This is a genomic window from Microbulbifer maximicatervae (SeqCode) (assembly GCF_052467065.1).
Genome location: NZ_CP174299.1, coordinates 4,871,404 through 4,986,746 on the forward strand (window position 1 = coordinate 4,871,404; position 115,343 = coordinate 4,986,746).

Here is a 115,343-nt window from a genome sequence, read left to right on the forward strand (position 1 = left end):
ATAAAATAAAAACCCAAAAGGTATTACGCACTATCAACCCTCTTCCCCCTTTAATATTTCGAGAATAACACCCTACCGTATCCCTGCAAAATCCCAGATAACAGGCACGTAATACAGAGGCAACTCTTTAAACTGGAATACAACTGAAGGAAACATTCATCCCACAACTAAATAGTACGTAGTAATGAATTCAATATTTGAAAGAACCGCGACAACCCATGTGTATTGCCACTTCTGCACCAGGCGGCACCTTCTATATAACTAGACTAATCTAATGTCTAAGGTACTCAAAAAAAAGGGGGGGGGTATGACCAATTACAACAGCCTATTTAACCGTCACTTCGCAAGTTCAGAACGGCTTAAAAATCGAGCAAAGCAGAGAACTCCAAAATTTTCCTATGAATACTTAATAGAAGGCTGTATGGATGATATTGGTTTATGCCGCAATCGCCAGGCATTCGATTCTGTAAAATTCACCCCCCAATATATCCGCCCCAACTCTACACCGAACTTAAATTGTGAACTTTTTGGGAAGCTATACAGCGCTCCATTTGGCATAGCGCCCATTGGGCTACAGGGGCTTATGTGGCCAAATGCGCCTGTAATACTTGCCAAAGCCTCATATGAGCACAAAATCCCATTCATCCTCAGCACTGTATCTTCTGAATCACTGGAGCGAATTTCTGAAGTCTCACAGGGAACAGCCTGGTACCAACTCTACAACCCAACAGACCCAGCCATTCTTTCTGACCTGCTATCCCGACTAACCTCTGCCCAATACCAACATTTAGTCATTACCATTGATGTTCCTACTTTTGGCTTACGCCCCAGAGACTTCCACAACGGATTGGCAATGCCACCGAAATTGAATGTAAAAAACGTCTGGCAAGCGATACTCAGACCAAATTGGAGCCTATCCACATTGCGATACGGTCTCCCTAAATTTAAAAATCTAGAGCCTTACATTGATACCGATAACAAAAAACTTGAACTAACCGAGTTTATGAACACCACAACTATGGGCCCACTGGATTTTGACAGTGTAAAACGTATAAGAGATCTATGGCCCCATAAACTTATTATTAAAGGGATAATGAGTGAACCCGATCTTCAACAAGCGATTAAACTCGGAGCGGATGGAGTCATTTTATCCAATCACGGTGCACGGCAACTTGATTTAGGCGAAGCGACTCTCCCTTTGCTGGGAAGGTTTTCCAACTATCAGGATAGGATTTCCTTGGCTATCGATAGTGGAATCAGATCCGGTGTAGATATCGCAAGTGCTTGTGGTCTAGGGGCAAAGTTTTGCTTTCTGGGAAGATTTTTTATGTATAGCGTCTGTGCCCTTGGCAATGAAGGGGCTAACCATGCAATTTACCTGCTTAAAGCTCAGTTAACTCAGGTTATGCAGCAAATCGGAGCTAGTAATCTTGAAGGCATTTGCGGCAAGGTAGAACTAACCAGCAGATGAAAAGCTCAGGCAGTTCATCCGGCCGAGTCGTGTAAGCAGGAGGCTTATACTGTTGCCGCATTTTCCAATTTTTTTGGATAACCTGACCTGCTAGAAATAATGTTCCTCGGCCAAAACGCTGCTTAATTCGATCAATAGTTTACATAGTTTTACTGGCCATAAATTGCTGTCCCGAGCAAACATATCACCTTGACCCAATGAACAGGGAATTAACTCCACTAACCCCACTCCAGCTTTACAGAATCGACAGGCCTGTCGAAATTGCCCCGACACAGCCCCGGTCTACAAGCCGCACTATTTGCCAGGCATCATCAGTTGGATACGGGGTTTATACTACAGAACTACAGCTGTAATAGGTGGATTCGTGAAGAACATGAAGGAACTATGCCTTGCATTGGCTCAGAAGAGTTTACCAACCAGTGAAACCTCTCCCAGTTAATTCATCAAAACTAATTATCTCTCTCTATCATTAACTAGCTTAGCCTGATAAAGGTATGTTTCACCGTATCTGTCACACCTAAAATAACCCCCCAAAATAACACTTGCTGCAGATTATCTTTTGGTGCCACCCTGCCCCTCTGATAAATCACTCGCATACTCGTACATTTGCATAACGACTTCAGAGAGAACCCAGCTAAACGACAACCTTAAGTTTCAGCCAGCACTCCAACTATGCGATACTTCCGCCCCAAAAGAAGTGAAAAGAAAACAGGGAAGACCCATGACCAAATTCACACTAACTCTGGCAGCGGTTTTATTGGCTGGCTGTAGTTCAGTCACTCAGCTCTCGGAAAAAACGGCAGGGGAAATCAGACGGGCGGTATCTATACAAGCTAGTGGGGAAAATTCTGGTACTCAGTTCTCAGGGCCGAAATTACAGGCCACTACTGATGGCTCTGACCTGAACCTCTACTACTACAACCTCCGCGCATTTGAACCCGCTGCTAACGAACCAACGAAGTACCACCTACAGATCCATATCACCTATCGCAAGGCGTGGCGTCACTATGAGTCTGCGGAGTTAAATGGCGGACAACCAGTAGAGACGGCCCCTATTAACAAAAATGTCCTTCAATGCGTAAGTGGCAATGAATGTATGCTTGAAGAGATCCTGGATATTGCTCTCACTGAGGAACAAATACAGGCTTCGGTGCGCAATCGAGATAAACTCAAACTTAAACTGAGAGCAAGATCCGGGCACAGCTCTACCATTGAGGTTCCAGCAACCTACTTGCTTGGTTTTTACGCTGCGGTTGCCAATTACGAGGGGTGACTACCCCTCTCCGTAGGCAATGAATGTTGACTAAGTGCTCTTTTGCGGGGTCTGAGAGCTTCCTGCCTGGCAATATGCCTGTGCAGTCTCCGCCAGACCTTCACCTAAGGCCACCGGGGGGGTCCAGTCAAGCAACTCTTTGGTTTTAGTGATATCCACTTGTAGTGAACCGCACAAGCGCTTGGCAACTGCCCCTTTTCCTATTAGCTTCAGCGCACTGGTGAGTGCGAATTGGGGAAGAGGCAATAGTCGAGCATCACATCCCATGGCATGGGATAAACCACGCAACAAATCTGTTACCGATACATCCATATCATCGGATACCAGAAATACCTGGTTTGCCGCATTGGGATGAGAAATACAAACGCGGATCAGGTCGATTAAATTGCCGATAGATACCAAGCTTCGGCGATTATGAATAGCCCCTAGTGGCAGCGGGATCCCCTTGGTAAGCCAACGCATCATCGCTTGGAAGTTCGCCTTGACCCCAGGGCCATAGACCAGAGGTGGTCGGATAATAACAACTTCCATCTCCGTAGACTCAGCCAGCTCAAGCAGTGCGTCTTCGGCCTCTTTCTTTGAAATCCCATAGGGATCCGTAGGATCACATTGTTCATCCGCAATAAATGGTAAGCGGTTGTCGGTAGACTCCCCGTTAACCTTAATAGAACTAAGATAAATAAAACGTCTAACACCAGATGAAGCCGCCTGCTGTGCCAGTTTGATAGTGCCCCCGACATTCACCCGACGGAATTCCTCCAGAGGGTTAGCAGAAGTCTCCGTCATTACATGGACACGTGCTGCGGTGTGAATGACTGTATCTATATCAACAAGCGCCTGAGCCCAATCCGTATTGCTTGACAGGTCACCGATCTGAAAGCCGCCCTCAACATCGCTGCGATACACCGGCAAAACCTGGTAACCGTCTTTGCGGAGCTGCGGCAAGAGTGCGGTTCCCACAAAGCCACTAGCGCCGGTTAGTAATATACGTCCTTTCAATGGGGGCCTATTTCTCAGCTGTAGAATTCACGTTAGTTTACACGGACCACTTTTTCGACACACCTTTATCTCGTCAACTAAATAGCGAGCATGACAGACTATCAAAGCATCGCTGGCTATTAGAACTCTATTCAATACCACAAAGGCGTTCTTTGTCAGTAATAGCATTTTTAAGCCGAGCCCGGACATTCTTCAGGGCTCTCCCATGTGGAGCTTGAGTATCCGGCCTGCCCCAACGGACCTCCCAGGCTTCCCTGGCTTGTAAACAGGCTTTCGCTTGCTTGTACTTCCAGTTCGCCTCCTCGCAAAGAGACAACCCTTTGGGTGACTGACGATCACAAATCTGGTGGTATTTTTTATGGGCTATCTTTTCCTGAAAGTTCTTGGCAGTAGCACCTTCAAAGTGGCGGATCGGTGGTGTTTGGATTTTTCTATCCGGGCGCACCTGCTTATCCATAGTACTATCTAGATGGAGCATTCGAAAAAATGTAACTCCCAATAGCTCCTCATTAGCATATTGATCATCATTGGAGCTGGTTAATAGCCCTGGAGGATGGGGAGTTGCAATAACAAGAAGTGGCACAGCCAGCATGAAAAGTAGCAACGTCAACAGCAGCAAGAGTGGCCGCCCAGTCAAAATCTGTGTTGGCATTGAAGTCTGGAGCCTCCCTAAATAATCTACCTACGGCTGTGAATTCCGTACTGTAAAGGCCAAATGAACAACACACAGAAGTTTAGTGAACCACCTTATCACTCCCAAATAGCCTGAAGCTCAGGCACTAGCTATGAACTACTGTACCCAATAAGTCAACACAACAGGCAAAATAAAAATGCTCATAATAGTTGAGAGGAAAATAATACCGGATATCTTCGGGGTATCTTGGGGGCGATAAATAGATATCCAGAGGTAAGTACTAACAGCGCATGGCATAAGGGATTGCAGAATAAGCACCCCTCGCATAGCACCCGTAAAGTTAAACAGATTTGTCAAAATAAGCGCGACGGCGCCACCGAGAATTATGTGCCCAATAGCAAAGACCAATCCAATCTTAGTATCACCCAGCTTGATTTGTGCCAAGCTATGTCCGAGGGTCAACAACATTAGAGGGATTGCCATACCGCCCAAAATATTAAGAGATGACATAACGGGCTTTGGTAAGCTTATATTGAAAATCAATGCGACTATAGAAAAAACCACACTGTAAATTGCTGGGCTAAGCATAATTTCCTTGGCCGACCAGCTACCCGATGTTACTCCAGGAGCAACCACAAAGAAAAAAATCATTCCCACAACAACAAAAGCAATTCCGTATAGAACTCCCGCATGTCCAAATGCTAACGCACATACTGCGAGGCCGATATTGCCTACATTGTTCATACTTAGACAAGAAAAGTAAGTACGTATATTTTGCCTAAATAAAGATAAGAATAGAAGGGCTAGCACTGACATCAACGAGTACATCAGGAAGGCGGCCAACAGCATCCATAGAAATCTACCCAATACTATCTGCTGGCCCAGCATATGATCCAATATCAGCGCCGGATAACCAATATGAGCCATTAATTTGGATACCATTTTTGAATTTAATTCTTGCTTACTTGCTGCAAACAGGTATCCAATAAGAACGCAGATAAATACGGGAATAATAACTTCAAATACGTTCTCAAATAGGGTTCTCATCGAACATCAAACTCCCTCTGCCCTACTTCTCAGCACTGCGTAACAAGCACCCCTTTAATATGCTGACAGCCCCCACCAGAACACACAAAAAATCGATAATATATTTACCTTCTAATACCCCACAGAATTACGCAGGAAAAATTGCAATGCTCTGACAGATTTACAAGTGAGAAACTGCAACCATAAAAAATGCCTATAAATTCAGCTGCAACTCTTTAAGGTTTAAGGTCGGAGTGATCCATATTTCAGCATCAAAGGCCGCAAAAAATTTTTCGTTATAGGTCATCAGCTGATCTTGACAGTTCTCCTCAAAGATAAAAATTGCTGCCCGCTTTCCTTGCTCCAAAAAGAAGTAGGAAGCCTCAGGATTGGCTGAGGCGATAAAATCATTCATCGCCACAGACATACTATCATCAGCAATGGACTTATTGCCGGCCTTTGCCGGTATCAGGAGTTTCATTAATAGGCGCATTTTGATCCTGGCTGTTGTCAAGGCTATAGGATCAAAACATAGCCTTTTCACTATCCAGCTGCGCTGAATTAAGTGACAATTCTCAGAGTATATCAGTGGTAATTTACAACTGATATTCAGTAAGTAGCCATTTCCTTCCTGCCAATAGGATTATTACCTGCAAGAATATTCAAGACTCAGCTCAGCAGCATGACCCAAGGGAGAGCAGCCACACTTTAGGTAGTCACCAAATCACTGGGATCTCTACCCTTCTTTGACTTACGCTCAACCCACTTAATCCACTTTAAGTCCTCTACCATGGTTGTATAGATTACCGGCACCAAGAATAGTGTTCCAAAAGTGGCCAGGATAAGTCCGCCAATTTGTGCAAAACATAATGGCCGCCAGAGAGGGCCTCCGTGAATGGCTAAGGGAATCAAGGCGAAGGTAGTCGCCGCAATAGTGATTAAAATGGGGCGCAGCCTAAGAATACCTGCGTCAAGTAATGCCTGACGAAGCGAATCTCCTGCAGCATGACGCATCTCAATAAAATCAAACAGAACAATAATATGGCTGACAATAACACCGATTAAGCTCACTATCCCTAAAAACGCCATAAAGCCAAATGGCTGGCCGGAGATATATAGGGCCACCAATGCACCAACCATGCCCAATGGCACAGTGGCAAATACAACCAAAGGCTTTATCAGGCTGCTAAATTGAAATACCAAAGCTAAAAAAATCGCACTGGAAGAGACAGCCATAATCATTAGTAGCTGCAAAAATCCATGCTTCGTACTGGCCGCATCTCCAGATATCTGTAGTTGATATCCGGCAGGTAGCGATTCAGAGAGTTCCTTCAACTCTCCATCAATATCAGCCATAATATCTGATGAAATAAAACCGGCATATGGGAATGCATATACTGTGATTGTTCGAAACTTTTCCAGCCTGTAGATTCGCTCTGTCGAAAACAGAATTGAGGTTGTTGCCACTTGCCGCAGTGGGATATGAATATCGCTATCAGATGCAAATACATATAGGTTATTGACATCTTCCAGCTGTCCACGCTCAGCCAGGCGAAGCTGGGTTACAATGGGGATTTCCTTATCTCCCTGCCGCAAGGTATCCACTTTGGAACCATTAAAGCCAGAGGATGAGGCCATGGCGATATCAGCATTAGTTACCCCTGACATCTCGGCACGATCCTCTATCACATTCATATCCAATACCAGGCTTTTTCCAGCCCAATCAGCGCGGACTACGCGGGCATAGGGAGATTTCTCAACAATTTCTTTAACTTTTGCGGCATATTGTCGCAAGAGTGCAATATCTTTCTCTTCCTCCAAAGACCCTACAGCCACACGTCCCGAAACTCTTATTTCAACAGGGTGCTCTACTGTGCTTGTCTGCAGTTGACGAACGTCTAATCCTGCCCCCGGAATACTTTCAGATAGAGCATTTTGGATAAGTGGAATCAGCGTAGCTGTTAAATTTTTATCACTTAACCGGACAATAATCTGCCCATAATTAGACTGTTTCTGTTGAGGGTTTGCTGTATACCAAAAACGCGGCGCCCCGCCACCCAAGGTGCTGCTAATTCCCTCCAAAATAGGTGCAGACCCTTTTTTTGAGTGTTTTTGCTCATAGTTCTCAATAGTTTTTCTAATTATTTCTTCGGCTAATTTTGCAACATTATCTGTTGCATCAATACTCGCATCATTTTGTAGCCACACATCCACATAAAAAAGATACTGAACATCTGCCGGGAAAAATGCATTCCTTAACTGGGTCTTTATAACAACACCAAATACAAGCAATCCCAAGGCAACCAACAAAACAATCTTCCTATTACTAATAGCCCAGCCTGCCGCCCGATAGTAACTCCCTGTTAGTCCTTCTTTTCGCCTCACTTCCAAGCTCCGCTCCTTTTGCTCAGGAGGACGCAATAATGTATTACCCAGATAAGGAATAAACGTCATAGAAACGATTCGAGATGCAGCTAAGGCACAAACCATAACAATAGGAAGGCTATGTAGAAAATCCCCCTGATTTCCGGTTAATAGCAAGAATGGTAAGTAAGCAACGATATTCGTTAATGTCGCAAAAAATATGGCTTTCGCTAGTAAAGTTGGCCCCAACCAAGCGGCAATGATAGAGGGTTTACCGGATGCCATTTGCCGTTTGATAGCATCACTGGCGACAACAGGATCATCCACCAAAAGCCCCAAGGCTATAATTAGTGCCGCAATCGACACCTGCTGAATATCTATTCCCAGCAACTGCATAAACCCAAAGGTCATTGTCAATGTTACTGGTATAGATATCATTAAAAGCACGGCGGAGCGCCAGTCAGAGAATCCAATAAAAGCAATTATCACAACCAGAATAATGGCTTCAATCAATGCTTCTAAAAAGAGACTTACACTTTCCCGGACCTGTCGCGGCTGATCAGAAACCCGGTCTATAATCAGGTCTGGCGGAAGATCTACCTTAACCTTGTCCAGTACCTCACTAACATTACGCCCCAGCTCCCCTATTTGTTTGCCATCCAGCATTTGCACAGATAAATTTATACTGCGACTACGCTGCCACTCTCCGTTTTCATCTTTGTTGACATAGTAATTTAGTAGAGGCGGAGGCGACTGATACCCCATAATAACGTCGACAATGCCACGTAAATATACCGGCGTTCCCGTATTACTCAGAGCCACCGGAACATCAGCAATTTCTTCATGACTTGTAAATTCGCCACTAGGCATAATGGCGATACCCAAGTCATTCGAAATGATGGTGCCGCCAGGAATAGTCGTATTACGCGCATTAAGAATCGGGGCAATCATATCAGGTCGCAACCCATAGGAAGCCAGCCTCTCCTGAGAATACAGAAGTTTTACTTCCTGGGTAAGTACGCCAGTTCTCAACACTCTTTTCACTTCAGGAATAGTTCTGATATTTGCAGCAATAAGGTCAGAAAAATCATCAAGCTGCCGATAACTATATTTTGCACCGGCCACTTTCGTTAAATGTTCACTAGTGTTGGCGAGATCGCGAACCACGAATGGATCCCAGGCATCGGGGAAAAAGCGCTGGGCGCTTAATTTGTCGGATAAGTAGCGTTTTGTAGCTGCCAGTATTTCGCTGTTACTCTTATCAGATAGGAAATCCACCCCTAAGTATCCGGTACCATTTAAGACTTCAAAATTTGTTCCATATCCCTGCTCTTCAAGCCAACTTGCAAAAATCCATAATCCTATAACAGAGTACGTATTCGCCAGTGACAAAGGGAGAGCAACAACTATACTGACACGCCCGTTACCACTCGATTCTTGCCCGCGAACTTCTGAAATTCCTTCCCTAATGTCCTCTGCACGCAAGGTAATCTCTGTAGGGCCCGCTCGGGGACTCGCCACACTGAGTAATATAGCGGCTGTATCACCGAATTCTGAATTTAGGGAAATTTTGCCCGCACCAGACGGTAACTGCTGCTGTGCATCAATTAATTTCAGATTGAGATCATTAAATGCTTTAGTAACATCAGTTTTCGGTGCCAGCTGCGCTTGCACCATGGAGACACCATTTAGCGTTAAGGATTTTATTGCAAAAGTTCTCGCATCTGGCTCATGCAAGTATTCACTTTGCGCTATCGCTTCTTCAACCTTTCGCGTTACTAACTCCTCAACTCGAACTGCAGACTGACCAGGCCAATTGGTTGTTGCTATCGCTATACGCACAGGAATATCTGGATCTTTGCTTTTCGGCATGAAGAGATAAGCAACTACCCCCCATACTAGGATAGTGACCAGCAATGCAGCGGAAATACTCGGGTTGTCTACAAAAAAACGAGCAGTATTGAAACGGTGGTGACTTTCCGCCTCAATAATTTCTGCCTGTCTTTTTTCTTCCTGATCTGCCATTCCCTAGCCCTCAAGGCACGACAATTATGGCTTCCCCATCTCTGAGCTGAGCAGCACCCGTTGATACAACCTCCTCGCCCTCAGTTAACCCCTGGATAATGACAACATCATTGCCAACTACTTGCCCCGGGAGCACTTTTCTTAGTTTTGCTCGCAATACTTCCTTGTCTCTTTCCAACACAAATACAGCGAATCCTTTGGATTTTCCAGGGTGAGCAACTAAGCAGGAAAGTGGTATGAGAACCCTATCTGGAGGTATCGGTATTTTGTCCAAGGCCAGAGACATAATCATTCCTACCCGCAATTGCGCCTTGGGATTATCAACGGTAACAGTGACCGCAAAAACCCTGGTGCGGGGATCTGCCATGGGTGAGACTTCAGTGATCATTCCCTTAAAAACAAGATCCGGTAAAGACTCTGTACGCAATGACACCACACTGCCCAGTGGAGCATAACTCAACACGATGTCCGGTACGGAAAATACAACCTTAACGCGGGAAATATCAGCCACAACGAAGCCAACCGACTGCGAGTGAACCAATGTGCCCACCTCAATGTTACGTTGCAGGATAATTCCAGTCAGCGGAGAGCGCAGTACGGTATCTCGTAACTCTTCCTCTGCCCTGTCCAAATGGGCCTTACTGCCAACTACTGCCGCCTGCGCAATTTCATACTCTTCCCTGGCTGAATCATAATCAGGCGCGGTAATACTAGCAGTGGCAAAAAGCGCAGTTGCCCGTTTGTAATTGAGGTCAGCTTTACGCCTCTCTGCTTCTGCTTTACTCACATTTGCAGCGGATTCCACCACGCGATCTCTATATTGCTCGTCATCAATCTTCGCCAATACTTCATGGCGTTTAACGTAATCCCCTCCTTGCAGCAAACGAGTCTGCCCGAGCGCCTTTCGCGAGGGTATTACACGTACATAGCCCTCTGTACGAAATGCTACATCAACTTGCGTATAAGGATTGACGACTGCAGAGTAGGGATAACCAGCTGCAGCGTCTTGCGAGCGGGCAACAAAAACTTCCACCGGCGTAGGCTTTCTTTCCGGTGGTTGGCGGTGGCAACCACCAACCACCACAAATATAGCGATAATACAGAGGCTGATAACGCGCATTTATCACACCTCCCCCACCGACCTTTCATATTCAGCCAAGGTTCCCCATACAGACAGTACCGCGCGGTTGTAGTCGCTATTCGCACGAAAAAGCTGCTTCTCCGCCTCCAGGACATCACTCAGGACGGCAGCTTGCTCGCGGTAACGATTTGTCATTACCCGCACTTTCTCCCTATAAGCTGCCTGTAATTCCCGCGCAACCCCCACAGACTCCTGAGAAGTACGCAAACGACGCAAACTCTCACGAACCTCTATTTCTATTCGATTTCGAACCTCCTCAGACTTTTTTTCCGCTTCAAGAATTTTATTGGCACGACTGGACAGTTCATCCCGTTTCCGCCCCCAATCAAAAAACTCCCAACGCATTTCCAAAGCAATAAAAGCTTCGGCATCGGGTATCAACCTGACGTCATAGAGCTTTAGATATTCAATATTCAAATCGATATCGGGGATGTATTCAGACTTCTTCACATCGTAACTATATTCAGCCCGTTCAATCGACAGCTCTGATTCTGCGAGATCTGGACGCTGCTCAAAGGCAAGCCCTAAAGAGGTTTCGACATCGAACGCTAAATGATGTGGGTTTGGAAGGCTCTGAATATTGAAGGGGGTCTCAACATCCCGGGCCATCAACGCATTGAGACGCTCCTTCGCTGTCGCCATCTCATCGGTAAGGCGCTGGCGCTCCAGCCTGCGCTGGGCCAGGCGTGCTCGCACATCCAAAAGTTCATACTCGAGGGCAACTTGTTGTGCAACATAATTCCCTACAAGTTCACTCAATGAGGTAAGGAAGATAATGGCTTCATCCACGGCCTGTAAATCACCAAGGATTCTGCCAATTTCAAAATACTGGATCTTGGTGAGGTAGCCTATATCCTGCTGCACCAAGCGAACCTTTTCCTCCGCCATTTCAGTGACAACGTAGCCCTCACAAATCTCTAGCTCTATGGTGTACAACTGTGTGATAGGTTGAGTCGCGCTGACGGAGAAGGTCTTGGTCACACCTTCCTCTGATGTGATCTCTATATCCCTAGGGGGGATAGGGCCTATCGGAGAATTCTGCACAAAAACGCCACGATCAAAAGTATACCTCTGGCGTGTTAGGTTATCGATTATTCCCGCATTCATTTCCAGCCGGGGATAGCGCTTTGTTTTTAATGCCTCGACGTCATCCCAAACCTCATTGACCTCGAGCGCAGCTGCCTGAACCCGTAAATTCGCGGTCACTGCCAAATCGACAGCATCTTCCAGCGTCAATACCGGCTCGCTGGCATAGCTCCAGGCTCCGCCGCCAGTCAGCAGTATTGCGAGCGCGCACTCGAACAACGGCCACCTCTATTTCCAGCAACAATTTAAATCTGCTCACTGCGCAAATAAATTTAGGATCGAGTAAGTATATCTGTTGACAGCCACTGCCCGGACTGCTGACCCCAGACTGGCGGATTCCTATTTGTCCCCTTGGACAATATTCACATTTTTAATAACTTAGTAAGTTTATATTCCACCGACTGGCGACTAGAGATTCATTTTCGAAAACACCAGCACCTCTTAGAGCGGGCAGCCCCCTCCCATCAGTTTTCCGAACAGAAACTGTGTAGACGCCATAAAGAAGCATCACCTGTCGTGATCCTTTAGCTAGGCTAGTTAATGGCGGCAATCAAAACCGTATTTCTTTGGTTCCGTGGAAAACCCTATGGCGGTGAAGTTTATTCCTCTATTGATTCTCGCGGTTTGCACTATCGCCGTGGCTGGGGTGTTGAGCTTATTGGTTTATTTTGACCTGGATGATCAGATTATTGAGCTGATGCAGTGGCTCAATGAGCAGGGCTGGCAGACAAGTTTGCTATTTATCTTAATTGTGGCCGCAGCAATCGTCTTTTTACTCCCTGGCGTCATTTTTACCATGGGGGCGGGGTTCGTATTTGGCGTTATAAAAGGAACTCTACTGGTTATTGCCGGCACCGTACTTGGGGCAACCCTCGCATTTCTTATCGCCCGCTACCTTCTTGGCGAGAAGCCCTCTCGGTGGGTTATGTCTCATATCAAGCCCGCGACTGTTGGCGAAGTGATTCGTCGCGAGGGCTGGCAAATGATCATGTTGACCCGACTGGTTCCCCTATTTCCCTTCAAGTTGTCGAACTACTTCTTTGGACTGACTCCAGTTCGACTGCGTGACTTTGTGATCGGAAATTTCCTTGGAATTATCCCCCTTACATTGCACAACGTTTACATCGGCTCCATCGCAGCAGACCTCACCTCCCTGGGCAAGGTTGAAGAGCGCACTCCCGTTCAATGGGGATTTTATATTGCCGGATTCGCCCTGGCCGTCATCGCACTAATTGGGCTCACCCGAATGGCTCGCCGAGCTTTGAAAAGAATTATTAAAGAAGAGGACCTCTGATGCCTTGGATGAAATGGCTACCCTGGCGCTTCTTCGTACGCCGCTTTGCCACCGCTCACGGTTTCCTTGATCCACTCACTTTGATGGCGCACTTACAGCGCTTTGCCGAGCCTTCAGAGGTGAGTGAACCCATCGAGCTGCTACGCGCAGGGGCGGTATTTCACGCTCGAGCACTGATCAACAGCAAAGTCATACAACACAACCTGGACTGGGTGTGGCCCTACTGGATTCAGCGCCAGTTCGATCCCTATGACAAGTCGTTTATCCCCCGGGCTTTTTCCATTAGCCACTGCAATCTGAGCCACCGCAACTGGACTGCTGTAGGCATACCCGACTGCGAAGAACTGCCGATTGTCGACCCCCGAGGCCTGCTTACACCCCACTACGATGGTTGGTCTATCGATGTCTGGGTCATCAGTGATAGCGGTGAAGAGCTAATGCCTTCCACCCTCGGCTTCTGCAACCAGCACCAGGAACTGGGAGATGATATTGCGATAGTCACCGAATCCCACCGCCGGGGTCTTAAGTTACATAACAGGGCTTCAGCGAGCTTGCTCCAGGGCCACCCCCGCTGTGTGCTTGAACTCAATGCCCAATGCCCGGGAGGCGGCTGGTTAATGGTGGTCTTGCGCCCCTGCAATCCTGAAGGCGTCAGCTTTATTCACAAGGTTCGCCTGGGCGATAGCGGGCGAAATTGGCTTATTGAAGACAGGGCCGCCGTAGAGTTCAGTCAGCCGGTAGACAAACACCTGGCATCCAATTACAAACGTGGCGATATCTACCTCCATCTCCGGGACAAGGAGAGCAATCGCGAGGGGCTCTGCGATATTGGCATGGCCTCCGCTGCAGCTATGTTTCGCATCGAAGACCGAAAATCCCGCAAGATTGAAGTTGCTATTCCACTGGTTACAGAGGAGAGTAAACAGCGCTCTCCCCTGTGCTGGGAACACGTCCTGGAAGGTCACTGCGCCCTGACTGTTCCCGACGAAAAATTTCAGTTTCTCTACGACTCGGCAATACGCACCCTTATTCTCCACTCTCCCAAAGATGTCTACCCGGGGCCTTACACCTACAAACGGTTTTGGTTTCGGGACGCGGCATTTATGATTCAATCGCTGCTTTTTGCCGGACTGACAGACCGTGCAGAAAGGGCCTTGGAGCAATTTCCCCACCGGCAAAAGCGGGATGGTTTTTTTCACTCCCAGGACGGCGAATGGGACTCCAATGGTGAAGCCCTGTGGATATTCAACCTCTATTGTGAATTAACCGGTAAACCCTTGAAGCAACCGTGGTGCGATCCTGTCGTCAGGGGTGCCAAATGGATTGTCAACAAGCGCCTGCCGAATGATGGCAGCCCCTGTGGGGGGCTGCTACCAGCGGGATTCAGTGCAGAACACCTGGGCCCCAACGACTGCTACTACTGGGACGATTTCTGGGGTGTCGCCGGTCTGCAGAGTGCCGCCAGTATTTGCACGCGCGAAGGTATGGATGACAACGCCCATCGCTTCAATACCGCTGCCAGCGACTTCCAAAGCACTATTGATCAAAGCTTGCTGGATGCTCAGGACCGCCTGGGCCGCCCTGCGATGCCAGCCTCACCAAACCGGCGCCTGGATGCCGGTGCCGTAGGGTCAATCGCCGCAGGCTATCCCTTGCAACTCTACCCACCAGAGGACCCGAGGCTGGTAGACCTGGCGGAATACCTGATGGAAAAGTGCTTTGTGAGCGGCGGATTTTTCCAGGACATGATCCACTCCGGTATTAATGCCTACCTCACCCTCCACATTGCCCAGGTATTGCTTCGCGCTGGAGATGCCCGTTGTATTGACCTTATGCGCAGTGTGGCAGAACTGGCATCGCCAACAGGGCAATGGCCGGAAGCCATCCACCCCCATTCTCTCGGCGGATGCATGGGGGATGGACAGCACGCCTGGGCAGCGGCTGAGTGGGTGGCGATGCAACGCAATTGCTTTGTTCGCGAAGAGCAGGACGCACTGGTTCTCATCTCTGGGCTCCCCCCCGAATGGCTCAAAGGTACTGACTCAGATCAGCCCATCCGCTTTGGGCCCGCTCCAACCCGGTTTGGCTCGGTCACCCTGGAAATTCAACCAAGCTCCACACCAACGGTCTCTTGGGCTGCCGATTGGCATGGGAAGCCCCCACCTATCGCCATTAAGGCCATCGGCTTCCGGCCAGTGCTGATCACCGACGAATCGCAGAGTGTGGAGTTGAGTCCCAAGTGAATATTGTGATGCTCACCAACACCTACTTACCTCACGTGGGCGGCGTTGCGCACTCCGTCGCCGCGTTTAGTGAGGAGTATCGCAAACGTGGGCACAAAGTACTGGTGATCGCACCTGAGTTCCCGCAAAAGTCTGACGATGAAGAACATGTTCTGAGAATTCACTCAATCCAGAATTTTAATGGCACCGACTTTTCCATGGCGCTGCCATTTTCAGGGGTTTTGAATGATGCGCTAGATAAATTCCGTCCGGATATCCTCCATGCCCACCACCCTTTTCTCCTGGGGCTGACAGCCCTGCGCATTTCTCGCGAGCGCGAGCTACCGCTCGTTTTTACCCATCACACATTGTACGAGCACTACACCCACAACTTGATGGGAGACTCACAAGCGCTCAAACGCTTTGTAATGGAAGTTGCCACCCGCTTCGCCAATAAAGCAAATCTGGTCCTGGCCCCAAGCCTGAGTGTTGTGAGACTTCTCCGGGAGCGAGGGGTACAAACTCCAATAGCGGAAGTTCCTACGGGAGTGCACCCAGAGCAATACGCCCATGGAGAGGGAAGTAAGCTCAGGAAAAAACTGAAAATACCCGCATCAGCATTTTTGTTGGGACACCTGGGCCGCTTCGGGAAGGAAAAAAACCTGGTTTTTCTTTGTCAGGCCGTCGCCAAATTTTTACAGGAGTATCCATCCGCACACTTTCTTCTCGCTGGCAGCGGCCCACTGGAAGATCAGCTCCAGCAGTTTTTTACCGACAAAAAATTAATACAACGTGTACATATGCCAGGGAAAGTCATTGGTGATGCCCGCCGTGATGTCTACAGCGCGATGGACACCTTTCTATTTACTTCCACTACTGAAACCCAAGGTCTAGTGCTGTCTGAGGCTATGGCCTCTGGAGTTCCCGTTATCGCCCTGGAAGCCAATGGATCGAGAGATATATTGAAGCAAGGTATTAACGGCTGCCTGGTAACCAAAGAATCGCTCAATGATTTTGTGGCGGCGATACGCTGGTTCCACAATCTGCCTAACGACCGCCGCCAACAGATGATTAAGGAAGCCAGAATTACGGCCCAGGACTTTTCCATGAATAGCTGTGCCCAGCGAGCACTGGATCTCTATCAACCCCTCGTGCACTACAACTGGCCGCTTGATAACTCTATTTATGCGCGATGTATACGTACTGGAAAATTAATCACCATACAGTGGGAGATTTTCGAGGGCTTCACCGAAGCCGCAGGCGCAGCCTTGAATCAACCACCTAAGCGTTAGTCCAAAAACTATGTTAAGCCGTATCGGACTATCAATCAGACGCTGGCGCCGCCGACTCAGTCGTAGCGAATGGATTACTCGCTTGCTCGGATTATCCACCAACCCAAACAGCCCCCATGCCCCAGGGCTAATTTTGATCCAGATTGACGGACTGGCCTACCCCGAACTTCTCAAAGCACTGGCCCGAGGGCGAATGCCATTCCTGAAGCGGCTAATCAGAAAAGAGCACTATCGCCTGGAGCATATGTACCCGGGAGTCCCATCGACAACTCCTGCGGTACAGGCCGAACTTTTTTATGGAGTGCGCCAGGCCGTACCTGCATTTGGCTTCCTCGTCCACGAAACGCAAAAACTCGGACGGATGTACGATCCTGAGGTTGCCGCCCTGGTCGAAAAAAGAATTAAGACTCAACACCGCGATCCACTGTTGCGTGGGGGCAGCTGTTATCTCAGCCTATTTAAAGCCGGCACAAAAACCGGTGAAGCGCACTTCTGCCCCGCCGACCAGGGATGGGGCCCAGCCCTACGCGAAGCCAGCCCCATGGCAATCGCCATTCTGATTGTCACCAATATTTGGAGCCTTGTTCGCACTACCGCGCTGATTTTGATTGAGCTAGTTTTATCTCTAATCGACTGCGTACGCGGGATAATCGGTGGCCAAAACCTACTTAAGGAATTGATGTTTATCCCCACAAGGGTCGCCATCACCATTCTCACGAGAGAGCTGTGCACCATGGGGGTGAAAGTTGATATCACCCGCGGCCTGCCGATTATTTATATCAACCTGCTCGGTTACGATGAGCAGTCCCACCGGCGCGGGCCGCAATCGGCCTTTGCCCACTGGGTATTAAAGGGGATAGACAGTGCGATAGCCAAAATCTGGAAGGCTGCTCACGGCTCTGAGCGGCGGCACTACGACGTGTGGATTTTTTCAGACCACGGGCAGGAACAAACAGTGGCCTATGAAGAGGTCAACGGGCGCAGCCTTGGCGATGCCCTTTCGGAAGCTCTATCCAATTTACCTTCAGCGCCGCAGATCAAATCTACCACTATCCCCAAAAAAGTCCGTTTCGAGCGAGCTCGACTGTTCGGTAGTGAGTGGATGGACAAAAGCAGCATCGAGGAGGAGTCCACGCAAGAGGGCGATAGAACACCCACTGCCATAGCGGCCCTGGGCCCAATCGCGATGCTGTACAACATTGATCTGAACGGTACCAGCCGGGCAGATGCCGCCAAAAGGATGGTGGAGCAAGCCAAAGTGCCCCTAGTACTCTATCTGGAAGACCCATCCTCCCCTGCTTCCTCACCAGTGCATGGGTGGTGGAAAGGTGGCCCCATCAAGCTTCCTGAAGACGGCCGCAAATTGATGGGGGACGAACACCCCTACCCGGTTGAAGCCGCAGAGGATATGGCCAGCCTGTGCCGGCACCCGGACTCTGGCGACTTTATGATGTACGGCTGGTGTGCCGGTATGCGGCAACCCATGACTTTTGCCATGGAAAATGGCAGTCACGGTGGCTCTGGCCCCAATGAAACCCATGCCTTCGCCCTGATGCCAGAGGATATCCAGCCCCCAGACCCCAGTCGGGGCTACTGGCGCCCACAGGATCTGCGCTCCACAGCCCGCGCCTACCTCCGTGGCGCCCGCCCCATGAAGGTAGATAACCACAGGATGCCAAAAACTGTTTTGCGCATCATGACCTACAACGTGCACAGTTGCCGAGGGCTGGATGGCAAGCTCTCCCCACAGCGAATTGCCCGGGTAATTGCCCGCTATCGCCCGGATGTGGTGGCATTACAAGAACTGGATGTCATGCGCAAACGCACCGGAGGCCTCGACCAGGCCGAAAGACTTGCTCGCCTGCTGGCAATGGACCTGCACTTCCAGCCCACCATAAATATGAAAGAGGAGCGCTACGGTGATGCGATCCTCACCCATCTCCCCGCCCGGCTCATCAAGAAAGGGATTTTGCCCGGCCCTCCCTCCGGCAAAGGGGGACTTTTTAACCCCGCTGCAGACGAACCGCGTGGAGCTGTTTGGGTGGAAATCGAAGCCAATGGCAAACCTATCCAGATTATCAACACCCACCTGGGGTTATCCCGTGCAGAGCGGCTGCGCCAGGTGGATGCCCTTCTCGGCCCCGAATGGCTCAGCAATCCCCGCTGTACCGGAGAGCGAGTGCTACTGGGAGACTTCAACGCGTTACCCAACTCTGCCGAGTGCAAGCGACTCGGAGGCTATCTCAGGGATGCCCAGGAGCAGGCGCCCCGCCACAACCCCAAAGGGACCTTCCTAAAGGTCCGTATTGATCACATGTTCCTAAGTGCGGGGCTCAATGTGAAACGGGTACGGGTGCCCAGGACATCGCTGACCCGCCAAGCCTCAGATCACCTGCCATTGATCGTGGATATCGACCTACCCATCAAGGGTGGAAAGTAATCGATCTCGGTTTATCGAGCCCCACTCTCTTCGCACCCTCCAACCCGAGTGATAACACTTGAAAAATGCCCCACAGCCCCCACAATAAGCGGAGAATATTTGAATAAATCCTTTAAAAATATAGGGTTTTTGTGAATTCATAGAGACTGGCAGACGGACGCTAAAAGGGTTTTCCCGACTTGAAGGTCCCTACTGCGAGCTATATGATTCTTCTATCACTTAATAGCAGGAGTCGCTAAATGCAACCGCAAGCTTATACTCAAACCCGCGCACTGGATCGCTCGGAATCGGCGAAGGTGTTGCGCAATACCTATGCCCTACTGGCAATGACCGTTCTCTTCAGTGCCATTACCGCCGGCATTTCCATGTCTATTGGCATGGGTCGTGGCATGAGCCTGGTCTGCTCCCTGGGAGCCCTGGCCCTCATCTGGTTCGTATTACCGCGCACAGCAAACTCCGCCGCAGGCGTTGGTGTTGTATTCGCATTTACCGGCTTGCTGGGTGCCTCCATTGGTCCAATGCTTAACCACTTCCTGGGCATGGCTGGCGGCGGCCAGATCGTTATGCAAGCCCTGGGCACCACTGCCCTGATCTTCTTTGCCCTGTCTGCCTACGTACTGACTACCCGCAAAGACTTCAGCTTTATGGGCGGCTTCCTGGCCGTTGGCCTGATCGCAGTACTGGTATGTTTCCTGGGCGTTATCATCGCTGGCTTCTTCGGCATCCACATGCCGCTGTTTAGCGTGGCCCTGAGCGGCGTTGTTGCCCTGCTGATGTCTGGCTTCATCCTGTACGACACCAGCCGCATCATCAACGGTGGCGAGACCAACTACCTGATGGCTACCGCCTCCCTGTACCTGAACATCTTCAACCTGTTCACCAGCTTGCTGCACATCTTTGGATTCGCATCTTCTGACGACTAAGCAACAGCTTTGTTGAGCAAGTCACAATGCCCCGCACCGCGGGGCATTTTACTATTTGGCCCCCTATGAAGTTTTCCCTAGCCATCTACTCAGCCCCCCACAGCACCCAGTCTTCATCCAGTGCACTCCGGTTTGCCAAAGCCCTCCTAGAGCAAGGCCACGAAATTTATCGAGTGTTTTTCTACTGCGACGGCGTACAAAACAGCAATGCCATTGCCGCCCCTCCCCAGGACGAAACTGACCTGACTTCAGAGTGGCAGGCACTGGGCCACCAGCACCAATTGGACCTGGTAGTTTGTATTGCCGCTGCGCAACGGCGCGGTGTGCTGAATCAGCGAGAGGCCGAGCGCCTGGAAAGACCCGCCGCCAACTTGGCAGAGGGTTTTGAGCTGGCAGGCCTCGGCCAACTAACCGACGCTGTCGCCAACTCCGATCGCCTGATTACCTTTGGAGGCTGAGCATGAGTACTAAATCATTGGCCCTATGCCGCACCGCCCCCTACGGCAATGCCCTGGCGCGGGAAGGTATCGAAGCCGTACTGGCAGCGGCGGCGATGGAACAGGACATGGACCTGCTATTTCTCGGCGATGGGGTATTCCAATTGCTGGACCAGCAATCACCTGCGGATATCGGCCAGAAAAGCCTGCGACGCAATTTGCAGGCTCTGCCGATGTTTGGCATTGAGCAGTTTTTCGTTTGTGAGAAAAGCCTTGCTGAACGCAATATCACCCTGGAGCAGATCCAGGTTGCCGGCGCAGAGACTAAAGCCGTAAAAGATACCGGCTCACTGATCGCCGCCTATCCCACTGTATTGAGCTTCTGATATGACTTTGCATATTGTCAGCAAATCCCCTTATACCAGCAATGCCCTTAAGGAATGCCTGGGTGCTTTTGCTCAGGATGACTCGCTCCTGCTTATTGAAGATGGTGTCTATGCGCTGAGGCACAAGGCTCTGGAAACAGTGCCAAGTACCCAAATTTTCTGCCTTGAAGCAGACGCCACTGCCCGAGGTCTGCAACAACTTGCAGTAAACATGGATAGAGCGGAAATGATCGATGATGCGCGCTGGGTACAGCTCTGTACCGAGCATCAACCCATAGTCAGCTGGTTTCGGTAACAAAAAATGAGCAACCTAGTAGTCAATAGCCAGGAAATCCCCTTGGACAAGGAGGGTTACCTGCGCAACCTCAGCGACTGGAGCCGGGACGCCGCCCTTCAGTTAGCCAATGCTGAGGGCATCGAGTTAACCGAGGAACACTGGCAAGTTATTGAGCTGTTGCAAGAATTTTACCGCGAGTTTGAACTCTCCCCCGCTATGCGCCCGCTGGTAAAATATATTGGCCAGCATCTCGGCGCAGAAAAGGGCCGCAGTATCTATTTGATGCAACTCTTCCCCCCAAGCCCAGCAAAAGTGGCCAGTAAAATTGCCGGCTTACCTAAGCCGACCAACTGCTTGTAACACCCTATGCTTGGCCAGGTAAGTTTGAAACAACCTGGCCGGCAAACTAGCTAAATGAACTTAATCTAACCAGTCTATAAGGCCGGCTCTATTTTGCGAGCTCTTTGCCCTTGGGCTCAAATCCATACGCGAGCTATAAAAGCACATCCTAGATACACACTATAAACTTTTACTTAGGGAGCCTCTGAATGTAGTGGAACTTCATTAAGTGCGCGCTTTATTTCCTCTAACTTGTCAGAAAGCCTGAATCCCAGATGTTTATTGAGTCTATCCATAGAAAGCTCTAGCTCTTGGAATGTTTCAAGTATTTTCTCCGCCTGCAGCTTTCCTCTGTCTGTCAAAAAGAAAAGCCTCCTTCGTTTATCACTTGAATCATCTTCATGTTTTATAAGTGAGAGCTTAAGCAACTTGGGAAGTTTCTGCTTAATAAGCTGAGGAGAAGAGTCTGTCTCACGAGCAATTTCATTTAATGACAACCCATCCAATCGATACAAAGTCACGATGATTGAGCAAGATTTAACCGGAGCTTGCACGCCATTCCTCGTGAGAATTACCTCACACTGCTTGGTAATAAGGGTGGAGATAGCCTCCGCAGTCTTGCCAATAAAGTAATTCTCAGAGGTCATAAAGCCAACTCGTATTCACCTGTCCATTTAATATGGGGCCCATCAGCGGGTAATTGCCACTTGATTCTAACATACACTTCAAATATATTTATAAACATATTTATAAATATATTAAAAAAGGACTAATAATGAATACAAAATGGATAGCCTTCGTACTTCTTTTACAATCGTGGGGTGCGATAGCTCAAACAAATTGCTCCGTTCAATTACAAGACCTTTCAAAGGAGTTTGAAACTTTTAGAGTTGAAGCTAATGTACCGGGAGTGGCGATAGGAGCAGCAATATACGGAGAACCGGTGTATGAAGAAGGTTTTGGCTTTGCTGATAAGTTACGCAAAACACCAGTTACTCCCAGCACTATTTTTCAGATAGCCTCTGTAACCAAGCCAATAACAGCTCTAGCAGTAATGGAGATTGCTGAAAAGCATGCGGCCGACTTAGAAAGTACTGTAGATTTAGGTCCTGGCTCCCATTTAGTTTCCCCCCACCACCCCTCAAAGGAAATTACCCTGATCCAATTGCTTACACATACATCCAGCATCCAAGATGGCATGTATTATGAAGTGGATTTCAGAACACCCGGGCAAGATTCAGAAATGGAGCTTTCCGAGCTGCTGGAAGGTATCCTTCTAGAGAATGGTAAATATTATTCAGCAAATAAATCTTTTCTTAAATCCGCGCCCGGGGAACAATGGAGTTATAGCAATATCGGCTATAGCTTACTAGGCCACTGGGCTGAGCAACAGTCTGGATTGAATTTTAAAGATTGGACTAAGAATAATTTCTTTGAATTACTGGGAATGAATCATACTTTCTGGACTATAGCAGACACACATGGGTTAGAAGTTGCAACGCCATATCAAGCACTTTCTGATGGCCAGCTTGTCGCTGTTGCACAGAGTAGTACACCCGGGTATCCAGCAGCAATGTTACGCTCAACAGTATCAGACATGACAAAATTCTTTGGCGCAGTTGCCAATTCAGGGATCTTTATGGGCAAAGCTATTTCCTCCGATAGAGTGCTTCAAGAGATATTTTCCGAGCGCTCCATCAGTGGCATTCCAGACCACCTGGAAAATCAATTTATTGCATGGAATAGCTATAACTACAAAGGACGCTCTTATTTAAGCCACTTTGGTGGCAATATTGGAGTATTCACAGCAGCTTATGTTGCTCCAGAAACAGGGCTAGCACTGGTAATTCTCACCAACAGGAATGCAGAAAGACCCCAAATTAATATGTTCCAAGAGTTATCAAAAAAAGTTTATGATGCAGTTGAAAAGTGCAATATTAAGGATACCAGGGCAAGTTAAATTTACATTGAACAAATGAGACTTGGCACTTGGAAAGGTCGATTTAAGCTGAAGAAAAGCACTCTCGCAACCCTATATGGCTTATATCGATCTCAACTCCATCCATTCCAATATCACCACATCGATTCAACAGAGTATTTGTGCAGAAACCTCAAGTGAATAGCCCAAAAGTTTACTGCCGCTTGTAAATAGTGTGCGTGTCAAAATGCAAAAGGCTTACCTTTCCATTTTGACAACTACCTGGATTTAGTCGGCTGGAGCGAGCGATATCTAGCCTCTACAAAGTGTGGAGCCATTGCTGAGTAGACTCCCCTATAGTAGAACGGCTGGGGATATCACCTACACACTGAGATCTTCCTCAAACGAAATTTTTAAAACCGCTTTAAAGATATGGTAGGTTTAGTATAAGCAGTGCGATAAGCCTGTAATTTGCTCAATGAACACTGAATACAGAGTGTACACTAATGCCAGCAGTTCCTCTCCTCTTGAGTTCAACTAAGTTGATCCACTATACATCCATAGAGCAATTTCCATTCCCCCATGTATTGAATATTCAGCGCACTAAAATAGATAAAATTTTAAACGCGATCACACCCCTATTTCTTTGCTAGCAAGTATGGCTAAGTAGCAGTGTGTCTAGTGTGCTCATTTCCTGCTTGTCATAATCCATGAATGTCCTTTTACTCTAGCTTTGTTATGCCTGCAATTTTTTCTGCTAGCCCCGCAGGCCCAACTCCAATAACCAGAACTTTCACAAACCACCTCAAACAACTTCGCCATCAGGCAATTACCAAGTGTAAAAAGTATCAGCTTGACCATTCAGTTTTATTACTACATATAACACCCTAATAAAAGGAGCAGTTGTATACACTATTAATTCTGAATTAGAAGAAAAGAGTAAAATCTACTCGGGCACGCTGGGAATCCTTCCCACTAAGCCCCAATTGGCATTCATTCTTCATGCGGTCTCGAGCGCAACGTTTTCTTTCCTACCCTCAGCTTCTTAAATCAATGAAAAGCAAACTGAATACTGGGGTCTTAGCCCGTAAAACTCCACCCTACAATCTCCCTACAGGCTATATAGCCCAACACTAACCGGGCGTTCTTAATATAAATGAATTATTTAATATAATATTAGTTAATTATATTTTTAAACAACAAGATAGATTAAGGTTCTCTAGAACATACCCAAGCAGGACAAACCCTCTTCAAACACACGGAAACCCCACTTAAAAAGAAAATATATTTCAATATACTTTTTATATAGAAATTAGACTGCAAACTTCGCATGAACTTATAGCCTTAAATGCAAAATGACATTAGACTTAAACCCATCAACCTCAGAAAAGTAACTATTCAAAATAGCAGCAAGCCACCATGATTGACCGACGACTATTTATTAAGATGAGTTCCCTTTTGTTCGGAAGCTCCTTATTCGCAAAAAAAACATTAGCCACACAGAGCTTAGCCTATAGCTCGCTTCACATGCCTGATGAAAGTGGCCAACACAAAAGAACATGGATGGCTTTTGTTGCAAACAATTACATTTGGTCACACAAGCAAATTCCTGAGGTGAAAAGAAATCTGGCATTAATTGCGAATACAATTTCCAATTATGAGCCTGTATCTATCCTGGTGAGCAGAAAGGACTTTCATGAAGCGAAAACACTACTGGATTTAGATAGTTCAAATTATGAAATTGAGCTACATACTTTTGAAATCGATGACTTGTGGCTCCGTGATACTGCCCCCATCTTTGTAAGATCCAGCTATGGAGAAAAAATCGCTTTAAACTTCAATTTCAATGGTTGGGGCAACAAACAGGAGCACTCACTAGACAAACATGTTGCCAAGTATATCGCTAATCGATCTGGAGCAATCCATGAGAGAGCAAATATCGTACTGGAGGGTGGATCTTTTGAAGTTGACGGCAATGGCACCGCAATAATGACTGAGAGCTGCATTCTCAATGAGAATCGCAATCCAGGATGGTCAAAGTCTGATATTGAGGAGGAACTCAAGGTACTACTCGGATTACGGAAGATTATTTGGCTCAAAGGTATTAAGGGTAAGGATATCACAGATGGCCATACCGATTTTTATGCACGCTTTATTAAGCCAGGTGAAGTGATAGTTAACCGGGATAATTATCAATCTTCCTATGACTATTGGGTTACTCGTGAAAACATCAAAACATTAAGCAATAGTGTCGACGCAGATGAAAACCCACTTAAACTACACATTTTGGATACGCCAGAAATTATTAACGAAAGATTTGGCACTAAAGACTTTGCCGCAGGCTATATTGGTTACTATATTTGTAACGGTGCAATAATCTCTCAAAAATTTGGTGATAAGAACGCAGACGCAAAAGCCAGAGCTATTTTACAAGAGGCCTTTCCAAATCATAATATTGAGCAAATAGCAATTAATGGAATTGCCTCTGGTGGTGGTAGTATTCATTGTTCTACACAGCAAGAAATAATTATTTAAGCATCAAGTTATCAGGCGCTCATCAAGCATAACGTATAGATCGCTAACATTATTGATAAAGAAGCACAAATCTGCAAAACACTAATACTCGAACAGCCAATGATTCTACCACAAAGCACCCAAATATCTCTTGACGCAACACCTTATTACCACTGCGTATCCCGCTGTGTACGGCAAACATTCCTTTGCGGCCGGGATAGTGTATCCGGGAAAGATTGCTCGCATCGGCGTGAGTGAATTGAAAATCGTATGTATAATTTGACTGAGGTTTTTGCCCTGGATCTTGCCTCCTATGCAATAATGAGCAATCACTACCACGCGGTGCTCTATATCGACAAAAAACTTCTGATAAGTGGTCTCTTTTCAAGGTGATTGATCGCTGGCAAAAAATATTCAAGGCCTCTAATTTGGCCCAGCGATATCTAAACGGCGATACTCTTGATCCCTACAAGCTTAAGGCAATAGAAGATGTCGCTTCGATATGGCGAGAACGCTTAATGGATATCAGCTGGTTTATGCGCTGCTTAAATGAGTCTGTCGCTCGCCAAGCCAACACTGAAGACAAGTGTACAGGTCGCTTCTGGGAAGGACGCTTTAAATCCCAAGCTTTATTGGATGAAAAGGCCCTTGCTGCCTGCATGGCCTATGTAGACCTCAACCCCATCCGCGCTAATATGGCAAAAACCCCTGAAGATTCTGATCACACTTCCATTCAGCAGCGTATTCGTGCATCAATCTTGGACGAGCAGCCCAAAGAGCTACTGCCACTTGTAGGCGGTGAGCGACTGAATATGCCTAAAGGACTTCCTTTTCGGCTGGATCACTATTTAGAGCTAGTCGATTGGAGCGGGCGACATCTAGACCCTAGAAAGCGCGGAGCCATCGCTGAAAACACTCCACCCATACTCGAGCGACTAGGTATTCCACCAAGGCACTGGCTTTATCTCAGTCGTAATTTTGAAAGCCGCTTTAAGGGTTTGGTAGGGTCAGCTGAGGCCGTAAGACACGCTTGTAGGCGACTCAATAAACGTTGGGTACATGGCATAAGAGACTGTCGGTGCTACCTTTCTGCAACACCCTGCTAACTCCCTTCCGTTCTCTCGATACTATTTTCCACTTTTATTCAAAGCCGCAGTTTTTCTAAGCCCAAGCATAGACATTCTGAATTTCACCTCACCTTAACTATAAAGCAGAAAGAAATAGCCACCGGGACTAGCGCCAGCAACGCTGCTAGCGCCTTTCTCTAACCTAATAATTAATTAGAATTGTTGCCCGATTATTCTGATAGGATTTCTAGCTTAACTATACATGGGGCAAAATCTTGCATACCTATGAATGTATTTGCGGCAGGTTTCTCCACATACCAAATACGATAAATTAAGCCCTTTTGGTCGTCATCAATAGTTTTCCCTGAGAGAAATTTATTGATACATTCACTAGGTGATCTACGTAATGTAAATAATATACCCCCAACTCTAGCTATAGGTCTTTGAGGTCCGCTTTGTGCCTTCTTGGAAAGTGGGATTTCTTCATATACAACCCCTCCCTCAATGTAGTTAACATTACCCTCGACCAGAGCTTTACGGTATTTATACACGGTAAAGCATTTCCACAGTGTAATAACTAGAGCAAAACATGTTAAAAAAACAACAACTCCAAGATACACTCTTACCAACTTAAATTTCCATAGTTGTTCACCTCTCTCAACAATATAAATTTGATTAAAAGAAAACCCTAAGATGGAAATCATGATGAGAGTTAAAATCCACCCCGTATAACCATATCCGACTACAAAAGTCATCGACTCAGACAGCAATTCAATTGGCATTTTTTAGAATAAACCCCTCATAATTTTCAAGCTTTTTCATAAGATCCTTATCAAACCATTCGCTGTAAAGATTCTTAGGTGCCTGAACCGTCAAAGCACAAAGCACCTTCCCCAATAACACACTCTCGGTAGTACCGGAAGCCCAAGCACGCTGCTTTGTTAAATCAACAGCTGGAGATGGCTTTTCTAAAAAGTCCCTTTTAGATTTACCCACTGGATCCCTATCTATAGTCCAACTTAAGGAACCTCTGGTCAATGAAGCATTTATCTAGAATTAAGCTGAATTATTTAAAAAATTCACTTTTCTACGCAAAAACGCTTAATTTTCACGCAATAGCTCCCTAATTTTTCACCTGAAATCCCCGGTAGGGGGATTTCAGACGCACCACCCCTAGGTGGCCAAGTATTTTCTCCCTATTAGTAAGTTGGTAAAGCCTGCTAGCAAGCACAGCCGCTCAGTATTTTTTAACAGTCCCCGATAGCGGACCTTGTCATAACCAAATACCCGTTTAATGTAGCGAAAGGGGTGCTCAACCTTCGCTCTTATCTGTGCCTTGATCTTTTCCGCCTTACGGAGTGCGTCACGCCCTGGAGGAGTTTTTAGCTTGCTCGGCTTCATTGCTATGTACCAATCCACCTCCCGTTCCTTCAACTCTTCACGCTTCTCCGCACCAATATACCCAGAGTCACCCCAGACTCTTCCTTCCTCCCCGTGGAGGACTCGCTCTGTGGCTGTGACATCGTGCGAATTCGCTGCTGTTGTATCTACGCTATGTATTACTCCGAGCACATCATCAACTCCGACATGCATCTTCATTCCAAAGTGCCACTGATTGCCTTTCTTTGTTTGATGCATTTCTGGATCACGCTCTTTCTTTTTATTCTTAGTTGAAGTTGGAGCGGAAATAATAGTGGCATCTACAATAGTACCTTCACGCAGTACCATACCATTCTCAGCAAGATATTTATTGATTTCCTCGAATAGAACCTTACTCAGATGACTCGTCTCTAATAAATGGCGAAAGTTGAGGATCGTCGTTTCGTCGGGAATTGGACCAGCCAAAGTCAATCCGGCGAAATTGCGCATAGACTCAATTTCATAGAGCGCATCCTCCATAGCAGGATCACTGAGATTGTAAAACAACTGCATACAATGAATACGCAGCATGATGCTCAAAAGATATGGCTGTCGGCCACGCTTACCTTGTGGATAATAAGGTTCAATTCGAGTCTCTAGCCGCAGCCATGGAATGAGAGTATCCATCTGAGAAAGAAACTTCTCTCGGCGAGTTTTGCGGCGCTTTAGATTGTATTCTGCTTCGGCAAAGGTGACTTGGTGCATGATCTAACGTAGTCTTGACGGATAAATGAATACTACCAAATTAGCCTGGAATTATTCAGAGGTTCCCTAATTCGCCAAATGTGCCTGCAAGGGGAAGGCCTGGCATTATTATCGCATTTCATGATTAAGAAAGATTTAAAAACAAAGAAGCTAGTAGAAATACTACCGGGGAGTGTGTCCAAGCAGAACCAGCGCGAACTTGTCAACGCCGTTTTCTATCGCAACACAGCCCTCTCTTCTCGTATTCGTGCTTTTTTAGACTTTATTGAACCGCGCTTAACGCTTGCATGAAAGTCACTAAAAATGCAAAAGCAAAATGACCTAGCTTTGCGCTTTTAATTAGCCCGAAAATTTATATGGAAGTGATTCCTCTAAAAAGCCTAGTCAGGATCACTTTTATATATGAAACACTGAAACCACTGTCCTTGAAAGCAAAACCAAAATTGAGAGACGAATACAAAACCGGCTAAACAATTTTGGTTTATTCTATTCTTTACTAAACTAACCTCTGCCATCCCTCGACCCACCTCAAGGCACCCTTCAATGGCAAACATACGTTTCGGAATCGTTGGCACGGGAAAGATTGCCGACTTTACCGCCCGAGCCATCAGCCTATCAGACAGCGTCAGCCTCGCCTCCGTCGCCAGCAGGCGGCACACACGGGCCGAGGACTTCGCCCGCGAGCACCAGATTCCCAATGTCTACCCGGATTGGAAGTCACTGGTAGAGGCGGAAGATTCAGAGGCCATCTATGTGGCAACCCCCACGGCCAGCCGGGAAGAAATCTGCCTTGCAGCTCTGGACAACCACAAACACCTAATCAGCGAAAAGCCGTTTCTCAACACCGCTTCCCTCCACAGAATCACAAAAAAAGCGCAAGAAACTGGGCTGGCGTTTATGGATGCCACCCACTTCACTCACCACCCGCGTACCGCCGAGATTATCCGGCAGCAAACCAAGCTTCTGGGTCCAGTCGAGCGAATTCGCAGCGCTTTTTTTACCCCCATGATGGACAGAGACAATATCCGATTCGCCCCACAACAAGAACCTACAGGCGCAATCGGAGATATCTGCTGGTACAACATGCGCGCAGTTATCGAATTTATGCGCCCCACTACAGGGGTTAAGACTATAGCGGGGGCCATTAAGCGGGACTCTCAAACCGGCGCCATTGTTAGCGGTGCGGGTCTAATCGAATTTACAAGTGGACAGACTTCAACTTTTGGGTTCGGTTATGGTGCTGGCGTCTGGCAAACAGACTTGGACATTCATGGAGAACATGGGCTAATCCAACTGGATGACTTTGTTCTGGATTGGAGAAATGGATTTAGTTTTACCAATCCTGAATTTATTCCTGAGTTCATCATCGGACACAAGTTGGCCCCTCCCGGTGACTTCACACACCAGCAAGTGCCCATACAGAAGTCACAAGAAGTACAGATGATTGAAAACTTCTGCCGCTTAACGAGCCCAGATAACCAAGTTGGGCGTATCCAGGCTATAGAGAGAGCCCATTCGACCCAGTCATTGATCGACCAGTACTGCCAGGCGGTTGGCGTAGCCATCTAGCTAGTGCCACCAGCAACCAACAATGCATCATATATGCAGGATAACGTGCCGAGCCCCGTGGTGATGGCGATGCTCCCAAAGGTAGATCCCCTGCCAGGTACCCAGCATCAAACGCCCCTTCTGCACTGGAATGGACAAGCTGGTCGCGGTAAGGCTGCACTTGATATGAGCCGGCATATCATCTGGCCCTTCAAGGGTATGAGTGTAAAGCGAGTCATTTTCCGGCACCAGTCGATTAAGCCAGCTCTCAAGGTCACGGCGCGCGCTGGGGTCGGCATTCTCCTGGATCAGTAAGCTTGCAGAGGTGTGCTGTATGAAAAGTGTACACAGACCCTCATCGGGAGCCTGTTCACTGACCCAATCAACTACACTGCCGGTAAACTCGTGAAGCCCCTGCCCATGAACCGGAATTTTTATCTCACCTATTGCCATACGGTTTCCTATATAATTCGCGCCCGCTTTTTGTACTGACACCGCATTGTAATATGGCACTGTACCGCGTTAATACTGACGACTACCCACAACAGCTTCAAAACAAGGCCGAGCGCCTGCAAGAGGCTTACAGCAAGTTCACTGACCTGGAGCCGGAACTCTTCCCCTCCCCACCCATTCACTACCGCCTGCGCGCCGAATTCAAGGTGTGGCATGAGGGAGGTGTAGCCAATTACGCCATGTACCGCCAGGGTGAGTACAAGAAGCCCTTTATCATCGATGAGTTTACCGTCGGCTCTGAGCTGATGAACCAGTTGATGCCGAAGGTGCTGGCTGCTGTCAATAATAGCGAAGTCCTGCGCAAACGCCTGTTCTCCGCCGAGTTTCTTACCACGCTGAATGGTGATGCGCTGATTACGCTGATCTACCACAAGAAACTGGATGAGACCTGGGAGCAGGAAGCCAAAGCACTCCAGGCACAGCTGAGATTCCCGATTTTGGGGCGCTCGCGCAAGCAAAAAGTGGTTTTGGAGCGCGACTTCGTTACCGAAAAACTGGATATCGATGGGAAAACTTACCAGTACAAACAGGTAGAAGGTAGCTTTACCCAACCCAATGGAGAGATCTGTCGATCCATGATCCAGTGGGCGAGAAGTGCCTGCGGAGATAGTGATAGCGATCTGCTGGAGCTCTACTGCGGCAATGGCAATTTCACCATCCCGCTCAGTGAGAAATTCCGCAAGGTCCTGGCCACTGAAATCTCCAAGGTATCGGTAAATTCTGCCCAAGAGAATATCGCCAACAACCAGATCACCAATCTGGATATCGTACGTCTATCCAGTGAAGAGTTTACCCAGGCCATCGATAAGGTACGCCCCTTCCGCCGCCTTAAGGATATAGACCTGGATAGCTACGACTTCTCCACCGTCCTGGTTGATCCTCCCCGAGCGGGCTTGGATGAAGACACCTGTGCGATGGTCGCCCGCTTCCCGAGAATCCTGTATATCTCCTGCAATCCGGAAACCCAATTGGAAAACCTGGAGTCGCTGACCAAAACCCATCGCATTGAACGATTTGCTCTGTTTGATCAGTTCCCTTATACAGATCATACGGAAACCGGGTTATTGCTAGTAAGGAAGTAGTGCCTCACTAGCTGAAGGCCTCCAGCATTCTGATCCTATTGAACGCTGGAGGCCTTCCTAAGTCCATTTATAAAATCACCATAAAGATTCAAAGCTCAGCAATACAAGTAGCTTTTAAAAACTATACTCATTTCTCGATATTATCTGAGCCGAAGAGATTTCAACTTACTTTCCAAACGATGAGCACCACTAAATAATCTACACACCCTGCTCAAGTCATTGCTGTATTAATCAATAGCTAAAACCAGTCACTCCAGTAAGCTTGGACTTTTTATAAGAATCAGGCTCGACGTAGCGATGATCAATGTTCGATAACCACTCATAAAAAAGTAAGGCCCACCTTTCAATATACATAATACCTTCACGTATAAAAAATGAATTATCGAGACTTAGAGCGTGACACCTAGTGTTGGTGAGCTTGTTAATTAATAAAAAACACCCATGGGAATAAAGGTAACTGTGGGTAGAAAACTAAATACCAATCTTTAAATAACTATTTTTAGCCGTGTCAAATCTTACACAAGACTAAAGATTAACTTTTTAACGCACTCAGCATCACAACTGACACACGATATCAATCTATAAGCCAGACCTACTAAATAAACCAATCTAAATCACAGACATAAGGTGAACCCTGTCGTATTCATCATGCGAAGTAAAACAGGAAGCTGAGAACAAGTTCATATCGCTTTCCTTCTTAACTTAAATTCATCCCCTCTGGGCGCAGCATAACGATGCACATAAAAAATATAACTATTATGTCGCCCTACAAATCAAGCTAGAAAATTCATTCCCAACATTAGCCAAGAGCAATCATCACCAAAAAACAGCAGCACATACAAACAAAAGGACACACACTAAAAATAATAGTTAAATTATTTTTACCCCGAACCAAGCACACTTAACAAGAATTTTGAAATTCTCCTTTTGAATTAAAGAAAAAGTTCATTTCATCACTATTACTATATATAGCTGTTGATAAAACGAGAAATATATGGATCCGTATTTCAAGAAAACAATCAATCCACTGGCAAAAATCTATTTAACAGCATTTTTCGCCTTATTCATAATGGTATTGTCCGGATGTGGTGGTGGAGGCGGGGATAATAGCTCTGATGAAGACCCCACAGAAGCTACCCCCAACTCTCAGGGCAACGGCTCCACTGATGAAACACCGACTTCAAGCGGTGACCCGGATGAGTCCGACGAAGAGACACCAAATTCAAACAGTGATCCAGCTGAGTCCGATAAAGAGGTTGGACAAAATATTGCAGGTAGTGGAACTATCTCTTCCAGTTCTGGCAACGGGGTCCTTGCCATTGATGACTTAAGAAGGACACTTTGGGAAAGTGGTGATACTGCCAGCACATCAAGCCTCACCCTTGACCTTAAATCTACACACTTGCTCAGCAAAGTGGTCATAGACTGGGGCGACCACAACGCAAAATCTTACGAGGTACTGGGCTCAAGCGACGGCACAACATGGACCACCCTGGCAACAGCTGATTCAGGAGAATATGGCCAACGCATTGATTCTCACCTAATTGGTGGAGAGTATCGCTATGTCCAGCTAAACGGAACTGAACTCAGTGAGGGGAGTTCGCAATATAGTTTGTGGGAACTGATGGTTTTTGATCGTGCGGCAGAGGAAATTAATCAAACCGCGTCCATAGAATATACCCCTCTATTTGATACTGAGCAGCCAGAAGAAGAGTCCCAACACTGGTATATTCAGGAAGATGGCACCATTGTAACACTGGCAAGTGGCCGAGCACGTCTGCGACATGAATCCGAGGATAGTTTTTACGAGTTCCCGACCTTCTACTTTGAACACAGAACCTTTGGCATAGAGATTCACGACCATACGCCCGCCGGTGAGAACCTGATTGAGATCTTTTACTCTGCCGAATACGCGCTTTATCGGCCACCCGAATGCCGCTCCTCTTATTCAAATGAACACCGCGCTGACTTTAATAGCAACGCCAGATTTGATGAAACCCCTTACCGGGAAGCTGATGAAGATGGGAGAGGCCAAGTCTGGGTATGTCGTATCACCTACGATGCTCACGATGGTGATGACGGGCAGCTGGAAGTCGGCGAATGGATAGAGGTGGAATTTCAGCAATTCATTGGCATTGAGGAGGGCGATGAGAATGTCAGTGGGCAGACAGTTTACTACACAGACACCTACCGCATTCTCCTGGGCCAACCCGGTATTCATATGGTTGCAGACCTGGAAACTGAGACCGCTGTTGAAACTGCCGGTGAAGCAACCGCAGCATACATCAGGGCTACTGACCCGGTACCCGCTTCAGAAGTCATTTCAGTAAATACTGACGATAATACTCTTATCTACTACGCTGGCAGCGATGGTAAATGGGCAACGGCTTCCGACGCTGATGCCGTTGAAGTCACCTACCCAATACTGGATGGTATTGATGTCTATGATACTTACATCGTGGATAGTGGAATCGCCGACTGGACAGCCTACTTCAGAGAAGCCCTCAACATCCAGTGGGAGACACACAACGAGTTTCTAGATGGTCGCAGGATATTCCACACCCGGTTTAATACCGGAGAGCACGAGGAACTCGGGAACCCAGACTTCAACCAAATGGCAAACCTGTCAGCAGGCTTAACCATTGAGCAATCATGTCTGGCGTGCCATATCAATAACGGCCGGGGCCCGGCCCCCTCAGAGGCTAGTGTTCCCAATTCGATGGTCTTTAAGCTGTCGTCCGGTGCAATAACCCAAGCAGGACAACCCCTGCCAAACCACTACTTTGGCCCTGTCCTCCAAACCCATTCACTCAATAGTGACATAGCTCCAGAAGGATCTATTCAAGTCACCTATAGCCCCATTCAAGGTAGCTATGCCAATGGGGATAGCTACACCCTACAGTCCCCCACTTATGTAGTAACAACCAATGAAGGTGAAAACACATCCGCTGATTACTTTTCGCCACGTATGCCACAAAACATCACTGGCTTGGGCTTACTTGAGGCGGTTGACGAAACAGAAATCCTTGAGTGGCACGACCCTAACGATTCCAATAGCGATGGTATCTCTGGGCGAGTATCACTGGTCGATACGGGCTCAACACCTCTTCCCCAGGTAGGACGCTTTGGCTGGAAGGCTACCCAACCGAGCTTGCGCAGCTTCTCAGCAGATGCGTTGAACAATGATATTGGCGTGAACACAGCAATGGAACCCAATGCAAACTGTGGTATCGAACAGCTGGAATGTAAAAAGCACAGTAATCACGACGAAGAGCTCACTGATTCTCACCTGGACGACCTAACTACTTATCTTCAGGCACTGGGCGCACCGCCCAGAAATCCCGATTTAATCAATGAATCCATCGTGGCTCAGGGTGAAGCTCTATTTGAATCGATCAACTGCTCATCCTGTCACCGGCCAGAGATGAACACCAATCACGCTCACCCACTTGAGGAGTTGAGAGGCAAGGTCATTCGCCCCTATACAGACTTACTCCTGCATGATATGGGCGAAGGTTTGGCAGACAACTTGACGATTAGCGCGGAGTACAACCGCGAGTGGAGAACGCCTCCCTTATGGGGATTGGGTGTTAATAGCGCAGTGAATGGTCACAGTAATTTGTTGCATGATGGTCGCGCCCGGTCTATTGAAGAAGCCATTCTCTGGCACGGGGGAGAAGCTGCTGAGAGCCAACAGAACTATATTGATCTGTCGGCTTCAGAGCGAAACTCGCTACTCAAGTTCTTACAGTCGCTATAAACCATAACCTAACCAATCACAAGGGTATCCAGCTAAGGTCATAGCTTGCTGGATACCTTTCTGGTGGAGATATACGTTATTGTTCACTGGAAAAATTCAAAGCTTTTACAGAAACGTCCATCCGCAAATAACGTGCTCTATTTTTATCAAAACTTAAAAAATCGATTCAGTAGCAATGGTGCGGCAAGCCTGCACTCTGCTAAAAAGACCTAGGCGCGTGGCTCGCGAAATTACAGCCGGTTAATGCTCCTCCCTCTTCAACTGAGTTATAACCGATTAATCGTTATACAACGACTACCATCTCTTCTGAGTGCTCTGCACCTCCAAAATCGATTAAACATTAGAGGTAGACGTATACACTTCCCTTTTTACTTGGATGACAGTTTAGAAATGGAGCCGTTGAGCTTAGTTACAAGGAAGTTAAACTAGTTTTCAACAGCCGGCATTAATAGCGCACTATTAAGACTCGCCATGATGGTTTCCCATCTCTTTTTCGCAGTTTCTTGTAATGCTTTTTTCTGAGGCCCGTCCATAAAATCCTGCTTGTGCTTACTTAGACGGGTGTAGTGCAGGGCTATTACCTCATATTTCTTATTGTCCTTGAATGCCTGGTAAACACTTTCGACATTCTCAAAACTGTCATCAATGAAGATAATGTTGGAAATTAGGTAGTGCTCACTACTATTAGCCGAAGAATTGTAGGATCGCAGCAAGCAGTCAAGCATAAAACCTTTATCTTGCCCGGCTAAGTACATAATACCTTGCCGATAGCTTACTGGCCTTGCCTCACTTAAATCACAGGGCTTAAACGGACTTGCAAGGCTAAATTGATTATTTGGACTGAAGTTGAGAGTATTTGACCGAATAAGCTCTAATAAATTTTGGTAGGACGTATTCGGGGTTGGCAAGCGTTTGAACTGTCTCTCGGTAGCTGAAACATCTGCATCGCCCCTTGCAGTTTCAACCATCAATCGCACCCCACTTTGCCTCAAACTGTCAAGTACCGGCACAATATTGTCATCTGTATAAACCATATTGCTCACAGAGAAGAGCAAACCGGATATATTAATCAACTCCTCTTTTGTTTTTGCCACAAGGAAACCTGAATTAGGATCGGTTTCCAATAAAGTTTCCTGCCATGAGTACCAAGCTGCGCCACCAAGATATTGACATTGAGACTTTTCAGCGCAAGGCATCATACTCAAGGTGTCATCATTATCCATAACCAGTAACGTATTTATTGGGGTGGCTGACTCTTCAATTATATTCTGGACGTCCTCAAAGCTGTTCACCTCTTTCTTAATAGCACCGGCAGACACACAATGAGAAGCCACAATTAAAACAATCGAATACAGTAGAGAATTAAACTTGCTCATAAAATAAATTCCTTTTTACTTACCCTGATTATTAACACAAAAAAGTGAATGGTTTTGGCGTAGCTGGAGACAGAGACTGTACTGGCATGATGCCTAGACTAGATAGTACTTAACTTGTGCCCCTGAAAAATAGCAATTTATCATTCAGAGCCAGAAAAACAGAAAATCGAATCAAGTTCTGAGGGGGTACCAAATAGGAAGCGTAAGCCGCCAGCTCTATTAGCAGAGAAATAATACTTAATCTGTGAATAATTTGAACAGAGCTTCATATTGTTGTCGTACAATACAACCACCAGTCCCTTAAAAGATATACTTTTCCCAAACCCGGATATTAGATTCTGCTATTAGCGGCATAAAGTTGCCCCTCCCCCAACTCGGCATGCTGATAATTCGGCACGCCGGGTGCTTCTAAATAAGCTGCTCCCCATTAGGCGAATCTGCGATCCAAATTCAAGGCACCACAGCCCCGACAGTGTTTTATAAACGCTTCTTCTATGCCCAGGGGCTCCTGGCAGTAAAAACAGCATCCCTCTCTCATAGTCAAATGATTAGCAAAATTTTTGCTGTAGAGCATGGGCAGCTTAAGTTCCCTTCTCAGCGCCTTTACTAAGCTTGCAGTAATGCGCCCCTCAGGAAAATTCCGTGCTATTCCTTGAATGTTCGACAGGGTCTCAGCAGAAAACTCCCAGACTTCACCACAGTGGTCACAGGAAATTATCATTTTCCAATTTACTCCACCTTTCCAAAGATACAATTATTTTAGTCCCAAAGGCTGAAGTATTTTTTCCATCTGCTTAAAGGAAAGGCGACACAGCAAAGAAGGAAACAATCTTTCCAGCCACCACAGCAACTTAAGTTTTGCTGGCACAACAATGATTTCTTTGTTCTTTGCAATTTGAGACAAAGCCTTTTCTGCAAAAGCATCAGCAGATATTGGCCGCAGAGGCTCGAACATTTCTGCCTGCTGTTGAGGAGGAATGGGAGTTGGCATCCGCCCATTGACGCCACCTCCCTGCAAAATCGGCGTTGATACTGCCCCGGGACACAAAACACTCACTCGTACACCGCAGGACTCGGCCTCAGGGCGAATAGCCTTTGATATTGCTACCACAGCACTCTTGGAAGCTGAGTAGGCAGCCATTACTGGCAACGGAACTAAAGCCGCCATCGAGGCAGTATTGATAATATGGCCAGAGCCCTGGCGCTTCATGGCCTGGAAACCACATTGGAGCCCATGAATAACGCCAAACAAATTGATATCAATCGCCGCTTTCCAATCTTCAACATTATGATCGGAAAAATATCCTCCAACTCCTACGCCAGCATTGTTAAAAAGGAAATCTAACGGAGATACTTCACTAATGACCTGAAAAAATTGATCATAGTTACGAACATCCAAGTGAACAAACGATGCTCTCCCACCGGACTCCTGTATTTGGCTGACAACCTGCGTAGCGAGGTCCTGCTGGATATCCGCGATAATGACTTGAGCCCCAAATGCTGCCAGTCGACAGGCCAAGGCCGCACCGATTCCAGAAGCACCACCGGTAATCAGTGCCGTCTTGCCACTGAAGTAAGATACCTGATCCATAAGCGCTTTCCCTTCCTTGCTTTTACCACTTTATACCCCAGTTTCTGCTATCATCGCGCCCGCAAAACCTAAGGGGTGGCCTTGCCTGAGATGTCCGGGGATCAAATTGGTCTGTCGTGACAAACCCTTGAACCTGATCCGGTTAATACCGGCGTAGGAATAGGTAGACAAAGCAAAACCTCCCCACGTCGCACTCCGGGTCTCTTTCACTGCCGTTATTCGAGAGAGAACCATGAAAAAACAGTTTCCCACCCACCCTATTGCCTGGTCTGTCAGCCTTGCCAGCAGCCTGTTCGCCGGTATCGCCACCGCTAATACCGCAGAGACCGGGCTTGAGGAAGTGGTGGTTACGGCACAGCTACGGGAAACCAACCTTTTGGAGCTTCCTTCCAGTGTTACCGTACTGGATGAAAGCGCGATCGATGCGCGGGGCGCGGCCAATCTGGACCAGCTTTTGAACATGGCGCCCAATGTAAATTTTTCGTCTGGCGCCTCCAGGGGACGATTTGTACAGATTCGCGGCATTGGTGAGCGCAGCCAGTTTATCGACCCAGTAAACCCCTCAGTTGGCCTGATCATCGACGGTATCGACTTTACTGGCCTGGGGCTCGCTGCCAGCACCTTGGATATCGATCAAGTGGAAATCCTGCGGGGCCCACAGGGCACAGTGTACGGCGCTAATGCCCTGGCCGGCCTGATCAACATGACCAGTGCAGCGCCCACCAGTGAGTCGACCACCAAGGTGTCCGCCGAGCTAAGTGAGTACAATGGACAGAGTCTGTCTGCGGCTACCAGTGGTTCTTTGAGCGATGCTCTTGGCTATCGATTGGCTGCCAGCAAACGCAAATCCGACGGCTATACCGAGAATGTGTATCTCAACCGCGATGACACCAGCAATATTGATGAGTCTGTACTGCGCGGAAAGCTGGCCTACTCCCCGTCCGACGATTTAAAGCTGGGCGTTACCCTCTTCTATATCGACGTTGATAACGGCTACGATGCTTTCTCTCTCTATAACACCCGTGAAACCCAATCTGACCAGCCCGGCTGGGATCGCCAGGAAACCTTTGCCGGCGCATTGACTGCTCAATGGTCTGGTAACGAGAACTTTACCCTTGAAGGCACCCTCAGCCTCGCCGATTCAGATACTGAATATGGCTACGATGAGGATTGGAGCTATGTCGGCTTTCATTCCTGGGAATACAGCTCAACGGATAATTACCAGCGCGATAAAGACAATATCAGTATTGACCTTCGCGTACTCTCTACCGAAGAGTCCAAGTTATTCTGGGATCGCAGCCACTGGGTTGTAGGCCTTTATGGCCGCACGGAGCGGGAGGACCTTAATCGCAACCAGAGCTTCCGCAGCACTTTTGATACTGAAAACTCTGCCATCTACGGCCAGCTCTCTACGGAAATCACCCCTGCGATCAACTTGATCACCGGTCTGAGACTGGAAAGACGCGAAGCCGATTACTCAGATTCCTATAGCATCGATGCATATAATGGAGAAAATCTGTGGGGCGGCAATCTCTCCCTGCAATACCATTACACCGACAACACCCTGCTCTACGCTACGGTTTCCCGGGGCTATAAAGCCGGCGGGGTAAACGGCAGAATCATCTCAGAATCAACAAGCAATACTGAGATCAACAGTGACATGTTCGAGTTCGATACCGAACATATGCTCAACTATGAATTAGGTATTAAGGGCAGCTGGCTGGAGAATCGCTTGCAAGCCCAGGTTGCCGCTTTCTACCAGGACCGGGATGACGTTCAGGCCAAGGTTTCTATCTTTAACCCTGCCGACTACTCATTTAGTGACTACCTTGCCAATGCAGCCGGCGGAAGTACTACTGGTCTTGAGGTGGAACTGAACTATCAGGCTACCGACGCCCTGCGCTTTTTCGCCTCTGCTGGCTGGCTGAATGCGGAATTTAAAGACTACGAAAGTAGTTCCCACGTCGATGCCCGCGATGACTACGCAGGAACAGTGTTGGCTGCGGTTGATCTGGATAGCCGCGATATCGCTCACGCCCCCAACTACCAGTTCTTTACCGGTACAGAAATCGATCTGCTTCCAAACCTGATCTTGCGATTGGAGCTTGAGGGTAAAGACGAGTTCTACTTCTCAAACAGCCACGACGAAAAATCCACAGCCTACGAGCTGGTCAATGCTCGCCTGACCTACCAGGGAGATAACTGGGATGTTGCCCTGTGGGGAAGAAACCTGACTGACGAAGATTACTATGTGCGCGGGTTTTACTTCAGTAACCAGTATGGCAACAACCCGGCCAATGGCTACGCACCCGAGCCCTACTATCAGTATGGTGAGCCACGGATTGCCGGGGTAACAGGCACCTACACCTTCTAATCACTCAGTGACTTTGGGGCAGCGTTTCGCTGCTCCAAAACTCTCTATCAAGAGGGGAATTATGCAGCTCTCTGTCGAAATCAGTATGTATCCGTTAAAGGACGAGTACATCCCAGCTATTCAAGCGTTTATCGCACAGTTAAACAGCCATCCAAAACTCAAGGTAATCACCAATACAATGAGTACTCAGGTGTTTGGCGATTACGATCTGCTGATGGATGTGCTCAAGTTGGAAATGCGCAAATCCTACGAACAGTTTGGCCGCGCCATTTTTGTATGCAAGTTTATTGACGGCAACCTGGCCCCGGGAGAAGCGCATGTTTGACCAGGATATCAGTACCGCAATCAGCGCTTCGATTGCAGCCATGTCCCTCTGGGAAGTAGCCGCTGTAATACTGGCTCTGGCCTATTTGCTTCTGGCCATGAGGGAGAAAATCAGCTGCTGGTATGCTGCCTTTATCAGTACGGCGATCTATCTGTTTCTGTTTTGGGATGTCAGCCTGTTAATGGAGTCTGCACTACAGGTTTTCTATCTGCTGATGGCGGTTTATGGCTGGTGGCAATGGCGAAATCACCGCAACCGGCAAGACGATTTAAAAATCCATCGCTGGAGCGGAAAAACCCACTCGATAGTTATTGGCGCTACCCTGATACTGACGTTACTGATCGGCTACCTGCTGGATCGCAACACCAGTGCCGCCCTCCCCTACCTGGATTCATTCACGACTCTGGGGGCAATTGTCACCACCTATATGGTCACCCGGAAGGTACTGGAGAACTGGCTTTACTGGATTGTCGTAGACGGAGCTTCAATCTACCTCTACCTGGACAGAGAACTCTACCTTACTGCCGTATTGTTTATGCTGTACCTGGTGCTGGTTGTGATTGGCTATTTCCAGTGGTTGGCCATTTTCCGAAAAGAGAAACAACAACCCGATAGCGCTCCTCAAACAATGGCAGCGGCATAGTGACCAACTGATATGAGCCAGGACTTGAGCAACATCATCCCCAACGATTGGCATCATTGGAGCAAGGCCCGACCCAGGGTGGTCAGGGCCCTGGCTGGGGGGCTGACCAATAACGCCTTTCTGGTTGAGTCCGCCGATCAGCTGATGGTGCTGCGGATAAACTCCAGCATCAGCGATCAGCTCAATCTCGACAGGGCTACTGAACAGCAGGCGTTGCAAGCTGCCACATATTCCGATAGTTGTGCCCCTTTGGTTTACGGTGACCCGCATTACCGATATTTGGTGACCCGCTATATTGAAGGCACTCCCTGGGATAAAAATGTCGCCCACAGTTTGGAAAAACTTGCCGATCTGCTGCGCCGTATACACGGTTCCCCTGCAATTGATGCCCAATTAAACATCGGTGAGAAAATCTCAAGTTACAGGCAGTTTATCGATAAGCGAGCCAGTTATTTCCACTTGCTCGACACACTGCAAGAGAAACTTCCGCAATTAATTGACGCTGCTTATCGGATGGGCGACGAATTTTGCCTGTGTCACAACGATCTAACGGTTGGCAACCTGATCTGGGCTCCCTCTAACAAGCTATACGCTATCGACTGGGAGTACGCATCAATGGGGGATAAATTCTATGACCTCGCTGTTTTGGTAGAGGAACACAACTTGAATCAGCGAGAGCAAAATAGTTTGCTGGAGTGCTATCTTAATCGCACTGTGTCACCTGAAGACAATCAGCGCTTGGGGTTATGGCAGCTGATCTACGGTTACCTTTGTATTCTCTGGCACGGGGTACAATGGAGTAACCAAACCCAAAGGTCCCCGGAGCAAGGGAGATATATCGGGAAAAAAGCCCAACAGTTATTGAAAGGCCTATCGGCTCACAGCCTCAGCTGAGTAATCCCTGCTAGAATAGGCCCAACCCCCAAGAAGCGACTTTCAGTCACTGCGGCGCAATCCAAGTTACTTTCAAAGTTGCTGTCGAAGTAATTCAACTAGGGCCCGACTTGGCTAAAATACCCCCCTTTTTCACACCCCTAAAAAATAACCACAGAGGTACTCCTGTGATCAGATCATTTTTTGCAATACTACTTACCTTGATCGCAATCAACGCACAAGCGGTAGAGAAACCCGAAGGTTTTAAAACGATAGACGGGCTGTTTGCTGCGCTTTCAAACCTTGACCACCAGGCTATGCGAGACGGCGTCAGCGACGATTTTATACTCCTTGAGCACGGTGAAGTCTGGGATATTGAAGACCTTATCGCCGTAATGAAGCCCAAGCCCTCAAAGCTGGAAAGAATCAACTACTTCAGCATCATCAATTTTGAAGAGCGTGAGAACCTGCTGACCATCAACTACTGGACCAAGTCCATTTTTAAATCCGAGGATGGCAATAAAGAAGCGGTGTGGTTGGAAAGCGCCATTGTTAAGAAAATTGATGGCAAGTGGCTAGTAGCCCAATTACACTCAACCCGCCTGCCCGCAGAGAAATTCCCCAAAGACGTCCAGTTTGAGCAGCAAGTCCGATAATAAAATGCCTTACAGGCCCTGATCGCACAGGGCCTGTGTCCATTTGATCGCTCTCAGTCCCCTCCCAACTAGAACAACTACCGGATTTCAAAGCTTCCAAGTGCTAATATGTGACTCTAAATTGCATATTAGTCTCCAGTTCTAAAGGGCCACTCAATGAAGCTTAAAGTTTACCTCTCCGGCGAAATCCACTCCGATTGGCGTGCGCAAATTATCGAAGGTTGCCAAAAAGAAGGGCTGGAAATCTCCTTCTCTTCCGCAGTCACCAACCACGACGCCAGCGATGCCGCTGGTGATGGCCTGGGTGAGGAGCAGAACGCTTTCTGGCGGGATCACAAATCAGCCAAAGTTAACGCAATCCGAATCAAGCACCTGATTGAAAACTGTGATTTGGCGGTGATTCGATTTGGCGAGAAATACAAACAATGGAACGCCGCATTTGATGCCGGCTTTTGTGCAGCCTTAGGCAAGTCCTATATCACACTTCACGATGAATCCTTGGTGCACGCACTCAAGGAAGTGGACGGTGCCGCCCACGCCTGGGCACAGACCCCCGCACAGGTTGTCGATATCCTGAAGTACTTAACCACTCAGGCCTAAGGAGCCTCTGGATAGCAAGCCGGCAGGCATCTACTGACAAAACTGCACAATCAGTAGGTGTCGCTAGCTAAAAGCCGTAATTAAGGACACCGGCATAGTTCGGCCGAGAGGCTGCCTCTGATGATGGGTTGTGCACTACCTCGCCGCTACGATTGATCGCATAGATTTCCGCACCGCAGTGCTTGCAGAATGCCTTCTCCCGTAAAGCCCCCTCTTTAAAGTGATATTTGCGCAGTGACTTTTCAGGATCGCTGATATGGATAGCGACTTCAGTATCAGCGTGCCCCCTTTGGCCCGCTGGTACAAACAGGGCATCTATAAGCTTGTTGAAATGAATCGCTCCACAATGACAAGTTAACGGATTCATAGCCTTATCTCCCTGGTCGATTAGTATGGAGAAGGAGTTTACTATTTACTTTAATTTAACAAAGGGGATATATTGAAAAGATCTTTTAGCTTTAAGGAAACAGTCTGTGCGCAGAGAGTACGACAAATACCACTTGATCAACGTTTTTTGCAGTGTTGTTGATCACGGTTCCTTAAGCAAAGCTGCCAAGCACTTGGGCCTGTCTACGCCCACCGTGAGCAAGACTCTCGCCCAACTTGAACAGGCCCTTGGCCAGGTGTTACTCAATCGCACCACCCGGGCAATCGCTGTCACAGACGCCGGAAGGATTGCTTACCAGAAAGGGCAAAAAATAATCAGCTCATTCACCGAGCTGGAAGACCAGATTGCAGAGGCAGCAACACTCACCCGAGGAAAATTAAAACTCACTTTTCCGGAAACCCTCGGCTTAAAAGTATTTAGTCATATCTGCAATGATTTTCAGAAAGCATTCCCCGATTTCAGCTTGGAGCTTATCTTCAGCCCCTATCACCTGGATTTAATCGAGGACGATATCGACATTGCTTTTCGCGTCTGGGAAACCCTGCCCGATTGCCAGTTTTACGCCCAGCCCCTATTTAGTATCCGCCCTATTTTTATTGCCGCGCCGACCTATCTGGAAGAACACGGCTGCCCCAAATCCATTGCCGAGCTCAGCCAACACAACATCATGCTAACCCGCCTCGACGGCCTGGAAGATGGCTGGTCAATTGATGGGAAGTTCTACCAATTCAATGGAAATTTAATTTCCAATAAAACTTTCCATACCCGAGCAGCCGCATTAAACGGGAATGGCATTGCCAAGCTTCCCTCCTATTTTTGCCAACGGGATATCAAAAAGGGGCGACTGGTAGAGGTACTCCCTGACTTGGAGCGAAAAGATAAAACTGTAGGCGCTATCTATAAAGTAAAGCGAAAAGATTCAAAGAAAATTGACGTGTTTTTGAACTTTGCACAAGAGCGCTTGCTGGAGTATGACTTTAGCCTGTTTGATGAGTGAGAATGTGCCACTAAAGAACTCTGCAGCGATTAGAGATCCTCTGTGAAACACTCAGCTGTTTAGTACCACATTAGGTGGTACCATAGAACAATAATAAGCGGCTTGCTACTGGGGCTGAAGAGAGTGAAAACAATACTCTCGAAATACACTGTAGATACATCCCCTCTCCTTTATTGGTAAAGCCGCACAACAGTCATACATTGGAGATTGAAGTGACAATCACTAAAGAGGTCGAACAAGGCCAAGCTGTCTATTCCAAACCCGTACTTTGGCTTTATGATATGTGGGTTCTGGGCATATCAAACCGCTTTATTTGGAAGTGCCCAACTCCTGGAATACTAGAGCACTTCAATCGAAATATATCTTCCAACCACTTGGATGTAGGTGTCGGAACGGGCTACTTTATGGACAGGTGCCATTTCCCCTCCGACAAAGTCCGCCTCGCCCTGATGGACCTGAATCAAAACAGCCTGGATATCTCAGCGCAAAGAGTGGCTCGGTATAATCCAACACAGTTCCGCTGCAATGTCCTGGATAAAATTACTTTAGAAACTGAAGTTTTTGATTCAATCTCCTTAAATTACCTATTTCACTGCCTTCCCGGCAAGCTATCAGAAAAACTGGTTGCGCTGGACAATGTCGCAACCCTGCTATCGGATTCAGGCACCGTATTTGGTTCCACCATCCTGTCCGAAGGCGTACCGAAAAGTGGAGCTGCCAAGAAATTAATGGCTATCTACAATAAGAAAGGGATATTTTCTAATACTCAGGATTGTGAAGAGGACCTCAATAAATTCCTTGCCAGTCGATTTAAGGAGTACAAAATAGAGGTTCGCGGGTGTGTAGCACTATTCAGTGCGCGGTACAAAATCACTGGCTAGAGTATCTATAGGGCACTTATGAGGATGAAGTTCTCGTTTAAGTTGGGGCTGAATAGTCCACTGATATTCCTTACCTTGTCAGCTTTAGCAGTAGCTCCCACTTATTGCCTGGGCCTGCATTTCAGTGTGTTTGAAGATAAATTTGAGTGCATTGATATTCACAATTCTCTAAACTGTGCACGGTCAATCGAAAGTGGATTGAGTGATCAGGTCGACCATATCCAGCGGACGCAACCAGGGCACCTGACTATAGCCCTGAATAACGGGAAATCACTGACGTACACAGACATCCTTCCCGCTAATAATCCCGTAGAACATATAGCCTACTCTGCAATTGAGCAAATAACTGATAACCTGCTACTGATTCATCAACAGCTCTGGGAAGCACATTCCTATATTTTGCTCGACCTGAGAAACGGCCATGAATATTCTCTTGCCGGCTACCCTTTGCTGTCTCCACAAGGCGGCTACCTTTTTGTTGCCGAACAAGACCTGGATGCCGGTTTTAATGAAAATGCCTTACAAGTTTACCGCTTATCTGAAAATACTTTGGACTTACTATACGAGCTAAAGACTGAAAACTGGGGACCAGAGCAAGCTTACTGGACAACAGAGAATGCGGTCTCTTTCACACAAAAGCAGCTTAACCCCAACTATTTTTCAAATGAAAATCAGCCCTTTTATATTGAGACTAAAGCTGTGCTTTCTATTACCCCTGATAGCCAGCGTGTAAACATTCGATATTTTGATTAAAATGCGCCTCTTTAATTTACCCGAAGTATCTTGGAGCTATTTTGACAGCTAATTCAGGTCTTTCGATATTATTTGTCTGCCTCGGTAATATTTGTCGTTCCCCCTTAGCCGAAGCCGTTTTCCGCACCAAGGCACAGCAGGCGGGTATTCCTGTTTCCGTCGACTCTGCGGGCATTATCAGCTACCACGCGGGTAAGCGACCAGATCCGCGAACTTTGGCTATTGGTGAAGAAAATGGCTATTCATTTGAAAATAGCTACGCTCGCCAGGTAGCCACCACCGACTTTACAAAATATGATCATATCTTTGCGATGGACAAAGATAACCTGGAAGCACTGCAATCCTTACAGCCTGATTCATCAGGCGCCCAACTAGGGTTATTTTTATCAGTGTTGCAAGATAGTGATTTAGCTGAAGTGCCCGATCCTTACTATGGTGGTATTGAAGGGTTTCAACATATTCTCCAGCTTATTGAACAAGCATCTGATGCATTTATCGAGCAGCTTAAAAGCAGAGAGTAAGCAAAGCCCCCACAAATTCTACCGGGCTTGTGGGGGGAAACTTTCCTCCAAGGCAGACCTATCCCACATTCCCTTATCGGCTGCGGCTTCATAAGTACTCTGCAAAAAATCAAACAGCTCCTCATCAGGGGAGCGTGAAGCTCTCACCGCATCATAGGGCAGCAAGAACTCACCCAGATCTTTGGAATAGTAAGCTGAGGCGGGCGCGACCCTTGCTTCGGGAAATCCTTGGGGCTCAGGGTAAGTATATGAATAGAAGCAAGCACCATCTACACCACCGCCACCAGGCCAAAAACCGACACTGCTAACTTCATGGGAGTAGGCTTCCCTGGCCACCCAGTCGGGAAAGTGTGGAACGCCTCCAGGGTGCGGAGGCGCCTCCCTGCCAGAAAAACGGGTAAGTGCTAAATCAAAACTTCCCCAAAAAAAATGAATTGGGCTGCACTTGCCAATAAAGCGACTGCGAAACTCAGTGAAAACCCGATGAATTTGCACCAACGCCTGCCATAGTTGTTGAGCATATTCAGGATCATACTCGTAGTTATCCTGATCCCTCTCAAAGGGTATCGCGTCCGCCACTTCGGATGGCATAGTGTTAATCTCAACCGGTATACCTAGCTGCTTGAGTGCAGCCATCACTTCCCAGTAGAAATCAGAAACTGTGCGGGACTCCAAAGGTAATACCCATTCTCCCCCCTCAGTGGTCAATAGCTTCAACACGTGATGATAGAAATCAAAGCCAATAGAAAACGACCGCCCTCCATAAGGGATAAGAGATGTCTCCAGCCCTCTGGCGGTAATATATAAAGGAACATGCCAGGAGTGATTGATCCAAGGGGTTTGTACCAGGCGAATCTTGCCAATAACTTGCATCCACATATGCAGGGTGGCAATCGTATTTACCGACTCAGCGTAGGGTAACTCTGGCCAGTCTTTACTCTCAGACCGATTCTTTAAGTTGCTCACTATACGTGCTCCATCTATCCTTTGACTCGCTCGATACCTAGTGCCTTCTGTTAACCGCCAAGCTTAGACCACTAAAAATACCCCGTCCGAAAAAAACTAAAAACAGATAAACAGCTCTCTTTTGATCATCATGAAAGACTACTTTAAATCCAGGCTCGACAGCCAAGCAACAAGCATTATCGAGACCCCATAGAGAACAATAATGATAAGGGTTCCGATAGTGTTGATTTTTGTTAGCTGTCCTGACTTGTCAGACAACCAAATATTAAAAGCTCTAGTTATCAGCGGCATCGCCACCCAAGTAAGCGACGCAACAATTAATAAGTTGATAAAGAAGTTAGTCGTCGCAAAGGGCCAACTCTCTACCAAAGGTAACAACCACATCGTAATAACCATAACTATCGGATATAACATCAATAAAATGAGCATGGCCATTTTCCACTGTGAGGGCGCAGTGTCTTGAGCTCGGCCACGAGCCCGAGAAAACCAATCCTCAAAGCCATGCCCTATCCGCTTTATTATTACATCTTCAAAAAACCCTTCACCACGTTTTACCAATCGCTTATGTTCATCTGAATTAAGCCAGTTGTCTAAATGCTTATTGGAGTCAAATCGAAATATTGCAACCCACTCCTCTTGAACCCCCTTTATTGGCTTAGTTAGACCAGCACCCAAGAAGCCTGGATATTTTTTAAGTGCTTTATCAATTTCTTTCTGCCACTGCATATATTCACGAAAAAACTCAGGCTTCACTTTTTTGGATATCACAATCGTTACGGGCACTGTTAGTTGATCTGCACCAGCGATAACTTGAGATACTACTTCAACCGAGAATTTCTTCTCTAAAAAAGCAATTAGATCTTTAAGTAAGTTATTTCCAAGAAACGTTTCAAGGTGAGCAACCGTATCAAATTGAAATATTTGAACCCACTCATTTTGGATATTAGAAACGGGCTCTAACAAATTTACCTCGAGCAACCCATCACAATCTAGCGCAACATCCACCAGCTTCTGATGCCATGATCGATACTCATCCCCCAAGTACTTTGGCACCTCCTGAGACAATACAAGACAAGCACTGGAACCCTCTTCCATTATCTGGCAGCAGCCTCCGGCGGATGAACTAAAGATCAAAGTATTATGCAAGCAGAATATATTTGTGTTCATTTTTGCGAACGAATGCTTTTGCTGAAAACTATCGCAACAAACAAACTTAGACGAAATGTCAGGACTGACATCAAGGGTAGCATTTGGGAAGTAACGCTCCGTACGAATGACGGAGCGGTCTGCAGAAGTGTCGCCTATTTGGGTGACACTTCCGCTAGAAAAATAAATGCGCGAGCAATCAGCTAGTCAGGCTTTCACTAACAACCAGTACTTTGCCGTCACGCCCGCCTGCCGCAGCTATTCGTACCGCTTCTTTAATTTCAGACAGAGGGTATGTGCCATGAACTGGTGCAGATAACTTACCTTCCGCTACAAGCTTTGTGATAGTGCCAAAAACTTCCTGTTGCCGCTCTGGGGATGCCGAGCCGAACCATTTGGCCAACCAGAACCCGCGCACGGTGATATCTTTAAAGATGATCATCCCCGGTGCGATAACGCAGGGTTCCCCGCTAAGTGCGCCATAATTCACTAAGGTTGCGCCATTTGACAGAGCTTCGCCCATGCGAGCAGTTGCCATTCCACCAACAGCATCAATGCCTAGCTTGATCTCAGCACCACCAGTAGCCTCAGCCACTCGTTTACCCAGGTGCTCGCCATCCACGAGAACCACATCAGCGCCTGCGGCCTTCATCGGCTCAACCAAAGACTCACGGCGGACAACATTGATCACTTTCAGGCCCCGCAACTTGGCCAGGGTTGTCAGATAAGACCCCACACCGGAGTTTGCGGCATTTTGAATAACCCAATCCCCCTCCTTGAGATCTACAAATTCGCTCAACAGCAAGTAAGCCGTTGGCGGATTAATCGTTATCATGGAAAGCTGTAGGGGATCTACGTTATTCGGGAGCGGAATCAGCCCCTGGGCATTGGCCACCATATGTGTGGCCCAGGTGCCGCTTCCTACCGGTAGCAGAACAACCTGACCAACGGCTGGCGCGGTAACATTAGGTCCATGTTTGACGACCTTGGCAACACCTTCATTGCCTCCAACCGCAGGAAGAGGAGGCAACATCCCATAATCGCCCGTCAGGGTCAGAACATCTGAAGGGTTAATTGGAGCTGCCAGCATCTCCAGCAACACCTGCCCCTCTTGAAGTTCAGGGGTATCAAAGGACACCGCCTCAATAACATCCTGCGGCACTGGTCCGCGCTCTTGATATTCTGCCTTTAACATATCGCCGTATCCTTTTTCCGATTGATTATGAACAACGACCTTCACTCTGTACAAAATGTACCATGAACACTAGAGTTTGACGCTTATTAACAGTGGGGCCATTTAGATTCCTCCTGATAAATCAAACCCATTTACAAATCGCCATTTGGATCTACTTATGTGTGGTTCAAGCTAGCAATTTCAAGTCAGCCGCTTGAAGATACTAAAAAGGGAGAAGGGAAGAATACACCGCGCTTGGGACCCTATGAGGCATGGATGCCGATTAGGAGCTTACAGGGATGTATTCACAGCGTGTCTCGAGTGCGATGTATTCTTCCCTTCCACCCCAGTAGTAAGCCCAATGAAGTAAATTGCAGCAGCGATAACAATAAGCAGAGAACAAGTTAAATTAAGCAGGCCGGACTAAATAACGGCACTTTTGTGTTCTACCCGATCAATTACCACCTTAAGCACCGGGTCCGCAACAGCAAGTGCAGGGTCAGGCTCTATCACAGAAGCTAGAATGGTATAATTCCTGCCCTTTATTGTTTCGAATACATGCAGTGTCTTTCCCATTGTTGACCCCCAAAATCCTGAGGCCTTGTCACCGCTCTTACCCACTGCAACCTCAACCCCCTCCTCTAAAATTGCCCAATCGATAGCCAGCGTTTCAGAATGAGCTTTATACTTTTCCCTATCAAGAAATTGAATACCCAACCGACAATTTTGCTCGTGAAAATCAAGCACCCTTTCTGTCTGCAACTCCAGCTCGTAGGGCACACTTAATTGCGATCGGAAGTTAAATTTACTTCTCCACTTTTTTGTAACATCAACAGGATACTCAACCGCTATCCATTTATATTTTCTATAGGAAACAGTTGCATATACCAGAATCAAAACCGCAACAACAACTAACACCAGCGCTGATTTAATGGTTAATCCCACACCTCTCCCCCAAATACTTTCCTTAATACGTCACAGCTACATCCCTTGAGGCCCAAGCAGAACCAAGAAAACACACAATGCAAGCCAAACTTAGCATTTCGCAGTACCCAAAAGCAGGCAAGCACATACTAAAAAGGGAGAAGGAAAGAATACACCGCGCTTGGGACCCTATGAGGCATGGATGCCGATTAGGAGCTTACAGGGATGTATTCACAGCGTGTCTCGAGTGCGGTGTATTCTTTCCTTCCACCCCAGTAGTAAGTTGCCAAATGGCGCTCTCCAACACTGCTCAAAGGACAATTATTTAAATTTATTAAAATAATCATCATGGAAAATAAAATATATAGCAAAACGTACCAGTTGGGAGTAGAGTCGTAGAGGCATCCCTAAAATAATCATTTAGATAGTTACAAGATGTATTTCAAAAAAATTACAAAAAAAATTTTAATTTTCCAGGAATTCATCCTGCCTCGCTTACAAAATATACAACCTGACCAAAGAGAACTTTTCAGTTCAGAAATTCTAGGCAAGTACAGAACACTATTATCAAAATCATATCGATTAATACCTTTAGCTTTATGCTGCTTACGTATTAATTTCCATTTAAGAAACTTCAAAAAGTCACAGCCTTTCTCAGCCACGATAATTCGTATTGCGAGCAGGACAGGAGAATAACAATGGGACTCTGCATTGACTCCAGTAATATCACGTTTATCACACAAGTAAGGGCTGCCCTGAATACTCTTGTCGGCGGTGTCGGTACCGCACTTACCTATACACAGGAGCGATACCGAACCGGGGGGCGACATGTGCTGCGAATTACAGAGGGGGTTGGTATTTTGACTGCAGCTGGCTTGAGGGCAAACAGCACCACTCTGCTACGCCGACTAATTACCAGCCGCCACGACACCAGAATTACTGAGCACCACTCTCTCGGATTTCGTCCCGACCAGTGGCTGATGGATCAGGTATGGAGCGGCTTTAAGAGCTACCTCCCACTAGTAAGCCCGGACAGAGGCTTTATGGCCAAAGTGATGAGCAGCGGCTCCAGCGGCGTTGTAATGTGGAACAATACAGCCCTGCAAACCGCCAACCTGGCCAACAACGGCACCGTAGCAATGGGGAATTGCCCAAGCTATATCACCCTGGCCCATGAATTGGTCCACGCTGACCGCTGTAATCGCGGGCGATACCTGTCGGGCAGTGCAAATTCCACTTTCCTGGCCGATGAACGCCAGGCTCCCATGGGTAGAGTGCTCCGCCAGCAAAATGCCCCCTTAACCATGGCCCGTATTGCCAATGGCGGCCTAAATATTGTTTATAACAATATAACTATCCCAAACCGCAACAACCTGATCTCAACCAGAACTAGCGGCTGGATTTGGGTAGGTGGCTCCATGGAATTGCGTGAGGAGATCGCCACTGTCGGGCTCAGTGACGATGACGGTAATGTACCTACTGACCCGCTAGCCATTAACGAAAATATGATTCGGGCTGAACATGGCGTAGCGCAACGAATGAAGTATGGCCAGATCAGAAACCTGAACTAATCTCGCGCATATGGCCCCCGCCGGCACCAAAACCTGAGGCCGGCCCACCAAAGCAAACTGACAGATATGATCTGTGTACCTACTGCTAGCAGTATTAACTTATGAGATATCGCTAGCAGTAGGTTTCTTGCTTTCCCCCGCTTTGCATATTGCATCCGACCACAGCATGTCGTTATGCTTTGGCGGCTAGAATCACACCTTCCCTTTGTCTGGAAGGTACACAGAACACCTTGGTCAACATACAGCCAGATCATAACCATGATTGATTATGCCCTTATAAAACACGTCCACATGACCGCCGCAGCGCTCAGTATCCTGTTGTTTACCATCAGAGTGGGATTGGAGTTCAGCCACAACACGGGCTGGCGAAATGGCCCTCTGCGCTGGGTGCCACACCTCAACGACACCTTGCTGTTAGCTGCGGCTGCCGGACTGGTGGTTCTCGGCAGCTGGAACCCGGGCACATCGCCCTGGCTAGGTGCGAAAGTAGCCCTGGTATTTGGCTACATTATTGCTGGCATCTTCGCTTTGCGCCCCAACTTCTCCAAGCCAATTAGAATCACAGCCTGTGTACTTGCCTTCCTGCAAGTAGTCGCTATTTTCTATCTGGCGATGCACAAGCCCAGCTTGTAACTGGATGGCATTGAGTACTCTTGGTATCAACCTCAAACTGGTATCAACCCCAAACATCGTGCTCAATGCCTTTTATTTTAAATTTACTTCCATTGAACACCGGCTCACGCACCCCGGAAGACAACTGACTCTCGTAATCTGCCATTACCTTAAAGGCCACACCAGACAAAAGTAAGATGGCTATAAGGTTTGCCGATGCCATAAAACCCATCGAGACATCGGCCATACGCCAAAGAAAGACAAAGTTTTCCGCACTTCCCGTATCTGCCACCCAAGCCCCAAAAAGCACGAACATCAAAAACAATAGCCGATAACATAAGATGGATGTTCGGGTGTGGTAGAGGTAATAAATATTGGTTTCGCCGTAATAGTAGTTACCGATAATTGATGTAAAGGCAAAAAACATCAATGCAGTAGCAATAAAACTGCTTCCCCAGGTACCCACCTCGCTCGCCAGCGCGTCTTGAACCAACTCAACCCCTTCCAAATTACCGACCATAAAGACATCTGCCACCAAGATAATTGCTGCCGTGGAAGTGCAGATAATAATGGTATCGAGAAATACCGATGCCATTTGCACGTATCCCTGCACCATTGGGTGTTTTACATCTGCAGCAGCAGCGACATTGGGCGAGGAGCCAAGTCCAGCTTCATTGGAAAACAGGCCCCGCTTGATTCCATTGGCCACCGCCGCACCAAAGGCCCCCGCCCCAGCCTCCTGAAATCCAAAGGCATTTGCCAGAATTTCCAACAGCACCCCAGGTAATTCAGCAATATTGGCGACCAAAACATAGAAAGCTACCAACAAGTAACCAATTGCCATAAAAGGGACAACAATACCGGCAAAGCGCGCAATTGAACGAATACCGCCAAAAACAATAATCCCGGCAAAGAGCGCAATAAAAAAACCCACCCATAAAGGGCTTACACCCCAAGCTCCATACAGTGCGGCAGCCATCGTATTTGACTGCACAGCATTAAAGGTAAATCCGTAACAAATCATGAGAAAAACTGAAAAAGTCAGGGACAGCCATTTCCACTGTGGTCCCAGTCCCTTTTCAATGTAATAGGCAGGTCCCCCACGAAATGCCCCAGGAACATCACCGCGCTCTTTGTAAGTTTGCGCGAGAGTATTCTCCACCAAACTGGTGGCCATCCCCAGCAAGGCCACCAGCCACATCCAAAACACCGCACCGGGCCCGCCAGCGGTTATAGCCACAGCCACACCAGCAATATTTCCGGTGCCGATTCTCGCAGCTGCGCTAGTGGCAAATGCCTGAAATGCGGTTACTGAATTTTCATTTTCCTTATGGATGCCACGAATCATGACTTTGACCATATGACCAAAGTGACGAAATTGTATAAAGCGAGTCCGAATAGAAAAGTAGAGCCCCGCCGGCAGCAATCCTAAAATCAAGATTCCAAGCCACCAGATGCCACCGACGCCACCCCAGGCAAGCAGGTTTGCCCACTCGATTAGGGTAGTGAAATGATCCAGAAAATCCTGCATTACCTAACCCATTGACCGCTTATAGTTATAAATGCCGCCAGCCCGCTGGTAGTAAGATTAGCAGATATTTCAAGAATTAATTTTGAGCAAAAAATGGATCTGTAAAGATACATGACAGAGTTGGCGTAGAAATTATGCCAACCTCAAAACCTTCCTATTAACCTTGGAATACTCAGAGAATGGCATGTTACAACACTTTAAGAACAACTAACCGCTAATTAAGCTTAACAAGCTTTAAGAAATAAGGTATAGCGACTATAGCCGTTTCAAAAGACTTTTGTTTACTTCAAAATTGAATCGTTGTGCAAGATATAGTACTTAGGAGGCATGCAAAACCAGTAAAACAAAATTATAATAATGAAATCTGTCAAATTCATAAGATCTATTAATGCGCTGAAGATCTATCATTAAAACGACACTCCAACACCCTCCGCGCGAAACCACTATAAAGTTGACTTAGAACACCAAATAAATGTTTCGAATAAGAGTGGAAGTCCCCTCACAGATCACATTTGAATTTCCTTCAATCTTCACTTTCTTCCCGGCCATTACAGAAGAAAGCAGCATTGAGTATTGGGCCGCACCAGCTTCGGACGTCAAATAACCAGTCCACTGTCCACCACCACAAGTATCGTCAGACATATCTCCATCTAGTCTGACAATAAATCTATTACCTGAGGATGAGTCTGACTCAGGCGTTTTATGGACCTGTAGAAAATTAATCTCACCCTGCTCTTCAGGAAAGTCCGCAAAAACACTAGCAGAGAAAAAAATCAAAAATAACGAAAAAATCTCACATTAACACTCCAATAAAAAATTATTGTGCTTCTATCCACAAACGGGACAAAATTCATTGTCCCGTTTAAAAAATCAGTAATACCTATCGTACTCTAAAATTACAACAATCAGTTTGTCAATTGTAAAACCTGACCATTTATACGGTGCGCTTAGCTTGATTCAATTTGCCTTACAGCTGTCGCACCGCCTCTAACCTAGATATATATCACTTTTACTTTTATTAATTATCTAATCAATAGAGAAAGCAATCTAATATTACCGCCAGCTGAACAGTTTTCATCATCGATTACCAGGTTTACTTCTTTTCCTGCTGAATGAGCGGTGAGAGCAATAGAAAGGATATGATCTAAATTCGGTGCATTTTCATCTGCCTGCACCATTGAGTTAGCATCACTACAATCAAGTGGATCAGGCATCTCATCCTTTAACATTAAGTTTACCCTTTTACTTCCCCATCCAAGAGAGATTTGCTCGATGCTTGTCCATCCGGAGTATTCTGCTGCATAGCTATTAGCACTCAGCAAACCTGCCGCTACAATTGCTGCTAACTGACGTTTCATTATAAATCCTTATCCCTATTTTGGGACGATAACTATTTCATTTGTACCAGTTATAATAACTTTGCCTAATTTTTTTACAAATGAGGCAATGTCCAATTCAGACATTCTATACATGGTGGATTTGTTCAGCAACTCTTATGCACTTTGATTTACAGATAACAAAGCTAGGTAAGCCTATTATTATTTTAAGGTTATGTAACACTGTATAGGCGGGTGTAAGGTTAACTCACCCACCTCATAGCTGAAATCTAAAAATCAAGCAGGCGTTATAGAACCGAAGTTTACATACAACTCCCAGACCAGAATAATAGATTATTACATCTCAGCAATAGATAAAACTACCGGCTGGGTGCGATACAAAAAGGATAAAGAGAGAAGCAAAAGACCCGCTGAGCGGGCGCGCATTCTTGACCAACAGGAAAATAAGCAAGATTTCTGGTTCGAGAACTTCAGTACTTAAAGTTATGTCAGAAGGGATAGAATTTCTCACAATTTAAGATATATAGTAACAAGTCTGACAGCAAAAGAATCAATATAATTTAATACCAGGCCAACTATATACTTGAAGGCAGCTCGCAAAACGCTAGCACCTTGCGAGCGCAGCCCTCAATATTTAACAAACAATCTATTTATATAACAGGTGCTACTGCTACCATCAAAATTAATTCGAACTTCCTTCCCTGCTGCAGCTCCCGCTAAAGCCGCACTAAACATCAGGCTTAACCCTTCCTCAGTCACACCATTCTCCCCAACTTTTACCCGATGGTACTTGGGGTCAATACCGCTTGGACAGCCGGGAGAGTCGTCGGCAAAAGTTATAACGAAATGACCATCTCCATGGGGATATACCCTTGTGATCGTTGAAGTAAACCAAACTTCCTCCGCAACAGCAGAAAAAGAAAGTAGAAACAAGCAAATAAAAGCTTTAAGCCTTAACACACTATCACCCTAAACTTATTAAATAAAACTAAAACAATTTACTTAAAGATTTCAATAAAGGCCGCGCGATTGCAAGCTGAAGAGTCCTCATAGCTATATATAGAAACTTTTTTACCCGTGGTCAGCGCAGTAAGGGCAGCAGCGTAAGCCCGACTATGAATCTCCTCATTATTCCCTGCATTACCTGCCACTGATAACGGAAAGGTTATGGGCTCACCGCTACACAAGCCATTACCATTAGCAGTCTTCATCTTAAACGACACACCATTTGCTGCGGTATTTGCGACTGCCGTAATCTCGACACTTTGGGCTATATTTCCGCTGGAAGCCCATCCATTTACCGAACACAGGGCGAAAAATTATAGCAACGCCTTCTTCATCACAATATTTCCTTTTTCTAAAGTTTCAACTTAAATAAAAATTTTCGCATACTACCACCATTCCCAGCACATTTATATCAATTAAGATATATTGAACTCTAAACAACACCGTCGATTTAGCAGTAATTAGATAGACCCACTATCAATCTGCGCGGTGATACAAGCTCATTAGAAAAATATACTAAGAAAGCCAGCAGGTATTCATACATCGCACCCAGGAACCATAAATGGAGAGCACATCTATATCCTGGGAGAAGCATAGAATTTATACCCACAATAGCTCCTCCTATACAACGAATGGCAAACCCAATTCTATTTGTGTGGCAATCTCGGAAAGGCAGGTAAAGGTCCCCGACCGCCTGTTGGTAACGAGCGTCTAGGTATGCATAAAGGATTATCCTTTCAGCTGGATCACTACTTGGAACTGGTGAACTGGTGAACTGGTGAACTGGTGAACTGGAGTGGTCGACATTTAGCCCCAGAAAGCGCGGCACCATTTATGGAAATACTCCCCCTACTCTTAAACGGCTAGGTATCTCACCAAAGCACCGGCCCTAACCCAGCCGAAACTTTGAAAGCCGCTTCAAACGCCTAGCGGGAACAGCAGGAGCTGTTCGACAAGCCTGGATCCTTTTCGATAAACGCTGAGCACAAAGTATAAACGATTGCCGGTGCTCCCTTTCTAGCACACCCTATTAATTTACACCCAACACCCTAACACTACCCCTTCCGTTTTGATCCAACCCCTCCATTTCAAGCCTGAAGGAAGCTCCCTGTGACTTCATAGCACTTAGTACTGAATAAAATAAAACAACTACTAAAAATCGACCCCAGCAGTTTGCTTGGGCTTACCGAGCAGGGGTGCCACTTCCAGTCTTTTCCCGTTTATCATGGCATGTTGGATTTCTGGATTGGCTCTTTAAACAACTCTTCATCCATCAGAAAAATCAGGACTCTCAGCTTTCCTTCAATCGAAGATGATAAACTCCTTGAGACCAAACCTCCCCCCATGACTGTGAGCAGGAAGAAAACTGATCCTCCCGAAACCATAGGGTCACCTCCTTTCCTGTCGCATGTGCAGTTGTTAGAAGGGTTAAGGCTGCCTTACAAGATTCTTCAGCAAACTCACCCACGGTCTCAGTAACCCTGCAAACTCCTACACTATAAAAATTAGTATCTCCAGTACTATCTTTTATACTAGCGTGAACATTTCCATTTGCAGCAACTTCTACTGTAGCAACATTGCCAGTACAGGTCTGGCCAGCAGAATAAGCGTTAACAGAGGCAAGAAGACACCCAAGCAATAAGTACATTCCGTTATTCAAAATTCATCCCCAAAATATATATTTTCATCAGCATTCATCATAGTGAATTTATTGAGGCAATACGCCTCCAAATTAACTAAAGATTTATTATTTTGATTTTATATTACTATAGGTTTTTGGTAAACCACAGACTCATAACAATTCATAGGCATACCAATCATCGATTAGAATTCTCACTCAACCCCCAAATCAAACAATTCGTTATCGATTCATAGGGGGCACATCAAGCAATCCAATATTGCACTTACATAATGCAAGCGGTTATACACAGCCACCCTAACAAGCACCATATCAAAATTCCGGAAAACAACAAACAACCCCAATAAAAATGCACCCACCTTAATCTCACTTACGAGAGACAAAGAAATATTTATAGCTTCCCCGTTATATTACCCGCCACCAATAACCGCCCACATTATTTTCTCACCTCAAATATCACCACGCGCGGACAGCATACACAATAGAAGCAACGCAATAAGAGAACTCAAAACTAAGAAAAAAGATTAAATTAATAGCAATGATACAGCCTTAACCATTGCTTTCTTTATGACCACTAAAAACTAGCGCCCCATACCTTTGCGACACTATATTTCACATTAGAAAGAAAAGTACTTCTGCACAGTTATGAACCACGCTGAAACCCAGACCAGCACCTTTTGGGAAAGGCTATTCAAGATTTCCAGTAAGGCCGAGCGTTCAGCTCAGAAAGCCTCACCAGATTACAATGAAGAAAGAAAGTGCGAAGAGTGAATTAGCCTAAAGCAAGAAGACTTATTGGATATCAGCTGGTACAAGCACAGCCTAATGAACCTATCATCACTAAGAATCTAGAGCTTAAATTTTATAGACGAGCCTAGATGCATCGAGGATGCACCTAGGCCGATAAGCTTATTTAAGCAACTTAATATGTGCTGCTCCACTACATATTGAGCTGTCAGAATAGCTATATATGCTGACTCTTTTCCCGGCAGTTAAGGCTGTAATGGCTAAGCTAAATGCTCTGTTATGAATACCTTCATCCCCGCCTTCCTTGCCTGCAGCACCAAGAGGAAAACCTATTGTTGTATCTTCACATGGATAATTTCCATCACCATCAGTCACAACCACTGAAAAGCTTTGGCCATTAGAATTGGTATTTGTAACAGCTGTTACCTCAACATCTGTAGCAATCCAACCTTTATCTGCAACTGCCTGCATGGAAAGCGCCATTAAGCTAGTGGCTATAATTTTCTTCATCATTACTTCCAGTGTAGTTTCTTAAATAGAAGTGAAAATCTTATTATTCTTGCCGGACAAGGTCAACTTGACTTCCCGGCGAGGTGGCTTATCTACCCCTAATCGCCACCAAGAAAACTAATGTTCTACTTAGCACAAACCCGCCTTCCAATAAGCTTACCCAAAGGAAGCGAACAGCGTCTACTTCTAGTTATTCAAAATATAAGAAGTCTCGACTAAATCACTACTTGGAGCTTATAGGCTGAAGTGGTCAACACTTAGGTTCCAGAAAGCGCGTCTCCATTTCTAAGGACGCCCCCTATACTCGAACGCCAGGGAGTACCACCAAAACACTGGTTGTATCTCAGCCGTAATTTTGAATACCGTTTTAATGGCCTGACTGGATCGCGACAAGCTTGCATCAAACTCGGGAAACGCTGGGTACACGGCATCAGCGATCGCTGACGCTACCATTCTGGAGCACCCTGCTGATTATTTTCTCCATCCCTAGCTACCCCCACTCCTCTTGGCTTTTACCTAAAGCCTCAATTTTTAAAGCCAAAACCTAATTCTTGCTCCTTTCAACCCACGGGCGTCCAGAAACACCTTCCACATCTCACCCAATTAAAACTAAGTTATAATCTTTCTAAAAATGAACTTAATGTTGACGGATTGGTAGCAGGGCTCACCAACCAAAAACCAATGCTTGAGAAATAAAAACAATCTTAGTTATAAGCGCCATGGAATTGAAACAAGGATCAAAGGCTTTCTCGAACCTACATGCACAACCAAGCAGACTAAATAGATGGGATGGCAAACGATATAAATTTGCACCTGCTAGCGCAGCGTAGTCAAAGTATTGTATCATACAGTCTCTACACTAACACCTTTATATTTTTTACAATTTACTACAAGGAAATCAAAATGAGAATTTTGGTAGTGATTTTGCTGGGATTTTATTCCGCATTCAGCAATGCTGAGTTTACTTATTCAGGAAAGATTTCCCAAATTCATACAGGCCCCCAATATACAAGCTCCGAAGATGAAGGAAAAGTCTTTATTGAAACTGAAGACGCTCCAACCGGAGAAGTAGCCTGCTCAACAAATACCAGTTTTTCATTTGCTTTCATAGGAACCACTGAAGAGGGGAAGATGTATTTAAGTATTCTTTTATCAGCACTGGCAGCAGGAAGAGATGTGGTAATAAAGAGCACAGATGACTGTAGTATTTATTCAAATGTTGCTGATTTAAGAAATCTGTCTATACATTAATTTAAGCAGCAAAGACAGGTTAGCATATTGATGTACTGGGGGATGGCTACTTCACCATCCCAATTAATACTATTAAAGTCACCTTAAGGCTGAGCGGGCTCAGTTCAGGCGGTACGACAACCTCGGTAAACTCTTAGTACAAGGTATAACCGACTAGTTACACTTTCTTATGTGGAACTTTTGAACCAATACAGTCGGCATATAGTCTCTAGAAAACGCGGTGCTATTGCCGGCAGCGCTCTTCCTGCCCACGAGTGATTGGGTATCAATTCCAAGCACGGGTTTTACTTCAATCAAAACTTGGAAGGCCGATTTACAGGTTGGGCGAGTTGAGTAGAGGCGGTGGAGAAAGCCAGCAGCCTCTTGCATTATACTAATCGCCCTTCAGCTAAACTTCTACTTAGATATAGAGCCCTACTTTTATTGCGAATACGCAAATACCCTCTAACTAGAATTTTCTCACCATTGAAGCTGGATGGGCTATTTATGACCTAAATTACGAAAACAAGCTTTACATGATTCAAACCACACCTATTCAAAGCTACCAATCCAAAACTTATAATTAAGAATCTACAAAAAATTACCGTGAAACCTTCCTACAACTTTCAATCTATGGGTGCCCCATGCTCTATTCATGGATGAATAGGCCATAAAATATAGGCACGAAAATAATCTTATTGGATTTTATTCAGTTTGTTTTAGTGTCAAAGCTGCGTAGAATTGACAGATATTTATCGATATTTTGGCCGTAATTGAGTATGCCTGAATAGGCTCGCAACCAAAAGATCAAGAAACCCAAGAGTATTCCAACCCCATTTCTCAAAGGAGAACGGTAGCGTGACGTAAGAGTAAGTAAAAGGCGCTGACCCAAGGTGCGGACACACCAAGGGCCAGCTAACCAAATTGATAACCCTAGTATCAAAGTGGCTCAGTGGATAATACGCTAGAAACCCGCTCGCCTTCAATAAAGTGGAGCAGATTCAGAGGCTTGAAGAGATTCTTAAAGCTCTGGCAGCGTTGCGTCTGTCTTTTCTTATTTTACGCCTACCGTTCTCGTGCACCGCCCTTCACTTCTACCACCCTTTACTTACCAAGCATCCCCCGTGCGGAAGATCCGCACACGATTTTAGTTTCTGCAGGAAATTACCATGTTGATTTTAAAGCGCCGGACCGGCGAGAACTTAAGAATTGGAACCAATATCTCAGTTACAGTATTGGAGATTAAAGGCAATCAAGTGAAGATAGGAATCAATGCCCCCAAATCCCTGCCTGTTTACCGCGAAGAGATTTATGTGCGCATCAGGAGGAGCAGCCAGTGAGAAACTGAATATGCCGAAAGGGCTGCCCTTTCGGCTGGATCGCTATTTAAAGCTAGCGGACTGAAACGGTCAACATTTAGATCCCAGAAAGCACAGCTCCATTTCTGAGAAGGCTCCCCCATACTCGAACGCCTGGGCATATCACCAAAACACTGGTTGTATCTCAGCCGTAATTTTTACAGCCGCTTAAAGGCTTGGTGGGGTCAGCAGAGGCTTTATCCAGTTCGATGTGCGCTGGGCACAGGGTATAAGCGACCGTTAGCGCTTCCTTTCTACTAGCTCCTGCTAACTTACACCCAATTTCCCAACATTATCCCTTATAGCTCTATCCAAATTTTCCATTTCGAGCCTTAAGTGGAACTCTCATGACTTCAAAGTGCTTAGCCCTGAACCAAGTTGAAACGGCCACTAAAGATCAACGCCAGCAATACTGCTAGCGCCTTTCTCTAATCTATAGACATCTAGATTTCTTATGATACAAACTAAAATCAATTTAATATTATTGTTCCCATGATCTTAGTAATGCACGGTAAGCTTTTTCAATGTCACTTAAGCTTTCAATTTGTAAACCCGATATAGTTAGCTTATTCTCAGTATCAATAAATACGAATTGTTTGCTACAGGTAGGATTACCCTTTACGGCCTCATAACAAGAAGCTACCCATACTCTGTCAAGCTCATCCTTAGTCGAGGGCATAGTATTAAAGTAATGCCAAAACATTGGATACCCCGCCTCTGAACCAACTCGATACAACCCATAGGATTCATCCTTCTCTATTATACGCTCAGAATAAACCTCTATACCATTCCAAGCATTAAAGGCATCAATACTTACACCAAACTCTGAAACGAATTCACTCGGAGCAGAAAGAAAAACAACAACATCTCCTTCGGTAGGCAGCCCTAAATCACGAAGAGGGATTTTCAACGAAACACCACCACCTGCATCAAGTTTTTTTTGAGAAACAATGGCAGAGGGCAAACTAGGTAGTATGTATTTAGACGGTACACTAAACTCTTTATCAGCCAACGCAAAGTCTACAAATTCACTTGATTGAATGTTTGAAGACTCATTACAAGCTACCAACAATAAAATAATGCAAATAAGCAATTTTTTCATATTTATTACTCCTTACGGCGCTGAGTCACAGCCTTCACACCAAAGCCCACTGTATGTATTCGCACCAAACATTGCTGGCCCCCAGCCCCCAGCAACTGGTACATTGATGTTAGGTATATACCAATGTCCACCTATCTGGTGAGTTCCGCCAAATATATGACTAGGAATTCCATGATTATTAAAGACTGAATAATGATAGTCGGCAACTTGCTGAGGGCTTAATAGATAATGAACTCCTGAAGCATCTCCCATTACCGAAGCTGCATGGGCTACTGCCACCTCCAAGCCTATTTGCTCCATTGAGACAGTCAAACCATTCTCCGCAATATAAGAACTTAAATCACTCCAAGTATGATTTGCTGAAAATCGCTCAAACCAGCTGGCACTAACGAAATCAGGATCGCCCCAACCGGTTAAAGCAGTCCTTGCGACAGGGTCACCAGCTAAATACCTAGACCGCCAGAAGCCTAAAAAATCTCCTCCCTCCAACAAAGCATATTCAGCTTTTGAAATAGGCGCTCCCTTTTGTGTATTGCCCTCTTCCCCGTGCAATCCATGATTAAGCGTATAACTAAACGCCCCCGTAACTGCCCCATTGGCAAACTTCCCGCCTGTGAGTGCTGAGGCTGTCCCACCAATAACCGCTGAGCCGATAATCCCTTCTGGAGTGAAAGTTCCTGGCTCACCTAAAATACCGCTAGCTGAAGCTGCCGCACTAAACCCTGCGGCTAAGAAGCCGTGACCAAACTTACCACCTTGAAGCTCAGCAGTAATACCTCCCACCATTGCATGGGCAGCAATCCGGGCAGCTCCCGCACCAGCACCTGAAGTTCCCTGAAAAGCGCTACCAATCCCATAAAAGGCCGCTGCGCTGGCTCCGCTGATTGCGCCTGCTCTTAAGGACTGTCCAAAATCCCCAGTTCTCGCATAGGCTACATCCGTCGAGAATTGAGCGGAAAAAGCAATTGAGCAGGGACCGCAATAATAAGCGCTGATTGCCGTTCCTACAATTTGCAACGCCGCCGTAAACTCAGGACTTTCGGCAAATAAACTAGTAATTGGTTTATTTAATCGAGCAGAAACATACGACATTTCCAAAATGTCAAGAAAATATCCACTGGGGTCCGTGGCATTCAGGGGATTGTTGCGCACATAAGAATAGCGGTTGTACATCTGTGTATCCGCAGCAGCCTGAACAAAAGGATCTGCCTGCATAAACCGCCCCAATCGAGGGTCATAGATACGGCCATTCATGTGAATAATGCCAACCGCATCCAGCATCTCATGGCCGGTATATCCGCGCGTTGTATTATCAGTATCATACTCAGCCAAGGACGATAAGCTCAAGCCACCCCAATCTGTACTGTTTCGACGTTGCCCCCAAATATCGAAAGACATCTGCTGAATTACCTCACCAGTATCATCAGTCAGCAAATCTATCGAACCCAGGTGATCCAAATATTGGAATACTTTCTCAGTTGACTGGACAGCGTAACTAGCATCTGTAGTCAAGGTATAAATTGCTGTGCCGGCAAGATAGCGCTTCCACTGAATCTCCCCAGGCTTGGACGAGTTTTCAATACGTTCAATATTACCGAGGTACCAAGTTTCAATCACTTCCCCTGTAGCATTATTGGTATCTTTACGATAATAGCGGGAGCGCTCAGTACCATACAGAAATTCAGTAATATGGTTTCCTTTTTCTATACGCTCCGCTTTATCAAAAGTGGTGTAATCGATATCCCGGCCACCATCAAAATCATCGGCAGTCATATTGCCATTATCATCATAACGATAGGCGACACCTCCGGCAGAAGTGACCGCATGGGGACCAGAACTGTTTCCATAGGCGTAATCACCCACACCAGCCTTATAAATGACATTGCCAATAGCGTTGTAACGCAAGTCCTGGCCAGAAGAGGCCAAGCCAGAACAATTATAATCATTACCGCCAATATGACTCTTTACCAAGCGATTAAGATCGTCATAACAGAAACTTTCACGTAGGTCTTTATCCCCACTCTGGTTATGACGACTTATCAGATTTCCTAAGCTATCCCAGTTATAGCTGATGTTCTGAACACCAAATACACCCAGTACATCGGAAGACTGGTTAAGGAGCCGCCCGGTTTTGCTATCGTAACCGTAGCTATTGGTTGCACCATTACCTAGCAATTGTTTCTTTAGCTGTCCTCGAGCAGTTTGTTCCAATACTTGCTGAATTAAGTCACCTGAAGCAAGATCGGTAATTTTGTCAAGATAGCCGTAATCATTATAGTGATTTTCAATACCTGACTGGCCGCCGGCCAACAAATCATCGAGGGCATCGTAGGCTTTGTAAATACGCCCAAATTCATCAAACTCTGTGGTCGTAACATAGGATACTTGGGAGCCGCTACCATCAAAGTCCACCAACTGCGTGGTATTTCGGCCAATATCGTCATACTGATAGAGCACTTGGTAGCCACTAACAGAATCCTCAACCAGCTCTACCTGTCCCACACCATTGTTGGCAGAGTCGTATTGCCAGGTGACATTGGCAGAAACTGTAGATCCATTCTCAAGATCGATACGAGTTTTCATTCGACCTAGGGGATCATAGGTAAATTCAACCCTATGGCCATTTGCATTGGTCTGGGTTTCCAGCTCACCAAACTTGGTATAAGTATAAGACCAATCACCTTTATCAGGGTCGCTCATACTGTTTTTTCGCCCAAGATCGTCGTAATCAATCACGACCGAAATGGGGTAAGTCAAGCCATCATTTTCCTCAATATGATTACCAGAAGAGTTTGTTAAACCCCAAGAGTGAATTTTGCCCAGATTGCCCTGACTATCATACTCATAGGTAATACGTCCACTGAGTGCATCGACAACCTCCACCAGCTCACCGAGAACATTCTTTCGTTCAGTTTTTTGTTGCCCCTTATCATTAACAGTAACAACTTCAAGACCGTCATAACTTATTGATAACTCTGAGTCATCTGGTGCACTAATATGAACTGGGCGGCCTAAAAGATCATAGCCTGTCTGTGTCCATAGGGTACCATCACCGGCGAAATAGGGTTCGCTGACATACTTGACCCTTCCCAGATCATCATATTCCTGATCCGTATAGATAGTTTTACTAAAGCCTTGAATTTCTGTGCGGATTATTCTCCCAAGCGCATCCATATACTCCGTAGCATTTGCACCAGTACTACTGCTCTTTATAACTTTATATTCAGCTCCAGCAATACACCCGGAATTACAGAGCAAGTATTGGATTTCTGTATCAGCGCCGGAAGAATCATATCGATACGTCTCCCGCCCAAAAACATCATAAGTGATATAACTTATTAATCCATTTAAGCCATTAACCTGAAGAGGTGCCCCAAATGAATTCCTGCTAACCACTTCCTCCGTAAGATGCTCAAGGCTATTGTATATCCTTTCTGCAAAACGGCCTGAAGCACCATATTCAGTTCTCGTATAACGACTTTGCTCACCCGAAGCACTAAACGTCTTTTTCTGAATATTACCAAAATCATCATATTCATAAGTCGTTGTTAATCTATGTTCTGCTTTATTAGGCTCAACAGTTTCGGTGTGTAATAGGCCTTTTAATTCTCCGCTATCGTAATAAGAGAATTCAGATTCACGCACATGGTCAGTAAGCCCCGGTCGACTGTTTATCACTCGAGTAAAGGTTAAACGTCCTTTTTCAGACTCCCATTCACTCCCAGTTGAGCAGCTAGAATTAGGGTAGGTAGCCATAACTCCGCCAAAACAATTGAGCGTCTCTTTAGTAAACTGTTCACCAGATACCTCATCAACTGTTCTGACTTTTATTGAAGTTGCATTACCATCGTTATCATAGCTACTTTCAGTCATTACCGTTTGTAGATGGTCGCCATGTGAGGTGCCATCATTTTCAAGCGAGTAAATCTCCTCAATCACATTTTCTAAATAAGGCTGATAAGGAAACACAGATGTATTTGAACCATTCCATCCCTGTAAATTCCAGATATTCGCGGCTTTTCGAATCAAAGCATTGGATGCAGTTCGGACTTCAGTCTGCAGGGGCATTCCTATAAAAGGATAATCTTGACGATAGTAAGTGGATGTTTCTACGCCAGTCTGCTCATCAGTGGTAGAAATTTTTCGGAAGCCAAGCATTCCTCGCCCTGCGGCTTGCAATTTCATTTGCGAATACTCGTAGGAAATTGCATTCATTGCTGAATAATCAACAGAGCCCGGGGATACACTTGCGGAAGGAGAAGTGCTCTCAACTTTAGAAACCAAATACATTGGTATCAAAACATCTAAAACTGGAGTGTCTTTTCCTAATGTAACGCTCTCCTCCGGCAGCGCCCAAGGGCCGTTGAGCTCAGAATAAAAATCATTGGGATTTGCCGTTTTCGTTAGATAGCAATATGGGGCCCCGGGAATTTCCAATCCATTCTCATCGTATTCGGTAGGCGTGGTGGTACACTCTTTTCCATTTACAGATTCAGACATCTCAAGGCGGCTGTAGAACCCAGCATCTACCGTATTACTATAGGAGATATTGGTAACATTCCCCAAACCATTATCAATTTCTGTAATTACTTTACTGGGAATATCCCGGCTTGCAGAACTATCATAATTCGAGACATAGGAAGTCAGCTTTCCTCCGTCTGTAATTTTATGAAAATCCGGCTGGTTATCACCATTAATATCAACAAAGATATATGTGTAATCTTCGTCACTAGGTATAGAGATTACTGACTTTGTAGTGGCAAAGCTCGACGTCTGAGAGTCCCAAAGCTCAACTTTCAATACTCCAGAATCATGATCTGGCCAATAGACATCCAGATTTCCATCCTGGTTTAAATCCAATACCCCTGCATCCTCTGAAGCGAAGCTACTGGGAGTAACCTCAACCATTTCAGTGCCAGTGCTCAAATAAACACTTGTTGATGAGGATTCATGCAACAATAAATCTGTCAGCCCATCGCCATTAAAGTCAGCGGCAACATGAGACTCCATGGGGTATCCCCCAAGACTGTCAAAGAGATCGTAGCTATCTGTTTCAGAATTATAAACATATATCGCATGTCCAGAATGCGATGCTGTATAGGTATAGGAATACCCTTCTTTTATGTCTCCATTCTCATCAAGGCAAATATCCAAGTCTACAGATCTATTAGTACGATCGTCTTTACACCCGCTAACTGAAGGCCTCTGTAAAGCGACCATTATATCGACATTACCATCACCATTAAAATCTGCTGATGCAGCTTTTAATGGTGTATTAGTAATCCTATTTATATTCCTATTGGATGGGAGATCAATAGAGTAACTTTTAGGATCCCCAAATTTATAGTAGGAGTCTGAAGTAATCGGGGCTGATCCGGTTTCAAGGTGATACACACGCAGGCTATCCCCACTTAAAACCACCAAATCAGAAAGCCCATCAGAGTTTACATCAACAAAGACACCATCAGGCTCTTGTACTCCCGTGTCAATACCATTGGATGATAGCCTCCACTGAGAGCCAACATATGTGGACAGGTAAACATGCCAAGTTTTACTGGCATAGCGATCATCATATACAGCAATATCTGAGCGGCCATCGGCATTGTAATCAAGCACTCCAATGCTGATATCCTCGTCGGCATTGGCCCCTGAATATAAGTAGCTCTTACCATTAGTATAAGTTGTCGGATCAAATCGCACCCCATTGGAGAGAGCATATTTGACCTGGTGATCTTGATCACTTTCACTGTCAACATCCAGCTCCAACCAAACAACATCTTGGTATCCATCACCATCGAAGTCGCCAACCTGGAAATCCTTCAACGACCTACTGCTGTTAGCGGTAAAGTCTACCGTACCACTGGCTGAGCCATAGCTCAGGTCATACTGGGACCAATCGAAAGTGAGGGCGGGCAAACAGTTACTACCCACACATTCCTGAATTCCATCAATTAGGGAGACTTGGTTTTTAGACAGGTCATCTATTACTAACTGATAACTAATATTGTATTCGCGAAGGGTACTACCATCTGAACTGGAGGTAATCTTAGATAGGCGCTTAGTGGTTTTAAACAAGTGCCCAGCGGTATAAGCTTCCAGGTAGTCAGGTCTAGGGGTATAGGTAAACTGTACAGCTGCGGCATTATCACCCGCTCCGTAAGCATATCTTACTTCATGAACACGCTTGCCGGTATTCGCATCACCTTCATATTCAAACTCAATTCGGTTGCCAACACTATCTTGAAACTCGTTCTGTAACCACGAAACAACGTTTTCATCAGAACCATCTGCAGTTGCTCGGGAGTTAGCTGTATTACCATACCAGCTCGTAGAGCCGTCTTTTCTCTCGGCGGTAAAATACGCTGGCCCATCTCCTAAACTGCCAAATGAAGTAACCTTGATAAAGGAATCAATCTCCGTGCGGTACACAGCACCCTCAGAGCCATAAACCTTATTAGAGACGTTAATAAGCCTCTGTCCATCCAGGCAAAATCTATCTGAAGAAGTGAAATTAATAGGTAAAGCCTGCCCATCTGTAGCAAGGGTCTGCCTACAACGAGTTATACCTGACAGCCCCCCTATAGACCACCCTTTCCCTAATAAGCCATTACCACTATTACCTTGGTAATTAATGGATAACTGGGGGGCAACACCGGCGGTACCTACTCCAGTTACTATTGCTAATGAATAAGTAGCGCTACCTGATTCGTTGACCCTAAACTGACCTGCAGAACTACCAGCAATGGTTGCGGATTGCATCTCGCTCGATATAATATCTTGCTCTAACTTGGGTAGTTCCCCATCAGAAAGATAAGCTGTATAGGCTAAGTAAACTTCATCAGGTTGTAAAACTAGGTCATCAAGACCATCTGAATTTATATCATCTATGTAAAATCTATTTTGAGTATCAGACAATAAAGCTGACAAATTGTCAGATGACGGAAATGCGACGATATTTGCTGGAACCTCTTCACCATTTACGCCAGTCAGAACAAACGGGGAACCATCTGCATATTGGTTCCTAAAAAGCGTATCTGTTATAGAGTCGCCATCAAAATCACCATAATAAAAATCAACCCCTTCTGTAAGAAGTGTATACCCTAACAGTTCACTATCAGACACCGTAAAAGGGGCAATTAAACCATCTGCATAAACTACATAAGAGGGGCTAGGAGGCAAAGTAATCGGAGTAGGAATTTCACCATGTAATATCAGATACCGTTCACGACCAACAATATAGTAGTCCTGCTCACCATCCCCGTCGATATCCTTGGTGTAAATTGCTTTCCCGGTCGAGTCAAAGGCATGTGCGCAAAATGACATCAACAACACACCCAACAACAGTATAAACCTTACAGTTATATTGCCGCTCGGAACAACAGTACGCACCGCAAACATCCGACTTCCTTACCCATAGGATATAAAAAATGGAGCGAATTCTGTACAAAAGCACTATCAAAGTCAACAAAGTTGTGCCAATCACGGCATTACGAATAAGGATAGATCGTGCTCGGCCACAACCTAATCAATTTCCTGAAGAGGCCTGTAACTTCCAAACAACCGTTTACTAGAAACTATACTTTGGGGGGCAGTAATTCTTTGCGACTTAAGATTGATCAATTTTTAGCAATCAGAGACAACATTATCACTAACTTCTGAAGAGAGCCGATTGCATTCTGAAACTTACCTCGGCGGCTGGCCCTAACAGTTTCAGATAAACCACCAAGAATTAGAAATACCGAGAGCCTCGACAATTTTAAGATAACCCTATTATTTCTTAAATTGTCGTCCCAGCTGAGGTGCGCGCAGCGTGCAAAATAGCCCGACCCAGTGCCGGGCTATTTTGCAGAATTAAACCAATCTCAACAAAAAATCTCTCGCGCCCGACTCGGTGACACCACCTTTCGCCCTGTCTCTTCAGCTACAGCCGCAAGAGCCTCAATCAATTGACCATTCCCTGAAGTTCGCTCTCCTCCCGGCAAGTAAAAGGTATCTTCAACTCCTGTGCGCAAATGGCCGCCCAATTCTGCAGTCTTGCGATGCACCGGCCAGATTTCCTCACGGCCGATCACTGTGCTCTGCCATAAGCTGCCGGGCTTCATATATTTTGGAATAATTTCCAGCAAATCGGGATCGGCAGGCATACCTGAAGCCACTCCCATCACCAGGTTGTAGTTGGGCTTATCCACCATCCCTACATCCGCATACATTCCCACAGAGCGAACGATACCGATATCAAAGCACTCAAATTCCGGGCGGGTACCGGTCTCCCGACAAACTGCCAACAGCTCCTCTACCTTATCGACCGGATTATCAAATACCATGGGTGGCCAAGCCCAGGTGCCGTTGGATCGCGCCTTTAAATAGTTCAGGCTTCCCGCATTACAGGCGGCAATTTCCGGCTTACCGGCACGCACACAACTCAAGGGGCCTTGCTGATCCCGTCCGATAGTGCCAGTTGAAAAATTTAGAATAACGCCAGGGCATTTATCGCGAATTGCATTGGCAATTTCCAAGGCTATTTGCGGGTCCCAGGTGGGTAAATGGCCTTTGTTTTCCTCTTGCGCGCGGAAATGAACATGCATAACGGAAGCCCCCGCATCGTAGGCTTCACGGGCGGATTCCGCCATTTCCTTGGGGGTTACTGGGACCGGGTGCTGCTGGGGGTTGGTAAGCACTCCGGTTAGGGCGCAAGTAATCACCACTTCATCAGACATCGCTGGCTCTCCTGAATTATCTTTGTTAAGGCCGCTGTTTACAGGGCTATCCAGCGTTGAGCGCCGCTCCTACAACACCAACTGATCGTAAAAGGACCAGAGCGAGTGGAAGAGCTGATTCTGGATAGTGCATCGACAAAATACAGCACCAAGCGCTTGCTTGGTTATACGAGACTATCATAGGGCCCCCGCCAAGGCACCTTGTTTCCCCGGATTCATCTCGGCAGAATGCGAAAAACCCAATAAGGAAGTAAGTACCTCATGAGCGAGACTATCACTCCAACCATCGCCCCTTACGGCAGCTGGAAATCTGCAATCAACGCAGAACTTCTCGTGGAGGGCAGCGTTCGCCTGGCAGAAGCCAATTTAGTAGATGGCCGCTATTACTGGCTGGAGTCCCGCCCGTCTGAAAAAGGCAGGAATGTACTGGTGCAGTATTGTCCAAAGAATGGGCGCAGAGATCTCACCCCCGCCCCAATCGCCGTACGCACCAAAGCCCATGAATACGGAGGCGGCAGTTACCTTGTTCACGGTGACACCGCCTATTTCGTACTGGCAGAAGATCAGCGCATTTATCGCATGAAGCTCGACAATGCGATCCCCGAAGCAATCACCGCAGAAAATAGCTCCCGCTACGCCGATCTGATTATCGACCCTCTGAGAAATCGATTAATTTGTGTCGAGGAAGATGCCAGTGGCCACCAGCAGGGCGAGGAACCCCGTGCGCGCATTATCGCGGTAGACCTAAACAACCCACTGGCTAATTCACCGACAATCCTTCAGGAGGGGGCAGACTTTTATTCGAACCCAACCCTGAATCCGGCCGGTGATCGACTCGCATTTCTGCGCTGGCACCACCCTAACCTCCCCTGGGACGCGACAGAGCTCTGTATCGCCAAACTCGATCAGATGGGGGATATCAGTGAAGTCACCCAAGTAGCCGGCGGTGAGAATGAATCCGTCTTTCAGCCCCAGTGGTCTCCTGAGGGCGAACTCTGCTATGTCTCTGATCGCAACAACTGGTGGAACCTATATAGGCTGGGACAAAGCGAACCCTTGTGGAAAAAAGAAGCAGAATTCGCCACACCACAGTGGGTATTTGGAATGTCCACTTACGGCTTTATTAGCCCCACGGAAATCCTCTGTACTTACACCCAGAATGGCACTTGGCACCTTGGAAAGGTCGACATAAAAAGCGGAGAGCATCAAACTCTTCCCCAGCCTTATTGTGATATCGAAAGCCTGCACTGTGAAAATGGCAACGGGGTGATGATTGCCGCAGGTGCAGAGAGCTTTCCCGCTGTTATTAGCTTTAACCAAAAGACGGGTAAAACGGAACAGATTGCCAGTAGCAATAGCAGCTCGCTGCCAACCGATTTGTTCTCCATCGCTCAAGCCGTCACTTTCCAAGTGGATAATCGCGCAGTACACGGGTTTTATTACCCACCCCACAACCCCAACTTCCAAGCACCCAGTGGCGACAAGCCACCGCTGATTGTATTTAGTCATGGGGGCCCCACCGGCGCTACATCAGCAGGCCTCAGCCTAAAAGTTCAATACTGGACAAGCCGGGGATTTGCCATTCTGGACGTAAACTACTCCGGCAGTACCGGCTATGGCCGCAAGTATCGGGACCGCCTCGCCGATAAATGGGGCATCTACGACGTGGAAGATGTCTGCGCCGGTGCAGAATACCTCGTAGAAGATGGGCTCGCCGACCCCAACCGCCTGCTGATCAAAGGTGGTAGTGCCGGCGGTTACACAGTCCTGGCAGCGTTGACCTACCACGATACCTTTAAAGCAGGTGCCAGCCATTATGGAATCGGGGAGTTGAGCAGCCTCGCCAAAGACACCCACAAGTTTGAGTCCCGCTACCTGGATAAACTGGTAGGACCCTGGCCTTCCGCAGAAAAAATCTACCTTCAGCGCTCACCCATTAACGATGTGGAAAAGCTGAATTGCCCCGTAATTTTCTTCCAGGGCATGGAGGACAAGGTAGTACCACCCAACCAAGCCGAAACCATGGTGGATGCCCTGAGGGAGCGTGGCATTCCGGTGTCTTATATTACATTTGCCAATGAAGGGCATGGGTTCCGCAGTGGCGACAGCATCAAGTTGGCACTGGAGGGAGAGCTTGAATTCTACAGCCGCATATTTAATTTCCCGCTCGCGGAACCCGGCCCGGGAATTACCATCGAAAACCTATAATTAAATAATATTGCATTAAAAAGAGTTAAAAAAAATACTATGGGAAGATGGAGACCGCCGCGTCCACGCGGCTCCCGCTACATCACCGCAGAGGGCGCGCAGCGTATGCGCGCCGAAGTTAAGCACCTCTGGGAGGAGGAGCGCCCCCGGGTAACCCAGGCAGTTAGCGACGCCGCCAAGCTGGGAGATCGCTCGGAAAACGCAGACTATATCTACGGTAAAAAAAGACTGCGGGAAATCGACAGCCGCGTGCGCTTTCTAACCAAGCGCCTGGAAGAGATCACTGTTGTAGATCGAATACCAGACGATAAGGAAAAGGTTTTTTTTGGGGCCTGGGTAACGCTTGAAGATAATGAGGGAGAGAGCGTTTGCTACCGCATTGTAGGACCCGATGAATTCGATGTAAAAGCAGGCTTGATATCTATGGACTCCCCCGTTGCCCGTGCCTTATTAGGGCGCAAGCTCGATGATGAAGTGGATATCCGTCAGGGGGAAAAGTGGCAGGCTTTTTATATTACTGACATTCGTTACGAGGAATAGAGATCTTGGCGCTCTCAAACACTTAGTTTGGGAGTTCAATTTAGCGGCCGCGTAATTAAAAAGGCTTATTCCACAGGAATAAGCCTTCAAAACTAAACTGCAAAAATATTCTCAGAGATTATTATAATACTGAATCACACCAACAGTGCTTCCAGCAGAAAAAGCAGATTTAACCTGTTCGGAACTCATTCCAATTTTCAAATCTGCATTGTTCACGTTGAGCTCAACAAACAGGCTTCCCGCTTGGAAATAAGCATATTCCGCTCGACCACCGCCTCACTGAGATCAATAATAACTGCTATATAGTTTTGCCCCTCTTCATCAGAGATCGCAGTTTGAATATCACTTATCTCACCGGAAACATCACTTTCAAGTGTTTGCCGCTCTTGTAATACGGCCTGTAACTTATCTTCAACTTACTAGTTTTTTCTGCTAGTTGTCCAAAGCTCTGAGACAACATTTGTAAAGTGGACACATCAACAGTGATCGGGTCCATCTCGCCTGTTGATCCTGAACACTCTTTTGATCGGCAACAATTTTTGCAGTATCCAGTACAATAAAGGTTGATGCCATAACAGCCGCCGGCCCCATCACAAACCATTTCAACAAGCCCTCAGGAAAAGCCACGATAGAAGCAACAGTGCCCAAGGAGATAGCAGTGGCATCGGCAATATCCAGCGTAACGATGCCGACAGTCAGGGATTTTATATCTGCCTGTAAATTCTTGATATCCTGCTTTAGATCAGCAACTTTCTGCTCTTCAGCCTGGGAATCCTTTACAGAATTATCGAGATAGGTTGCTTCTTATAATGAATCGCAAGCAAAAATACATTTATATTCACATTACTGCTATCAAATCAAACCCTCTAGTTCAGTAAGCACCGATCAGAATCACTCAGCCTGGCAACTATCTCCGTCAAATGCTGCAATCAAATCCAAGGCACCCCCAACCTCTTTATATATGATTAGCTTCCGACTATAAGAACCCAGCAGCCATGAGCCGCAGGCCACCCAGTAAGTGACTTCTCTTGAGGTAACACAGAAGACACTTTGCGCATCAGATACACGCCAAAACAATCGTCCTTTGGAAAACCCCCTACTCTCGAGTCTCAAAACGCCAATATTATTCTGTTTAGCCCATTGAAGAATTTGCACCCTGAAAAACTCGGATCTAATCGGCATTAACAAATAGGGAACTGCACCCAATAGAGCCAATAAGGCCACTATTACATTGTTCCCCAGAGAGGGGCTAAACACATAGGCCAGCTTCCCCAAAGTTACCGATATTATTAATACAATAAATGGACGCATATTCACTGCCGCCGATTTCAGTTCCCTTTAGAAAGAATGGTAGATAAATATGCAGAGACAAGATTTAGCTACAGGGCGATCGAGTGATCCCGAGTTGGTTACCCGCGTTATAGCATATTGAGACTAACAGGTAGAGATTGGTCGCATTGAGGCCAAACTCGTTAGAGCTTGACCCGCAGAATGACTGCCTAACGATAGAGCAAATACACAATAAAGTACTGGAGCAATTTAGTTGCTCTCGATTAAACTCAGCATTTCTTTTGCAACCAGCGCAGAAGAAGGTAAAAACATTGTAGAAACAATACGCTGATCGGATATGACATCATGCTTATCTGCAACGTTATCCTTATTAATAATAATGGCTCCATTCTCTCGAAGGCGTTCCTCTACCAAGAACGGTAATAAAGTACCCTGCTTAGCCCAAGACTTCTCTTTTTCTGTGGAATCCGGGAAACCGGCAACCTTCTTGCCCTTTACCATATAATGGCCATCTTTCAGTTTCACATCAGCAAACGCACCTGCCCCATGGCCACAGCTGCCCACAACTCCCCCTTTCTGGTAAATCCCACCCATAATATTAGGGAGCCTCTGAATAACTCCGTGATACCTCTGGCATGCAGAGCGGTTCACAATCAAGGCGCGGCTTCGCAGGAATGTCTAGACCTTTCAAGAAGTCGCAACGCGGAGTGTGAATCGCTCTGCAAGCCCCGAAGGGCGGGCCTTGAAGGCCACAGCTGCTGTGTTGCAGCTCTTGCAAAGGGCTACGGCCATTCGCGGCGAGCTGCGCCTAACATCTGCAGCCTTCAAGACCCGCAGAGGCATTACGGAGTTATTCAGAGGCTCCTTAGCAGCTCACGATTGGATGCCACATCAAATAAGGTTCCATAGCCTCCACCGATATAAACAGCTGCATAATTCTCTATAACTACTTGCTCAGGCTTTAGTGAACTATTTGCCCGCTCTAAAAAACCTTCATGTTTGATGGTGTAACTACTAATCCCCAGTGGATCCATCATAAACGGGACCACTCCACCTTTTGGCGAAACAAAGTCCACGTCATACCCATGGGAAACAAAAATATGGTAAGGCGGAGCGTACTCCCACAAATTATTTCTTGCATCGTGCTTCTCCGGATCACCCATATCCTGAAGATTAGAAGCAACGATTAGTATCCGCTTAGTATCAGCTGCTTGTGAAGGTGTAATAAAGCCCATCACAAGAATTATCATAGAGCAGATAAGGCTACAGATTTTTACCATTTTTCCCATGTTCAACTTCCCCATTCGAATAACTTTGATACGAAATAGATAGATTACATGAGTAACGTACAACCTTGACATAAGATCGATAGTTTGCAGGAGAAAAGCGATATAGCGAGATCAAACTGCCACTGAAGTAACAACGCCAACATTTCTATAGCGCCAAGCCTACCACCACAAAGTTAACACCCTATTACCGAGCAGCTTTAATAGTTAGGGCAGTAACAACACCCCAAATCCAATTGAAAACCAATACCAGGACTGGTGTTAAGACTCCCAACTCAAATCCGGCAACACCCTTCCCAGCCATCACAGGGAAAACTACAAACAATTGAAATGCAGAGGGAAACAAACTAAGAAGAGCTCCCTTTAAAAGTAACTTTGATGACCAGAACGGAAGAATAAATAGCAGTCCCCACAAGCCACCCCAAACAATACGAGGATAAAGCCACTCAGGAGATAGAGGAGGGGAAATTGATACGCCAAAAGCGGCATTAATCCCCAACTGGCCAAATAGCCACACCGCAATACTGTTTGCCAAAGCACCAAGACTTCCGGCTGCGAAGAATATCAGTAGGTTTTTCATCTCCCTCTCCTAGAGTTGTAGGGCCACTGCAATATTTACTCGCGAATCAAACCACAATATAGAAGAACCATCGTCACTCAACGGAAAATAGCCTAACGCACGAATCACAGCCCCACCCGAGATGACAGAGTAACTTTTCTACTTTACCTACCCAATAATACAAAGCATAAACCAGATTTATCTTGAGTACGCCTGCGTACCAATTAGACACAGTAGAAACCCCAGAAAAATTAGATAAAGCACTAGCCCCTACTTCTCAAGAATGACTACTTAAAAAATATTTTCAATTTGAGAACCAGCAATATCCGCTGATCGTTTTTGCAACTAATCCCGAAAGAAAATAACTAGCTTCTCAATCGCCAAATTTATGTAATAGGCAAGTGGTACGCTTGTATTTATTTTATAAATCAATTAAAACCAAATAGGAACTAGTACTTATGAAAGTGCCATCAGCAGGAGTGCTGTACCCGATTTTATTAGGATTGGCGATCCAGTCAGCGACGTCTCAAGCCCAGTCCTTTGATGAGAGCGCCTATATTGACAGGCAGCTGCAATATATTGAGGAAGGAGTCACCTCTACCAACGATACTGCCGTCGTACTTCAGGCATACACCGGTGATGATCTCAACTGGGATGCGCTAAATAAGAACCTGGATGTACTCCGCAACGGCGGCAAGAAAAATTCTGACTTCACTCTCACCCGCCTAATCCGCATCTTATTCTTCCGCCCCGAAATAAAAGACGAACTCTTTGCCGCACTCGACGGCTATCACTTCTGGTTTAAAGAAGGCGGGACGGGTGACCATGTCTTTGCTTCAGAAAACCATATGATCATGTACACCTCTGCCCAATATCTCCTCCAGGAGAAATATGGGGCATTTGAGGACGACAGAACTTATAAGCGCTTAAAGCGCTATCTGGAAGTTAAGAACCAATATGGTTTCTATGAGTTCTACTCCCCTGTTTACTACCCCTATACCCTCTCGGCACTGCTAAACCTCGTAGACTTTGCAGAGGATGAGGAAATCCGTGAACTTGCAATCGGCGCTGCTCATCGCTTGCTGCAAGATATTTTATTGGTGACCAACGACCAGGGGATCAACTTCGCCGCAGCCGGGCGTAGTAATGACGGCTACCGCCGCAATGGGTCCGGAGGGAATATCAACCGGATTATCTACCTCCTGACAGGCCTGGGCAAAGAGTCAGTACGCACCCCCAGCCCCGCCGGCGTAATGCTCGCCACATCAGGTTTGGAAATCACCGATGAGGTTTTCGAGTATTTCGGTAAAGATCTCAACATAAATTATTCAGTCGGTCATTCGCTGGGAGATGCCAGAAACGAGATCTATGCAGACTTTCCCCGGGAAGAGCGCGTACCCTTCTATTGGAGCCAGGGAGCCTACTTCCACCCCGATGTCGCAGCGGATACCGCCTGGTTCGCCAGCAAATACCAACTCGAAGGATATGAGGGGCTCAAAGCATTTGACCAGTTCCTGGGACTATCAGAAGCAGCCGCCCCTGCGGCCGCCAAGGCGGGGGCTGTATTCAGCCGCAGCTCTGTCCTCTCCTCGGCCAACTTCTCCATGTACAAAGATGGCGGAGTCATGATGCACTCCATCCAGAATTATTGGGGAGGCCGCCAGGGCTACCAGCAAACCCCCTGGATAGCCACCACCGGTTCCCAATCTATCTGGGCAAAAGTCGGTGACGGCAATAGCACCATGCAAAACGACCACCTGCCGAAAATAAAGCAGGTAAACAATGTCGCAGTGATCCAATACAACCCCTACCCGGAGATAGAACTGTTTCACTCCGGTGGCTCCGATGTCGCACTACAGTGGCCCGAAGAGTTCGAGGAGGAGTCCCGCAGCGGTAACTGGAAGTTTGGTAAGGAAGATGATGGATACGTAGCCGTCCGCTACCCCTGTGGCAATGGTGACTCCAACACTGTGACCTGCGATTGGAACGAGCAGACCTGGGTCGTCATCATGGGAAGTGAAGAGCGCTACGGCAGCTTTGATGCTTTTAGACAGAAAGTACTCAATGAGGTCAGTTACGATGCCGACTGGGAATGGCACGGCTCCTTCTGGAAAGGCACCTTAAAGTATGTGTACGATTCAGATGTAAAGTTTGATGGAACCGATATCAGCTTAACTTGGTAGCACCTAATTAAGCTCACGGGAAGGGGATACCCCCTTCCCTGCCTCCCTGCGCCCTCAACCAAATTATCCTCCACAGACCACCAATCCAGCCTCTCTCCATCTATGTTTAGTTGACAGAGTCAACCAACATCAATAAAGTTGACACTATCAACCAGTTAGCATGGCGCCATGAAAGATACCGCAATCAATGAATCCCTCCACCAGCTTATTCACGCCTACAAACGGCGCTTGCGAGCTGGCATACAGGAGCAGCAAATTGGCTTGCCGGTGAGCCATATACGGGTACTCAAAGGTGTCTTCAAATTTCCACTGAGTACTGCCCGGTCAATTGCCCAGCGGATGAATTTGGACAAAGCCCAAGTAACACGAGTGCTAAACGACTTGGTGCACTCAGGGTTAATCGAAAAGACCGACAACCCCAATGACCGGCGCAGCCAGTTTTTGACACTAACTACAGACGGAATAAGCACGCTGGAAAAAGTAAGCGGACAAGAAGCTGAAGTGGCCAGGCAAATGACTCGCAACTTGAGTACTGAAGAGCTAGAAAACTTCGCCCGAATTGCCAGCGTTATGGTCGCCAATATGAAAGAACACTCCACCCCTGACGAAAGGAGCTAAACCCTATGGCCGAGAAAGTTACCAGAGAATTGGTCGTTATTCGCAGGACACAAATTACTGAAAATATGCTGCGCATCACCCTCGGTGGCGATGATCTAAAAACTCTCGCCCCCAACCAGGAAAGCGCCTATATCAAATTTCTGTTTCCACAAGCTGGAAGCGAGCGTCCGCTATTGCGAAGCTATACCATCAGACACCAGCGTGAAACTGAAATTGATATCGACTTCGCCCTGCATGAACACGAAGGGCCCGCTCTAAGCTGGGCACTTAAAACACAGCCTGGCGATACGATTTTAACCCGCGGCCCCGGCCCCAAAAAAATGACCAATCCCGAGGCAGACTGGTTTTTACTATTGGGGGACATGACTGCACTGCCAGCCATCAGCGTAAACCTTGCGGAGCTACCCAAGGATGCAAAGGGCTACGCATTAATTGAGGTCTCCAGTGAAGCTGATATTCAAGAGCTGGAACACCCAGAGAACCTGCAAATCCAATGGATTATCAATCCGGCTCCATCCGGCGAGAAACTCCTGGAAAAATTACGGGCACTAACCTGGCTCGATGGACAGGCCTCCGTATGGGCCGCCTGTGAATTCGACAGCATGCGCACCCTACGGCAATTCTTTAAGCAGGAAAGAGTAATCCCCAAAACCCATATTTATATCTCCAGTTACTGGAAAATCGGGCAGTCGGACGAAGGCCACAAACTCGCCAAGCGTATGGACAATGAAAAGATGGAAGGACAGGGATAACTTATAGATAGGCGGGAAGAGAAAGCCTTCTGATTATAGGCTTTCCCTACTCAACAGAAACAGGCCTATCTAACCGGTACCAATAATTAGACAAAAAACCCCGGGCATCGGGCTTAGAAATCTGCCTGGTAATTTCCGGGGCACCCGACCTACAGCGCCATTCATACATAGAGGCACGGCCAGCCACTACCGCAGGAACGGTCCCGGAACTTTGATTATCTTTACAATATGAAAGCATCGCACCACTCGGCTCCCGACTGGTGTCAGCTTTCTCATCACAGGGGAGATTAGCCCCAACAAAGCAGGCATAGACACTTCCATCCATACATCGCCAATAGGTCCCCCTCGCAATCCAATCTGCAGGCGCTTCCGCACCGAGATTGGCCGCTCTTCTGATACCATCAACGATTTCCTTTGGCATAGCTTGTCCGGCAAAACGCTGAACTGGGTTATCATCGTTTACCACCGCCGCACGGTAGTCGAAAGGACTAGTGAGGACGCTTACCTCTCCCACTTTTTTATCTATAGAGTTAGCGTAATTTATTGCAGCAAAGAAGAATACAAAACCTAAAACTGTTGCACCCAAGTTTTTCTGCATAAACACTATCCTCTAACAAAAAACAAACAACCATCGAGATGAAAGTTCAATACACCATTAATATTAGAAGCATCCACTTTAGTTTGATCACCCCCCTTAAGACCGAACAAAAAGTAGTTACACATAACCTGCTTTTTCAAACTGACAGTAAAAAAACCACTACCACAAATCAACCAATAAATCCAAAAGCGATACCCGAATAAAATTTAAAAAGAAAAAATGGGGACGCCTAAAAAAAACAATCTAGAAAAAGACAGAAAAACTGATATATTTCTTAAAAATTCGAACCGGAGACTTCCATTGAGCCAAGATCTGCCACCCTCTGCCAAAGGTGTACCCAACTTAGAACTGCCCCAATGGATTAATTGCCAAGAACGCTTGCCCGAGCAGTCCGATGCGACCGCTCGCGGTTACGTCCGAGTCATTTGGAAATCCACCAACAGCTCTAATGGTGTTATTACGCGCACCTGGGAAGTTGGCATGGACCACTATGAAAATGCCCACAATTATCTGGGCTGGATGCCTATCTCAATCATTGTCGAATCTACCGAAACCCATTAAAGCGAACAGTTCAGTTCTGACAGGTATGAACTCTTCGACAGCTGCTGATATTGCACAGCACACCAGTAGCAGCTACAAACCCTTCACCCTAAAAAGGGGCAACCAAACAGGTCAGCCCCCTCCAAGCCAGATTCTATCTCACTGATTGACCCCGCCTATCACTGAACAGCAAACAGCCAATCCAACTCCTCAAGCTTTCAACAGCCTCCCATTGACTACAATCATACTGCGCCTGCCGATATCCAACTGAGAGAATCTGGCTAAGGCTCCGCAAGAATCATCCTGCATTTCACTGTTCAATCTTATCGACGCCAAAATGTTAGCAAGCTTGCCATCACCCAATTCTTGCGAAGTGGTCTCAGATACTATGACGAGCGGCCTGACTCTCGGCAGGATACTTGCCTTTTTGATTGCATTTCTCAGTTCAAATCTCCCATCAATGCAGTGAATAGTGTTCAGCCATGACCCAAATTGTTGAAAACGTCAATGCCAAGCAATCACCCTCTTTCTCCTTAGATAACCTGCTAAAAAGCGACCTCTTTGAGCGTGAAAATAGCTATCTCGATTCGAAGTATTTCGGAATGAAAGGAGAAATTAATCAGCTGTTGATTACTGAAACAGCCAAAGATATGGGAATGCAGGTCGATTATTACTCCAAAGATTTATACAAGATTACATATCAAGAAAAATATGTACTCTTTTGCGGAAACTCTGCACTGGTATCTGAGGCCTATCGTGCTTGCGCTCAACAGAAGCATCTGACGAAAGACTTGCTTGCTAGGAATGGTGTCCCCGTGGCAACAGGTCGGGTCTTCGACGATATCAAAGCTGCAACAGACTATTTCTCAACACTTCACTACCCTGTGGTCATCAAGCCAGTTACAGGTAGTCATGGCCGAGGTATTACTACGGGGATTACATCGGTCGATGCATTGCAAGATGCCTGGAAAACCGCCAGCGCCAAATCAAATAAAATAATCATCGAGCGCCATATCAGTGGCTGCGACTTGAGAGTGAATGTTATCGGGGGATGCGCGGTGTCTGCTTGCCTGAGAATTGCTCCCAACGTCATTGGAGATGGAACGCATAACATCAACGAACTAATCTCGGAGAAAAAAAACAATAAAAGTAAACGCAACCCAAAGTATCGTGTGGACTCGGACTACATACTCAGAACAGAACTGCTGGATGTGAATGGTATTTCCCGTGAATATGTGCCTGCTGAAGGAGAACGCATCTGGTTGGCGGGCGTAGCAAATATTTCTGCGGGAGGAGAAAGTATTCAGTTATTGGACAGACTCGACACTGAGGTCATTCAGGTTGCAGAGCGTGCAGCCAGTGCATTTCCTGGGATTTACTATGTTGGAGTGGATATTATTGTCCCTGACAACTCCTCCGAGACAGCCAGCTCTCCCTATGTGATCGAAGTCAATACGAACTCTGCAACCTCAACACCAGTTTTTCCTGATTTTGGTAAACCGATCGACCTCCCAAGGCTACTTCTGGAATATCTATTCAGCGCCTCCGGGCCAGCCCGCACCATTCAGCACGCCGAGAAAGGCCAGTATTGTCCTGGGCCCCACTCTATCAGACTAGCGGCACCATGGAACTATCCATTCTACACACCAAGATTCCGAAACCGACAAAACGCGCTGATCAGCTTGGCTGCATATAAATACGATTTGAAGCCCTACAACATCAGCACCAGTATCTCTGGTGTCGTATACGGCGACAAACATGTCTTGTTTCATCAATCGACCCCCGATCTTGTGCCTCAAGTAGCGCGTCGTGCCTGCCTAAACCGTGTATTACGAAACAAGAGACTAAACGAAGCAGGGATCAATACGAGCTTGACTTCATCCACTCATGATCCTGGTAAAGTGCCTTCTCGGCTCCGAAAATTTCGTGCCCTTACCATTGGCGGACAGGTTGTTGCCGCATTGGAAAGAGGGATAGAACCAATCCGCAATTATGAAAGTAATAACATTGAGACACACCAGCAGCGCTTCGGAGAATTTTTTCGCGACGTCAGTGAAATATTGCATGCAGATTTCGCATCAATTGCGACCCAATCTGTAGAGGCGCTATTTAATCCACTAATTGCGGGAGTCGACATAGTCGCAGAAGACATTAGTCGGCCATTACCCTCTCAGTACTGGATGGTAAGCCAAATCACATGTAGCCCCTCGCTAGATTGGCATTACTTTCCCACTTATGGTGTTGGGCGCGATGTCGCCTCGGCATTGCTACTGCAACTCTTTCCCAGGTTGGAACAAACCATAGTTCAGTTGCAGCACTGGAGAATCAGGGTCAAAGGAAAAGTTCAAGGTATTGGATATCGAAAGTGGGTTCAACGTTCAGCATTTAGCAAGGGCATCGTCGGAAAGGTATTGAATAGACCTGACAAAAGCGTAGAGATATGGGCGCAGGGCTCTCATACCGCCCTTGCCGCGTTACTTGACCAATGTGCATATGGCCCACATGAAAAGCCAAGCTTCGATATCGATCTGGAACCTCTCCCCATTACCGAATATCAAGGCTTTCGGGTTGATCACTCAAGTTCTGCCGCACATCCTGGAACTTCGTTGAAAGAGTGAAGTTCCAATGACCGTCAGCCACTACTCAATACAATGAAGCAGGCGTATGTATCCGCCACAGACCGACGCTATGTCGCGTAGCCTCGCCGTATTGAGGGCTTCTTTTCCGGGACTCAAATCAACCGGGGAGACCGTCATCACCTGGCTTCTCAGAAAATCATCACAACCCTCAACGCCCCCCTTGTTCCTGTAGCAGCAGTAGAAAGCTTGAACGCCGTGTATTTCTTTCACTCTCCGCTTTTAGTAACAGCCCGCTTCCTGCCTGAAAAAACCTCTCAGAAAATGCAATAAATAAATACCCGCCGCTCAAGCGAAGCTGTTTACCTAAGGGTTTCGAAGCTGCTAAATCACTGAGAAAAGCTGACAGAAATTCTATCCCACAAGCCAGAATTATTTGATAAACGCGCCAAGGCGAAAAACTATAAAAATCAATCCAACTAACCCACGCTATTTGGTAGTTCTAATCGGCCTTATATTTACTAACCACTACCAAAAGGCACCAACCACCTGTAGCAATCCCCGCCCTTTTAGTCGAGGAGGATTTTAAACCACAGCCCTTTGCTTTAAGATCGCTTGAAACAACTGATTAGGAGGTTTTTATCAAGCCGAGTGGCCAGCTCTATTAATTAACCCAGCCTTTTAGTGAATAGAAATATAATTAGCCACAAAGCTACAATCTCACTTTTTGCAGTAATAGCCGCCATTGGATAGACTACAGCCGGCGAATGGAAAATAAATAGGCCAGCACAATGTAGGTCTTTGCTGGAAAGTGCTAAGCGCATCTAAAACATCTTTTCATTCAAAAGGCTGCGCATACTTTTTGCCTGAAAACTGTCAACAAAATGTAACCAAAACTCCAACTGGATTATTTACTAGCTTTCAAATGAATTCACTTTAAGCCTTAAAATTTTGACACCCCTGAGTATCAGAAAACCCTAAGGAGGTTTATCATGGAAATGAACTTTAAAGATAGAGGATTTCTCTCAACGTGGCATTTAAATATGGTCACCTTTGATAGAGAAGATAACCTGTGGTGCGTTGGAACTTCAAATAATATCGGAAAGTGGAATTCAAGAACTTTTGGCCTCGTTGACAAAAAAGAGTACAACCAATCCTGGGATTCCAAAATGATTGCATTTGACAAGTCAAATGCAATGTGGGGTGTTGGGACTAAAGGTAATCTTGCCAAGTGGAATACCACCACTGGAGCCTGGGAGGAACCAGACATTGAAAAGCCCTGGGACCTAAAAATGATTGCCTTCGATAACACTGGGGAAATGTGGTGTGTTGGCACTGAGGGCAATGTAGGCAAGTGGAACCCAATTGACAACAAGTGGGATGATCAGGGGGATCTTGGCGGCTGGAAACTGGATTGGATTGCCTTTAGACCCGGTGACCCAAGAGGTGATATCTACTGCGTGGGAACCAAGGGAAACCTGGGACTCTACGACCCCAAATTTCCAAATGACACTTTCCATATCGCATCGAATTTTGAATGTAAAAGTCTCTATTTTCATGAAATATTTGGATTCTGCGTCGGTACTGAAGGCAATATGGGTGTCTCAATTTAATAGGCAATAACTATATCTGCTGAATACTATTCATTATTTTCAAGCTATTTTGTTGCCCCACCCAAAAAGTGCTCCTCTGGACCTTTTTGGGTGGGGCGCGGCACTTATCAGGTAAATAGTCCAACAACTAGATACTCCCCTGACCAAACTATTTCCCAGCCAATAAATGAAGCTCTCAGTGGGTTTCAATGGCTGGACAAGTGGACCTCCCATTTCGCAATGAAGGGAAGCCGTTCTCGTAAAGGACATCGTCCTCCTGAACGACTCACCCCCAGTCTCCATCAGGTAAGCACCACGCCATTGCATCGACCATGCCAGTAAGCACGAATCCTGCTATATCTCCAAACACAGCCACAGCGAGATATCTCGTCGTTTAATGAGTCAAGTAGTATTCAAGCGGGAAAGTAAATAAAGACGACTAGATGCTATGACGAATTTGATCTTGGGTGATACCCTGGCTTTTTCACCAACCTGCACATAAGTTATCTAAAGTAGATCGCTGTCACACTACGGAAAGCCGACATGCAAAAATCGCCATGGGTTGAAAACGCCATCGCAAAAGCGGATGCACACTGGCAGGCATCCAAGTCCACCATTGAAGGCAAAGTCTTCAGTGATGTACAAGACAACCAGGGCCGTCAGTATGTCGATATTGTGATGGAAGGTGGCGGTATGCTTGGGATTGCCCTGGTGGGATATACCTATATTCTGGAAAGGGCGGGAATTCGGTTTCGCAAAATTGCAGGAACCTCAGCGGGCGCCATTAACGCACTCTTCTTGGCGGCGGCCGGTACACCGAGCACTGGCAAGAGCGAAAAGCTCTTGGGTATCCTGGCCAATGCGGACTTTGCCAGTTTTGAAGATGGCGAGCGCTATGCCCGCAAAACGGTACAGCGCCTGCTCAAGGGCAAAGGCTTGATGAGCAGTTTAGCACTGCACCCCTTCGATTCTATCCGCACCTTGCGGCACCTGCTCAGACATAAGGGGCTAAATCCGGGAGATACCTTTACCCAGTGGTTACAAACGGAGTTGAAACAGCTGGGCATTACCAACACCGCACAGCTCAACCAGAGAATTAACCAGTTCCCACAGCTTCTGTACCGCGGCACACCCGATCACTTGATAGGTAGCGGCGAGGTTGCCCTGGTGGCAGCGGATATCACTACCGAGACCCGCGCGGTATTTCCAGCCAAGGCGCCGCTCTACTTCGATAATCCGAGCGCAGTAAATCCGGCAGAATTCGTGCGTGCCTCCATGTCGGTACCCGGTTTCTTTAAGCCCTACACCGTAAAGGGCATCCCCCAATTAAGTGAATGCAATACTGTCGCCGAGAATTGGCGCAGCATTAAAGGCATCGGTGATCCCAAACGTTTTTTCCGCGCTGGCTTTCCCAAAGATATTGAATTTGTTGACGGCGGCCTTGTCTCCAACTTCCCTTTCGATATCTTCCATAAACCCATAGGCACCCCCAAATTGCCAACCTTTGGGATCAAGTTGGAAGTGGACCTGTACCAGCCAAAATCAGATAAGGTAGGAAGGTTTGCGATGGGGCTGATCAGCACTTGTCGCAATATGCTCGACAACCATGTGCGCGCGAGCTTGAACGCGGAATACCATGCGCTGGTAAAAGAAATCCCCATTAACCCCACCGATACCGGAGAAAACCCGCACTGGCTGGATTTTTCCATGCCGGACCACCACTGCGAACACCTGTTCTTATCTGGCGTCAATGCAGCAATTGAGTTTTTGAATCAGGGATTCCACTGGGAGGATTACTTGGTATTGCGCCAGCCGGACTCCTTCTATACCGGGGAAAAGCTGGCTTAAATGCAGGCCCGAAGCGATAGTCGCAACGGGCCCAGCGCTCTTATTTAGAAAGAGCGACGACGGTAAGAGCGGTAATCTGCACGCCAGAAGTTGCGCTCTAGCAAACGCTCTAAATGCTCACGGCTCACCTTGGGCGCAACGCCATCCAATTGCGCCTGGGCAGCCACTGCCCTGGCAATATGCATGCTCACCTCGCGAATATCATTCAGGTGTGGCAATAAGGCGCCCTCGCCATCTTTCACCACCGGCGCCTGCTCTGCCAGGGCGTTGGATGCTGCCATCAACATACTATCAGTCACTTTCGAAGCACCGGAAGCAATCACGCCGAGGCCAATACCCGGGAATATATAGACATTGTTACACTGCGCTACCGCATAGTGATGGCCATCGATTTCTACCGCTGCAAAGGGGCTGCCGGTAGCCACCAAAGCCTCGCCCTTGGTCCAGCTGAATATCTCAGTTGGAGTCGCTTCAGCCCGAGAAGTGGGGTTTGACAGCGGCATCACCAAAGGACGGCGGTGCCCCTTATGTAATGCTTCGATTACTGGCTGGGTAAACAGGCCACCCTGCCCCGACACACCAATCAGGATGCTGGGCTCAACATTGCCGATCAATGTCTCAAGGTTCCAGCTGGACACTCCATCGTACTTGCTCGGGTCTTGGGCCAGAGCTGCCTGGAAGTCGTGCAGGCCTTTCATATCGGAAGTCACAAGCCCGTAGCGATCGAACATAAAGATCTGTTCACGAGCCTCAGCATCGGATAGACCGGCCTGCACTTTTGCACTAACGATTTGCTCGGCAATACCACACCCGGCTGAGCCGGCACCCACTATCGTCACCTTCTGCGCGGCGAGGGTTTCTTGCCAGGTCTTACAGGCAGCCAGGATAGTGCCCAGTGCTACAGAAGCCGTGCCCTGAATATCATCATTAAAACAGCACAGGCGGTCGCGATAGCGCTCTAACAACGGCGTGGCATTGGTTTGGGCAAAATCCTCAAACTGAACCAATACCTTGGGCCAGCGACGTTTTACCGCTTCAATAAATTGCTCCAGGAATTCATCGTACTCTTCCTGGGAAATCCGCTCATGGCGCCACCCCATATACATGGGATCATTCAGCAAAGTGCGGTTGTTGGTGCCAACATCCAAGGTGACAGGCAAGGTATAAGCCGGGCTGATACCACCACAGGCGGTATACAGAGAGAGCTTACCAATAGGGATACCCATGCCGCCGATACCCTGATCACCTAACCCGAGTATCCGCTCGCCATCGGTCACCACAATGACTTTGACGTTCTCTTTAGTGGCGCTGCGCAGAATATCGTCGATATATTCCCGGTCCGGATAGGAGACAAATAATCCCCGGTGGTTGCGATAAATACTGGAAAACTCTTCACAAGCTGCACCTACAGTTGGGGTGTAGATAATCGGCAGCATCTCTTCCGTATGATGTTCGATCAGATAGAAGAATAACGTCTCGTTGTCGTCCTGGATTCCCCTCAGGTAGATATGTTTTTCCAAGCCAGTCTTACACTGCTGGAATTGGAGGTAAGCGCGCTTGGCCTGCTCCTCAATCGTCTCAACGGTATTCGGCAGAAGACCGACCAAATTAAACTCGAGACGCTCTTCCAAGCTAAATGCGCTGCCTTTATTGAGCAGTGGTATTTCCAGTAGGGAGGGGCCTGCATGGGGGATGTAAAGTGGACGCTTTTCGTTGTTACTCATATGCCTGCTTTTGCCTATCGCCCGAAGCGATGATTATTGCGTAGCCATATTTCAATATGACTGAATTAGCCAACCATGTTCTTGAAGTTGCATAAATGTGCTAACTCAACTGGAGCCGAAGACTATCTATTGTGCCGATAGATAACAAGGCCCCCAGTGTGGCCCCATTCGCGAATAAACAGAGTCGCTCAACTATGCTAGCTGTAATTTATCTTCTCTTCGCAACGAATTCTTTTAAGTTAAAAAGCGATCCGACACATTCAGGAAATGGAGCCGCCATCGATGCACAAGAGCAAAGCTGGATTAACCCTGTTCCTCTTTATTCTTGTGCTCGGCCTTTATACTTGCAGTAAAAAGTCCGACGGAGATAAAAATACAAATTCAAACGCCCGACAGACAGAGGGCGCCACTCCAGAAAAACAAAGGCCGCTCACGGCGATGGCACCGGAGATAGAAGCGGAGCTGGAAGCCCAACGGGACAGCGATAAACGCATCGCTCGCAATGTCTATTTTGGCGATACACATGTCCATACTGGCTGGTCGGTAGATGCGGGGTTGGATGGCGCAATTCTTACTCCCGATGACGCCTATCGATTTGCCCTGGGAGAAACTGTTACCTCCAACAGCGGGCTGAAAGCCAAGCTCAGCCGCCCTTACGACTGGTTCATGATCACCGATCATTCAGACGGTATGGGAGTTATCAGCGAGATCGTCGATGGCAATCCGGAAATGATGTCCAATGCCACCTTGAAAAAATGGCACGAGGCATTAATTTCAGGCAGCGAAGAAGCGACCAATGAAGCAAAAAGTGAAGTCATCGTGCTTCAATCAGAAGGCAAACTGCCTGAGCAGGTAATGGACCCCAAATGGATGAAATCCGCCTGGGAAAAAACCGTTGAAGCCGCAGAGAAATATTACAAACCCGGAGAGTTTTCTACCTTTATTGCCTTTGAGTGGACAGTTAACGCCGATGGTGGCGACAACCTGCACCGCAATATTATTTTTCGTGATGGCGCAAACCGCACTAAGACCCTGCTTCCCCTGACCACCTTTGATACCGAGAACCCGGTAAAACTCTGGGAGTGGATGAAAGCCTACGAAGACAAAACCGGCGGCCGGGTGCTCGCCATCCCCCACAACGGCAATATGTCTAATGGCCGTATGTTTATCGAGCGTCAGTTTGATGGCTCCGAACTCACCCCGGAGTGGGCACAAATGCGCGCCCGCTATGAACCCCTTTATGAGCTGGTGCAGGTAAAGGGACAAAGTGAGTCCCACCCTGCCCTCTCCCCGGAAGATGAATTTGCCAACTGGGATCTGTGGGATAGAGGCAACCTGATCTTAAAGCCCAAGCCCCCCGGTGCCCTGCAATACGAGTACTGGAGGGAGGCACTGAAGTCTGGCCTACGCCTGGAGGAGAAGCTGGGCACCAACCCTTTCGTGCTAGGCGCAAACGCAGCCACCGACACCCATACCGGGCTTTCAACACCAGACCAGGACAACTTTTTTGGCAAGTTCAAGACCCTGGAACCCAGCAACAAGGAGCGCTGGGCATTTCCCCTGCTCAAGGGGGTTGGTGGAGAGTACTTCGGCTGGGAACAAGCTGCCTCAGGCGTTACGGGAGTCTGGGCCAACGAGAATACCCGGGAGGCAATATGGGATGCGATGTACCGCAAGGAGACTTTCGCCACCACAGGCCCCCGGATCTCAGTTCGCTTCTTTGGAGGCTATGACTATAACGATGAGGATATTCACGGTGATCTGGTCGCCAATGGCTATAAAAAAGGCGTGCCAATGGGCGGGAAGCTACCTCAAGCCAGTGAGGGACAGGCACCGACATTCCTTATCGCAGCACTGAAAGACCCTGAGGGCGCCAACCTGGACCGTATCCAAATCATCAAGGGCTGGTTGGATAGCAGCGGACTCACCCGGGAGAAGATCTTTAATGTGAAGTGGTCTGGAAGCCGTAAGCTGGATACCGAGGGAAAACTACCCCCAGTTGGGACTACTGTGGATATGAAGACGGCGGAATACACCAACTCCATCGGCTCCCCTCAGCTAATCGCGGTATTCAAAGATCCCGACTTTAACCCCAAGGAAAGAGCCGTCTACTACCTGCGCGCCCTGGAGATACCCACACCTCGATGGACTCTATTTGACAAGGTACGCTTCGGTATTGAAATGGATGAAAAAGTACCCCTTACCCAGCAGGGGCGAGCATTCAGCTCGCCAATTTGGTATTCACCCTAGAGTCAAATAGCCCGTATATATACGCGATTCAATTACTTGATGGATATGGCTATCTGAACCTCATTTCCATCCACATACTGCTCAAAATCTGTGGTGAAAGCTCGCTGATGGGGGCAATCCTCCGCAGCAAAATAACTCCAAACCTCGCCCCACAAATCAATTGCGACCTGAGGCATTTCCCCTTTAGCGGAAAACATCAGGTATTTGCCGGGCAGTATTTGAATCGACTTGAAATCCTCAGACATATCCTTCGACAACATATCTGAACATGCATACACATCAAAAAAGCCGGTATGGTCAGATTCGTAGTTGGAGTAAACACCAAATACCTTAGGGTTGCCCCTTAATTTGGGGGCAGCCTCTGCGCCGAAGCGCTCCCACATTGGCGTTATCTTTGCTGTTTTTGGGTCAGACTCATTGACGTTCTTAGTGCGGGTATAAAAACCCACTAATTCCAGGCCTTCTAATTCTCTAACTTCCATTTCTATGGACCAATTATTTAGTTATTCGTAGAGTGCCGAATACTATAACAGCTCTCCGGGAACTGGCCAGGCGCATACGGTCACAAGAAATCACAAGTACCTTTTCAAGCTGACTTTACGGATTTCTGCCTTACCTCTGAAGGGGGGTACCCATACATCGATTTATAAAGCTGGGTAAAATAAGATTGACTTGAGAATCCGCTCTCCAGAGCTATATCGACTAAACGCTTATTGGTAGTCTTCAACTGAATATCAGCATGTTGTAACCTACGTTCGTTAATCCAAGCCTTTGGTGACTCAGCTTTAAAGACTTGGCCAAACTTATTCTTGAATGATGTGAGACTCATCCCAATCTGTTTAGCATAATTTGCTACAGACCAGTGCTGAGTAGCATTTTCCTCCATAAATCGGCGGAAACGCTCGTTCACCGGATTAACCTGCCGAAGCAGCTCGTCAGCTAAGCGACAACCGCAAGCACCCTTCAGCTTTAAGAGAAGTAATTCTTCCAGCTTTAAATAATTCAAACTCTCGTCATTTAACTTGCTAAATGCACTCAGTGAGTCCAAAGTAAAGCGCGTGAGATCACACTCTGGAAAAACAAAAGGCCCACTTTTGGGGAGCGTTGTCACGCTGGATGCAAGAGCATTCTTTGCTTTAATCAGTACGCGAGTGTGTCGCTCATAAAATCGTGTCAGCATGACCGGGCTGATACTCGCACAGATGATTATTAGGTCTTCTCCCTCAGACAAATTATCAACTGTAACATGGCTCATTTCACTCGATAGCCAGATCTCCCCCGAAGCCATAGGGAATTCGCAAGCATCACTATTGATATCAGCAACACCTGAAATCACCATTGTCAGATTAAAATCTGAAGAAAACCCAATTGAAACATTTCCATTCGGTGAAACAAGTATCTTTTGAAACCGAAACAAGTCACCTAAATACTGACTTTCAAATAAGACATTTTGCCTTATGTGAGTGTCCAAATCCTTTTGGCGAGGGGCAATCATGGAATTCACCACTAAATTTACTTCTTCTGTATCTTTACGCTTCACCTGATTCAGCTGAAGCCAAGCTCCAATCACGACACTTTTGTTTCCACTGTGCTCAGGGAGCACTCATCAAGACGGGGTGCGTGGTCACCAAGGGGGAGACAAAGCCGCTTTCGAGTTCAGCCATTAAAACTCACAATCGTTGAATTGAGCGTTTGAAGAATCATTTGAAAGGCGGATACAGCGAAACTATTTGCAGGACTAAAGTGCCAACCTCTTTGGGAAGGGCAACTTTATTAGCCAGGATAAGGGGGAAGTCCCGTAAATTAACCTATAAACAGGAGCATACAATCCTGCACTACTTAGCGGGCCCTTCCAAAATTCAATTATTCTTCATGCGCGACAAAGCAAGTAGACACCCCAATGCACCCTTTACATTTATTTACACTACCTTAAACGGAACAAGAGGAGTCTCTGAGAGTGAGGGATTGTGAGGTTTAAGCATCGCCTATTCTATTAGAAATAGTGTCACCATATGAAAATTACTGACTTAAAAACCCTAAGTATTCACTAGCAGCCCGGCAATGAGAGACCTCAGGTATTTGGCAAAAGATATCTAAAACAGGCCCCATAACCATCTACTGGCTTTGTAAATTATGGAAAACCCAAACAATTTGCCTGATTAAGCCCCTCACTCTGGTGTAATCACCCAAAAACCGCTAGGTAATCACAAAGATACTACCGGGTAATGCAGCTGTTAACTTAACTATCTTTAAACTTAATAAACATTTGATTTGTACCAGGTATGATTTTTTCCTAAAATGTGAGAAAATGGCTTTTAACAATATCCCCCCGGCTCTTCATGACAGACTTTGCACCAAATAGGTGCCATGGAACCAAGCGGAATATTTATTGATAAATTGAGAGAAGTTTTATATATAAACTATGCAAGCAGATAAGATCATACCCATACTTAACTTCTGTATTTCAACTATAGATTAGTATTTATCAAGATCTTTTCTGTTAACTCTTTAATTTGCCAGTATTAGTAATCAGCAAAACACCCTAAACCAATAAACTCTTAAGCCTTTGAGATTTATGTCAACTAGTTACTCTAAAGAATTAAATCGGCTTGCCCAACTTATGTGGGAGCAAGAAGCGGAGTTGGAGCTTAAACCCCAGGAGGAGAAAGAAGCAGCTCCTGAAAAGTCCTCAGTAGACAACGCTCCTAATGACGTTTTTTGGGGCAAATGGAAAGGGCGATATATCGTGGTAATGCGCTATATATCGGGTAGAACAACCTCCAATGTTAAACTCCCCAATATATATGCCGATGAGGCCGATGCCCGCTCCGCCGCCCTCGATATCATTCGAAAATTTCCAGAAGCATCTATTCGCTATCTTTCAGCTAAAGAACTGGCTGTTTACCTCTAGCCAACCCTTGAGAGCTTTAGTTGGTGGTTTTTGAGCAGGGTGGCTGCACCGCAGAGCCGCCCTCCCTCTTATTATTTTTATAAGCATCACTATCAGCGATTAATGCTTTGATATAAATTGACGAACCTCCTCCACAAATACATTGGAAGCAGGCTCCCGCCCCAGGAGTAAGTGACCGTCGCTATTAAGACCAACAAATCGAGCACCAGGTATAGCAGAAGCAATTTCACAGCCCGTTTGAACAGGGATACGCTGGTCCCCTAGTGAATGGATCACTAAAGTGGGCACATTAATCTCTTTAAGCTTGTCCCGCACATCAATACTGCCAAAAACCGATAGGAAGCGGACAGCATTTTCCGGCGAAGTAGTCAGCCGCTGAAACTCATTAAACCACTCTAATTCCCTGGCATTCGCGCTTGGCATAAATGTCGTGGAAAAAATCTGCCGATAAGCAGGATTATCCTGTCCCCAGCCCGTCGCTGTCAGGGTCATTACTGCTTCGCGCTCTTTTACCGTGGCCTCACTGGCACCTATTCGCCAACCTGCGTGATAACCCCCAAACAAAATCAGCTGCCTAACTCGCTCTGGGTGTCTTACTGCATATTCAATAGATACTGCCGCTCCTTGCGATATACCTAGCAAAGTAAAGTTATCAACTTCACAGGCATCGACGACAGTCTCAAGGTCTGTAACAAACGACTCAAAAGAGATATTTTCAACCTCCCAATCCGAAAGGCCATTCCCACGCTCATCGTAACGAATAAACTGGTGGTCGACAGAAAGCTCCCGAAACAATGGACTCCATATCGGAGAATCCCAATCATGCTCTAAATGACTCAACCAGTTTGCGGCTTTAACTATAGGAAGCCCCTCTCCCATCTTGGCATAGGCAATACGCACACCATCGCTGGCCGTACAAAACTCAACCTTCTGTTGAGTTAGCAGTTTACGCCCCGTAGCTAAATCATCACCGGATTTCTGAACTACCGACTCACCAAGCCTGCAGGGCGACCATGTAATGCCTGCTTTGCGGAATCGGTCAGCAAGCCTTGCCCGTTCGAACTCCACTTCGCTACTCAATCCCAATGAGCTCAACAAATGCAGTAACTGCGTTGCAGCGTTTGGGTTATAGGGCTCCAATGCCACCCAGCTGCGGGCCCAAGTTAACTGGTCCGGTATAGGAACACCCGGGTGAGAGGACAAGCGGGACAGTACCCTCCCTTGCAATTGAACAATCTCTTGTCGTTCAGACAGCAACCACCGTTGAAATAGTTCTTGATCGGGAAGATCGATCCCATCCAGGAAAGGCTCCTGCAGCTGTCGATGGATATCTTCCAGCTCTGCTGTCAGAACGCCGGGGGAATCAAGCTTAAGTGCTATTTCGGCAACATCAATACAAATGCCTTCCGTATCCAAGCTGACACGCTCTCTATCAGCAATGAGGCGCTCTATTTCTGGGTCGTTGACAATGGATCGAATTTTACTCAAAGACCAGCGCAGGGAAGCACGCGGATCATCGGGCAGCTCCCAAAATATCTCACATAAGCGATCTCTCCTGTGAGGTCTCGCAGCCAACAGTAAGAAAGCCAAAAGTGCTCGAGTTTTTCTTGAAGGTGGTAGATTAACTGGGCTGCCATCACGGGAGACCAGCAGGTCGCCCAGCATTTGGATTGAGATTCCCATTGATAAGTTATTAACCCCTGAAATGTAAGGTACTAGCAGTTCTCAGAGAAAGGCGCCGGTGATTTTCTCAGGGATAATTGTTAGCTGCAAACACCGTTCGCGAAAGATGTGAAACCCTCTGCCAAAACCGCTTATTCCAAGATAGATAGCAATGAGAATACCAACGCCGCAATGGAGCTTAAATCTGGCCAAGAAAGCACACTCCATTGGGCTTCTTTATGGTTTAGAGTGGAATCGAAGAATTAATCGGGCTCGATAGCCTTATCAGGAGATACTGAAAATGCCCCAAATGGGCCCCAGAGAAAGGCTAGATACCCCCAACATATAATGGGCGGCAACAAGAAGTAGAGCAAACATATTGAGAAGCCGGACAACTATATCGGAAAGGAGTTAAAAACCCATTTTCAAAATCAAAACTATGTCAGTATGGGACTAATAGCCTAGGCCAATATTTGGAGCTTTGACGCACAAAAGGCCCTTAGAAACTCACACTAAAACAAACTTACGGAAGGGTTATCAGTAAAGAACCGTATGAGTCAAAAGTAGAAGGGAGAGCGGCTCCTCTAGGTTTACAACCCGTAGACACCCTACCCAACTATCCAAAGTGCTCTTCAAATGCGCAAGCGCTAACTCACAAGTCCTAATTTATCTGTCGCTATGAACAAAGATATCAAACCCCAAAGCCCTTGATGTTCTATATAATCTCGAATCACTATGATAGTGCTCATACCACTTTCTAAATTGTGAATATTTAAGAAATTTAAACTCACCCTTATTAGGATCAAAAAAATAACTTACTTTATCCGCAGATGGCTCAACACGAAATGCCATCGCATGTCCCCAACCAGTACCAGCTGTCCTTAAGACGCAGTGGATAGTATTGGACTGCTGTTTGAAGCAGTCTTTGGATTCAAGAACATCGAAAGATGCGGCGAACTGATCTTTCAACGAAGGACTTTTCTTCTTCTGTGCAATACCGCTACCCGCCTGCCCAATATTGCGAAACCCCTGAGATTCCAAATATTGTTTAGTCTCCTTAATCATCTCAAAAGATGTGCTAGGCCTACCCTCAGTTCCATTTGCAAACTTAAATCGATACATAGAGGCAAATCTCTGAGCGACCACGGCTATTTTTGTATCATCAATACTGCCACCGGTAGTTAACGCATCCTGAAGCCCCGACTGAAGGGCTTTACTGACCCAGCTAACTGACAGAGCCTCACAAATCCCACCCTTGGTATGCGGATGCTTTTTGGTGATTTTTGAATAGCTTCCCTGACTGAATTTCCAGGTTAACTGCCCACCGTAATTGGACGCACTTGCATCACTATTCAGTAAACTTGGCATTTTTTATCCTCACATCACAACCGAATATTCGGCTTTATTTATATTATCCGGACTTTATGCAAACAATGTGCAAATTTAGTGATTAATTATTATTATAAAAAATATCACCCGAACATTTCCTTTAAAAACCACGACAAAAAATTCAAAGACTGCACCTCAACCGATCAACTCATCACAAGAAAGTGACAAATAAAACACTGAGGCATCACCCACCTTTAAGGGAACCTTAAAATTAAAACGCAGCTTAGCAATGACTATATTAGTTTGAATGGTCGAAAATATAACGTTTTCAACATGCTATATTTTTACAGACTACAAGTCCACGACAAGCGATCAATGTCGCCATCAGGCAAAACAACCACAAAATAATTACTGTTATTTAAAATTCACTACAGGCAACAAGGTATTTCGGTTTACTTAAGGAGCCTCTGAATAGAGACCGGTTTTAAATATACTTATCAGTACAGCAATTTGACTAAACACCCAGTTAATTTTAAATCAATACAATGATTTCATTACCCTCGATAAACAGGCACCAATCCGTACCTTTCGTTACACCGCATAACGTACTCAAAAGAGACATAAACAAACGATCAGAAGAAAGAATCAATGAACTTGGATCAAAAAGGCTAAAGAGCCACTACATCGTGGCTCTTTTTTGTCTCGGAGGGATACTGCTATTGTTGTGCTCCATACCCGCCAGGGAAAGTTTTAACCTAGGGCGGAAGGAATAAATACTGGAAGCCCTGGAAACAACATCAGTTACACGAGAGAATCTTAAGTGTCCTGGCGAACCACTAAACTGCCAAAACCAATCAATAGGCCACCACTAAAACGCTGAACCCATCTTTGCATATTCCCACCAATGGAAGCCACTTTCCACTTCGACAACATAGTCGCAAGTGCCAGAAACCACAGGAATATTATTGATGCATGAAGTGAGACCAGCAGGAAAGCCTCATAGTAACTAGAGCTGCCAACTGAGATAAACTGCGGAAAGGCCGCGAGATAAAACATCGATACCTTGGGGTTAAGAATCTGGGTTAGAAAGCCCTCACCAAAATTTCGGTATGAGTTCCCAGGAGCTGCTGTAATTGGTGACAATTCATCCCCTGTATCCTTCACGGACGATTTTGACAGCGTGGCTAATATCGTTTTCACACCCAAATAAACCAGGTAGGCAGCCCCAAGATATTTGATAATTGTATAAACCTCAGACGACTGCAATATAATCGCCGACAAGCCCAAAATTGAAATGGCACCATGGGCAAATGTTGCTGAAACCAGCCCAAAAATATTCTCTACTCCCGGCCTCAGCCCCCTACTAGCTACTGTTTTAAGAATCAGGACGCTGTTCGGCCCTGGTGAAATAACCAACAAAAGAGAGATTGCAGCAAATGCGAGAATTTCACTCATAACAATAAACACCTTAAAGAAAGCCAGTGGATAAGGGGTACATCTAAGGGGTATATCTAAGGAGGTCTCCGAGCCAAGGGTTGGCTCGGACTAAGGTCAATACAGGTAAGTTGCCGTACCGGTAGCAATCAATTCATCCGTGTCGTTAATCAACTCCATTCTCGTTACAACCAGCTTGTTACCGGTGCGCAGAATTGAGCCATGGCAGAGAAAGTGTTCTCCCCTGCCCGGCTTTAGGTAGTCTACACGCATGTCGACCGTACCCAGCTTTAATAGGCGATCCACTTTTTCTTTCCAGTGCACATCTCCCAGATGCTGGTAGGCGGCGACCATTGCGGTCAAACCACCAACCGTATCCAGGGCGGTGGCAATTACGCCACCGTGCAGGATGTTCTTCCACACATTGCCGATCAACTGTGGGGTCAGTTCAAAGCCTGCGGAAAGTGTGAGCGCCTCCAGGTCCAGGTCGCGCATCTCAAGTCCAATTTGTTGATTAAAAGGAATCTGCTCAAAAAATTCCTTTACCAACGCCTGAAACTCACTGGGTGAGGGTTCTGTCATAGGCGGGCAACCCGGTTGAGCCCATCCAGTGCAGCACTGCGATATGCCTCTGCCATGGTGGGGTAGTTAAAGGTGGTATTAACGAAATAATCGATTGAATTATTCGGTGCTGGTTGTTTCATAATGGCCTGACCAATATGCACAATCTCAGCAGCCTCTGCTCCAAAGCAGTGAATGCCCAGGATTTCGTGAGTCTCGATATGGAACAAAATCTTGAGCATGCCTACGCGCTCACCAGAAATCTGCGCCCGCGCAGTGTGCTTGAACAGTGCGCGGCCAACTTCGTAGGGTACTTTGGCTGCGGTGAGCTCTGATTCGGTTTTACCCACAGAGGAAATCTCTGGAAGGGTATAAATCCCGGTAGGCGCATCTTCAATTACTCGATGGCCACGGCCCGCAATCGCTGCTGCAACCGCACGCCCCTGGTCATAAGAGGCACTGGCAAGGCTGGGCCAGCCAATCACATCACCTACCGCAAAGATATTTTCAATTTCGGTGCAATAGTGGTCATCAACGCTCAATTGTCCGCGATGGTTCGCTTCCAGACCGACATTCTCCAAGCCGAGGGAGCTGGTATTGCCAGTACGACCATTACACCAGAGCAGTGCATCCGCATGAATACGTTTACCGGACTGCATCTCCATAATTACGCCCTGCTCATTGGGCAGTACCCGCGCATACTCCTCCTGGTGGCGAACAGTCACGCCCATATCCCGCAGGTGATAGCTCAGCGCATCAGAAATCTCATCATCGAGAAATTCCAGCAGGCTGTTACGGGTATTAATCAAATCCACCTTAACGCCGAGGCCAGCAAAGATAGACGCGTATTCACAGCCGATAACACCAGCACCATAGATCATAATGGAGTGAGGGGTGTGCCGCATGTCCAGGATCATATCGCTGTCGTAGACCCGTTCGTGATCAAAGTCTACATCGGCGGGGCGATAAGGGCGTGAGCCAGTAGCAATAATAAATTTCTTCGCGGTAATAGTTTCCGCCGCACCATCGGGCATAAGCACCTCGACAGTATGTTCATCGCGGAACTTGGCTTCGCCGACGATCAGCTCAACCCGGTTGCGGGCATAAAAAGAAGTGTGCATTTCCACCTGATAGGAAATGACTTTATTCACCGTCTGCATTACCTGGGGGAAAGTAAGGCGGCGGGGTTCACCCAATGCGCGAAAAACGCTCTGGGTGTTATAACGCATCAACTGTTTGACAGAGTGGCGCAGCGCCTTGGAGGGAATGGTACCTTTGTGAGTACAATTACCACCAACCACTTGGCGCTTTTCAATAACCGCAACGCGCATGCCCTTTTTTGCTGCGCTCATTGCGGCGGCCTCTCCAGCCGGGCCAGAACCAATTACTACCAGGTCAAACTTTTGCTCTGCCATTAAATGCTCTAATTCTATTTTCCAAACGGAGTCCACAGCGCGCTAACGCCATTTACTCAATACTAAATATACGGTTATCGGCACCAGCTGTGCCAATGACATAAAACAACAAGCCCGTTGATCACGGGCTTGTTGGAGAGGGAAAGCTTACTTGCGTTTAGATGCGTCGTAAGCGAGATCTTCGGCAGTCATCTGCTGCTGTCTTTGTCTCTCCTGTTCCTTTTCACACTCATCGTCATCGCCACCGCAGACTGTGCAATCCTGCTTCATGCCGATATTGTTGAGCCCGCCACAAGTTCCCTTCAACGGTTTGTTCTGAACCATGGCCCCGATCGCCATACCGGCAACAACGAGCAACATGGCCACAAAGGCAAATATGAAAATTGTCACTTCTCAGACCTCTCTACATAAGGTTTAAAGCCAGAGCTAGAACGCTCTTCGAAACCTGAATCAGTTTTCACCACCATAAAGACGGCTAGATTATCTCTTTCAGCCAGCGCCATGCCGGCATCAGCACCGAGGACATTGATCGCGGTAGCCAGACCATCGGCTTCAGCACAGGTGTCGGCAATAACGGTTACCGATGCCAATTTGTGCCTGATGGACCGTCCGGAGCGTGGGTCAATGCTATGGGAGTAACGAACACCATCCCTTTCGTAGTAGTTGCGATAGTCTCCACTCGTAGCTACTGCCTTCCCGCTCACCGCGATCGGCTCCTGCACCATCTGACCTGCCGCGCTGGGTACTTCAATGCCAATTACCCAGGTCTTACCCTTTGGATTCACACCCTTAGTTCGCAGTTCACCGCCAATTTCGACCAAGTAGTTTCGAACACCCAGGTCTTCCAATAGCTCGGCAACCCGATCAACTCCATGGCCCTTGGCAATCGCTGAAAGATCCACCTCAACGGGGCGGCTCTTGATAACAGTGTCTGGCTTACGGGTCAGGGTTAACGCATCGGAACCGACGACGGTTAGCAGATCGGCAATGTCTTTATCTGAGGGGATATGCTCCGGTTCGGGCTGGGGACCAAAACCCCACAAGTTGACCAGAGGGCCGACCGTCACCTCGAAAGCGCCTTCACTGCGGCGATAAATATCCAGGGACATTTCCAGTACATCTGCCAAGTGTTGGCTAACCGGGATCGCCTGCCCTACCGGGCTTTGGTTAAAGCGCATTAACTCAGAGTCGTCGATATAGGTCGACATCTCCTGGTTGACCTGCTGCAACTCATCGTCGATCAACTGCTGCAACTCACCCTGCTTCAGCCCAGAGGGCACCTGAACGACGGTGATGTGATAGCTGGTTCCCATGGTGCGGCCAGCCAACTGCCAGGACTCCGGCGAAGGAGCACAAGCCGATAAAATTACAGCCGCCCAAAGCAAAAACAGGGCCGTAAAGACGGGCCCTGTTTTTGAGTTTGTCGGGCCTGTGATTGCTTTTAGCAAGCTAAGCCCTCCAATTATCCGCCGAAGTCATCCAGCAGGATATTTTCATCTTCTACACCCAAGTCTTTGAGCATATTGATGACTGCCGCGTTCATCATGGGCGGCCCACACATGTAGTACTCACAATCTTCTGGAGCCGGGTGGTCCTTCAGGTAGTTTTCATATACCACGTTGTGGATGAATCCGGTGTAACCCGTCCAATTGTCTTCCGGCTGTGGGTCGGACAGAGCCACATGCCACTGGAAGTTATCGAACTCGGAAGCCAGACCGTTGTAGTCATCTTCGTAGAACATCTCGCGCAGGGAGCGCGCACCGTACCAGAAGCTGATCTTACGGGTGGAATTCAGGCGCTTGAGCTGATCAAAGATGTGTGAACGCATTGGCGCCATACCGGCACCACCGCCGATAAATACCATTTCGTTATCAGTTTCCTTGGCGAAGAACTCACCGAAGGGACCGTACACCTTAATCTTGTCACCTGCCTTCAGGCTGAAAACGTAGGAAGACATCTGACCCGGCGGGATGCCCTCAGTGCGGGGCGGCGGAGTCGCGATACGGATGTTGAACTTAACAACACCTTTCTCTTCCGGGTAGTTAGCCATGGAGTAAGCGCGAACCACTGGCTCGGTCACTTTGGACTCCAGCTTGAAGAAGCCAAAGTGCTCCCAGTCGCCACGGTACTGCTCTTCGACATCGAAGTCAGCAAACTTAACATGGTGAGCCGGCGCTTCCAGCTGTACGTAACCGCCAGCGCGGAAGTCAACATTTTCACCTTCGGGCAGACGCAGGGTCAGCTCTTTAATAAAGGTGGCCACGTTCGGGTTGGATTCCACAGTGCACTCCCACTGCTTAACACCAAACACCTCTTCCGGCACTTCGATTTCCATGTCTTGCTTAACCGCAACCTGACAGGAAAGACGCTTGCCTTCTTTTGCATCGCGCGGGGTAAAGTGAGCCGCTTCAGTCGGCAGCATATCGCCACCACCGGAATTCACCTTACAGATACACTGCGCACAGCTGCCGCCGCCGCCACAGGCGGAGGCCAGGAACAGGTTGTTGGCAGCCAGGGTTTGCAGCAGCTTGCCGCCGGCCGGTACGGTGAGAGTCTTCTCACCGTTAACCAGGATGTTGACGTTGCCGGTGTTTACCAGGCGCGAGCGGGCCGCAAGGATCACCGCTACCAGCGCCAAAACGATGACGGTAAACATCGCTACGCCGAGGATAATTTCAATACTCATTCTATTGTTTTCCCCGCTTAGATATCGATGCCGCCGAAGGACATGAAGCCCAGGGACATCAGACCAACAGTTACGAAGGTGATACCCAGACCTTTCAGGCCATCCGGAACGTCACTGTACTTCAGCTTTTCACGAATACCGGCCAGAGCGGTAATCGCCAGTGCCCAGCCGAGGCCGGCACCGAAGCCATAGGCAACACTCTCGCCAAACGCGTACTCGCGCTCAACCATGAACAAGGAAGCACCCATGATGGCGCAGTTCACGGTAATCAGCGGCAGGAATACACCCAGCGCGTTGTAGAGAGCCGGTACATATTTATCCAGGAACATCTCCAGGATCTGTACCAGTGCCGCAATTACACCGATGTAGGACAACAGGCCGAGGAAGCTCAGGTCCACGTCGGGGTAACCGGCCCAGGCCAGTGCACCGTCTTTCAGCAGGTAGGTGTAGATCAGGTTGTTCACTGGTACTGTCAGAGTCAGCACCACGATAACCGCAACACCCAGGCCAATAGCGGCCTCGATCTTCTTCGATACCGCCAGGAAGGTACACATACCGAGGAAGAAGGCCAGCGCCATGTTTTCAACGAAAACGGCGCGGATAATCAAAGAAATATAATGTTCCACGGATTAGGCCTCCTGCGCTTGGGAATTAGGCGCAATCTTGAACTCATCTTCTTCCACCTGTGCCGGTTTCCAGGCACGGATTGCCCAGATGAACAGGCCGATCAGGAAGAATGCACTCGGCGGCAACAGCAGCAGGCCGTTGGGGATATACCAACCGCCGTTGCTCACGGTAGTCAGGATATCTACACCGAACAGTTTGCCGGCGCCGAAGAGTTCACGAACCACCGCGAGACCGATCAGGATCACACTGTATCCCAGACCGTTACCAAGACCGTCGAAGAAGCTGGGCAGCGGCGGGTTCTTCATAGCGAAGGCTTCCGCACGGCCCATTACGATACAGTTGGTAATGATCAGACCAACGAATACAGACAGCTGCTTGGAGATGTCGTAAGCCAGGGCCTTGATCAGCTGGTCCACCAGGATTACCAAAGAGGCAATCACGGTCATCTGTACAATGATACGGATGCTGTTCGGGATCTGTTTGCGGATCAGGGATACCGCAACGTTGGAACAAGCCACAACCGAGGTCAGTGCGATACACATTACCAGGGTAACCTGCAGCGAGCTGGTAACAGCCAGTGCAGAACAGATACCCAGGATCTGCAGCGCGATCGGGTTGTTGTTAAAAATCGGCTCTAGCAGAGTATCTTTGATTTTCATGCTTATGCCTCCCCTGCTTTCAGGTTTTTCAGGAAGGGACCATAACCCTGGTTACCCAACCAGAAGTTCACCAGGTTGCTAACGCCCTTACTGGTCAGAGTTGCACCAGACAGGCCATCTACTTCGTGAATCGCGTCTGGGCTGTTGGGGTTAACCTGACCCTTGATCACTGCGATATCCACGTCGCCCTGGTTGTTGAAGACTTTCTTACCAATCCACTGGGCTTTCCAGTTGGGGTTGTCAACTTCACCACCCAGTCCCGGAGTTTCCTTGTGCTCGTAGAAGCCGAGGCCCGCTACGGTGTCGAGGTTGCTCTCCAGAGCGAGGAAGCCGTACAGGGTGCCCCACAGGCCATAACCGCGAATCGGCAGAATGATCTTGTCCAGCTTGCCGTCTTTTTCTACCAGGTATACCTCTTTGGTATTTTCCCGACGGATAATTTTGGCAGTGTCCTCGTCAGCCGGCAGTTTTTCACTGTCAGACGGGATCTTGGCAGCAGCGCGACCACTGCCACCAGCCGGAGCCTGATCGGTAAACTTACCGGTATTCAGGTCGACGTATTTGATTTTTACGTCGGCGAAGGCCTTTTCGACTTCCGCTTTATCAGCGTGAGAGTCTTTCAACAGGCCGCCAGCCATCAGTACGTTGCGCTTCATGTCCAGCTCGGCATTCGCCTGCTGGGCAGGCTTCAGCATTACCGCAGCGGTGGATACCACTACGGAGCACACCAGGCACATTACCAGCGCGACAATCAGAGTACCGGTTACGGAATCTTTATTAGCCACGTGCCAACCTCCGTTTGATATTGGACTGCACCACAAAGTGGTCAAACAGCGGAGCGAACAGGTTGGCGAACAGAATCGCCAGCATCATGCCTTCCGGGAAGGCCGGGTTCACCACACGAATCAGGACAACCATCACCCCGATCAGGATGCCGTACCACCAGCGACCGGTGTTGGTCATCGCAGCGGATACAGGGTCCGTAGTCATAAAGATCAGACCGAAGGCAAAACCGCCCACTACCAGGTGCCAGTACCAGGGTACCTGGAACATCGGGTTGGTCTCGGAACCAATCATGTTAAACATGAAAGAGGTGGCCATCATGCCCAGCAGAGTGCCGGCTACGATGCGCCAGCTGGCGATCTTCATGCCCATCAGGATTACGCCGGCAATCAGGATAGCCAGGGTAGAAGTTTCACCAATGGAACCATGGATCTGGCCGAAGAAAGCGTCGAACCAGGTTACCTGGCCAACAGCAGCATTGACGATACCGTTCTGGATACCTTCGCTGGCCATAACAGACAGCGCAGTAGCACCGGTATAACCGTCAACCGCAGTCCAAACCGCATCTCCAGACATTGCTGCCGGATAGGCAAAGAATACGAAGGCACGGCCGGTAAGAGCCGGGTTGAGGAAGTTCTTGCCGGTACCACCGAATACTTCCTTACCGATAACCACACCGAAGCTGATGCCCATAGCCACCATCCACAGAGGCAGATCCGGCGGACAGGTCAAGGCGAACAGGATGGAGGTTACAAAGAAGCCTTCGTTGACTTCGTGACCGCGCACCGCAGCAAACAGGACTTCCCAGATACCGCCCACAATAAAAGTGACCGCATAAATAGGCAGGAAGTACATAGCGCCGTAGACAAAGTTGTCCCACAGGCTAGCTGGGTTGTAGGAAGTCAGAGCGCCGATAATGGCGTGACGCCAGCCGGACAGATCCGGGTTGGTCATACCTTCCAGAATGGTGTTGGACTGGAAACCGATATTCCACATACCGTAGAACGCCGGGATCATGGCACAAGCCCAAACGGTGATCATAATACGCTTCAGGTCGATACCGTCGCGCACGTGAGCAGTGGTTTTGGTCTTGTCTGCCGGCTGGAACAGACCGGTGTCAATCGCTTCAAACAGGGCGTAGAACTTTTCGAACTTACCGCCTTTGTGAAACTTGGGTTCGATCGAATCGAGGAATTTACGCAACATACTTACCCCTCCTTCTCAATACGGGTCAGGTTGTCCCGCAAAATGGGGCCGTACTCGTACTTGCCCGGACACACAAAGGTGCACAACGCCAGATCTTCTTCGTCCAGCTCCAGTGCGCCCAGCTTCTGCGCCATTGCAGTATCGCCAACGATCAGGGAGCGCAGCAACTGAGTGGGCAGTACATCCAGCGGCATGACTTTCTCATAACTACCGACCGGTACCATGGCACGCTCAGAACCGTTGGTGCTGGTGGTGAAGTTGAACAGCTTGTTCTTCACCAGGCGCGACAGGTAAATCGGGAATACAGAGAAACGCTTATTACCAGCACGCAGATAGTGCAGGAATGGACGCTCATCGCCCTCTTCCAGTACAGAAATCTGGTTGTGATAGCGGCCCAGGTAAGCCATCGGGCCAGCAGCGGTGCGGCCACCGAATACAGAGCCGGAGATGATGCGATCGTTATCGCCTTTCAGCTCATCAGAAGTCAGGGTTTCCAGACTGGCACCGAGACGGGTGCGCAGCAGACGCGGCTGCTTGACCTGAGGCCCTGCCAGGGAAATGACGCGATCGGTAAACAGCTTACCGGTGGTAAACAGTTTGCCTACGGCGATCACATCCTGGTAATTAATGGTAAATACACTGCGGTTGCCAGAAACTGGCTTCAGGTAGTGGATGTGGGTACCGGACAGGCCTGCCGGATGGGGGCCGGCAAAGGTTTCGCGGCGAATATTCGCTGCGCTCGGTACTGGAATATCCGCATCTGGAGCAGTACAGACGTAAGTGGTTTCTGCCAGCTTGGAAAGAATCTCAACGCCCTGGGAGAAGGCTTTGGGATTCTCAGCAATCACTACTTCTGGATTGGCTGCCAGAGGGTTGGTGTCCATCGCATTGATAAACACAGCTACCGGCTCAGCGTCCAGGGCGGGAACGCGGCTGAACGGGCGGGTGCGCAGTGCGGTCCACATGCCGGACTCAACCAGGTTTTCAACGACCTGTTCGCGAGTCAGACCAGACAGTTTATCTGCGCTGTAGCTTTGGAACTGTTCCGCTGCATCGCCGTCTATGCCAATCACGACGGATTGCAGAACACGACGAGCGCCACGGTTAATCGCAACAACACGACCGGCAGCAGGCGCTGTGTAGCGCACGCCTTCAGTTTTTTTGTCGCTAAACAACAGCTGACCAAGATTGACGCGATCCCCTACAGCCACTGCCATTGTCGGCTTCATCCCGTGATAATCGGGGCCGAGAACAGCAACGGTCTTGATCGCAGGTCCTTTTTGAATGACCTGCTCGGGCGCGCCGGATATGGGTAAGTCCAATCCCCGACGGATCTTTCTCATACGCCTATGCCTAAGTTTCTAGTTTAAAAAAATTGCAATAGGACCCACCGTCCCATGCCTGGGATGACGGGTCCTATTGTGGAATTCCGTGCTGCGAGGGCTTATGCCGTATCACCCGTGAACCGGGAGGAAGGAAGCTAACTAAAAAGGATGTGCGCGCTAACTTCTCGGCGCACGGCCGCCCCGCAAAATCGCGCGCATTATAAAGATGGGCCAGAGTCATTACCAGTCTGGAAAGTCTTTAAGTGGCACTAAGATTGGAAATTTCTGTTGAAAAAACAGGGATTTGGGGAGATATGGTGCGGCGACTGGAACAGTCGCCGAAACCCCGCAGTCGGATCTGGGTACCGACTGCGGCGAGGAGGCGTGACACCTTAGTCCTCTTGCGGGAACAACTTGTAACGAACACCAGCCATATCTTCCAGGCAGCGAACTACCTGACAGCTATAGCCGAACTCGTTGTCGTACCAGCAGTAAAGCACAGTGTTCTTGCCATCCACGATAGTCGCAGTGGAATCGAATACGCAGGCAACGCGGGAGCCAACAAAATCGCTGGACACCACTTCCGGGGAGTTGGTGAAATCGATCTGCTGACGCAGCGGCGAGTGCAGTGCCACATCGCGCATGTATTCGTTCAGCTCTTCCTTGGTGGTCTCTTTACCCAGGTTCAGGTTAAGGATCGCCATGGAAACATTAGGAGTCGGAACGCGAATTGCGTTGCCGGTGAGCTTACCTTTCAGCTCGGGCAGCGCTTTGGCAACCGCCTTGGCAGCACCGGTTTCAGTCAGAACCATATTCAGCGCTGCTGCGCGACCGCGACGCTCACCTTTGTGGTAGTTGTCGATCAGGTTCTGGTCGTTGGTGTAGGCGTGTACGGTTTCTACATGGCCGTGCTCAACGCCGTAGCCATCCATCATCGCTTTCAGGACAGGCACGATGGCGTTAGTGGTACAGGAAGCGGCGGACAGTACCTTGTCTTCCGGCTTGATGTCGCTGCTGTTGATACCGTAAACGATATTCTTGATATCGCCCTTGCCCGGTGCAGTCAGCAGCACCTTGGAAGCGCCTGGGCTCTGCAGGTGCTGGCTCAGACCTTCTTCATCACGCCATACACCGGTGCTGTCAACGATAATCGCATCGTCGATACCGTGCTGGGTGTAATCCACTTCCTGAGGGGAGTTGGCGTAGATGATCTTGATTTCGTTACCGTTACAGATCAGGGAGTTGGTCTCCTCGTCCACACGGATAGTGCCCTGGAAGGCGCCATGTACGGAGTCGCGACGCAGCAGAGAAGCGCGCTTCACCAAATCGTTGGGGGCCTTGCCCTTGCGCAATACGATAGCGCGCAGACGCAGAACATCACCACTACCAGCCTTGTCGATCAGCAGGCGGGCAACCAGACGGCCGATACGACCAAAACCGTAGATCACAACATCTTTGGATTCGGGCAGAGGCTTGCCGGCACCCGCTGCGTCGGACAGCTCTTCACGTACAAACTCGTCCACAGACAAGCCGCGATCATCGCGCATGTACTTGTTGGTCATGGTTCCCAGGTCGATATGTACGGGACCCAGCTCCATCTTGCAGATGGCTTCCAATACAGGGAAGGTTTCAAACTCGGAGAGTTCATTTTCCTCAACCTGACGCACGAAACGGTGCGCTTTCATAATGCTCAGCACTGAGCGATTAACCAGGTTGCGGCCGTACATATAAATACCGACGTTGCTCTCACGGTTGAGCTTTCCAATCATCGGGATCATGGATTCAGCCAGTGCTTCACGCTGTTTCCAGTCCTTGAAAAAGTCCGCGGGCTTCGGTCGCTTCTGAGTCACTATCGGACACCTCTGCAATGTATTTAGTAGGCAAGAAATACGGCCTTGAAACCACTCAGGACCGCATGGCTGCGCATTATAGTGTTCGCTTTATACTGCGCAACTGAGCAAAAAAGAGCCAAAAAAATGTAGTAAAACTACCTTTTTGTAGTCCACCCGAGCGACATTGCGCAATCCATAAAAAAGCGTAGTTGTTCCCGACTGGAAACACAGGCAGGGTTAACATTCCCTGCAAGCAAAACTGTTCGCGGCTACAATAGCCGACCTCGAAGACATCTCGAATGAACGCGCGGATATATAAGGAAAGATGACAGAAATACAGCCCCTGACCCCACCGAAGTTTCGCTCCTCCAGTGACCGACAATTTTGGGGACAACTGCATGGCGCAGCTGCCGCGCTCGCCATCCTCAACGCGGCACGCAATAACAAAGCGCCCACCCTGTTAATCACAAAGGACAGTCTCGAAGCGCACCGTTTAGAGGTGCAATTGAAATTTTTTAACAAAGCGCGGCGAGATAAGGGGGAAAACAGGGAGCTGGAAATTTTCCATTTTCCCGACTGGGAAATTCTCCCCTACGACACCTTCTCTCCCCACCAGGACATCATCTCGGATCGCCTTGCCACCCTCTACCAGCTGCCGAAAATGGGGGCCGGGATCGTCATAATCCCAGTCAGCACCCTGATGCACCGGCTACCACCCTGCAATTATATTGCCGGCAATGCGCTGATATTGGAGGAGGGGCAGCAGTTTGATATCGATATCCAGCGGAGACTGCTGGAGCAGGCCGGCTACCACTGCGTAGACACCGTCTACGAACACGGCGAATTCGCTGTGCGCGGCTCACTGATGGATATTTTCCCAATGGGCAGCCCCCTGCCCTACCGCATCGATCTGTTCGACGATGAAATTGAATCCCTGCGGACCTTTGACCCGGAAACCCAACGCACCATCGACAAGGTGAAAACCATTCACCTTTTACCTGCACGGGAATTCCCTTTGCACAAGGCTGCCCTATCAGGGTTTCTGCAAAATTGGCACGGTGAATTCGATAGCGATCCCAGCCAAGTGCCAATTTACCAGGATATCAGTGCAGGAATTGCCCCGGCGGGCATTGAGTACTACCTGCCTCTGTTCTTCGATGGGAACTGCTCAAGCCTGTTCGACTATCTGCCCGAGGGCAGCCAGGCATTTTTACAGGGAGATATCCAACAGCCGCTGGACAATTTCTGGCGCGAAGTCAGCAATCGCTATGAAAGTCGTCGCGGCGACCTGACCCGTCCCATATTGCCACCACGCCAGATTTTACTGGAAATTGATGAGCTTAACGGTGCCCTGAAGTCCATGCCCCGGGCAATCTTCTCTGCGGAGAGTCTTCCGGAAGCCCAGGGCAACTGTAATTTTGACACTTCCGTACCCCCCTCACTGCCAGTAGATGGCAAGTCCGAACAACCCCTGGCTGCACTGGAAAGCTACCTGATGGAATACTCCGGTCGGGTGCTTTTTTGCGCTGAAAGTAGCGGGCGCCGCGAGGCATTGCTGGAGCTATTAAAGGGCATACGGCTCAGCCCTCCCAGCTTCCAGAGCTGGCAGGACTTCCTCGCCGCAAAGGACACTATCGGGATTACCGTAGCCCCCATCGATCAAGGGCTGCTGCTTGAGGACCCGCAAATCAACCTGATCGCAGAACCGCAGTTATTTGGTGAGCGGGTACTGCAGCAACGCCGCCGTAAAAAAGCCAAAGATGAAGCGGACAACGCGGTTAAAAACCTGGCTGAACTGCGCATGGGCACTCCCGTCGTTCACATTGATCACGGCGTAGGTCGTTATCGCGGCCTACAGCACCTGGAGATCGACGGGCAACCGGCAGAATTCCTGACCCTTGAATATGCCGACGATGCCAAGCTCTACGTACCGGTGGCCAGCCTGCACTTGATCAGCCGCTACTCCGGTGCCGATGAAGCCCTGGCCCCGCTGCACAGAATGGGCAGTGAACAGTGGCAAAAAGCCAAACGCAAAGCCGCCGAGAAAGTCCGCGATGCAGCTGCGGAGCTGCTGGATATCTACGCCCGCCGCGAAGCCCGTATTGGCCATGCCTTCGATAACCCTCAATTGGCCTACCGGGAGTTTTCCGCAGGTTTCCCCTTCGAGGAAACTCCAGATCAACAACAAGCCATCGAGGCAGTTCTAGGGGATATGCTCTCAGATAAGCCGATGGACCGACTGGTTTGCGGCGACGTGGGATTCGGCAAGACAGAAGTGGCCATGCGGGCTGCATTTGTCTCGGCCCACGCAGGTATGCAAGTGGCCATGCTGGTTCCCACCACCCTGTTGGCCCAGCAACACTATCAATCCTTCCAGGATCGCTTTGCCGATTGGCCGATCAATATCGAGGTGATCTCCCGCTTCCGCTCCGGCAAGGAAGTGGACAGCGTGAAAGAGAAGGTTGCCAGTGGCAAGGTGGATATCCTGGTTGGCACCCACAAGCTGTTGCAAAGCGATCTGGACTTTAAAAATCTCGGCCTGCTGATTATCGACGAAGAACACCGCTTTGGCGTCCGGCAGAAGGAGCGCCTCAAGAGCCTCCGCTCCGAGGTGGATATCCTCAACCTTACCGCCACCCCTATTCCC

General features: G+C 47.5%; 96 protein-coding genes and 1 riboswitch (2 of these 97 only partly in view). Of the genes, 44 read left to right on the forward strand and 52 right to left on the reverse strand.

Annotation, left to right across the window (positions count from 1 at the left end):
* A protein-coding gene (locus ACJJI1_RS21555; RefSeq protein ID WP_444957962.1) for a hypothetical protein crosses the window boundary here: on the reverse strand, positions 1–31 show its beginning. It extends 296 nt beyond the left edge of the window; 31 of the gene's 327 nt are visible here — the first part of the coding sequence; its start codon is at positions 29–31; its stop codon lies beyond the left edge, outside the window.
* Between the two features lie 276 nt (positions 32–307).
* Between ACJJI1_RS21555 and ACJJI1_RS21560 the strand changes: the two genes are divergently transcribed.
* Positions 308–1,471 (forward strand): alpha-hydroxy acid oxidase, encoded by a 1,164-nt coding sequence (locus tag ACJJI1_RS21560; protein WP_444957963.1) that lies wholly within the window; start codon positions 308–310, stop codon positions 1,469–1,471.
* Here ACJJI1_RS21560 and ACJJI1_RS21565 read toward each other — a convergent pair.
* Positions 1,422–1,607, reverse strand: coding sequence for a DUF4113 domain-containing protein (locus tag ACJJI1_RS21565; RefSeq protein ID WP_444959407.1), 186 nt, complete (start codon positions 1,605–1,607; stop codon positions 1,422–1,424). The two genes, ACJJI1_RS21560 and ACJJI1_RS21565, sit on opposite strands and share 50 nt — an antisense overlap.
* Positions 1,608–2,192: 585 nt before the next feature.
* On the opposite strand from ACJJI1_RS21565, the gene ACJJI1_RS21570 reads away from it, so the two are divergent.
* Positions 2,193–2,744: a hypothetical protein gene (locus ACJJI1_RS21570; RefSeq protein ID WP_444957964.1), complete on the forward strand. Its 552-nt coding sequence runs from the start codon at positions 2,193–2,195 to the stop codon at positions 2,742–2,744.
* Positions 2,745–2,774: 30 nt separating this feature from the next.
* Here the strand turns inward: ACJJI1_RS21570 and ACJJI1_RS21575 are convergent, their stop codons facing one another.
* From ACJJI1_RS21575 to ACJJI1_RS21605, 7 genes are all read right to left on the reverse strand, one after another.
* Entirely contained in the window at positions 2,775–3,743 is a 969-nt protein-coding gene (locus tag ACJJI1_RS21575) for a UDP-glucose 4-epimerase family protein (RefSeq protein ID WP_444957965.1), read from the reverse strand.
* 127 nt (positions 3,744–3,870) lie between these two features.
* Positions 3,871–4,395, reverse strand: coding sequence for a hypothetical protein (locus ACJJI1_RS21580; RefSeq protein WP_444957966.1), 525 nt, complete (start codon positions 4,393–4,395; stop codon positions 3,871–3,873).
* Positions 4,396–4,533: 138 nt separating this feature from the next.
* Positions 4,534–5,424: an AEC family transporter gene (locus ACJJI1_RS21585; protein WP_444897626.1), complete on the reverse strand. Its 891-nt coding sequence runs from the start codon at positions 5,422–5,424 to the stop codon at positions 4,534–4,536.
* A 193-nt stretch (positions 5,425–5,617) separates the two neighbouring features.
* A complete protein-coding gene (locus tag ACJJI1_RS21590) occupies positions 5,618–5,896 on the reverse strand; it encodes a hypothetical protein (RefSeq protein WP_444917496.1) in 279 nt (92 codons plus the stop codon).
* Between the two features lie 215 nt (positions 5,897–6,111).
* Positions 6,112–9,792, reverse strand: coding sequence for an efflux RND transporter permease subunit (locus ACJJI1_RS21595; protein WP_444957967.1), 3,681 nt, complete (start codon positions 9,790–9,792; stop codon positions 6,112–6,114).
* Positions 9,793–9,802: 10 nt separating this feature from the next.
* Positions 9,803–10,912, reverse strand: a complete 1,110-nt coding sequence (locus ACJJI1_RS21600) for an efflux RND transporter periplasmic adaptor subunit (protein WP_444957968.1) — start codon at positions 10,910–10,912, stop codon at positions 9,803–9,805.
* A gap of 3 nt (positions 10,913–10,915) precedes the next feature.
* Positions 10,916–12,238 carry a TolC family protein gene (locus ACJJI1_RS21605; RefSeq protein WP_444914050.1) on the reverse strand — a complete coding sequence of 441 codons (1,323 nt, stop codon included), beginning with the start codon at positions 12,236–12,238 and terminating at the stop codon, positions 10,916–10,918.
* 367 nt (positions 12,239–12,605) lie between these two features.
* Here ACJJI1_RS21605 and ACJJI1_RS21610 point away from each other — a divergent pair, with 367 nt between their 5' ends.
* The 9 genes from ACJJI1_RS21610 to ACJJI1_RS21650 all read left to right on the forward strand — a co-directional run bounded on the left by ACJJI1_RS21610 (position 12,606) and on the right by ACJJI1_RS21650 (position 21,650).
* Entirely contained in the window at positions 12,606–13,313 is a 708-nt protein-coding gene (locus ACJJI1_RS21610) for a TVP38/TMEM64 family protein (protein WP_444897631.1), read from the forward strand.
* Positions 13,313–15,556: a glucosidase family protein gene (locus ACJJI1_RS21615; RefSeq protein ID WP_444957969.1), complete on the forward strand. Its 2,244-nt coding sequence runs from the start codon at positions 13,313–13,315 to the stop codon at positions 15,554–15,556. Before ACJJI1_RS21610 ends, ACJJI1_RS21615 begins: the two co-directional genes overlap by 1 nt.
* Positions 15,553–16,827, forward strand: coding sequence for a glycosyltransferase (locus ACJJI1_RS21620; RefSeq protein ID WP_444957970.1), 1,275 nt, complete (start codon positions 15,553–15,555; stop codon positions 16,825–16,827). The genes ACJJI1_RS21615 and ACJJI1_RS21620 overlap by 4 nt, the downstream gene beginning before the upstream one ends.
* A 10-nt stretch (positions 16,828–16,837) precedes the next feature.
* Positions 16,838–19,267 (forward strand): endonuclease/exonuclease/phosphatase family protein, encoded by a 2,430-nt coding sequence (locus ACJJI1_RS21625; protein WP_444957971.1) that lies wholly within the window; start codon positions 16,838–16,840, stop codon positions 19,265–19,267.
* A gap of 239 nt (positions 19,268–19,506) precedes the next feature.
* Positions 19,507–20,190 carry a Bax inhibitor-1/YccA family protein gene (locus ACJJI1_RS21630; RefSeq protein ID WP_444907990.1) on the forward strand — a complete coding sequence of 228 codons (684 nt, stop codon included), beginning with the start codon at positions 19,507–19,509 and terminating at the stop codon, positions 20,188–20,190.
* 65 nt (positions 20,191–20,255) lie between these two features.
* Positions 20,256–20,648 carry a sulfurtransferase complex subunit TusD gene (gene tusD / locus ACJJI1_RS21635; RefSeq protein WP_192879334.1) on the forward strand — a complete coding sequence of 131 codons (393 nt, stop codon included), beginning with the start codon at positions 20,256–20,258 and terminating at the stop codon, positions 20,646–20,648.
* Positions 20,649–20,650: 2 nt separating this feature from the next.
* On the forward strand, positions 20,651–21,013 hold the full coding sequence (gene tusC, locus ACJJI1_RS21640; protein WP_444907989.1) for a sulfurtransferase complex subunit TusC: 363 nt from the start codon (positions 20,651–20,653) through the stop codon (positions 21,011–21,013).
* A gap of 1 nt (position 21,014) precedes the next feature.
* Positions 21,015–21,308, forward strand: coding sequence for a sulfurtransferase complex subunit TusB (gene tusB / locus ACJJI1_RS21645; RefSeq protein WP_444957972.1), 294 nt, complete (start codon positions 21,015–21,017; stop codon positions 21,306–21,308).
* Between the two features lie 6 nt (positions 21,309–21,314).
* Positions 21,315–21,650: a TusE/DsrC/DsvC family sulfur relay protein gene (locus tag ACJJI1_RS21650; RefSeq protein WP_444957973.1), complete on the forward strand. Its 336-nt coding sequence runs from the start codon at positions 21,315–21,317 to the stop codon at positions 21,648–21,650.
* Between the two features lie 173 nt (positions 21,651–21,823).
* On the opposite strand, the gene ACJJI1_RS21655 is transcribed toward ACJJI1_RS21650, so the two are convergent.
* Positions 21,824–22,276, reverse strand: coding sequence for a hypothetical protein (locus tag ACJJI1_RS21655; protein ID WP_444957974.1), 453 nt, complete (start codon positions 22,274–22,276; stop codon positions 21,824–21,826).
* Positions 22,277–22,404: 128 nt separating this feature from the next.
* On the opposite strand from ACJJI1_RS21655, the gene ACJJI1_RS21660 reads away from it, so the two are divergent.
* The 3 genes from ACJJI1_RS21660 (at position 22,405) to ACJJI1_RS21670 (ending at position 27,167) form a co-directional block, all read left to right on the forward strand.
* A complete protein-coding gene (locus tag ACJJI1_RS21660) occupies positions 22,405–23,589 on the forward strand; it encodes a serine hydrolase domain-containing protein (protein WP_444957975.1) in 1,185 nt (394 codons plus the stop codon).
* A gap of 1,485 nt (positions 23,590–25,074) precedes the next feature.
* The gene (locus ACJJI1_RS21665) at positions 25,075–26,082 is read left to right on the forward strand and encodes an agmatine deiminase family protein (protein WP_444957976.1); all 1,008 of its coding nucleotides are present in this window, start codon (positions 25,075–25,077) and stop codon (positions 26,080–26,082) included.
* A gap of 407 nt (positions 26,083–26,489) precedes the next feature.
* Positions 26,490–27,167: a transposase gene (locus ACJJI1_RS21670; protein WP_444957977.1), complete on the forward strand. Its 678-nt coding sequence runs from the start codon at positions 26,490–26,492 to the stop codon at positions 27,165–27,167.
* 191 nt (positions 27,168–27,358) lie between these two features.
* Here ACJJI1_RS21670 and ACJJI1_RS21675 read toward each other — a convergent pair whose 3' ends face one another.
* The 3 genes from ACJJI1_RS21675 to ACJJI1_RS21685 form a co-directional block, all read right to left on the reverse strand.
* Complete coding sequence (locus tag ACJJI1_RS21675; protein ID WP_444957978.1) at positions 27,359–27,910, reverse strand: hypothetical protein; 552 nt, start codon at positions 27,908–27,910, stop codon at positions 27,359–27,361.
* The gene (locus ACJJI1_RS21680) at positions 27,900–28,124 is read right to left on the reverse strand and encodes a hypothetical protein (protein WP_444957979.1); all 225 of its coding nucleotides are present in this window, start codon (positions 28,122–28,124) and stop codon (positions 27,900–27,902) included. The genes ACJJI1_RS21675 and ACJJI1_RS21680 overlap by 11 nt, the downstream gene beginning before the upstream one ends.
* Positions 28,125–28,301: 177 nt before the next feature.
* On the reverse strand, positions 28,302–29,252 hold the full coding sequence (locus tag ACJJI1_RS21685) for an IS5 family transposase (protein ID WP_444957980.1): 951 nt from the start codon (positions 29,250–29,252) through the stop codon (positions 28,302–28,304).
* A 78-nt stretch (positions 29,253–29,330) separates the two neighbouring features.
* On the opposite strand from ACJJI1_RS21685, the gene ACJJI1_RS21690 reads away from it, so the two are divergent.
* Entirely contained in the window at positions 29,331–29,543 is a 213-nt protein-coding gene (locus ACJJI1_RS21690; protein WP_444957981.1) for a type 2 periplasmic-binding domain-containing protein, read from the forward strand.
* A gap of 252 nt (positions 29,544–29,795) precedes the next feature.
* Complete coding sequence (locus ACJJI1_RS21695) at positions 29,796–30,821, forward strand: Gfo/Idh/MocA family protein (RefSeq protein ID WP_444957982.1); 1,026 nt, start codon at positions 29,796–29,798, stop codon at positions 30,819–30,821.
* A 27-nt stretch (positions 30,822–30,848) separates the two neighbouring features.
* Here the strand turns inward: ACJJI1_RS21695 and ACJJI1_RS21700 are convergent, their stop codons facing one another.
* Positions 30,849–31,253, reverse strand: coding sequence for a secondary thiamine-phosphate synthase enzyme YjbQ (locus ACJJI1_RS21700; protein ID WP_444917522.1), 405 nt, complete (start codon positions 31,251–31,253; stop codon positions 30,849–30,851).
* 53 nt (positions 31,254–31,306) lie between these two features.
* On the opposite strand from ACJJI1_RS21700, the gene trmA reads away from it, so the two are divergent.
* Together trmA and ACJJI1_RS21710 are read left to right on the forward strand one after the other, a co-directional pair.
* Positions 31,307–32,395 carry a tRNA (uridine(54)-C5)-methyltransferase TrmA gene (gene trmA, locus ACJJI1_RS21705; RefSeq protein ID WP_444957983.1) on the forward strand — a complete coding sequence of 363 codons (1,089 nt, stop codon included), beginning with the start codon at positions 31,307–31,309 and terminating at the stop codon, positions 32,393–32,395.
* Positions 32,396–33,389: 994 nt separating this feature from the next.
* On the forward strand, positions 33,390–36,155 hold the full coding sequence (locus ACJJI1_RS21710; RefSeq protein WP_444957984.1) for a di-heme oxidoredictase family protein: 2,766 nt from the start codon (positions 33,390–33,392) through the stop codon (positions 36,153–36,155).
* Positions 36,156–36,580: 425 nt separating this feature from the next.
* Here the strand turns inward: ACJJI1_RS21710 and ACJJI1_RS21715 are convergent, their stop codons facing one another.
* The 3 genes from ACJJI1_RS21715 to ACJJI1_RS21725 form a co-directional block, all read right to left on the reverse strand.
* Complete coding sequence (locus ACJJI1_RS21715; RefSeq protein WP_282932393.1) at positions 36,581–37,531, reverse strand: DUF2608 domain-containing protein; 951 nt, start codon at positions 37,529–37,531, stop codon at positions 36,581–36,583.
* A 427-nt stretch (positions 37,532–37,958) separates the two neighbouring features.
* A complete protein-coding gene (locus tag ACJJI1_RS21720; RefSeq protein WP_444957985.1) occupies positions 37,959–38,252 on the reverse strand; it encodes a hypothetical protein in 294 nt (97 codons plus the stop codon).
* A gap of 33 nt (positions 38,253–38,285) precedes the next feature.
* Positions 38,286–39,122 (reverse strand): SDR family NAD(P)-dependent oxidoreductase, encoded by an 837-nt coding sequence (locus ACJJI1_RS21725; protein ID WP_444957986.1) that lies wholly within the window; start codon positions 39,120–39,122, stop codon positions 38,286–38,288.
* Positions 39,123–39,183: 61 nt separating this feature from the next.
* Positions 39,184–39,299: riboswitch (TPP riboswitch) on the forward strand.
* Between the two features lie 55 nt (positions 39,300–39,354).
* Here ACJJI1_RS21725 and ACJJI1_RS21730 point away from each other — a divergent pair.
* The 6 genes from ACJJI1_RS21730 to ACJJI1_RS21755 all read left to right on the forward strand — a co-directional run bounded on the left by ACJJI1_RS21730 (position 39,355) and on the right by ACJJI1_RS21755 (position 44,593).
* Entirely contained in the window at positions 39,355–41,496 is a 2,142-nt protein-coding gene (locus tag ACJJI1_RS21730; protein ID WP_444957987.1) for a TonB-dependent receptor, read from the forward strand.
* A 61-nt stretch (positions 41,497–41,557) separates the two neighbouring features.
* A complete protein-coding gene (locus ACJJI1_RS21735; RefSeq protein WP_444957988.1) occupies positions 41,558–41,821 on the forward strand; it encodes a hypothetical protein in 264 nt (87 codons plus the stop codon).
* Positions 41,814–42,464: a nicotinamide riboside transporter PnuC gene (gene pnuC / locus ACJJI1_RS21740; protein ID WP_444957989.1), complete on the forward strand. Its 651-nt coding sequence runs from the start codon at positions 41,814–41,816 to the stop codon at positions 42,462–42,464. The genes ACJJI1_RS21735 and pnuC overlap by 8 nt, the downstream gene beginning before the upstream one ends.
* Before the next feature lie 12 nt (positions 42,465–42,476).
* Positions 42,477–43,358, forward strand: a complete 882-nt coding sequence (locus ACJJI1_RS21745) for a phosphotransferase (protein WP_444957990.1) — start codon at positions 42,477–42,479, stop codon at positions 43,356–43,358.
* A 167-nt stretch (positions 43,359–43,525) separates the two neighbouring features.
* Positions 43,526–43,993, forward strand: a complete 468-nt coding sequence (locus ACJJI1_RS21750) for a nuclear transport factor 2 family protein (protein ID WP_444957991.1) — start codon at positions 43,526–43,528, stop codon at positions 43,991–43,993.
* Positions 43,994–44,149: 156 nt separating this feature from the next.
* Complete coding sequence (locus ACJJI1_RS21755) at positions 44,150–44,593, forward strand: YtoQ family protein (protein ID WP_444957992.1); 444 nt, start codon at positions 44,150–44,152, stop codon at positions 44,591–44,593.
* Positions 44,594–44,660: 67 nt separating this feature from the next.
* On the opposite strand, the gene ACJJI1_RS21760 is transcribed toward ACJJI1_RS21755, so the two are convergent.
* Positions 44,661–44,960 (reverse strand): GFA family protein, encoded by a 300-nt coding sequence (locus ACJJI1_RS21760; protein WP_444933497.1) that lies wholly within the window; start codon positions 44,958–44,960, stop codon positions 44,661–44,663.
* A gap of 106 nt (positions 44,961–45,066) precedes the next feature.
* On the opposite strand from ACJJI1_RS21760, the gene ACJJI1_RS21765 reads away from it, so the two are divergent.
* The 4 genes from ACJJI1_RS21765 (at position 45,067) to ACJJI1_RS21780 (ending at position 48,133) form a co-directional block, all read left to right on the forward strand.
* Entirely contained in the window at positions 45,067–45,978 is a 912-nt protein-coding gene (locus ACJJI1_RS21765; RefSeq protein WP_444957993.1) for a LysR family transcriptional regulator, read from the forward strand.
* A 212-nt stretch (positions 45,979–46,190) separates the two neighbouring features.
* Positions 46,191–46,859: a class I SAM-dependent methyltransferase gene (locus ACJJI1_RS21770; protein WP_444957994.1), complete on the forward strand. Its 669-nt coding sequence runs from the start codon at positions 46,191–46,193 to the stop codon at positions 46,857–46,859.
* A gap of 24 nt (positions 46,860–46,883) precedes the next feature.
* Positions 46,884–47,612: a hypothetical protein gene (locus ACJJI1_RS21775; RefSeq protein WP_444957995.1), complete on the forward strand. Its 729-nt coding sequence runs from the start codon at positions 46,884–46,886 to the stop codon at positions 47,610–47,612.
* 41 nt (positions 47,613–47,653) lie between these two features.
* Positions 47,654–48,133, forward strand: coding sequence for a low molecular weight protein-tyrosine-phosphatase (locus ACJJI1_RS21780; protein ID WP_444936129.1), 480 nt, complete (start codon positions 47,654–47,656; stop codon positions 48,131–48,133).
* 18 nt (positions 48,134–48,151) lie between these two features.
* On the opposite strand, the gene ACJJI1_RS21785 is transcribed toward ACJJI1_RS21780, so the two are convergent.
* From ACJJI1_RS21785 to ACJJI1_RS21800, 4 genes are all read right to left on the reverse strand, one after another.
* Positions 48,152–49,099 (reverse strand): DUF5996 family protein, encoded by a 948-nt coding sequence (locus ACJJI1_RS21785; RefSeq protein ID WP_444914089.1) that lies wholly within the window; start codon positions 49,097–49,099, stop codon positions 48,152–48,154.
* A 138-nt stretch (positions 49,100–49,237) separates the two neighbouring features.
* On the reverse strand, positions 49,238–50,194 hold the full coding sequence (locus ACJJI1_RS21790; protein WP_444957996.1) for an antibiotic biosynthesis monooxygenase: 957 nt from the start codon (positions 50,192–50,194) through the stop codon (positions 49,238–49,240).
* A 250-nt stretch (positions 50,195–50,444) separates the two neighbouring features.
* On the reverse strand, positions 50,445–51,440 hold the full coding sequence (locus ACJJI1_RS21795; protein ID WP_444957997.1) for a zinc-dependent alcohol dehydrogenase family protein: 996 nt from the start codon (positions 51,438–51,440) through the stop codon (positions 50,445–50,447).
* 402 nt (positions 51,441–51,842) lie between these two features.
* Entirely contained in the window at positions 51,843–52,337 is a 495-nt protein-coding gene (locus ACJJI1_RS21800; RefSeq protein ID WP_444957998.1) for a hypothetical protein, read from the reverse strand.
* Between the two features lie 704 nt (positions 52,338–53,041).
* Here ACJJI1_RS21800 and ACJJI1_RS21805 point away from each other — a divergent pair.
* Both ACJJI1_RS21805 and ACJJI1_RS21810 read left to right on the forward strand, forming a co-directional pair.
* Entirely contained in the window at positions 53,042–53,914 is an 873-nt protein-coding gene (locus tag ACJJI1_RS21805; RefSeq protein WP_444957999.1) for a M91 family zinc metallopeptidase, read from the forward strand.
* A 258-nt stretch (positions 53,915–54,172) separates the two neighbouring features.
* The gene (locus ACJJI1_RS21810) at positions 54,173–54,547 is read left to right on the forward strand and encodes a SirB2 family protein (RefSeq protein WP_444958000.1); all 375 of its coding nucleotides are present in this window, start codon (positions 54,173–54,175) and stop codon (positions 54,545–54,547) included.
* Positions 54,548–54,590: 43 nt separating this feature from the next.
* Here the strand turns inward: ACJJI1_RS21810 and ACJJI1_RS21815 are convergent, their stop codons facing one another.
* The 6 genes from ACJJI1_RS21815 to ACJJI1_RS21840 form a co-directional block, all read right to left on the reverse strand.
* Complete coding sequence (locus tag ACJJI1_RS21815) at positions 54,591–56,057, reverse strand: alanine/glycine:cation symporter family protein (RefSeq protein WP_444933504.1); 1,467 nt, start codon at positions 56,055–56,057, stop codon at positions 54,591–54,593.
* A 456-nt stretch (positions 56,058–56,513) separates the two neighbouring features.
* A complete protein-coding gene (locus ACJJI1_RS21820) occupies positions 56,514–56,699 on the reverse strand; it encodes a hypothetical protein (RefSeq protein WP_444958001.1) in 186 nt (61 codons plus the stop codon).
* Between the two features lie 380 nt (positions 56,700–57,079).
* Entirely contained in the window at positions 57,080–57,415 is a 336-nt protein-coding gene (locus ACJJI1_RS21825; RefSeq protein WP_444958002.1) for a hypothetical protein, read from the reverse strand.
* A 606-nt stretch (positions 57,416–58,021) separates the two neighbouring features.
* Positions 58,022–58,354, reverse strand: a complete 333-nt coding sequence (locus ACJJI1_RS21830; RefSeq protein WP_444958003.1) for a response regulator receiver protein — start codon at positions 58,352–58,354, stop codon at positions 58,022–58,024.
* A 38-nt stretch (positions 58,355–58,392) separates the two neighbouring features.
* On the reverse strand, positions 58,393–58,704 hold the full coding sequence (locus tag ACJJI1_RS21835) for a DUF5992 family protein (RefSeq protein WP_444959408.1): 312 nt from the start codon (positions 58,702–58,704) through the stop codon (positions 58,393–58,395).
* Between the two features lie 2,243 nt (positions 58,705–60,947).
* On the reverse strand, positions 60,948–61,298 hold the full coding sequence (locus ACJJI1_RS21840; protein WP_444958004.1) for a DUF5992 family protein: 351 nt from the start codon (positions 61,296–61,298) through the stop codon (positions 60,948–60,950).
* Positions 61,299–62,198: 900 nt separating this feature from the next.
* On the opposite strand from ACJJI1_RS21840, the gene ACJJI1_RS21845 reads away from it, so the two are divergent.
* Positions 62,199–62,546 carry a hypothetical protein gene (locus ACJJI1_RS21845; RefSeq protein WP_444958005.1) on the forward strand — a complete coding sequence of 116 codons (348 nt, stop codon included), beginning with the start codon at positions 62,199–62,201 and terminating at the stop codon, positions 62,544–62,546.
* Between the two features lie 1,148 nt (positions 62,547–63,694).
* Positions 63,695–63,865 carry a carbon storage regulator CsrA gene (gene csrA, locus ACJJI1_RS21850; RefSeq protein ID WP_444958006.1) on the forward strand — a complete coding sequence of 57 codons (171 nt, stop codon included), beginning with the start codon at positions 63,695–63,697 and terminating at the stop codon, positions 63,863–63,865.
* Positions 63,866–64,364: 499 nt separating this feature from the next.
* Here csrA and ACJJI1_RS21855 read toward each other — a convergent pair whose 3' ends face one another.
* The 3 genes from ACJJI1_RS21855 to ACJJI1_RS21865 form a co-directional block, all read right to left on the reverse strand.
* A complete protein-coding gene (locus tag ACJJI1_RS21855; RefSeq protein WP_444958007.1) occupies positions 64,365–64,985 on the reverse strand; it encodes a hypothetical protein in 621 nt (206 codons plus the stop codon).
* Between the two features lie 12 nt (positions 64,986–64,997).
* On the reverse strand, positions 64,998–72,383 hold the full coding sequence (locus ACJJI1_RS21860; protein ID WP_444958008.1) for an FG-GAP-like repeat-containing protein: 7,386 nt from the start codon (positions 72,381–72,383) through the stop codon (positions 64,998–65,000).
* Positions 72,384–72,847: 464 nt separating this feature from the next.
* The gene (locus ACJJI1_RS21865) at positions 72,848–73,702 is read right to left on the reverse strand and encodes a beta-keto acid cleavage family enzyme (RefSeq protein ID WP_444958009.1); all 855 of its coding nucleotides are present in this window, start codon (positions 73,700–73,702) and stop codon (positions 72,848–72,850) included.
* 261 nt (positions 73,703–73,963) lie between these two features.
* Here ACJJI1_RS21865 and ACJJI1_RS21870 point away from each other — a divergent pair, with 261 nt between their 5' ends.
* Together ACJJI1_RS21870 and greB are read left to right on the forward strand one after the other, a co-directional pair.
* A complete protein-coding gene (locus ACJJI1_RS21870) occupies positions 73,964–75,910 on the forward strand; it encodes a S9 family peptidase (RefSeq protein ID WP_444958010.1) in 1,947 nt (648 codons plus the stop codon).
* Between the two features lie 39 nt (positions 75,911–75,949).
* Positions 75,950–76,450 (forward strand): transcription elongation factor GreB, encoded by a 501-nt coding sequence (gene greB / locus ACJJI1_RS21875; RefSeq protein WP_444958011.1) that lies wholly within the window; start codon positions 75,950–75,952, stop codon positions 76,448–76,450.
* A 1,539-nt stretch (positions 76,451–77,989) separates the two neighbouring features.
* Here the strand turns inward: greB and ACJJI1_RS21880 are convergent.
* The 3 genes from ACJJI1_RS21880 to ACJJI1_RS21890 all read right to left on the reverse strand — a co-directional run bounded on the left by ACJJI1_RS21880 (position 77,990) and on the right by ACJJI1_RS21890 (position 79,606).
* Positions 77,990–78,334 carry a type 1 glutamine amidotransferase family protein gene (locus ACJJI1_RS21880; protein ID WP_444958012.1) on the reverse strand — a complete coding sequence of 115 codons (345 nt, stop codon included), beginning with the start codon at positions 78,332–78,334 and terminating at the stop codon, positions 77,990–77,992.
* A gap of 260 nt (positions 78,335–78,594) precedes the next feature.
* Positions 78,595–79,029, reverse strand: coding sequence for a type 1 glutamine amidotransferase family protein (locus ACJJI1_RS21885; RefSeq protein WP_444958013.1), 435 nt, complete (start codon positions 79,027–79,029; stop codon positions 78,595–78,597).
* Positions 79,030–79,213: 184 nt separating this feature from the next.
* Complete coding sequence (locus tag ACJJI1_RS21890) at positions 79,214–79,606, reverse strand: hypothetical protein (RefSeq protein ID WP_444958014.1); 393 nt, start codon at positions 79,604–79,606, stop codon at positions 79,214–79,216.
* Between the two features lie 437 nt (positions 79,607–80,043).
* On the opposite strand from ACJJI1_RS21890, the gene ACJJI1_RS21895 reads away from it, so the two are divergent.
* The 3 genes from ACJJI1_RS21895 (at position 80,044) to ACJJI1_RS21905 (ending at position 83,138) form a co-directional block, all read left to right on the forward strand.
* Positions 80,044–81,768 (forward strand): hypothetical protein, encoded by a 1,725-nt coding sequence (locus ACJJI1_RS21895; protein ID WP_444958015.1) that lies wholly within the window; start codon positions 80,044–80,046, stop codon positions 81,766–81,768.
* Positions 81,769–81,936: 168 nt separating this feature from the next.
* The gene (locus tag ACJJI1_RS21900) at positions 81,937–82,386 is read left to right on the forward strand and encodes a MarR family winged helix-turn-helix transcriptional regulator (protein ID WP_444958016.1); all 450 of its coding nucleotides are present in this window, start codon (positions 81,937–81,939) and stop codon (positions 82,384–82,386) included.
* A gap of 5 nt (positions 82,387–82,391) precedes the next feature.
* A complete protein-coding gene (locus tag ACJJI1_RS21905; protein ID WP_444958017.1) occupies positions 82,392–83,138 on the forward strand; it encodes a siderophore-interacting protein in 747 nt (248 codons plus the stop codon).
* Between the two features lie 46 nt (positions 83,139–83,184).
* Here ACJJI1_RS21905 and ACJJI1_RS21910 read toward each other — a convergent pair whose 3' ends face one another.
* Positions 83,185–83,736, reverse strand: coding sequence for a hypothetical protein (locus tag ACJJI1_RS21910; RefSeq protein ID WP_444958018.1), 552 nt, complete (start codon positions 83,734–83,736; stop codon positions 83,185–83,187).
* 300 nt (positions 83,737–84,036) lie between these two features.
* On the opposite strand from ACJJI1_RS21910, the gene ACJJI1_RS21915 reads away from it, so the two are divergent.
* The 4 genes from ACJJI1_RS21915 to ACJJI1_RS21930 all read left to right on the forward strand — a co-directional run bounded on the left by ACJJI1_RS21915 (position 84,037) and on the right by ACJJI1_RS21930 (position 90,292).
* A complete protein-coding gene (locus ACJJI1_RS21915) occupies positions 84,037–84,297 on the forward strand; it encodes a hypothetical protein (RefSeq protein WP_444958019.1) in 261 nt (86 codons plus the stop codon).
* A gap of 461 nt (positions 84,298–84,758) precedes the next feature.
* Complete coding sequence (locus ACJJI1_RS21920; protein ID WP_444958020.1) at positions 84,759–86,894, forward strand: acylphosphatase; 2,136 nt, start codon at positions 84,759–84,761, stop codon at positions 86,892–86,894.
* Positions 86,895–87,844: 950 nt separating this feature from the next.
* On the forward strand, positions 87,845–88,465 hold the full coding sequence (locus ACJJI1_RS21925; protein WP_444958021.1) for a hypothetical protein: 621 nt from the start codon (positions 87,845–87,847) through the stop codon (positions 88,463–88,465).
* Between the two features lie 522 nt (positions 88,466–88,987).
* Positions 88,988–90,292, forward strand: a complete 1,305-nt coding sequence (locus ACJJI1_RS21930; protein ID WP_444958022.1) for a patatin-like phospholipase family protein — start codon at positions 88,988–88,990, stop codon at positions 90,290–90,292.
* Positions 90,293–90,336: 44 nt separating this feature from the next.
* Here ACJJI1_RS21930 and ACJJI1_RS21935 read toward each other — a convergent pair whose 3' ends face one another.
* Positions 90,337–92,016 (reverse strand): NAD-dependent malic enzyme, encoded by a 1,680-nt coding sequence (locus tag ACJJI1_RS21935; RefSeq protein ID WP_282932344.1) that lies wholly within the window; start codon positions 92,014–92,016, stop codon positions 90,337–90,339.
* Positions 92,017–92,298: 282 nt separating this feature from the next.
* Here ACJJI1_RS21935 and ACJJI1_RS21940 point away from each other — a divergent pair, with 282 nt between their 5' ends.
* Positions 92,299–94,266, forward strand: coding sequence for a DUF3604 domain-containing protein (locus tag ACJJI1_RS21940; RefSeq protein WP_444958023.1), 1,968 nt, complete (start codon positions 92,299–92,301; stop codon positions 94,264–94,266).
* A gap of 32 nt (positions 94,267–94,298) precedes the next feature.
* Here ACJJI1_RS21940 and ACJJI1_RS21945 read toward each other — a convergent pair whose 3' ends face one another.
* Together ACJJI1_RS21945 and ACJJI1_RS21950 are read right to left on the reverse strand one after the other, a co-directional pair.
* Positions 94,299–94,748 carry a GyrI-like domain-containing protein gene (locus tag ACJJI1_RS21945; protein WP_444958024.1) on the reverse strand — a complete coding sequence of 150 codons (450 nt, stop codon included), beginning with the start codon at positions 94,746–94,748 and terminating at the stop codon, positions 94,299–94,301.
* Positions 94,749–94,852: 104 nt separating this feature from the next.
* A complete protein-coding gene (locus ACJJI1_RS21950) occupies positions 94,853–95,806 on the reverse strand; it encodes a helix-turn-helix transcriptional regulator (RefSeq protein WP_444958025.1) in 954 nt (317 codons plus the stop codon).
* Between the two features lie 1,035 nt (positions 95,807–96,841).
* On the opposite strand from ACJJI1_RS21950, the gene ACJJI1_RS21955 reads away from it, so the two are divergent.
* Positions 96,842–97,177 (forward strand): hypothetical protein, encoded by a 336-nt coding sequence (locus ACJJI1_RS21955; protein ID WP_444958026.1) that lies wholly within the window; start codon positions 96,842–96,844, stop codon positions 97,175–97,177.
* Positions 97,178–97,276: 99 nt separating this feature from the next.
* Here the strand turns inward: ACJJI1_RS21955 and ACJJI1_RS21960 are convergent, their stop codons facing one another.
* The 14 genes from ACJJI1_RS21960 to ACJJI1_RS22025 all read right to left on the reverse strand — a co-directional run bounded on the left by ACJJI1_RS21960 (position 97,277) and on the right by ACJJI1_RS22025 (position 112,642).
* Positions 97,277–98,860, reverse strand: coding sequence for a bifunctional AfsR/SARP family transcriptional regulator/alpha/beta hydrolase (locus tag ACJJI1_RS21960; RefSeq protein ID WP_444958027.1), 1,584 nt, complete (start codon positions 98,858–98,860; stop codon positions 97,277–97,279).
* Between the two features lie 645 nt (positions 98,861–99,505).
* Positions 99,506–100,207 (reverse strand): YopT-type cysteine protease domain-containing protein, encoded by a 702-nt coding sequence (locus tag ACJJI1_RS21965; RefSeq protein WP_413662426.1) that lies wholly within the window; start codon positions 100,205–100,207, stop codon positions 99,506–99,508.
* A gap of 777 nt (positions 100,208–100,984) precedes the next feature.
* Positions 100,985–101,623, reverse strand: coding sequence for a LysE family translocator (locus ACJJI1_RS21970; protein WP_444958028.1), 639 nt, complete (start codon positions 101,621–101,623; stop codon positions 100,985–100,987).
* A 96-nt stretch (positions 101,624–101,719) separates the two neighbouring features.
* Entirely contained in the window at positions 101,720–102,184 is a 465-nt protein-coding gene (locus ACJJI1_RS21975; RefSeq protein ID WP_444958029.1) for a thioesterase family protein, read from the reverse strand.
* Positions 102,181–103,578 carry a Si-specific NAD(P)(+) transhydrogenase gene (gene sthA / locus ACJJI1_RS21980; RefSeq protein WP_444958030.1) on the reverse strand — a complete coding sequence of 466 codons (1,398 nt, stop codon included), beginning with the start codon at positions 103,576–103,578 and terminating at the stop codon, positions 102,181–102,183. Before sthA ends, ACJJI1_RS21975 begins: the two co-directional genes overlap by 4 nt.
* Positions 103,579–103,725: 147 nt before the next feature.
* A complete protein-coding gene (gene nqrM / locus ACJJI1_RS21985) occupies positions 103,726–103,968 on the reverse strand; it encodes a (Na+)-NQR maturation NqrM (RefSeq protein WP_282932334.1) in 243 nt (80 codons plus the stop codon).
* Positions 103,965–105,026: an FAD:protein FMN transferase gene (locus tag ACJJI1_RS21990; RefSeq protein ID WP_444958031.1), complete on the reverse strand. Its 1,062-nt coding sequence runs from the start codon at positions 105,024–105,026 to the stop codon at positions 103,965–103,967. The genes nqrM and ACJJI1_RS21990 overlap by 4 nt, the downstream gene beginning before the upstream one ends.
* A gap of 14 nt (positions 105,027–105,040) precedes the next feature.
* A complete protein-coding gene (gene nqrF, locus ACJJI1_RS21995; protein WP_108733652.1) occupies positions 105,041–106,264 on the reverse strand; it encodes an NADH:ubiquinone reductase (Na(+)-transporting) subunit F in 1,224 nt (407 codons plus the stop codon).
* 17 nt (positions 106,265–106,281) lie between these two features.
* Positions 106,282–106,842, reverse strand: coding sequence for an NADH:ubiquinone reductase (Na(+)-transporting) subunit E (gene nqrE / locus ACJJI1_RS22000; RefSeq protein ID WP_370452159.1), 561 nt, complete (start codon positions 106,840–106,842; stop codon positions 106,282–106,284).
* Between the two features lie 51 nt (positions 106,843–106,893).
* Positions 106,894–107,550, reverse strand: a complete 657-nt coding sequence (locus tag ACJJI1_RS22005; RefSeq protein ID WP_282932331.1) for an NADH:ubiquinone reductase (Na(+)-transporting) subunit D — start codon at positions 107,548–107,550, stop codon at positions 106,894–106,896.
* A 2-nt stretch (positions 107,551–107,552) separates the two neighbouring features.
* Positions 107,553–108,335, reverse strand: a complete 783-nt coding sequence (locus tag ACJJI1_RS22010; RefSeq protein ID WP_282932330.1) for a Na(+)-translocating NADH-quinone reductase subunit C — start codon at positions 108,333–108,335, stop codon at positions 107,553–107,555.
* Positions 108,328–109,539, reverse strand: coding sequence for an NADH:ubiquinone reductase (Na(+)-transporting) subunit B (locus tag ACJJI1_RS22015; protein ID WP_108733655.1), 1,212 nt, complete (start codon positions 109,537–109,539; stop codon positions 108,328–108,330). The genes ACJJI1_RS22010 and ACJJI1_RS22015 overlap by 8 nt, the downstream gene beginning before the upstream one ends.
* 2 nt (positions 109,540–109,541) lie before the next feature.
* On the reverse strand, positions 109,542–110,882 hold the full coding sequence (locus ACJJI1_RS22020; RefSeq protein ID WP_444933531.1) for a Na(+)-translocating NADH-quinone reductase subunit A: 1,341 nt from the start codon (positions 110,880–110,882) through the stop codon (positions 109,542–109,544).
* A 374-nt stretch (positions 110,883–111,256) separates the two neighbouring features.
* Positions 111,257–112,642, reverse strand: coding sequence for a glyceraldehyde-3-phosphate dehydrogenase (locus ACJJI1_RS22025; RefSeq protein WP_444959409.1), 1,386 nt, complete (start codon positions 112,640–112,642; stop codon positions 111,257–111,259).
* Positions 112,643–113,021: 379 nt separating this feature from the next.
* Here ACJJI1_RS22025 and mfd point away from each other — a divergent pair, with 379 nt between their 5' ends.
* On the forward strand, positions 113,022–115,343 hold the 5' portion of the coding sequence (mfd, locus tag ACJJI1_RS22030) for a transcription-repair coupling factor (RefSeq protein ID WP_444958032.1). The gene runs 1,158 nt beyond the window's last position; 2,322 of the gene's 3,480 nt are visible here — the first part of the coding sequence; it begins with the start codon at positions 113,022–113,024; the stop codon falls past the right edge of the window.

Coding starts and splice junctions, on each gene's coding strand:
- ACJJI1_RS21560 (WP_444957963.1), top strand. CDS start 308: ATGACCAATTACAACAGCCTATTTAACCGTCACTTCGCAAGTTCAGAA.
- ACJJI1_RS21570 (WP_444957964.1), top strand. CDS start 2,193: ATGACCAAATTCACACTAACTCTGGCAGCGGTTTTATTGGCTGGCTGT.
- ACJJI1_RS21580 (WP_444957966.1), bottom strand. CDS start 4,395: ATGCCAACACAGATTTTGACTGGGCGGCCACTCTTGCTGCTGTTGACG.
- ACJJI1_RS21585 (WP_444897626.1), bottom strand. CDS start 5,424: ATGAGAACCCTATTTGAGAACGTATTTGAAGTTATTATTCCCGTATTT.
- ACJJI1_RS21590 (WP_444917496.1), bottom strand. CDS start 5,896: ATGCGCCTATTAATGAAACTCCTGATACCGGCAAAGGCCGGCAATAAG.
- ACJJI1_RS21595 (WP_444957967.1), bottom strand. CDS start 9,792: ATGGCAGATCAGGAAGAAAAAAGACAGGCAGAAATTATTGAGGCGGAA.
- ACJJI1_RS21600 (WP_444957968.1), bottom strand. CDS start 10,912: ATGCGCGTTATCAGCCTCTGTATTATCGCTATATTTGTGGTGGTTGGT.
- ACJJI1_RS21610 (WP_444897631.1), top strand. CDS start 12,606: ATGGCGGTGAAGTTTATTCCTCTATTGATTCTCGCGGTTTGCACTATC.
- ACJJI1_RS21615 (WP_444957969.1), top strand. CDS start 13,313: ATGCCTTGGATGAAATGGCTACCCTGGCGCTTCTTCGTACGCCGCTTT.
- ACJJI1_RS21625 (WP_444957971.1), top strand. CDS start 16,838: ATGTTAAGCCGTATCGGACTATCAATCAGACGCTGGCGCCGCCGACTC.
- ACJJI1_RS21630 (WP_444907990.1), top strand. CDS start 19,507: ATGCAACCGCAAGCTTATACTCAAACCCGCGCACTGGATCGCTCGGAA.
- tusD (WP_192879334.1), top strand. CDS start 20,256: ATGAAGTTTTCCCTAGCCATCTACTCAGCCCCCCACAGCACCCAGTCT.
- tusC (WP_444907989.1), top strand. CDS start 20,651: ATGAGTACTAAATCATTGGCCCTATGCCGCACCGCCCCCTACGGCAAT.
- tusB (WP_444957972.1), top strand. CDS start 21,015: ATGACTTTGCATATTGTCAGCAAATCCCCTTATACCAGCAATGCCCTT.
- ACJJI1_RS21650 (WP_444957973.1), top strand. CDS start 21,315: ATGAGCAACCTAGTAGTCAATAGCCAGGAAATCCCCTTGGACAAGGAG.
- ACJJI1_RS21655 (WP_444957974.1), bottom strand. CDS start 22,276: ATGACCTCTGAGAATTACTTTATTGGCAAGACTGCGGAGGCTATCTCC.
- ACJJI1_RS21660 (WP_444957975.1), top strand. CDS start 22,405: ATGAATACAAAATGGATAGCCTTCGTACTTCTTTTACAATCGTGGGGT.
- ACJJI1_RS21665 (WP_444957976.1), top strand. CDS start 25,075: ATGCCTGATGAAAGTGGCCAACACAAAAGAACATGGATGGCTTTTGTT.
- ACJJI1_RS21675 (WP_444957978.1), bottom strand. CDS start 27,910: ATGCCAATTGAATTGCTGTCTGAGTCGATGACTTTTGTAGTCGGATAT.
- ACJJI1_RS21685 (WP_444957980.1), bottom strand. CDS start 29,252: ATGCACCAAGTCACCTTTGCCGAAGCAGAATACAATCTAAAGCGCCGC.
- ACJJI1_RS21690 (WP_444957981.1), top strand. CDS start 29,331: ATGTGCCTGCAAGGGGAAGGCCTGGCATTATTATCGCATTTCATGATT.
- ACJJI1_RS21695 (WP_444957982.1), top strand. CDS start 29,796: ATGGCAAACATACGTTTCGGAATCGTTGGCACGGGAAAGATTGCCGAC.
- ACJJI1_RS21700 (WP_444917522.1), bottom strand. CDS start 31,253: ATGGCAATAGGTGAGATAAAAATTCCGGTTCATGGGCAGGGGCTTCAC.
- trmA (WP_444957983.1), top strand. CDS start 31,307: ATGGCACTGTACCGCGTTAATACTGACGACTACCCACAACAGCTTCAA.
- ACJJI1_RS21710 (WP_444957984.1), top strand. CDS start 33,390: ATGGATCCGTATTTCAAGAAAACAATCAATCCACTGGCAAAAATCTAT.
- ACJJI1_RS21715 (WP_282932393.1), bottom strand. CDS start 37,531: ATGAGCAAGTTTAATTCTCTACTGTATTCGATTGTTTTAATTGTGGCT.
- ACJJI1_RS21720 (WP_444957985.1), bottom strand. CDS start 38,252: ATGATAATTTCCTGTGACCACTGTGGTGAAGTCTGGGAGTTTTCTGCT.
- ACJJI1_RS21725 (WP_444957986.1), bottom strand. CDS start 39,122: ATGGATCAGGTATCTTACTTCAGTGGCAAGACGGCACTGATTACCGGT.
- ACJJI1_RS21730 (WP_444957987.1), top strand. CDS start 39,355: ATGAAAAAACAGTTTCCCACCCACCCTATTGCCTGGTCTGTCAGCCTT.
- ACJJI1_RS21735 (WP_444957988.1), top strand. CDS start 41,558: ATGCAGCTCTCTGTCGAAATCAGTATGTATCCGTTAAAGGACGAGTAC.
- pnuC (WP_444957989.1), top strand. CDS start 41,814: ATGTTTGACCAGGATATCAGTACCGCAATCAGCGCTTCGATTGCAGCC.
- ACJJI1_RS21745 (WP_444957990.1), top strand. CDS start 42,477: ATGAGCCAGGACTTGAGCAACATCATCCCCAACGATTGGCATCATTGG.
- ACJJI1_RS21755 (WP_444957992.1), top strand. CDS start 44,150: ATGAAGCTTAAAGTTTACCTCTCCGGCGAAATCCACTCCGATTGGCGT.
- ACJJI1_RS21760 (WP_444933497.1), bottom strand. CDS start 44,960: ATGAATCCGTTAACTTGTCATTGTGGAGCGATTCATTTCAACAAGCTT.
- ACJJI1_RS21775 (WP_444957995.1), top strand. CDS start 46,884: ATGAAGTTCTCGTTTAAGTTGGGGCTGAATAGTCCACTGATATTCCTT.
- ACJJI1_RS21790 (WP_444957996.1), bottom strand. CDS start 50,194: ATGGAAGAGGGTTCCAGTGCTTGTCTTGTATTGTCTCAGGAGGTGCCA.
- ACJJI1_RS21795 (WP_444957997.1), bottom strand. CDS start 51,440: ATGTTAAAGGCAGAATATCAAGAGCGCGGACCAGTGCCGCAGGATGTT.
- ACJJI1_RS21805 (WP_444957999.1), top strand. CDS start 53,042: ATGGGACTCTGCATTGACTCCAGTAATATCACGTTTATCACACAAGTA.
- ACJJI1_RS21810 (WP_444958000.1), top strand. CDS start 54,173: ATGATTGATTATGCCCTTATAAAACACGTCCACATGACCGCCGCAGCG.
- ACJJI1_RS21815 (WP_444933504.1), bottom strand. CDS start 56,057: ATGCAGGATTTTCTGGATCATTTCACTACCCTAATCGAGTGGGCAAAC.
- ACJJI1_RS21820 (WP_444958001.1), bottom strand. CDS start 56,699: ATGTCTGACGATACTTGTGGTGGTGGACAGTGGACTGGTTATTTGACG.
- ACJJI1_RS21825 (WP_444958002.1), bottom strand. CDS start 57,415: ATGAAACGTCAGTTAGCAGCAATTGTAGCGGCAGGTTTGCTGAGTGCT.
- ACJJI1_RS21840 (WP_444958004.1), bottom strand. CDS start 61,298: ATGATGAAGAAAATTATAGCCACTAGCTTAATGGCGCTTTCCATGCAG.
- ACJJI1_RS21845 (WP_444958005.1), top strand. CDS start 62,199: ATGAGAATTTTGGTAGTGATTTTGCTGGGATTTTATTCCGCATTCAGC.
- csrA (WP_444958006.1), top strand. CDS start 63,695: ATGTTGATTTTAAAGCGCCGGACCGGCGAGAACTTAAGAATTGGAACC.
- ACJJI1_RS21855 (WP_444958007.1), bottom strand. CDS start 64,985: ATGAAAAAATTGCTTATTTGCATTATTTTATTGTTGGTAGCTTGTAAT.
- ACJJI1_RS21860 (WP_444958008.1), bottom strand. CDS start 72,383: ATGTTTGCGGTGCGTACTGTTGTTCCGAGCGGCAATATAACTGTAAGG.
- ACJJI1_RS21865 (WP_444958009.1), bottom strand. CDS start 73,702: ATGTCTGATGAAGTGGTGATTACTTGCGCCCTAACCGGAGTGCTTACC.
- ACJJI1_RS21870 (WP_444958010.1), top strand. CDS start 73,964: ATGAGCGAGACTATCACTCCAACCATCGCCCCTTACGGCAGCTGGAAA.
- greB (WP_444958011.1), top strand. CDS start 75,950: ATGGGAAGATGGAGACCGCCGCGTCCACGCGGCTCCCGCTACATCACC.
- ACJJI1_RS21880 (WP_444958012.1), bottom strand. CDS start 78,334: ATGGGTGGGATTTACCAGAAAGGGGGAGTTGTGGGCAGCTGTGGCCAT.
- ACJJI1_RS21885 (WP_444958013.1), bottom strand. CDS start 79,029: ATGGGAAAAATGGTAAAAATCTGTAGCCTTATCTGCTCTATGATAATT.
- ACJJI1_RS21890 (WP_444958014.1), bottom strand. CDS start 79,606: ATGAAAAACCTACTGATATTCTTCGCAGCCGGAAGTCTTGGTGCTTTG.
- ACJJI1_RS21895 (WP_444958015.1), top strand. CDS start 80,044: ATGAAAGTGCCATCAGCAGGAGTGCTGTACCCGATTTTATTAGGATTG.
- ACJJI1_RS21900 (WP_444958016.1), top strand. CDS start 81,937: ATGAAAGATACCGCAATCAATGAATCCCTCCACCAGCTTATTCACGCC.
- ACJJI1_RS21905 (WP_444958017.1), top strand. CDS start 82,392: ATGGCCGAGAAAGTTACCAGAGAATTGGTCGTTATTCGCAGGACACAA.
- ACJJI1_RS21910 (WP_444958018.1), bottom strand. CDS start 83,736: ATGCAGAAAAACTTGGGTGCAACAGTTTTAGGTTTTGTATTCTTCTTT.
- ACJJI1_RS21920 (WP_444958020.1), top strand. CDS start 84,759: ATGACCCAAATTGTTGAAAACGTCAATGCCAAGCAATCACCCTCTTTC.
- ACJJI1_RS21925 (WP_444958021.1), top strand. CDS start 87,845: ATGGAAATGAACTTTAAAGATAGAGGATTTCTCTCAACGTGGCATTTA.
- ACJJI1_RS21930 (WP_444958022.1), top strand. CDS start 88,988: ATGCAAAAATCGCCATGGGTTGAAAACGCCATCGCAAAAGCGGATGCA.
- ACJJI1_RS21935 (WP_282932344.1), bottom strand. CDS start 92,016: ATGAGTAACAACGAAAAGCGTCCACTTTACATCCCCCATGCAGGCCCC.
- ACJJI1_RS21940 (WP_444958023.1), top strand. CDS start 92,299: ATGCACAAGAGCAAAGCTGGATTAACCCTGTTCCTCTTTATTCTTGTG.
- ACJJI1_RS21945 (WP_444958024.1), bottom strand. CDS start 94,748: ATGGAAGTTAGAGAATTAGAAGGCCTGGAATTAGTGGGTTTTTATACC.
- ACJJI1_RS21955 (WP_444958026.1), top strand. CDS start 96,842: ATGTCAACTAGTTACTCTAAAGAATTAAATCGGCTTGCCCAACTTATG.
- ACJJI1_RS21960 (WP_444958027.1), bottom strand. CDS start 98,860: ATGGGAATCTCAATCCAAATGCTGGGCGACCTGCTGGTCTCCCGTGAT.
- ACJJI1_RS21965 (WP_413662426.1), bottom strand. CDS start 100,207: ATGCCAAGTTTACTGAATAGTGATGCAAGTGCGTCCAATTACGGTGGG.
- ACJJI1_RS21970 (WP_444958028.1), bottom strand. CDS start 101,623: ATGAGTGAAATTCTCGCATTTGCTGCAATCTCTCTTTTGTTGGTTATT.
- ACJJI1_RS21975 (WP_444958029.1), bottom strand. CDS start 102,184: ATGACAGAACCCTCACCCAGTGAGTTTCAGGCGTTGGTAAAGGAATTT.
- sthA (WP_444958030.1), bottom strand. CDS start 103,578: ATGGCAGAGCAAAAGTTTGACCTGGTAGTAATTGGTTCTGGCCCGGCT.
- nqrF (WP_108733652.1), bottom strand. CDS start 106,264: ATGAGTATTGAAATTATCCTCGGCGTAGCGATGTTTACCGTCATCGTT.
- nqrE (WP_370452159.1), bottom strand. CDS start 106,842: ATGGCGCTGGCCTTCTTCCTCGGTATGTGTACCTTCCTGGCGGTATCG.
- ACJJI1_RS22005 (WP_282932331.1), bottom strand. CDS start 107,550: ATGAAAATCAAAGATACTCTGCTAGAGCCGATTTTTAACAACAACCCG.
- ACJJI1_RS22015 (WP_108733655.1), bottom strand. CDS start 109,539: ATGTTGCGTAAATTCCTCGATTCGATCGAACCCAAGTTTCACAAAGGC.
- ACJJI1_RS22020 (WP_444933531.1), bottom strand. CDS start 110,882: ATGAGAAAGATCCGTCGGGGATTGGACTTACCCATATCCGGCGCGCCC.
- ACJJI1_RS22025 (WP_444959409.1), bottom strand. CDS start 112,642: ATGATCCCGATGATTGGAAAGCTCAACCGTGAGAGCAACGTCGGTATT.